Source organism: Streptomyces viridochromogenes DSM 40736, from assembly GCF_000158955.1.
Classification (GTDB): domain Bacteria; phylum Actinomycetota; class Actinomycetes; order Streptomycetales; family Streptomycetaceae; genus Streptomyces; species Streptomyces venetus.
This window is the reverse complement of the sequence record NZ_GG657757.1, coordinates 3940454-4040714: the sequence shown is the minus strand read 5'-3', so window position 1 is coordinate 4040714 and position 100261 is coordinate 3940454. Positions and strand designations below refer to the sequence as shown.

Below are 100261 nucleotides of genomic sequence, written 5' to 3'. Positions count from 1 at the left end.
TACGGCTGTTCCGACGGGTCAGTGCCCGGCGTCCGCCTCGTTCGAGGCGCTCGCGGACGCCGCGTCGGTCGGCGTGGCCGGCGACTCGTGGCCGCCCGGGGTCTCGCCACCGGCGGGGCTCTCCGTCCCGGCCGGCGAGCCCGAGGCGCTCTCGGCCGGAGAGCCGGACGGGGTGCCCGACGCGCCCGGCGCGGCCGGGATCTCGCTCGGGCCCCACTCCTTGAAGTAGCTCTCGGCGGGGACGACGAACGCGCGCAGGCTCACGTCACCGGTCTTGCTGAAGGTGAAGGTGACCTTCTGGGCGTTGCCGTCCTGGACGGCCTCGCGGCTGCTCGGCAGCATGGCCGTGGCGTTGCCCTTGCCGCCCAGGATCAGCCGGCCGCCGGCCGGGATGCTCAGGCTGCCGCCCTTGGCGGGCTTGAGCTCGGCCTTCTTGCCGGTGCCGGGGATGGTGATGGACTCCAGCGTCTGCGCGGTGCTGCCGGAGTTGAAGAAGGTGGCGGAGATCGCGGCCGGGCCGGTCGACTCGAGGTCGGGCTGCGTGATCACGATCGCGTTCTGGACCTTGATGTCGCCGACGCTCGTCGCCGCGTTGTCCGGCTTGATCTCCAGCGTCTGGGCGTCGTTGCCGGCACCGCACGCGGCGAGCGAGGCGATCGAAAACGCGATGGCGGCCGCGGCGAGGGCGCCGCGTCGAAGGCTGCTGCTCACGGCGGCGGCAACTCCTTGACTCGAGCGGAGCGGCCGGAAAAGCCGCCCTAAGTGTCTGTCAGCGGGCCTTAGGTTACCGAGCCGTTCCCGCGCCGCCGCACCCGACCCCCCGGGCCCCTCCGATCCCACCTGCGTCACTGGTGGATCCCACCTGCGTCACTGGCGGCTCATGGGTCACAGGTGACTGCCGAGTCACATTGACCGTGCACTCGTCCGGCATTCATATAAGACCCCCCGGCGGCAGCGAAAATTTTCCGTGAAGGAATGTGCGGGCCACCGGAAATTGATCACCGAGGACTCCACCGGACGTCGTGTGATCAATTCCGGATTCGGCCGGAAGCCGGGTGGGGCCGCCGAACGGAGTAGCGGAAGTCGCTCACACGCAACCGGACATATGGGGATGTTTGGCCCTCTGAAGGCGGCCCCGGATGCGTGTAACGTACGCGTTTCGCTCGCCCCGGAGAGCCGCTCCGACCTGCGAATACCTTCTTCCACTCCCTGTCCGAAGCACGTTCCTGTCGGACTTGTCAAGCCCCGAGATATGCCCTGACCTGCGAAAACGCCATTCAGAACCCGCAGTTTCCGTGTTACCCTGGATAGCCACGGAAGGGGTACCTGTCACATGACGTTCAAGGTTGGCGACACCGTGGTCTATCCCCATCACGGGGCCGCGCTGATCGAGGCTATCGAAACTCGCCAGATCAAAGGCGTGGACAAGACCTACTTGGTGCTGAAGGTCGCCCAGGGTGACCTGACAGTGCGTGTGCCAGCGGACAATGCGGAGTTCGTCGGCGTGCGTGATGTGGTCGGTCAGGATGGGCTGGACCGGGTCTTCGAGGTGCTGCGCGCACCGTACGCCGAGGAGCCCACGAACTGGTCCCGTCGATACAAGGCAAACCTGGAGAAGCTCGCCTCCGGTGATGTCATCAAGGTCGCGGAAGTGGTGCGTGACCTGTGGCGTCGTGAGCGTGAGCGCGGACTCTCCGCCGGTGAGAAGCGCATGCTCGCCAAAGCGCGCCAGATTCTGGTGAGCGAGCTCGCCCTCGCGGAGAACACCAACGAGGACAAGGCCGAGGCCCTGCTCGACGAGGTTCTCGCCTCCTGAGGCGGAGCCTGTCGCTCAGCACTCTGCAGATCAACGCAGCAGTTCAACGCAGATCAACGCTGCACATCGAAATGCCGCGGTGCCCGATGACGATTTTTCTGTCGCCGGGCGCTGCGGCATGTTCGTACTCGGTCGCCGAATGCGCCGTCACCGCCGGATGTGTTACCACTCACGATCCGGTGTTTGGCGTGCCGGGCCCGGGCAGCCGCCTCGACCAGCGTCACGGAAGGGGCCGGTCGAGCGCGTCGCGCCCGGCACTCCTCCAGGCCATACCCACGCCAGGCCAGCACACAAACCTGACAGGAACCGATGTCTGACGATTCGCGTCCCTCGCCGCACGACGGCCCCGCCGCGGCCCGTACCGCGGCCGTGATCCCGGCCGCCGGCCGTGGCGTACGGCTCGGCCCGGGCGCCCCCAAGGCGCTCCGCGCGCTGGGTGGCACCCCCATGCTCATCCACGCGGTCCGCGCGATGGCCGCCTCCCGCGCCGTCTCCCTGGTCGTGGTCGTGGCCCCGCCCGACGGCGCCGCCGAGGTCAAGTCGCTGCTCGACGTGCACGCGCTGCCCGAGCGGACCGACTTCCTCGTCGTCCCGGGCGGTCGGAGCCGCCAGGAGTCGGTGAAGCTCGGCCTCGACGCGCTGCCGCCCGGCCACGACATCGTGCTGGTGCACGACGCGGCCCGGCCGCTGGTGCCGGTGGACACCGTCGACGCCGTGATCGAGGCCGTCCGTGAGGGCGCCCCCGCCGTGGTCCCGGCCCTGCCGCTCGCCGACACCGTCAAGCAGGTCGAGCCCGCCGGGACGCCCGGCGAGCCGGAGCCGGTCGTCGCGACGCCGGAGCGTGCGCTGCTGCGGGCCGTGCAGACGCCGCAGGGCTTCGACCGGGCGACGCTGGTCCGGGCGCACGAGACGGTCACCGGGGACGTCACCGACGACGCCGGCATGGTCGAACAGCTCGGCCTCACGGTCGTGGCGGTGCCCGGCCACGAGGAGGCCTTCAAGATCACCCGCCCCCTGGACCTGGTCCTCGCCGAGGCGGTCCTGGCCCGCAGGAGGCTCAACGATGGCTTCTGACGCGTCCACGCCCGAGCCCCTGCTGCCCCAGGTCGGCATCGGCACCGACATCCACGCCTTCGAGGAGGGCCGCGAGCTCTGGTGCGCCGGCCTGAAGTGGGAGGGCGAGGGCCCGGGCCTCGCGGGCCACTCCGACGCGGACGTCGTCGCGCACGCGGCCTGCAACGCCCTGTTCTCGGCGGCGGGCCTCGGCGACCTCGGACAGCACTTCGGCACGGGCCGGCCCGAGTGGTCGGGCGCGTCAGGCGTCACACTCCTCACCGAGGCCGCCCGCATCGTCCGCGAGGCGGGCTTCCGCATCGGCAACATCGCCGTACAGGTGGTAGGCCCGAGACCGAAGATCGGGAAACGCCGGGACGAGGCCCAGAAGCTGCTGTCGGAGGCGGCGGGCGCACCGGTGTCCGTATCGGGTGCGACGACGGACGGCCTGGGCTTCCCGGGACGCGACGAGGGCCTGATGGCGGTGGCGACGGCCTTGGTCGCGAAGGTGCGATGACCGGTCCTGTCCTCCTGGGGGCGCAGGGCTGTGTGTGACATGCGGCTCCGCCGCGTGGGCGCGATCAGCCCCCACGACCCGCACACGACAACGAAGGGACTGCCCCACGCACCCCCCACGGCCTACTACCCTGGTCCCGTGACTATTCGCCTGTACGACACCAGCGCCCGGCAGATCCGTGACTTCACCCCGCTCCAGCCGGGTTGTGTCTCGATCTACCTGTGTGGTGCCACCGTGCAGGCCGCCCCGCACATCGGGCACATCCGCTCCGGGCTGAACTTCGACATCCTGCGCCGCTGGTTCGCGTACCGCGGCTACGACGTCACCTTCGTGCGGAACGTCACCGACATCGACGACAAGATCATCGCCAAGTCGGCCGACCAGAACCGCCCTTGGTGGGCCATCGGCTACGAGAACGAGCGCGCCTTCAACGACGGCTACGACGCCCTCGGCTGCCTGCCGCCGACCTACGAGCCCCGTGCCACCGGCCACATCACCGAGATGATCGAGATGATGCGCGGCCTCATCGAGCGCGGGCACGCCTACGTGGCGGACGGCAGCGTCTACTTCGACGTCCGCTCCTTCCCCGAGTACCTGGCGCTGTCCAACCAGGACATCGACGACCTGCGCCAGCCCGACGAGGGGGTCTCGGGCAAGCGCGACCCGCGCGACTTCGCGATGTGGAAGGCCACCAAGCCGGGCGAGCCCGACTGGGAGACGCCCTGGGGCCGCGGCCGCCCGGGCTGGCACCTCGAGTGCTCGGCGATGGCGCACAAGTACCTGGGCACCGCCTTCGACATCCACGGCGGCGGCCTCGACCTGGTCTTCCCGCACCACGAGAACGAGATCGCCCAGGCCAAGGCCTACGGCGACGACTTCGCCCAGTACTGGGTGCACAACGCCTGGGTCACCATGAGCGGCGAGAAGATGTCCAAGTCGCTCGGCAACTCGGTCCTGGTCAGCGAGATGGTCAAGCGCTGGCGGCCCATCGTGTTGCGCTACTACCTGGGCACCCCGCACTACCGCTCGATGATCGAGTACAGCGAGGAGGCGCTGCGCGAGGCCGAGTCGGCGTTCGCGCGGATCGAGGGCTTCGTGCAGCGCGTGGTCGAGAAGGCCGGCGTCGTCGAGCCCGCCCCCGAGGTGCCGCTCGCCTTCGCCGAGGCCATGGACGACGACCTGGGCGTGCCGCAGGCGCTCGCCGTCGTGCACACCACCGTCCGGCAGGGCAACAGCGCGCTGGCCGCCGACGACAAGGAAGCCGCGGTGGCCCGGCTCGCCGAGGTCCGCGCCATGCTCGGCGTCCTCGGGCTCGACCCGCTCGACGAGCACTGGGCCGGGGAGAGCGACCGCGGCGACGATCTGCACGGCGTGGTCGACACGCTGGTCCGCATGGTCCTCGACCAGCGCGAGGCCGCCCGGGCCCGCAAGGACTGGCCCACCGCGGACGCCATCCGCGACCAGCTGAGCCAGTCCGGCCTCGTCATCGAGGACAGCCCGCAGGGCCCGCGGTGGAGCCTCGGCCCGCGCTGAGGCAAGCGCTGGGGCGAGAGCCACAGCTGATCGATTGTGCCGCCCGGGCCTCCGGGCGGCACACTGCATAGACGTACGTACGAACGCTCACACAGACAGGTAGGTCATGGCCGCAAACAACCGCCGCATGTCCGGCAAGAAGGGCGCGCAGGTCGGCAGTGGCGGCAAGCGGCGCCGGGGCCTGGAAGGCAAGGGGCCGACGCCGCCCGCCGAGGCGCGCAAGGGGCACGTCAAGCAGCGCGCCGCACAGGCCAAGTCGCGCCGTGCCCAGAGCCGCACCAAGGGCCCGCGCGCCAAGGGCACCTCCGAACTCGTCGTCGGGCGCAACTCCGTCGTCGAGGCGCTGCGCGAGGGCGTGCCGGCCTCCACGCTGTACGTGCAGCAGTTCATCGACAGCGACGAGCGGGTGCGCGAGGCGCTGCAACTCGCCGCCGAGCGCGGGGGCATCAACCTCATGGAGGCGCCGCGCCCCGAGCTCGACCGGATGACGAACGGGCTGAACCACCAGGGTTTGGTGCTCCAGGTCCCGCCGTACGAGTACGCCCACCCCGAGGACCTCGCCGCTGCCGCCGCCGACGAGGGCGACGACCCGCTGATCGTCGCGCTCGACGGGGTGACCGACCCGCGCAACCTCGGCGCGGTCGTCCGGTCCGTCTCGGCCTTCGGCGGCCACGGCGTCGTCGTACCCGAGCGGCGGGCCGCCGGCATGACGGCCGGTGCCTGGAAGACGTCCGCCGGCGCCGCAGCCCGTACGCCCGTCGCCCGCGCCACCAACCTGACGCGCGCGCTGGAGGCGTACAAGAAGGCCGGCATCGTGGTCGTCGGCCTCGCCGCCGACGGTGAGGCCGAGCTCGGCGATCTTGAGGCCCTGGGCGGGCCCGTCGCCATCGTCGTCGGGAGCGAGGGCAAGGGCCTGTCCCGGCTGGTCGGCGAGACGTGCGACTACCGCGTGCGGATCCCCATGCCGGGTGGCACCGAGTCGCTCAACGCCGGTGTGGCGGCGGGGATCGTGCTGTACGAGGCGGCCCGCCGACGCAGCTGAACAGGCGTCCGCCACTTCACCCGTACGGGGTAATTCCGGGGGCATCGGGGCGACAAGGACAAGCTTGACGGGGTCCGGACAGATCCGGCCGGTCAAAGCAGTGTCCTATCCCGACGTCACTCGGTTAGATGAGTGTGGACACCAGAACACCCCGCACACCCACGGGGGACCGCTCGTCGGGACTCGACGACGCTCCCGCGCTGAGCATGGTGAAGGTGCCGAGCGACCCGGCGCAGGTCATCGTCAACCACGCGAGTTTCCGCGTGCAGTTGGGCGTCTCGACGCGTCGCGTGCAGTCCCCACGGGTCGCACGGCACATGACCGCCACCGAGGACACCGCCCGCATCCCCGTCGCCACCGCCGGGGGCGCGGCGGACGGTGGCCCCGCCCGCCGCCGTCCCGTCGTCTGGAGCGGCAGATCCGCTCCGGACGACACCGGCGCCCACCGGCTCCTCCAGGCCGTGCGGCACGAGAGCGTCCGCCACCCCGACGAGCCCGCCGCCGACGCCGGAGCCACCCAGGTGATCTCCCGTGTGGGCACCGAACCGGGCACGGACCACGGCGCCGGATACGACCACGGCGGCTACGGCGGCACCGGATACCAAGGCACCGCATACCAAGGCGACGGCTACCAGGGCGACGGCTACGAGGACGAGCTCACCCGGACCGTCGAGACCCCGATCGTCGGCCACCAGCGCACCCGCGAACAGGCCGACGGCACCCGGCTGTTGCCGCCCATGCGCACCGTCGGCAGCGTCTACGACGAACCCGCCTACGGAGACGGCGAGTTCGAGGACCTCGCCGACGAACTGGACGAGACCCGGCGGCCCGTCAAACGCCACGGCGACGACCCGGCCCGGCACGCCTACTACCCGGGCCGCCGGATGAACCTCGGCGTCGTCCTGCTCCCGCTGCGCGTCTTCCTCGGCTTCATCTCCGTCTACGCCGGCATGGGCAAGCTGTGCGACCCCGTCTACTTCGACGGCGGCGAGCGCGGCTCCATGGTGAAGTGGCTCAACACCCTGCATCCCTGGGAAGTCGCCGAGCCCCTGCGCCAGTTCGCCTTCGCGCACCCGATCGGCTCGGGGCTGGTGATCGCCTTCGCGCAGGTCGTCGTCGGCGTCCTGACGGTCCTCGGCTGCTGGCAGCGCGTCGCCGCCTGTCTGGGCGCCCTGCTCTCGGCGGCGCTGCTGGTCACCGTCAGCTGGAAGAGCGTTCCCGTCTACGAGACCCCCGACATCATCTACCTCGCCGCCTGGTCCCCGCTGATCATCGCCGGCGCCCCCGTCTACTCCGTCGACGGCCGCCTCGCCGGCAGCGCCTGGCGCCACCTCGGCCCCCGCGCCGACATCTGGGACCTGCGCCGCTACGTGCTGCGCCGGGGCGTCCTCGTCACCGCCGTCGCCACCGGCCTCACGCTGCTCGTCGGTTCGCTGCTCGGCGGCGCCGTCCGCGACGCCGACCGGGTCGTCGTCCCCGGGCCCGGCGAGGCCCCGCGCAACGAGCTGCCCGGCTCCCCGCTCCCGGAGGAACCGGGCAAGCGGCAGCACAAGCGGACCCCGTCGGCCTCCTCCACGCCCACCCAGGGCGCCACGTCCGGCTCGGCCGGCCCCAGCGCGGGCACCACGTCGAGGCCGGGCGCCACCCAGGAGTCCGGCACCGTCACCGGGGGCCGGCCCAGCCAGACCCAGGGCAGCGCGGGCCAGGCCCCGCCCCGCCAGTCCTCCCCGGCCGGCCAGGCCCCGAGCACCTCGTCCGGCCCCACCTCCGGCGGCGCCACGACGGGCGGCTCCGGCTCGACCCGCGGCACGGGCGACGACTCCTCGTCCTCCGGCCAACCGGGCCTGGTAGGCGGCCTCCTGGGCTGACCCCCACCGGCCGGCACGACAGAGGGCCCCGCACCGTTCGAGGTGCGGGGCCCTTCTGACGCACGGGGGTGCAGCGGACTCAGGGGCGCGGGGAACTGCGCGACAAGCCACAATGAGCCCGCAGCCGCGAGAAGACGTCAGCCCCCGAGCTCTCAGCGCCCCGAAGCCGCCAGCTCCTTGGCAGCCTCCGTCAGATCCTTCGCCGTATCGATCGCACGCCAATACGACCCCTGCGGAATCGTGAACCCGGCAAGCCGCTGCTCCCGCGCCAGCCGGGGAAACGTCGTGCGCTCATGATCCCCCCGATCCGGCAACAGCCCGGCGAACTCGGGGGAGAACACATACACACCCGCGTTGATCTCGAACGTCGACGGCGGCGCCTCGATGAAGTCGGTGATGTGCCCGAACCCGTCGGTCTTCACCGCCCCCCACGGCAGCCGCGGCCGCGCCAGCGCCACCGTCGCGATCGCGTCGCGCTCAGTGTGGAAGTCCGCCATGTCCCGCAGCGAGAACCGCGTCCAGATGTCACCGTTGGTGGCGTACCAGGGCTGGTCCGGGTGGGGCAGATGCGTGGCGGCGTACTTGAGGCCGCCGCCGCGGCCGAGGGGCTCGGACTCCACGACGGTGGTGACGGAGACGGGCACATCGGCCGTCTCCAGCCACTTCTGGAGCACCTCGGCGAGGTGGCCGCAGGAGACCACCACGTCCGTCACGCCCTCCTCGGCGAGCCAGGAAAGCTGATGGCCGATGATCGGAGTCCCCGTCCCGGGGATCTCGACCATCGGCTTGGGCCGGTCGTCGGTGTACGGGCGCAGCCGGGAGCCCTGGCCTCCGGCCAGTACCACGGCTTGCACGGGGCGGGACGCGGCGCTCGGATCGCTCATGGAACCGAACTGTACGTGGCGTCCCGCCCGGGCATTCGGCTGTGGGCGCGCGCTCAGCTCCGGGCGCGCGCTCAGCTGTGCGCCGCCGCGACCCCCGTGGCGAAGGCGGTGTCGCAGACCGGGCGGGCGTAGGACTGGGCGCGGGTCGGGCCGTAGACCCGGACGGCGGCCTGGCCGAGGGCGCGGGCGATGGACGCGCAGTGCTTCGCCAATGACGGGCGGTCGTTGACGGCCTGCTGGAGGTGGGTGAGGGCGGCGCCCGGGTCCTCTTGCTGGAGCTCGGTCAGCAGCCTGTCGCGCAGAACCTCCTGTGGGGCGCGCTTGACGGCCCGCGGGGTGCCGGCGGACGTGGCGGTGTCCGCGGCGGTGAGCACCGGGTCGGAGGGGCTTCCCGACCAGTTGACTCGGGTGACCGCGAGGGTCCCGGAGAGCACCAGGACGACGGGCAGGACGAAAGCGAGGGTGCGGCCGATCCGGCGGGCGGGGCCCCGGCCGCGTCGCGTCTGTTGGGTGTTGGAGTGCTTCACGCGAGTGAGGGTAGCGCCCAGTGATGGTTTGTAGACATTTAGTCACCGGTTCGGGGGATGAGGGAGCCTCCTTTTTTGGGTAGGGCGTTGACGCACAACGCTCGAAATGTCCGGTCTGCCGGGGTATCTCGCGACAGCGAGAAGGGCCCCGCAGCGCTCTGCGGGGCCCTCTTCGTCAACCGGGTGGATCACCCGGGGTGGTGCGTCTCGCGGTTGCCGTCGGACGTCGTCGGCTGTCGGACATCGTCGGCTGTCGGACGTCGTCGGCTGTCGGACGTCATCAGTCGGAGAGGCGCGCGCCGGTGGAGGTCGAGAACACGTGGGTCTCGCCGGAGCGGGGCACGATGTGCAGCTGGCTGCCCTTCTCCGGGACGTCACGGCCGTTGACCCGGACCACGAGGTCCTTGGAGTCGTCGCCGACCTTGGCGGTGCCGTAGACGTAGGCGTCGGCGCCGAGCTCCTCGACGACGTTCACGGTGACCGCGAGGCCCTGCTCGGCGTCGGAGATGTCGAAGTGCTCGGGGCGGACACCGACGGTGACCGTCTTGTCGCTGGTGGCGTTGAGCGCGTCACGCTGCACCGGCACGACCGACTTGCCGAACTTCACGCCGCCGTCGGTCACCGGGACCTCGACGAGGTTCATCGCCGGGGAGCCGATGAAGCCGGCCACGAAGAGGTTGGCGGGCTTGTCGTACATGTTGCGCGGGGTGTCGATCTGCTGGAGCAGACCGTCCTTGAGGACCGCCACGCGGTCGCCCATCGTCATGGCCTCGACCTGGTCGTGGGTGACGTAGACGGTGGTGATGCCCAGGCGGCGCTGGAGCGACGCGATCTGCGTACGCGTGGAGACACGGAGCTTGGCGTCCAGGTTGGACAGCGGCTCGTCCATGAGGAACACCTGCGGCTCACGCACGATGGCGCGGCCCATCGCGACACGCTGGCGCTGACCACCGGAGAGCGCCTTCGGCTTGCGGTCCAGGTACTCGGTGAGGTCGAGGATCTTCGCGGCCTCTTCGACCTTCTGCCGGATCTCCGCCTTGTTGACACCGGCGATCTTGAGCGCGAAGCCCATGTTGTCGGCGACGGTCATGTGCGGGTAGAGCGCGTAGTTCTGGAACACCATGGCGATGTCCCGGTCCTTCGGCGGCAGGTGCGTGACGTCGCGGTCGCCGATGCGGATGGCGCCGCCGTTCACGTCCTCGAGCCCGGCGAGCATCCGGAGCGAGGTGGACTTTCCACAGCCGGACGGGCCGACCAGGACGAGGAACTCCCCGTCCTCGATGTGGATGTCGAGCCCGTCCACGGCGGGCTTCTCGGTGCCCGGGTAGATCCGGGTCGCCTTGTCGAACGAGACAGTGGCCATGATCAGTGAACCCCTTCTACCGGCAGGAACGTGCCGGACGATCCGAGTAGGAAGGTGGTGCCACGACGGTTTTCCGTTGTGGTGTAGTCCACGCGGGTGAACTGGCTCAGGACGGTACCTGGCGTTCACCTCGTCTGTCAGTACCTCCGGGCCCGTGAACTTCGCGGAAATTTTCGGGTCCCTGGTCGCGGCACCGGTAGCGGTCCGCGAGGGCCGCCACCGCCGTCATGACGGATCGCCGCAGCTCAGGAGGGTCCAGTACCTCCGCCTCCGCCCCGAGCCGGAGCAGGTCACCGACCGCCACGGCCTCCGCCTCCACGGCCAGCTCCACCTCCACCCAGCCGTCCTCGTCCGGCGCGCCCGCGGCACGCAGCGCCTCGGTGCCCGCCGCCCCGAACTGCATCGGCAGCAGCCGCTGCGCGCGCGGGGAGATCCGCAGCCGTGCGACGCCTTGCCGGAGAGCGGCTTCCATCCGCCGGGAGGACTCCTCCCAGTGGGCGCCCAGATCGAACCCGGCCGGACGCTCGAAGACCTCCCCGGTCTCCTCCACGGCCAGCACCCGCGACACCCGGTAGGTGCGGACGGTCCCCTCCGCCAAGGCCACCAGGTACCAGATGCCGCCCTTCAGGACGAGTCCCATCGGCCACACCTCCCGGCGCACCTCGCCCCGCCACCGCCGGTAGTGCACCCGCAGCACCCGCTGTTCCCACACGGCCGCCGCGACTGCCTCCAGGTACGGCACCGGATCGGCCTCCCGGAACCAGGCGGGCGCGTCCAGATGGAACCGCTCCTGAACCCGCCGTGCCTGCCCGGCAGGCTCGGCGGACAGCGCCGCCTGCACCTTCAGCTGGGCGCTCGCCAGCACCGCCCCCAGCCCCAGATCCCGCGCCGGCCCCGGCATCCCGGCGAGGAACAGCGAACCCGCCTCGGCGTCGGTCAGCCCCGTCAGCCGCGTCCGGTACCCGTCCATCAGCCGGTAGCCGCCCTCCGGCCCCCGGTCCGCGCACACCGGCACACCCGCCGCGCCCAGCGCCTCGACGTCCCGGTAGACGGTGCGCACCGACACCTCCAGCTCGGCGGCGAGTTCGGACGCGGTCATCCGCCCGCGGTTCTGGAGCAGCAGGAGCAGGGAGAGGAGCCGGTCGGCGCGCATGAGGGCCATTGTCGGGCGTACGTCGCCGTACCTGACAGGAGATGTCAGGTACGGCCGCGAAACTCGTCTCACCAGGCCGAACGGGGCCACACACCGTGCCCCCGAACCGAGAGGACCCCACCCATGCCCGCCTCCCAGACCACCACCACGACCGGTCAGTTCACCTTCGCCGACTGGCAGGAAAAGGTGATCGGCCCCGGCGAGGACACGAACCCCCGCCTCGCGCACGCCTCCGTCCGGAACACCTTCAGCGGGGGCGTCGAGGCGGCCGGGACGATCTGCGAGTACTCCATCGTCTACGTCACCGCCAAGACCGGCTCCTTCAGCGGCATGGAACTGATCACCGGCCGCGTCGACGGACGCGAGGGGAGCTTCGCCGTCGAGGAGCGGGGCTGGTTCGACGAGGACGGCACCGTGCACTGCGCGTTCGAGGTGGTGCCGGGGTCGGGCAGCGGGGAGCTGGCCGGACTGAAGGGGAAGGGCGGCTTCACCGCACGGCACGGTGAGAAGGCGGTGGCGTACCGCTTCGAGTACGAGGTGGACTGAGCCCGGCCCGAAGGGAACTTCGTGGCTCGGGGCAACGGGCTCTGTGTACAGTGGTGGCGCCCTCGCGTACGGCGTTGCAGTACGCGGCGCCTCCTTAGCTCAGCTGGCCAGAGCAACGCACTTGTAATGCGTAGGTCGTCGGTTCGAATCCGACAGGGGGCTCTGCTGAAACCCCAGGTCACACTCCTCTGACCTGGGGTTTCGTGGTAAGCGGAGGCGGCAGCGGCGCACGTTGCGGGCCGCGGTCTCAGATGTGGTCTCCGATGCGGTTCCGGGGCGGGGGCCCGGGCCGGCTTGAGGGTGTCGAGCTCCGTCACCGGCTGCGGACCGGGGCCGAGGACCGGATCGGCAAGCCCGGAACACCGGGCTGCGCACCCTGGCGCCTTCCGGAGAAAAGACACCCCTTGAAGAGTTAGAGCGCCCAAATATCTTCTATTCATCTGTCGACGCGTCAACTAAAGGGGGGTGCTCCGATGGCGTGAAGGCCGCAGAAGTGTTGGAATGGAGTTGTGGCTTGAACTCCGAAAGAACCCGGCTGCGGGAGATGTATAGCGATGACTTCCGCTGAACATTGCATAGTTGTGTCTGGGGACGCGGTCATAGGGTGGGCGCTGACCAGTGCATCGAAGAAAGAATCACTGGGAGACCCGGTGGGGAAGTGGTACAACCAGGACAGAGTAGGCGTCAGGCCTCTGGAAGGCGGGGCATGGCTTTTGGACAACATTATTCGAGAAATCAAGCCCACAGAATTCGAGGTGGCGTCGCCAGAGTGGGGGGAGCATTTCGAAGACAAGAGCTTCAATAAGTATCATCACTACTTCGTGACCATCAAGAAATTGGAAGCGCAGGAGGGCGCGAAGGGCTGGCGGCAAACACAGATTCAGGGTTACAGTCCCCGGCCAACAAAATGCGGTGGCCTGAGTCCCTCCTCACCGGAGGAGGAGCATCTCGATTACGAGATCAAGAATGATATAGACAACCCGGACGTAGTCGTAATCGAAGATGCGGGGGTGGGCTACAGGTCCAGCCATAAGGCTCAATGTTGGCCGCTTTCGATAGAGAATGAAGGGGGGACCGTCCCGTGGGTGATTGTTGAAATGGGACACGGCGAGGGAGACAGGGGTGATGCCGGCATAGCCAGGGGAGAACTGTGGGATAGGCTCAGCAGCAGCGAGGCACGCCTTGACAGGTTGATTGTTGTTACCACCGCTGAAGATCTCCGGTATGACCCGACGATCGAGATCAGCAAGAATCTTTCATGGGAAAGGACAGCTGAGGATTGTGCGACAGCGATCCTCAGCAATACCGGACTCCCTGCATGTCGATATGTTATTGCCTCATTTGGGCCGGTCGGTGCGCTGCTCTACGATCGTGACCGGAATGACTTCGCGCTGTACTTTGACCGCAAAGGGATGGAAGACACGTCAGAGTTCAAACAGGGAGGTATGTGGGGCTTTACGACCACACTCACGGCGGCACTCGCCAAGAGAGTCATGGACCACTGCTTGGAGGGTGATTCGAACCTTCGTGTCGATATCGCAGTTCAAGCAGCTCTTGAAGCCATGAGAGCGGCCTACCGGAAGGGGTACATCACCAGCCAGACCATGAGTGGGATGCCGGCAATCAGCTTCCCGATATCAACTGTGAAGGACAATATAAACAAGGTCTTGGATGATGGGTGGCACAGCGGGAATTTCGGTATGGCTCGCGTACCGAATCCGACTCGGCGTCCGCCCGAGTTCATCCCGACCAAGTGGTCAATACTGGGAAGTCTTCCCGAAGACGTTCAAACAGTGGCCGAAAACATCGTCAGATACGGTGTCGACATAGCGTTGCCCAACGTTCCGGTTGGCGAGTACGGCGACCTGCTGACAGTTGACCGGAAAGAGATCGAGAGCTTTGAGTCCATACGCAATCTCGTTCGAGGATACTGGGGGCGGGCGACAGCGGCAAAGCCTCGACCGATATCCATAGCCGTCTTTGGGGCGCCAGGGAGCGGGAAATCGTACGCTGTGAAGCAGGTAGTGAAATCGCTAGATTTCCGTCACGAGTTTCGAGAGTTCAATCTTTCGCAATTTGGGTCTGTTGATGATCTGTGGGATGCCTTGCATGTCGTCAGGGATGACGGACTTCGCGGTCTGTTCCCCATCGTTTTCTGGGATGAGTTCGATTCGGAGTATGGCGGGGACTTGGGCTGGCTTCGTTACTTCCTGTACCCCATGCAAGATGGGAAGTTCAGGGAAGGTGAGGTCGAGCATCCAGTCGGTCAGGCATTGTTCGTGTTTGCTGGAGGAACCTCGGACAGCTTGCTCTCTTTTGAGAGGAAACCACGGTTTAGGGATGCGAAAGGGCCGGATTTCCTCAGCAGGATACGGGGTCACATAAATCTGCTCGGTACTGATCCGCAGGGTGAGGATGATCGCTACTATATTATCCGGCGTGCAATTCTCCTCCGCTCGTGGCTTGCGGACGAGAAGCTCAAGCTTGAGCGCGATGGTGTCATCAACATTGACGACGGCGTACTCAACGCCTTCTTGCGAGCTCCTCGGTACAAGCACGGAGTTCGCTCGATGCAAGCGATCGTGGAAATTAGCGAGTTGTCGCGCGCGAGTCAATTCGGGCGATCCAACCTTCCCTCTCCTGGCCAGCTGGACCTTCATGTCAACGAAAGGGAATTCATGTCACTTGTTCGGGCATATGGTCAAAGTTCAATTTCCCTCAGAGTGTGACTGGCTCTACACCGGGCCACGGCTATTTCAGTCTGCGGGCGATTTCCAGTTGGTCGTCGTCGATGGGGCGGCCGTCCTCGATGTCCCACAGGGCGTTCTGGAGGAGGCGGCCGAGGGTCCAGGCCCGGGCGCGGGGGCGGTCCAGGGCGAGGGTGTCGGTCATGGCGTCGAAGCGCCAGAGGATGTCGTCGGGGTCGTAGCGGTTGTCGATGGCCGGCCAGAGTTCGAAGCCGGGGTCGCCCACCAGGGGTTTGGGGTCGATCGCGAGCCAGGGGGCGCGGTCGGAGGCCAGGACGTTCTCGTCGTGCAGGTCCCAGTGGAGGAGACGGTCGCCCGGTTCGTCGACGACCTCGCGTACGGCGGCGGCGCAGTCGGCGACCAGGCGGCGGGCCTCGGGGTCGGGGATGCGGGCCAGTGCCCGCGGGGTCTGGTCGAGCATGGCCCGGGCGATGTCGCCGAGGTGGCGCAGACCGGGCGGGGCGGGGAAGGAGGTGAGGTGGGCGAGGAGTTCCGCGATGGTGACGACCGCCCGGTGGGGGTCCGGTTCCTGGGACAGCATGCGCCTCTCGTCCAGGCGTTCCAGCAGCATGGTGCCGGTGGGCTCGTCGTGGTCGAGCAGACGGACCGCTCCGTCGCCGTTCCAGGCGCGCAGGGCGACCGGTTCGCCCTCGCTCTCCTCGTCGAGGATCTGGAGCTTGAGGACCGCGGGGGTGCCGTCGGGGCGGAGGACCGGGAGGACGAGGGCGCAGACGCCGTGCATGGGTGGCCCGTCGGGGGTCAGTTCCCAGCGGTCGAGGAAGCCGGCCGTCAGGTCCGGCAGTCCCGCGATGAAGGCGCGTCCCGCCTCGCCGTTGTACTTCTCCTGTGATGCCGCCAGTTCCCGGGGAATGTCGATCACTCTCGGCACGGTAGTCGGGGTGTGCCAGGTGGGTCATGCGGGTTTTTCACGGCTCCAGGACGACCTTTCCCGTCGTGCCCCGGCTCTCCAGGGCCCGGTGCGCGGTCGCGGCCTCGCGGAGTGGGAAGCGGTGTACGGCGGGGGTGAGGCGGCCGGCCGCGGCCTCGGTCAGGGCGCGCAGTTCGAGGGTGCGTACAGGGTTGGGGCCGCCGGCCTTCTGGAGCATGACCGGGCCGAGGACCTGCTCGGAGAGGCCCTCGACGAGGTAGGGCTCGCCGTCGTGGATGCCCTCGCCGGACCAGCCGAAGACGATGTGCGCGCCGCCGGGCCCGAGGAGGGCGACGGCTTCGCGGGCCACGTCGCCGCCGACGCCGTCGAAGACCACGGTGGCGCTCTTGCCACCGAGGTGGGCACGGACCTTGGCGGGCCAGGCCGGGTCCGTGTAGTCGACGGCGAGATCGGCGCCGTTCGCCCGCACACGGGCGACCTTCTCCGGCCCGCCCGCGAGACCGACGACGGTGGCGCCGGCGTTCTTGGCGTACTGCACGAGCAGGGTGCCGATGCCGCCCGCGGCCGCCGGGACGACGGCCACCGAGTCGGGGCCGAGGTCGGCGAACTGGAGGATCCCCAGCGTCGTACGGCCCGTGCCGATCATGGCGACGGCCTCGGCGAAGTCCAGGTTCTCCGGGATCTCGTGCAGCCGCTCGGCCTCGGTGACGGCCAGTTCGGCGTAGCCGCCGGGGACGAAACCGAGGTGCGCGACGACCCGCTTGCCGAGCCAGTCGCCGGTGACTCCCTCGCCCAGGGACTCGACGACTCCGGCGACCTCGCGGCCGGGGACGGTGGGCAGGGGAGTCGGCTCGGGCGCCGGTCCCTGTGCGCCCTCGCGCAGGGCGGTGTCCAGGAGGTGGACGCCCGCCGCCCGTACGGCGATACGGACCTGGCCGGGGCCCGGACGGGGGTCCTCGACCTGCTCGTAGGTGAGGTTCTCGGCCGGGCCGAAGGCGTGCAGGCGTATGGCGTGCATACGAGGCTCCTCGTGTCGTCGTGGTCTGCGCCCCAGCCTTCAACCTCAAGCATGCTTGAGGTCAAGTTCCCGTCGGCCGAGGGCCAGGGACACCGCCGTCAGGGCGCTGTTGAAGGAGACCTCCGACAGCACGCCGGGGGCCGCGACCTGGTCACCGGCGAGGTAGACACCGTCGCCCCGGTTCACGGCGGGCCGGTCGCGCCAGCTGGTGCCGGGCGGGTCGACCGCGCCCGTACGGCCGCCCGCGACGGACTCGCGCCGCCAGGTGACCCGCTCGCGCCAGCCCGGGAAGCCCAGGTCGAGCAGCTGCTCGGCGCGGGCGGTGCCGTCGGCCTTCGACTCCCCTGGGGCGAGGGGGATCTGACCCTGGATGAGCTGCTCGCCGGCCGGGGCGAGGCCGTGGTCCTGGGCGGTGAACCGTTCGAGCCAGCCGGGCGTGTCGAGGTCGGACACCGCGAACGCGTCCCCGCGCCGGGTGCGTACGGCGAGGTCGACGAGGGCGGTACGGCCGCTCGGCCAGGTGAGCGAGGAGTCCTGGAGGAGGCGCCGGGCGGCGTCGAGGGAGGTGGCGACGACGACCGGTGTGTCGGTGGGGAGCGTGTCGACCCGGGACAGGGTCTCTATCCGGACGCCCAGGTTCCAGGCGCGGGCGGCCATCCGGTCGATGAGCGTCGCCCAGCCGCCGCGCGGGTAGTGCGCCTCGGGCGGCAGCTTGGTGGCACGGCGCAGTCTCTCCTGCACGAACGCGGCCGACAGGGAGCCGGGGTCGTGGTGGAAGAGGGCGACGGCCGAGTAGTTGGCGGCGGCCCGGGCGCCCTCCTCGCCCGCGACGCCGGTCGCCCAGGTCAGGAAGTCGGCGTCCACGGGCGCCTGCCGGGCCGTCCGGCGCAGCAGCTTCAGCATCGGGAAGGGCGGGGTGCGGCGCAGCACGCCGTGGTGCCGCAGCCGGAGCCGGGCGGCCTCCAGGGGCGGGAGCGGCGCGAGCGGTCCGATGAGGTCGCGCTGCTTGAGCCAGGTCCAGTGCGGGCCGCCGTTGTAGAGGGCGTGCGGGCCCTCGTTCGTGCGGTACGGGCCCTCGGCGGTGCGGGCCCGGCCGCCGAGCGTGTGGTGGGCTTCGTGGACGGTGACCTCGGCGCCCACCTCGGCGGCGGTGATGGCCGCGGTCAGGCCGGCGAAGCCGCCGCCGATGACGGTGATGCGGTGCATGGCTGGGGGTCTCCCTGGTTGGTCGGGTTCGCCTTCTGGGAGTACGACCGCGCGGGGGCACCGGAATGTGACATGGCTTGGGTTTGTGCAGGTCGAGGGCTGTTGTCAGGGGCGGGGTGCAGCATGGGGGGCATGGCGAGGAGAGCGGCGGGCGGTACGGGTGTGAAGGGCGCGCGGCGACCGGAGGTGCGGCTGCCGGTGCTGGAGCCGTACGGGGGCGGTGCGCTGGAGCCGGACGGGGACTACGACGGGCTGGAGTTCCGGGACGCGGATCTCGGCGGGCAGGACGGCTCGGGCGCCCGCTTCATGGACTGCGCGCTGACCGGCTGCGCCCTGGACGAGACCCGGTTGCGGCACGCCCGGGTCCTGGACTCGGCCCTCACCGGCGTCCGGGGCGTCGGCACCGACCTCGCCGAGGCGACCCTGCGGGACGTGGAGCTGACCGACGCCCGTCTCGGCGGACCGCAGCTGCACGGGGCGGTGCTGGAGAGGGTGCTGATCCGCGGCGGCAAGATCGACTATCTGAATCTGCGCACGGCGCGGCTCAGGGACGTCGTCTTCGAGGGCTGCGTCCTCGTCGAGCCGGACTTCGGCGGCGCCCGCCTGGAGCGCGTGGAGTTCGTGGACTGCGCGCTGAAGGGCGCCGACCTCCACGCGGCGACCCTCACGGAGGTGGACCTGCGCGGGGCCGCGTCCCTGGAGATCAGCCGGGGCCTGGACCGGCTGGCGGGGGCGGTGATCAGCACGACGCAGTTGCTGGATCTGGCGCCGGTGCTGGCGGTGCAGTGGGGGATCCGGGTGGAGGACTGACCCTGACCGACCGCGTTGTGTCCGCGTTCTACGGGAGGCGGGGAAAGCGCGCCTGAAGGGTCCAGATCGCCGGGTTCTCCGCGAGGTCGTCGTGCAGGTCGGTGAGGTCGGCGATCAGGTCGTGGAGGAAGTCCCGGGCCTCGCGGCGCAGTTCGGAGTGGGAGACGGTGAGCGGGGGCTCCTCCGCGCGCATCCAGTCCGCCTCGATGTCCACCCACCCGAAGCGGCGCTCGAAGAGGAGCCGGTCGGTCGACTCGGTGAAGTCCAGCTCAGCCCGCTGCGGCCGGGACGCCCGGGAGCCCGCCGGGTCCCGGTCGATCCGCTCCACGATGTCGCACAGCGCCCACGCGAAGTCGAGCACCGGCACCCATCCCCAGGCTGTGGACACCTCGTGGTCCGTCTTGGTGTCCGCGAGGTAGACGTCACCGCAGAACAGGTCGTGCCGCAGGGCGTGGACGTCCGCGCGGCGGTAGTCGGTCTGCGGCGGGTCGGGGAAGCGGTTGGAGAGGGCGTAGCCGATGTCGAGCACGGGGGTGATGCTGTCACGCCCCCCATAAGATCGAGAGCGTGGCCCGGTCCGTACGTCTTGTCCCCGCCCTGCTCGTCTCCGCTCTCGCCCTCACGGCCTGCGCCGGGGTCCACGGCACCCCGGGCGGCTCCGGCGTACAGGACCCGTTGTTCCCGAAGGCCGGCAACGGCGGCTACGACGTCTCCCACTACGGCCTGCGCCTCGCCTACACCCCGGGCACGCGCCTCCTCACCGGCACGGCCACCCTCACCGCCCGGGCCACCGAGGACCTCTCCGCCTTCGACCTCGACCTGCGCGGCCTGGAGGTCGAAAAGGTCACCGTCGGCGGCGAGACGGCCCGCTGGAACCGGGCGGGGCAGGAGCTCACCGTCCGGCCGCACGACGACATCCGACGGGACGAGACGTTCCGCGTGACGGTCCGCTACTCCGGTGTTCCGGAGACCGTCACCGACCCGGACGGCTCCGAGGAGGGCTGGCTGCGCACCACCGACGGGGTGCTCGCGCTCGGCGAGCCGGTCGGGTCGATGGCGTGGTTCCCCGGCAACCACCACCCCTCCGACAAGGCGGCCTACGACCTCACGGTGACCGTGCCCCGGGGCCTGCGGGCCGTGTCCAACGGGGAGTTGCGGAGCGAGACGAGCGCGGGAGGCCGTACGACCTTCCGCTGGCACAGCGGCGAGCCGATGGCGAGCTACCTCGCCGTGCTCGCGATCGGCCGCTTCGACATCGGCCGCTCCAGGACGGGGGACGGCCTGCCCGTGTACACGGCCGTCGACCCGGCGGAGGCGGAGGCGAGCCGGCCGGTGCTCGCGCGGATCCCGGAGGTGCTGCGCTGGGCGGAGCGGAGGTTCGGCCCGTACCCCTTCTCCGCCACCGGCGCGATCGTCGACCACGCGCCCGACGTCGGCTACGCCCTGGAGACCCAGAGCCGCCCCGTCTTCCCCGGCGCCCCCGACCTCACGCTCCTCGTCCACGAACTCGTCCATCAGTGGTACGGCGACTCCGTGACGCCCGAGAGCTGGCGGGACATGTGGCTCAACGAGGGCTTCGCGACCTACGCGGAGTGGCTGTGGCAGGAGGACCACGGCGGCGAGAGCGCGCAGGAGACCTTCGACGCGCTGTACTCCGGCGACTACTTCGACAGCGAGGGGGCCGCCGAGGCGATCTGGGAGTTTCCGCCCACGGATCCGCCGGACGCCGCGCGGATCTCCGACCCGCCGGTGTACCTGCGGGGGGCGATGGTGCTGCAGAAGGTGCGGCAGGCCGTGGGGGACGAAAGCTTCTGGCGGATCCTCCGGGGATGGGCCAAGCGGTATCGGTACGGGAACGCCGATACGGCCGACTTCACGGCGTACGTCGAGAAGCAGGCGCCCGGGGAGGACTTCGAGGGAATCTGGGAGGACTGGCTGTACGGGGCGGGGAAGCCGCAGCGGGGGTGAGGGGGAGCGCCGCGGCGGTGACCAGCGTTGTCGGGTGCGGGTGGTTCGTGGCTGGTCGCGCCCACGCGGCGGAGCCGCAGATCGATTCAGCCCCGCGCCCCCAAGGGCATGCCCTTGCGGGCATGCCCCTGAGTGCAGGAGGTTCGTCAGACGTTGACGCCGAAGTCCTGGGCGATGCCGACCAGGCCCGAGGCGTAGCCCTGGCCGACCGCGCGGAACTTCCACTCGGCGCCGTTGCGGTAGAGCTCGCCGAAGACCATGGCCGTCTCCGTGGCGGCGTCCTCCGACAGGTCGTAGCGGGCGATCTCCGCGCCGCCGGCCTGGTTGACGATGCGGATGTAGGCGTTGCGGACCTGGCCGAAGTTCTGCGAGCGGTTCTCCGCGTCGTAGATCGAGACCGGGAAGACGATCTTCTCGATGTCGGCCGGGAGCGCGGCCAGGTTGACGTTGATCGCCTCGTCGTCGCCGGCGCCCTCGCCCGTGCGGTTGTCACCGGTGTGGACGATCGAGTTGTCCGGGGTCTGCTTGTTGTTGAAGAAGACGAAGTGGGCGTCCGAGTAGACCTTGCCCTGGTTGTTCACCGCGATCGCGGACGCGTCGAGGTCGAAGTCCGTGCCGGTGGTGGTGCGGACGTCCCAGCCGAGGCCCACGGTGACGGCGGTCAGGCCCGGAGCCTCCTTGGTGAGCGAGACGTTGCCACCCTTGGACAGGCTTACAGCCATTGTTGGGAGTCCCTTCCCTCGTATACGTACGGCAAGAAGCTACAGCTATCCCTATGAACGTCGAGGGACGTACGAGAGGTTCCAGGTCCCTTTACTTTCTTTACCTCGGATATTCGGGTGACGTGGACCGGACAGGAGCGGGAACATGGATGACATGTCTGGTCCCCACGTCATCCGCGGCTCCGTCTCCCTGCCAGAGGCCGAGCTCATGTGGCGTTTCTCGCGGTCCTCGGGGCCCGGCGGACAGCACGTCAACGCCAGTGACTCGAAGGTCGAGCTGAGTTTCGACCTGGCGAGGACCGAGGCGCTGCCGGAGGTGTGGAAGCAGCGGGCGCTGGAGCGACTGGCCGGGCGGCTGGTCGACGGGGTCGTCACCGTACGGTCCTCCGAGCACCGCTCCCAGTGGCGCAACCGCGAGGCCGCCGCCGTACGCCTCGCCGCGCTCCTGGCCGAGGCCACCGCACCCCCGCCCAAGCCCCGCAGGGCGACTCGGATCCCACGCGGCATCAACGAGCGGCGGCTGCGCGAGAAGAAGCAGCGCTCGCAGACCAAGCGGGGGCGCTCCGCGCGGGACTGGAGCTAGGTCAGGTCCAGTACCCCTACCGTCTGGCCCCCGCTGGTCTCCCCGTTCGTCCGGAAGCCGAGCCCCAGATAGAAGCCCTCCGGGCCGTCCGGGCCCGGGTGCCAGGTGACGTAGAGCTCCTTGGTGCCGCGCCGGCGCAGTTCCCCGGCGACCGACTCGACGGCGAAACGGCCGTACCCCCGCCCCTGCTCCCCGGCCGCGATGTTCAGCCGCCACAGGCCCGAGCGGAGCACGCTGCCGTCCTCGTGCCAGTCGATGTCGAGGAAGGCCATGAGGAAGCCGACCGGGCGGTCGCCGTCGACGATCAGCCGGGGCCAGGCGACGCCGGGATGGACATAGGCCTCGGCGAGCGACTTCACGACCGGGGCGACCGCGTGCTCCTGGCCGGGGCGGACGCGGATGCCGAGGGCGGCGTCGAGGTTCCCGGGGGTGACCTCTTCGAGGCGCGGGCCGGTCGTCGTCATGCGCGCACCCTAGGCAGGCGGTCCACCCCCCGGCGAACGGTTTCTTCAGGCCACTTCCTCAGGCCAGGTGGCGGTACCGGCCCCGGAAGTACGTCAGCGGCCCGCCGTCCGCGCTCGGGACGCGGGCCGTCAGGACGCGGCCGATCACCAGCGTGTGATCGCCGGCCGCCACCCGCTGCTCGGTGCGGCACTCCAGGACGGCCAGGGCGCCGCCCACGAGGGGCGCGTCGGTGTACTCGCCGCGCACGTACGGGATGTCCGCGAACAGCAGGCGGTCGCTGACCCGGCCCTTCATGGCGAAGCGGCCGGCGATGTGCCGCTGGCTCTCGGAGAGGACGGAGACCCCCCACAGGGGCTGCTCGTCGAGCAGGTCGTCCATGCGGGAACCCTCGCGCAGGCTCACCAGCACCAGGGGCGGATCCAGGGACACCGACATGAAGGCCGTGGCCGTCATGCCCACGTCCTCGCCGCTCGGCGCGCCGGGGTCGTCCGGGTCGAGCGGCGCCTCCCGCGCGGTCACCAGGACCACGCCCGAGGCCAGCCGGGACATGGCGGCGCGGAACTCGTCGTTGCTCACCCCCTCAGCATGCCCGGAGGCGGACGACGGAATGATCGGGGACGTGGCAGGGGGAGTGTTCAGCACACCGGAAACGCTAATCTCCGTCCCGCGCGTCCCGCATCGGGCTCCCGGCCGATCACGGTCTTAGGACCCGCGACCGATCTCTCGACCGATCTCTCGTGACGTTGTGCGCAACGCCATAAAAAGTGGGCTCACTGCGCGCACCGGGAAAACGCAGAAACTCCACTCAATTGTTCAGGTTTGCATGTGACTTGAGTCACAAGGGGTAGGAATTGTTGACCCTGTGTACCGAGTGAGCAGCGCGCTGTGATTCAGTGGCGGGGAAGCTGCCAGGACGTACGCCGATGAGAACCCTTGATTCTTGATTCGCTGCGAGGTACTCGGGGGGAGGGCGAGCATGGAGACCGAGTCGGAGCCTTACGTCCGTCTTGCGTCCCTGCGACAACTGCACCAGGTCATGGCCGACATGAACACGGCCCGCAGCCTGGCGGACACACTGCAGACCGTCGCGGAGGGCGTGGTCACCGCCCTCGGATACGAGCTGGCGTGCGTGAACCTCGTACGGCCCGACGGCGACCTCGTCGTCGCCGCCTTCGCCGGGAACTCCGCCGCCGAGGCCCTCATCACCGGCCGCGTCGGCTCGCGCGAGTCCTGGGACCGCCGTCTGAACATGGGTGAGCGCTGGGGTGACCTGGTGTTCATACCGCACACCGAGGGCTGGGTCCTCGACGACGACGACGTCCCGCAGTGGTACACCGACGGCCCCGCCCCCCGCTTCGAGGACGAGTGGCATCCGGCCGACCGGCTCTTCGCGCCCATGTACGCGCCCGGCCCGCAGGGCAGCGGGACGTGCGGCGAGCTGGTCGGCGTGCTGTCCGTGGACCGGCCGCGCAACGGCCGCCGCCCCGGCGCGTGGGGCCGCGAGGCGCTCCAGATGTACGCCTTCCAGGCCGCCATCGCGATCAGCAACGCCCGGCTGCGCGCCAACATGCAGCGCGCCCTCGTCCGGCTGGAGCGCGAGCAGCAGGCACTGCGGGCCAGCGAGGAAAGCTTCAGGCAGGCCTTCGAGTACGCGCCCTCCGGCATGGCCATCGCCGAGATGGGCGGCGACCAGCACGGCCGGATCCTGCGCACCAACGACGCCCTGTGCCGGCTGCTGGGCCGCCCGGCGTCCGCGATGCGCCGCTACTCGTTCTCCGACCTGGTCCACCCCGAGGACATAGGCACCCTGCTGCGGACCTCGGCGGAGGGCGGCCGCGCGGAGCTCCGACTCGGCCGCCGGGACGGCACCTACGTCTGGGTCAGCCTGCGCAACAGCGTCGTCGCCGACGCCGCCGACGGCCCCCGCTTCCTCCTCACCCACGTCGAGGACATCGAGGAGCGCAAGCGCCGCGAGCTCCAGCTCGCCCACCGCGCCTCGCACGACTCGCTCACCGGCCTGCCGAACTCCGCCGAACTGCGCTCCCGCCTGTCCGCGAGGCTGTGTCGGCGCGCCGCATCCCCTTACTCCGCCGTCGCCGAGTCCCACGACGCGGCCTACGGTCACCCCGCCTTCGACGCGGTCGGGCACAACTTCGACCTCGGGCCGGGCGCCGAGCCGTACGACGCCTACGACCACCACGTGCACACCGTCGCCCCGGACGGCGACCACGACGACGGCACCAAGGGCCTCGCCGTGCTCTTCTGCGACCTCGACGGCTTCAAGTCGATCAACGACCGGTTCGGGCACAACGCGGGTGACGCGGTTCTCATCGAGGTCGCCCAGCGGCTGAGCAACGGCGTCCGCGACGGCGACACCGTCGCCCGGCTCGGGGGTGACGAATTCGTCATCCTGGCCGACGGGCTCGGCCGGGCCGATGCCCAGGACCTGGCGGTCCGCCTCCGCAACGAGATCATCCAGCCCATCCGCGCCGAGGGGCGGGCCGTCCGGGTGGGCGCCAGCTTCGGCATCGGATGGGCACACTGTGGAATGACGGCGGACGAAGTGTTGAAATCCGCTGACGAGCGGATGTACGTCGAGAAACGATCTCGTCCCAAACAACACAGACGCGCCGGTTGAGTCCCAGGTCAGTGAGTGGATGCGGTCTGAGTCACCCGTTTGGGTCACTGGGAGCGGGTAGGCTCGCTTTCTCTGCTCGTACTTCTTTGCACCGCACCTGACTGAGGAGACCAAGGGATGACGCCCGGCAACAACGGCGCGAGCACGCCCGAGGACGACGACCCGTTCGGCTATCTCTACGCCGACGGGCAGGCCAACGGGGCCCAGCCGCCGTCCGGGGGCTACGGCTACCCGAACTCGGTCAACCGGGTGCGGGCGGTCGGCACGCGTCAGTACGGCCAGCAGCCGCAGGCCACCCAGACCGCGGCGTACGGCCAGGCTCCGCCGCAGGGCGGCTACGGCCAGCCGAACGCGCACTACGCGGCGCCGGAGACCCTGCCCGGCGGTGCCCCCACCGCCCAGCAGCAGATGCCGGCCGGCGGCGGTGGCGGCCGGGGTGGCCGTGGGCCGAACACCAAGGGTCTGCTGATCGGCGCCATCGCGGTGGTCGCCGCGGTCGTCATCGGCATCGGCGTGGCCATGCTGGGTGGGGACAAGGACGACGACAAGCCCGAGGACCAGGCGGGCACGACCCCGACCCAGTCCCAGGAGTCGAAGCCGAGCCCGTCTGCGAGCGGTAGTGGCGCGGCGAGCGAGGAAGATCTGCCGGCCGCCGACGCCAAGGCCCTCAGGCTCTCGCCCGGCATGACCACCGCCTCCGACATCAAGGGGGCCAAGGCCGACGGAGGTGTCTACGTCACCGGGTTCAACCAGGTCGGCGCCTCGGTCACCTGGAGTGTCGACGGCATCCCGAAGGCGGGCAAGTACACCGTGTACGTCGGTTACAGCGTGCCCGGCAAGGACCAGAACGCCACTCTCACGGTCAACGGCACGCCTTCCAAAACTCCGGTCGACCTGAAGAACTGGACGGGCGGCCCCGAAGGCGACTTCGAGAAGGGCTGGACGAAGACGTACAACTACGTCCAGCTGAACAAGGGCACCAACACGATTAAGGTTTCGTGCGAGCAGGGCAACCAGTGCGATGCCCTCCTTGACCAGATGTGGCTGGTCAAGGGCTGGGTAAAGAGCTGATCTCGCACAACGCAGCTTCGGGGCGGGGTTGCCGGCGCTCAAGGGGGCTCCGCCCGTGACGGGTGGAGCGCCGTCGGCACCTCAGATCTGCCAGGCGTAGTCGGCGAGGGTTGCAAAGCCTTCAGGCCGCCGACGCCTCGCCGGTCACCGTCACCTTTCCCTGCAACTCCTCGTAAAGTCCCGGGTCGAACTCCCCCGCCACCGGCGCCTGCACCGTCGCCGCCGACAGGGCCGTCGCTCGGGCCAGGCGGTCCGGCCAGGGGAGGTGTTCGACCAGGGCCGAGAGCAGGCCCGCTGCCGCCGAGTCGCCCGCGCCTGTCGGGTTGCCCCGCACCGGGGCCGGTGGGGTGGCGTGCCAGCGGCCGTCCCGGGTGGCGGCGAGGAGGCCTCGGGGGCCGAGGGAGGCCACGACCGCGGCGGCGCCCCGGCGGCGGGCGTCCTGGGTGGCGCGCAGGGGGTCGTGGGAGCCGGTGAGTTCGGCCAGTTCGTCGGCGTTCGGCTTGATGATGTCGGGGCGGGCCGCGACGCCCCGGCGCAGGGGTTCGCCGCTGGTGTCCAGGAGTACCGGGACCCCGTAGGAGCGGGCCGTGCGGACCAGGCCCGCGTAGGCGCCGACCGGTACGCCCGGTGGCAGGCTGCCGCACAGGGCCACCGCGGAGGCGGAGGCGAGCAGGTGCTCGTAGGCCTCCTGGAAGGCCGACCACTCCGACGGTGTGATGGTGGGGCCGGGTTCGTTCAGCTGTGTCGTGTCGCCGGTCTGTCCGTCGACCACCGCGACGGTGCGGCGGGTCGGGCCCGCGACCGGGACCAGCGCGTCGACCACGCCCGGTACCGATGCCAGCTTCTCCTGCACGACCCGGCCGGTCGCCCCGCCGGTGAACCCGGTCACCGTCACCTCGTGCCCGAGCGCCGCGAGCACCCGGGCCACGTTGACGCCCTTGCCGCCGGGGCGTTCCGTCACCTCGGAGACGCGGTGGGAGGCGTGCGGCCTGAGGGACCGTACGCGATAGGTGATGTCGAGAGCGGTGTTCAGCGTGACCGTGAGGATCACCGGGCCGACCTCCCCCAGACGCGCTTGTTGCCGTGAACGTTCCCTGATCATGCCAAAGAGACGGCGGTCGGCCCAGTCCTGAGTCGGCCACCGTCCCTCGACTGCGGGATGGATCAGCCCAGTTGGGGAGGGACCACCCATTCGCCCCGGCGCATCACGCCCTTCAGCTCGAACTCCGCGTCCAGGACCACCAGGTCCGCGTCCTTGCCCGGCTCCAGGGAGCCGATCCGGTCGTCCATGCCGAGGAGGCGGGCCGGGTTCGCGGAGAGGGCCGTCACGGCGTCCTCGACGGAGAGGCCGTCGACCGTGACCGCCCGTTTGAAGGCGCGGTCCAGGGTGAGGGTGGAGCCGGCGATCGTGCCGTCCGCCACCAGGCGGGCCACGCCGTCCGCGACCTCCACCTCCAGCGGCCCGAGCCAGTAGCGGCCGTCGCCGAATCCGGCCGCGTCCATCGCGTCCGTGATGAACGCGACCCGGCGTGCGCCCGCGTGATGGAACGCCAGCTGGAGTGCGGCCGGGTGCAGGTGCGTGCCGTCGTTGATCAGCTCGACCGTGATCCGGTCGTCCTCCAGGAGCGCGGTGATCGGGCCGGGGGAGCGGTGGCCGAGCGGCGGCATCGCGTTGAAGAGGTGGGTGGCGACCGTCGCGCCCGCGTCGATGGCCTCGACCGTCTGCTCGTACGTCGCGTCCGTGTGGCCGATCGCCGCGATCACGCCGTGGTCGGCCAGGAGGCGTACGGAGTCCAGGCCGCCGGGGAGTTCCGTGGCCAGCGTGAGCATCTTCGCCCGCCCCCGGGCCGCGTCGACCAGTTTGCGGACCTCCGCGGGGTCCGGGTCGCGCAGGAGCTCCTCGGAGTGGGCGCCCTTGCGGCAGGGGGAGATGAACGGGCCCTCGAAGTGGATGCCGGCGATCTCGCCCTGCTCGGCCAGTTCGCTCAGCAGGCCCGCGCGCCGGGCGAGGAAGTCCATGTCGCCGGTGACGGTGGAGGCGACCAGGGTGGTCGTGCCGTGCAGGCGGTGGGTGTGGATGCCCTTGAGGATGTCGTCGACCGACCCGGAGGTGAAGGAGGCTCCGCCGCCGCCGTGGTTGTGGAGGTCGACGAAGCCGGGGAGGACGTAGTGGCCGGTCGCGTCGATGAACCGGGCGTTCTCGGGGGCCGTGTCGGTGATGCGGGTGCCGTCGATGGCCAGCTGCCCGTTGCTGACCGTTTCTGTGGGGAGTACCACGGTCGCGCCGGTGAGCACCGTGGGGCGTCCGGCCGTCGCGGGGTGCTGGTGCGTCGTGGTCGGTCGCGCAGTTCCCCGCGCCCCTGGGTGGGCTGCCATCAGGGCGTTACCTCCGTACGGTCGGTCGATGCCAGAAGATCCCAGGCCAGCAGGCCCGCCCCCAGGCAACCGGCACCGTCCCCCAGGGCCGCGGGGACGAGCGGTGGCTGTTTCTGGAAGGTGATGCGGCTGCGGATCGCTTCCCGCAGGGGGGTGAACAGGGTCTCGCCGGACTCCGCCAGGCCTCCGCCGATGATCAGGACGCGGGGGTCCAGCAGGGTCAGGGCCGTGACCAGGCCGTCGGCGAGGGCGTTCACGGCGTCCTGCCAGACCGCCCGGGCCTCGGGGTCGCCGGAGACGACGGCTTTCGCGCAGTCCGCCGCGTCCGCGCCCGGGTCGCCGGAGGCCGCGGCCCATGCCTCGCTCACGGCCGCCGCCGACGCGAAGCGTTCCAGGCAGCCGCGCTGCCCGCACGGGCAGGCGGTGCCGCCGGGGCGTACGACGATGTGGCCGATCTCGCCCGCGAAGCCGTGCGCGCCCGCCTCGACCCGGCCGTCGACGCCGATGGCGCCCGCGATGCCGGTGCCCAGCGCCACGAACAGGAACCGGTCGGCGCCCCGGCCTGCCCCGACCCGGCCCTCGGCGAGACCGCCGGTGCGCACGTCGTGGCCGAGGGCGACCGGGGCGCCCAGCCGCTCCGCCAGCAGGTCGCGCAGCGGGACGTCGCGCCAGCCGAGGTTGGCCGCGTAGGCGGCGACGCCCCGGGCCTCGTCGACGATGCCGGGGACGGCCACGCCCGCGGCCTCGGCGGGTGTGCCGAAGTGCTCGGCGCCGTACGTGCGCAGCTCGGCGGCGAAGTCGAGGATGCTCGCGACGACGGCCTCCGGGCCCTGCTCGCGTCCGGTGGCCCGGCGGGCCCGGTGCAGTACCTCGCCCCCCGGCCCGGCCAGGGCGGCCTTCATCCCGGTGCCGCCCACGTCGAGGGCGATGACATGTCTCACGGAGAACAGTGTGACCCGGGGACCCGCAAGAGGTCTAGTCCACTCACGTGGTGTAGACCTTATTCCGAATATCGAAAACTTTTCGGTGGCGGCGACGCCACGGTTACGGCGGCGACGCCAGGGTGGGGAAGAACAGCGGTGCAGCGGCGGTGGATGGCAGGGACGATCGCGGTGGTGTCCGCGCTGGGCATGACGGCGGTCCTCGGCGGCTGCGGCATGACGGGCGGATCCGCCGGCCTGACGCTGAAGCTGGTCGCCGCCGACTACGGCGACAACGCGGCCAACAGCTCGCAGAAGTACTGGGACAAGCTCGTCAAGGAGTACGAGGCCGAGCACCCGGACGTGGAGATCGACGTCAGCGTCTACTCCTGGAACGACGTCGACCGCAAGGTCCGCGAGATGGTCGCCGCCGGTGACCCGCCGGACATGGCGCAGATCGGCGCGTACGCCGACTACGCGGCCCACAACCAGCTCTACAAGGCCGACGACCTGCTCTCCATACCCGTGCAGGCCGATTTCGTCGGGCAGCTGGCCACCGCGGGACAGGTCAAGGGCGTGCAGTACGGCTTGCCGTTCGCCTCCTCGACGCGTGTGCTCTTCTACAACAAGACCCTCTTCGACAAGGCCGGCATCACCCCGCCCGAGACCTGGGAGGACCTGGCCGACGACGCCGAGGCGCTCAAGGCCGAGGGAGTGGAGTACCCCTACGCGCTGCCCCTCGGCCCGGAGGAGGCGCAGGCCGAGACCATGCAGTGGATGCTCAGCGGCGGGGGCGGCTACACCGACAGCGTCGACAGCTACGGCATCGACTCCCCGGAGAACATCGACACCTTCGCCTGGCTGAAGGACGACCTGGTCGGCAAGGGACTGACCGGGCCGGTCGCGCCCGGCGAGCTCAACCGGGCCGCGGCGTTCGCCGCCTTCGCCAAGGGCGACGTCGGCATGCTCAACGGGCACCCGTCCCTGGCGAAGATCGCCGCCAAGGCGGGCGTGAAGTACGGCATGGTGCCGACGCCGGGCAAGGAGGGGACGACCAGCTCCACGCTCGGTGTCGCCGACTGGATGACGGCGTTCCGTAAGAACGGGCACCGCGACCAGGTCGGTGACTTCCTCGACTTCGTCTACAGCGAGAAGAACGTGCTGGCCTTCTCCCGTGAGTACGACCTGCTGCCGGTCACCAGCTCCGCGTCCTCGGCCATGGCCGCCTCGGGCCAGGACCGGCACCTCAGGACGTTCCTGGACGAGCTGCCGTCCTCCGAGCTCTACCCGGCCGGCAAGACCTCCTGGGCCGACGTCAGCGCGCAGGTGAAGCAGCAGATCGGCAAGGCGGTCGCCCCCGGTGGCAGCCCCTCGGGCGTCCTCAGCCGGCTCCAGGCGGAGGCGAGCCGGGCGGAGAGCGCGGAGTAGTGCCGCTGTCGGTGCGGGGCGTTACCGTGCCGGGCATGGACGAGGAGTACGACGACGGGGTGGGGCTCGGGCGCGGGGAGCGGGAGATTCTCGCGCTCGAACGCCGTGGGTTCGCCGGGCCCGGGGCGAAGGAGCGGGCTGTGCGGGAGGAGTTGGGGCTGGCGCCTGTGCGGTACTACCAGCTGCTGAACGCCCTGTTGGACGATCCGCGGGCGTTGGCCCATGACCCGGTGACGGTGAATCGGTTGCGGCGGGTGCGGGAGCGGCGCCGGGGGGAGCGCTGAGGACCGTGAGTGTCCGGCCGTTGACAGGTGCTGCCGATGCCCTGCGCCATGATCCAAACGACCAGCCCTAGCCGAGCCGCTCCGCCAGTGCCGCCAGCAGGCGTACGACGCCCTCCGGGCCGTCCACCACCAGGTCCGACCGGTCCCTGAGCTCGGTCACCTCGTCGCTGCCGCTGCATACCAGTAGGCCCGGGGTGCCGTTCGAGCGGAGTTTTTCGATGGCGGCGTAGGCGGGGAGGTCGCCGAGGTCGTCGCCGGCGTAGAGGACGGATCCGGCGGCGATTTCCCGGGCGAAGGCGGTGAGCGCGACGCCCTTGTCCATGCCGGGCGGGCGGAGTTCGAGGACCATGCGGCCGGGCTCGACGATCAGGCCGTGGCGGGCCGCGAGGCCGGCGAGCGGTTCGCGCAGGGAGTCCAGGGCGGCCTGCGGATCGGCGGCCCGGCGGGTGTGCACGGCCACCGCCCGGCCCTTCTCCTCGATCCAGGTCCCCTGCGAGGCGCCGAGCCGGTCGAGGAGCTCGGGCAGCTCGGCGCGGGTCGCGGCGACGCCGGGGTGCGGTTCGGGGGCGCTGGTCTCGCCGCTGCGGGCTTCCCACCGCTCGGCGCCGTAGTGCCCCAGGACGACGAGGTTCTCCAGCCCGGGAACGTCCGCGAACCCGCCGTTGCGCACCGCCACCTCGGCGGGCCGCCCCGTGATCACCGCCACGGCGGCGACCTTCGGCGCGAGCGCGGCCAGCGCGGACAGGGCCTCGGGGTGGGCCCGGGCCTTCTCGGGGTCGGCCACGATCGGGGCGAGCGTCCCGTCGAAGTCGAGCCCGATCAAGGCCTTGCCCGGATGCGCGAGGAGGGCGTCGAGACCTTCGCGTCCGGGCTGTGTGGTGGGTTCCGGCAGGGCGGAGCCGGTGGCACGGGAACCGGTCATCGGTGATCAGCCCCTCAACGCGTCGAGCTGGTCCAGGAACCACTGCCCGGGCGGGAGTGCGGTCGCCGCCGCCGCGAGGCGCTTGCTTCGCTCCGCGCGTTCCGCCGGGCGCATGGACAGGGCCTCGTGCAGGGCCGCCGCCGTACCGGTGATGTCGTAGGGGTTCACCGTGATCGCGTCCTCGCCGAGCTCCTCGTACGCACCGGCCTCCCGCGACAGCACCAGCGCGCAGCCCGAGTCGGAGACGACGGGGACCTCCTTGGCGACGAGGTTCATGCCGTCGCGGATGGGGTTGACGAGGGCCACGTCGGCCAGCCGGTACGCGGCCAGCGAGCGGGCGAAGTCGTCCTTGAGGTTCAGGACGACCGGGGTCCAGCCCGGCGTCCCGTACTCGGCGTTGATCTCGTCCGCCAGCCGCCGCACCTCGGCCGTGTAGTCCCGGTACACCGCGAGGTCCTGCCGCGACGGGTACGCGAAGGCCACGTGCACCACGCGCTCGCGCCACTCGGCGTGCGTCTCCAGGAGCCGCCGGTAGGCGAGCAGGCCGCGGACGATGTTCTTCGACAGCTCGGTGCGGTCGACCCGGACGATGGTGCGACGGTCCTCGCCGATCTCCTGGCGCAGGGCGACGATCCGCTCCTCGACGTCCTGCTCATGGGCCCGCTTGCGCAGGAAGTCCGCGTCGGCCCCCAGCCCGTGCACGCCGATCCGCGTGCCGCCGAGCCCGCCGGCGAACCGCTCGGCGCACGCCTCGAACGCGTCCGCCCAACGCCGCGTGAGGAAGCCCAGCCGGTCCGCGCCCAGCATGCCGCGCAGCACCTGCCCGGCCACGTCGTCCGGCAGCATCCGGAAGTACTCGGGCGGTGCCCACGGCGTGTGCGAGAAGTGGCCGATGCGCAGGTCCGGCCGCAGCTCGCGGAGCATGCCCGGGACCAGCGTCAGGTGGTAGTCCTGCACCACGACCGCCGCGCCCTGCGCGGCCTCCTCCGCCAGTGCCTCGGCGAACGCCCGGTTGTACGTCTCGTACGACGTCCACCGCCGCCGGAACTCCGCGTCGAAGACCGGCTCCAGAGGCGTCTGGTACAGCATGTGGTGCACGAACCACAGCACCGAGTTCGCGATGCCGTTGTACGCGTCCGCGTGCACGTCGGCCGGGATGTCCAGCATCCGTACGCCGTCCTCGCCGACGCCACGCCGGACCGCCTCCCGGTCGCCGTCGGACAGCGCCGAGCACACCCACAGCGCGTCCGCGTCCGAGCCGATCGCGGAGAGCCCGGAGACCAGCCCGCCGCCGCCGCGTTTGGCGTTCAGCGAACCGTCCTCGCCGAGCGCGTAGGAGACCGGGCCGCGGTTGGAGGCCACCAGAACCTGGGCAGCACCGTACGTCGAAGCCATAAACCTCAACCTAGCCCGGCCCGGAAACGCTCAAACGTACGGACCTGCCCCACTCGGCCGAAAACGGCCCCGGTCAGGCCGCCCGCCGCGCCTGGTACTCGGAGATCTCCACCATCGGCGGACGCTCCTCGGTGTCCACGGAGTAGGTACGCGGCTCGAAGCCGTCCTCGCCCCGCTCGAACTGGGTCAGGGACGGCCGGACCAGATGCCCGCGGGCCAGCCGCAGCTGGGCCGTGCGGTAGATCGCGGCGGCCATCCGGCCCAGCGCCTGCCCGTCCTGGTGCCGGTGCTTGCGCACCCCGACGTCCACCTGGGCGAGCGCGTCGAGCCCCACCAGGTGCAGGGCGTCGACCAGCATGCCCAGCTCGACGCCGTACCCGACGGGGAACGGAAGCTGCTCCAGCAGTGAGCGACGGGCCGCGTACTCGCCGCCGAGCGGCTGCACGAACCCGGCCAGCTGCGGCCAGTGCATGTTGAGCAGCGGCCTGGCCATCAGCTCGGTGACCCGGCCGCCCTGCCCGCCGGCGCCCGCCAGGGGGCGGTCGTACATGGCCTTCACCAGGTCGACGCCCGGATCGGTGAGCAGCGGGCCCACGATCCCGGAGACGAACTCGGACGAGAAGTCCCTCAGGTCGGCGTCGACGAAGCAGACGACGTCCCCACGGGTGGCGAGCAGCGCACGCCACAGCACCTCGCCCTTGCCGGGCACGGCCGGCAGGCGCGGGAGTATCGCGTCCCGGTGCACCACCGTCGCACCCGCGGCGGCGGCCACCTCCGACGTACGGTCGGTCGATCCCGAGTCGACGACGACGAGCTCGTCGACGAGCGGGACCTGCCGCATCAGGTCGTGGCGGATGACGGCGGCGATGTCGCCGACGGTCTCCTCCTCGTTGAGCGCGGGCAGCACGACGCTGACCGTCTGGCCCGTGCGCTGCTTGGCGGCCAGTATCTGGTGGAGCGGGCGATCAGCCGCGGACCAGGAACGGGTGCTCAGCCAGCGCTCGACTTCTTCCAGCACCGTGGCGCTCCTCTGCGTTCTTCGGCGGGACGGACCTGTGATCCATCTCGCGGTTCGGACGACTATCTCAACTGTCCTGGTCGTCGGTTACAGTCTTGAACAACGCGGGTGACCAACGCATGTCCGGGGTCAACCGCTGTTTACAACCACATACAGCTCATCCAGAGGGGCAGAGGGAAACGGCCCGATGAAGCCCCGGCAACCCTCCAGTCGGTACTCGTAGGTCACTGGCGACCACTTCGCGAGGCTCCCGACTAGGGAAGGTGCCAAATCCGTCTCACGGCGAGATGCGTCGTGAGGAAGATGAGGAGAAAGGGCCTCGCCTCATATGGCTGCGCAGACTGTTGCAAGCACCGAGAACTCCACCGTCGACCTCGGCCCCGCCGCCGCCCTGAGCTGCCGCGAGTGCGGCCACCGCGTGCCCCTCGGCCCGGTCTTCGCGTGCGAGGAGTGTTTCGGTCCGCTGGAGATCGCCTACGACTTCTCGGCCTACGAAACCGAAGAGCTCCGCAAGCGCATCGAGGCGGGACCGTCGAACATCTGGCGCTACGCCCCGCTGCTGCCGGTCCCGGCCGACGTGGCGACCAAGCCGAACATCAACCCGGGCTGGACCCAGCTCGTCCAGGCCGACAACCTGGCGCGCGAGCTCGGCGTCGACGCGGGCAAGCTCTTCATCAAGGACGACTCCGGCAACCCGACGCACTCCTTCAAGGACCGCGTCGTCGCCCAGGCCCTGGAGGCCGCCCGCGCCTTCGGCTTCACCACGCTGTCCTGCTCCTCCACCGGCAACCTCGCCGGAGCGGTGGGCGCGGCGGCGGCCCGCGCCGGCTTCCGCTCCTGCGTGTTCATCCCGCACGACCTGGAGCAGGGCAAGGTCGTCATGGCCGCGGTCTACGGCGGCGAGCTCGTCGGCATCGAGGGCAACTACGACGACGTGAACCGCTTCTGCTCCGAGCTGATCGGCGACCCGGCCGGCGAGGGCTGGGGCTTCGTCAACGTCAACCTGCGTCCGTACTACGCGGAGGGGTCGAAGACCCTCGCGTACGAGATCTGCGAGCAGCTCGGCTGGCAGCTCCCGGACCAGCTGGTCGTGCCGATCGCCTCCGGCTCGCAGCTCACGAAGATCGACAAGGGTCTTCAGGAGCTGATCAAGCTCGGTCTCGTCGAGGACAAGCCGTACAAGATCTTCGGTGCGCAGGCCGAGGGCTGCTCGCCGGTGTCGACGGCGTTCAAGGCGGGGCACGACGTGGTCCGCCCGCAGAAGCCGGACACCATCGCCAAGTCCCTCGCCATCGGCAACCCGGCGGACGGGCCGTACGTGCTCGACATCGCGCGCCGTACGGGTGGGGCGGTGGAGGACGTGAACGACGAGCAGGTCGTGGATGCGATCAAGGTGCTCGCGCGGACCGAGGGGATCTTCGCGGAGACCGCCGGGGGTGTGACGGTGGGTGTCACGCGCAAGTTGATCGAGAGCGGGGTGCTCGACCCCGGCAAGACCACCGTCGTGCTCAACACCGGGGATGGTCTGAAGACGCTGGACGCGGTGGCGGGCACGGGGCTGACTGCGACCATTCGGCCCAATCTGGACTCGTTCCGTGAGGCCGGGCTTGTCTGATCGTTGTCGGCTGCGGGCCCGTGGGGGCTGGTCGCGCCCACGCGGCGGAGCCGCAAATCGACACAGCCCCGCGCCCCTGAGGGTGCGCCCCAGCCGTAGCTTCAACAAAACCGGAGGTCATGTTCCGATGAGCGTCACCGTTCGCATCCCCACCATCCTGCGTACCTACACCGGCGGGCAGGCCGAGGTCGCCGCCGAGGGCGCGAACCTCGGCGAGGTCATCGCCGATCTGGAGAAGAACCACACCGGGATCGCCGCCCGCGTCCTGGACGACCAGGGCAAGCTGCGGCGGTTCGTCAACGTGTACGTGAACGACGACGACGTGCGGTTCGAGCAGGGGCTCGAGACGGCGACGCCGGACGGTGCCGGCGTGTCGATCATCCCGGCGGTCGCCGGTGGCTGAACCGGCCGACCGGTTTAATTGTTACCCGGAGTAACGCCGGTCACCGAGAGTTCATCGAATTGCCCCCTCCGTGAGAGAAGCGGAGGGGGCAATTCTGTGTGATTGAGCGCGGTACAGTTGGGGAACGCGATCCCGATCCCGTGATCGGGCGCCCTGAATTCCTGCCGCGCGCCCGACAAGATGTAGCCAAAGTGTGCGTGTCTTTCGCGGCTTTTGTTCCCTTTGTGTGGCCCGACTTGCCCTGAAGTCGCACGAATTCTCCCCACATTCCGGATGCCGCGCGTCCGGAATTCTCGTCCGATTGACCTGTTGCAGACGGCAGTTGGACAGATACATTCAGCCGCGGTCGACGCGTTCCGGCGCACGCCCCCAATCCGTGGGGGGTGAGGTCTGACCCGGATCCGCGAAGTGCGGGTCTGTGCAAGGGCCAGTAATAGGGGAGTTAGGCATGGCTCAGGGCACCGTCAAGTGGTTCAACGCGGAGAAGGGGTACGGCTTCATCGCGGTCGACGGTGGTGCGGATGTTTTCGTCCACTACAGCGCGATCCAGATGGACGGGTACCGCACCCTTGAAGAGGGCCAGCGGGTCGAGTTCGAGATCTCGCAGGGCCAGAAGGGCCCACAGGCCGACATGGTTCGCGTGGCTGCCTGAACGCGCGACCACGACAAACCGCAAGCGGCAGGTCTTCTCTGAAGGGCCCGTACCCCCCGGGGTACGGGCCCTTCGGCCTGTTCGAAAGCCCTGCCGGGCGGTGTTCGCGGGCGGCTGACGGCACCGCCCGATCCCGGGGAGGCGCTTGCGCCCGCCCGTCACCCGACCGCCACCCCTCAACGAGCTCCCGCTTCGCGAGAGCGCCTTGCACTCAGCATGCCCGAGTGCTAATCATTGCGTTAGCACTCTGAAGGTGAGAGTGACAACGTAAGGACCGGGTCGGTGAGGCCCGCAGGCCGGGTGGGAAGGAACCACGAGGCTGGCGAGCCGTCCGTCGCGGGCGCGGGCGCGGTCCGAAGTAATCACCCCCAGTCCTGGAGGGACCACTTCACATGGCCAAGATCATCGCGTTCGACGAGGAGGCGCGGCGCGGCCTCGAGCGCGGCATGAACCAGCTCGCGGACGCCGTCAAGGTGACGCTCGGCCCCAAGGGCCGCAACGTCGTCCTCGAGAAGAAGTGGGGCGCCCCCACGATCACCAACGATGGTGTGTCCATCGCCAAGGAGATCGAGCTCGAGGACCCGTACGAGAAGATCGGCGCCGAGCTGGTCAAGGAAGTCGCCAAGAAGACGGACGACGTCGCCGGTGACGGTACGACCACCGCGACCGTTCTCGCCCAGGCCCTGGTCAAGGAGGGTCTGCGCAACGTAGCCGCCGGCGCCAACCCGATGGCCCTGAAGCGTGGCATCGAGCGCGCCGTCGAGGCCGTCTCCGCCGCCCTGCTGGAGCAGGCGAAGGACGTCGAGACCAAGGAGCAGATCGCCTCCACGGCCTCCATCTCCGCCGCCGACACCCAGATCGGCGAGCTCATCGCCGAGGCCATGGACAAGGTCGGCAAGGAAGGCGTCATCACCGTCGAGGAGTCCCAGACCTTCGGTCTGGAGCTGGAGCTCACCGAGGGTATGCGCTTCGACAAGGGCTACATCTCGGCGTACTTCGCGACCGACATGGAGCGTATGGAGGCCGTCCTCGACGACCCGTACATCCTGATCGCGAACTCCAAGATCTCGAACGTCAAGGACCTGCTCCCGCTCCTGGAGAAGGTCATGCAGTCGGGCAAGCCGCTGCTGATCATCGCCGAGGACGTCGAGGGCGAGGCCCTGTCGACCCTGGTCGTCAACAAGATCCGCGGCACCTTCAAGTCCGTCGCCGTCAAGGCCCCGGGCTTCGGCGACCGCCGCAAGGCGATGCTGCAGGACATCGGCATCCTCACCGGCGGCGAGGTGATCTCCGAGGAGGTCGGCCTCAAGCTGGAGAACGCCACGCTCGACCTGCTGGGCAAGGCCCGCAAGGTGGTCATCACCAAGGACGAGACGACCATCGTCGACGGTGCCGGCTCCGCCGACCAGGTCCAGGGCCGCGTCAACCAGATCCGCGCCGAGATCGAGAACAGCGACTCGGACTACGACCGCGAGAAGCTGCAGGAGCGCCTGGCGAAGCTCGCCGGCGGTGTCGCGGTCATCAAGGCCGGTGCCGCCACCGAGGTGGAGCTCAAGGAGCGCAAGCACCGCATCGAGGACGCCGTGCGCAACGCCAAGGCGGCCGTCGAGGAGGGCATCGTCGCCGGTGGTGGCGTGGCCCTGCTGCAGGCCTCCCAGGTCTTCGAGAAGCTGGAGCTCGACGGTGACGAGGCGACCGGCGCCAACGCCGTGAAGCTCGCGCTGGAGGCCCCGCTGAAGCAGATCGCCGTCAACGGTGGTCTCGAGGGCGGCGTCGTCGCGGAGAAGGTCCGCAACCTCCAGGTCGGCCACGGCCTGAACGCCGCGACCGGTGAGTACGTCGACATGATCGCCGAGGGCATCATCGACCCGGCGAAGGTGACCCGTTCCGCTCTGCAGAACGCCGCCTCCATCGCCGCGCTGTTCCTCACCACCGAGGCCGTCATCGCCGACAAGCCGGAGAAGGCCGCCGCGCCCGCCGGCGGCGGCATGCCGGGCGGTGACATGGACTTCTGATCCGCCTGACGGCTGATCAACGTCCTTGCCGAGGGCGGCACTCCCTGTTCCGACAGGGGGTGCCGCCCTCGGGCGTGTGCGGGATCACAGCACGGGCGGGATGCCGTGGGCGGGACCGGGCTGTTGGAATGTGCATCCAATGCGTATGCACATACTGACCGGTACCTCCCGAGGAGTCCCCACGTGACCGCCGCCTCCGCCGCATCCCGCGCCGCCGAGATCCTGTCCCGACCCGTTTCGCTGGGCGGCCTGACCGTCCCGAACCGGATCGTGATGGCACCGATGACCCGCATGTTCTCCCCGGGCGGCGTCCCCGGTGAGGACGTGCTGTCGTACTACGCGCGCCGCGCCGCCGCCGGAGTCGGCCTGATCGTCACCGAGGGCACCTACGTCGGCCACGACTCGGCCGGCCAGAGCGACCGCGTCCCCCGGTTCCAGGGCGAGGAGCAGCTCGCGGGCTGGGCGAAGGTCGCCGAGGCCGTGCACGCGGCGGGCGGCACGATCGTGCCGCAGCTGTGGCACATCGGCATGGTCCGCAACCAGGGCGAGCCGCCCATCGCCGACGCCCCCGCCGTCGGCCCCTCCGGGCTGCGCATCGGCGCCACGGAGCCCACCGGCAAGGCCATGACGCAGGCCGACATCGACGCCGTCATCGGCGCGTTCGCCGAGGCCGCGGCCGCTGCCGAGCGCATCGGCTTCGACGGCGTGGAGCTCCACGGCGCCCACGGCTACCTGCTCGACCAGTTCCTCTGGGAGGGCACCAACCGCCGCACCGACGCCTACGGCGGCGACCGGGTCGCCCGCGCCAAGCTCTCGGAGGAGATCGTCGTGGCCGTCCGCGAGGCCGTCTCCGCCGACTTCCCCGTCATCTTCCGCTACTCCCAGTGGAAGCAGGAGGCCTACGACGCCCGTCTCGCCGAGACCCCCGAGGAGCTGGAGGCCATCCTGACCCCGCTCGCGGCGGCCGGCGTCGACGCCTTCCACGCCTCCACCCGGCGCTACTGGGTCCCGGAGTTCGACGACTCCGACCTCAACCTCGCGGGCTGGACCAAGAAGCTCACCGGCAAGCCCGCCATCACCGTCGGCTCGGTCGGCCTGAACGGCGGCGACTTCCTCAAGTCCTTCCAGGGCCATGGCGCCGAGGTCGGTGACCTCGACAACCTCCTCGACCGCTTCGAGCGCGACGAGTTCGACATGGTCGCCGTCGGCCGCGCCCTGCTCCAGGACCCGCTGTGGGCCCAGAAGGTGCTCGACGGCCGCTTCGAGGACCTGACGCCGTACGACGCGGCGGCGCTGAAGTCCCTCAGCTGACCCCGGAACCGGTCACTCTGGATCTGCTTGCGTCAGTCAAGGACACTGGCTGAGCGCCTGTTCACCGGCATCAGCGAGGAGATCCAGATGACGACGACCGAGTCCCGCCCGTCGACGGGCGGTTCCTCCGAAGAGCCCGCACCGGTGGTCCGGACGACCGCCGGTGCGGTGCGAGGCCGCAGGGAGGAGGGGCTCGCCGTCTTCCGAGGCATCCCGTTCGCCGCACCGCCGGTGGGCGAGGCCCGCTTCATGGCCCCGCGCCCCGCCCGCCCCTGGGACGGCATACGCGACGCCCACGCCTTCGGCCCGCCGCCCCCGCAGGACCTCGGCAACCTGGGCGGCCCGGGCCTGCTCGACGTCCCCGAGGGCGACGACTGGCTCACGGTCAACGTCTGGACCCCCGAACCCGACCCGGGCGCCCGCCGCCCGGTCATGGTGTGGATCTACGGCGGCGCCTACAAGCTCGGCCACTCCGGCAGCCCCGGCTACGACGCCCGGCACATCGCGACCGACGGCGATCTCGTGGTCGTGTCCCTCAACTACCGCGTGGGCATGGAGGGTTTCGCGTTCGTCGAGGGCGCGCCCGCCAACCGCGGCCTGCTCGACCAGGTCGCCGCGCTGGAGTGGGTGCGGGACAACATCGAGGCGTTCGGCGGTGACCCGGAACAGGTCACGGTCTTCGGTGAGTCGGCGGGGGCGGGTTCGGTCGCCTCGCTGCTGGCCATGCCGCGCGCGACCGGTCTGTTCCGGCGGGCGATCGCGCAGAGCGTGCCCGGGACGTTCTTCTCGGACGCGCTGGCCCGTGACATCGGTCTTTCCCTGGCCGCCGAGATGGGGCTGCGCCCGACGGTCGCCGACCTCGCGACGATCGCTCCGCACCGGCTGACGTCGGCCGGCGAGACACTGAGCGCGAAGATGCTCCAGTACGTCGACCGCTGGGGCCGGGCGGCGCCGACGGTGACGCCTTTCTCGCCGGTGGTCGACGGTGAGGTGCTGCCGACGACGCCGTGGCAGGCGCTGGCGGCCGGTTCGGCGAAGGACGTCGACCTGCTCGTCGGCCACAACCGGGACGAGTACCGCCTGTTCGCCGCCATGGCGGGCCGGCTGGGCCAGATCACGGACGAGCAGGCGAGCTCGGCCCTCCGCCTCTTCGCCCCCTCCCGCGACGGTGAACAGGCGTACCGCGCCGCCTTCCCCGACGCCTCCCCGAGCGAGCTCTACGAACGCGTCCAGACGGACTGGCTGTTCGCCATGCCCTCCCTGCACCTGGCCGAGGCGCACCGCGCGGGCGGCGGCAGCGCCCACGTCTACGAACTGACGTGGCCGGCCCCCGGGAACGGCGGCGCGCTCGGCGCCTGTCACGGCCTGGACATCCCCCTGCTCTTCGGCACGTACGGGGCAGACCTGGGGGCGCTGCTGTTCGCGGGCGTCGAGCCGTCCGCGGAGGCCAGGGCCCTGTCGTCCCGCTTCCGCTCGTCCTGGACGTCCTTCGCACGATCGGGCGACCCGGGCTGGCCGGCGTACGACGACGAGCGGCGGCTGGTGCAGGTGCTGGACACGGAGCCCGAGGTGAGGGCGTACCCGGAGGAGGCGTCGCGGCGACTGTGGGAGGGGTACGACTTCTCCGCCCTCCCTCTCCGCTGAGCTAAAGGTTGCCCATCGGCTCGATGTCGACCCGTACCGGTGTCCCCCACACCCGCAGCACCTCGTAGTCGGTGAACTCGTGCACCAGCCGGTACGCCATGGCGGCCCGGGGGGCGCGGCGCTGGGCGGCGATGAACAGCTCGGCCTCCCGGCGGTCCCGGCGCGGGGTGCCGCACAACTGCCAGGCCTGGCCGTTCCACAGCTCCGCCAGCCAGCGCTGCTGGGGCTGGGGGCGGTCGCCTCGTACGCCGTAGCGGGACTGGACGGGGCCGGTCTGCGGCTGCTGCGGGGCGGGCCCGTTGAACTCGTCCCGGCGGGCGGCCCTGCGCCGGGTCTCGCACAGCAGGCACAGGTCGGGGGCGTTCTCGTCGACCGGGCCGTTCGGATGCTCGGGGCAGCGTGTCGTGGGCTTGGCGGTCGTGACGCTCTCGTCCAGCAGCTCCAGGGCCCGCTTCAGATCCGCTTTGACCTCGTGCAGCTTGGCCTCCGGAGTGTCGGAGGTGAGGGACTCCCCGTGCTCACCGAGAAGACGGAGGGCACGGCCTAGGGCGGTGAGCTGGGCGTGGTTCATGCGTCCATTGTCGTCAGTCGGCGTAGTCCTTGAGCTTCTCGGTGTCCAGGGTGATGTTCACGGGGGCGGGGAGCTCGACGGTCGCGCCCCAGGGGTGCGGCGAGACCTGCTGGTAGCGACCGTCTTTCGGCTCGCTGTAGACGGTGATGGTGTTGTTGTCGCGGTCGATGAGGAGGTACACGGGGATCTCGGCCTCCGCGTAGCCGATGGGCTTGTCGATGCGGTCGCGTTGATCGGTGTCACGGTCGTGGGACGCCATGGGGTGCGCGGACGGGGAGGCAGCACTAAAGTTGGTGTCATCCATGGGATCGACGTTCCTCGATCTCGTTGGTAAGCCCCCGCAGGTGTTGGCGCACCGGGCGGGGGCTGTTGCTTGTGCACGAACGTTAGAGGTCTGTAACTGTCCGTGGCAAGCCGGACGCGTCAAGTCAACACGCGGGGTGGGAGGGCGGGTTGAGGCCCTCCACCCGTTCCTTGAAGAGAGGGCTCGAAGCCCGGATCCCGAAGCTCAGGCCGTCTCGTCTCCGGCCGGAGAGGCGCTGTGGGTTCGCGTCAGGCAGCTCGATCGGGAGATGAAGTCACGGTGAAGTAATTGCCAACGGTGGATGTACAACCATTCACCTCCCCTCGTCGTCGAACTGGCGTATCGCGCATACAGCGGCGTACGCCCCACCGCACGCCACCCCACAAGACACGTCCTTTCCTCAGAGGAAGCCTGTTCATGACGTTCCGTTGGTGGTGCGGTGTCCTGCGCGTGCGCGGGAAGACCGACCTGTTTCTCGTGTTCCTGTTCGCCGCCGGTTTCGCCGCACTGCCCGTCTTCGCGCTGCTGCCGTCGCTGTGGGGTTTCGCCGTGGCGTCGGCCGTGAGTTACGCGGCCGACGAGGTGCTGCACACGCGTGCTCCCGCCTTCGTACGGCGCCTGGCCGCCCTGCAGTTGACCCGCACGCTGCGGTTCGCCGTGCGGACGGTGATGCTGCTCGCCCTGGCCGACCGCATGGACGCGCCGGGTGCGGTGCTGGTGGCCGCGCTGGCCGTGTTCAGTGCCCACTTCACGCTGGTGGTCCTGTACACGGCGGTGCATCACGCCATCCGGCGGCGCCGCACCCTCCCGGTGGTGGTGCGCAACCTCGACATGAGCGGCGCGGGCATCCCGCAGACCCCGCCCGCCTTCCTGTACCGGCGTTTCCTGCGCAAGTCGCTGCATCTGGACGTGCCGGCCCACGCGGGGCTGCTGGCCGCGCTCGCGGCCGGGGTGTGGCAGCCCGTGGGGATCGGCTTCGCACTCACGGCAGGGCTGTCCGTCGCGGCCGTCGTGGCCCTGCTGGGGCAGCTGCGCCGGGCCCGCCGGATGCCCTCGCGGGACGAGGTGATCGGCGAGGTCAACCGGCAACTGGCCGGGTACCGGCCGGAGGTGGCGCTGTACTTCAGCTTCGCTTCCGTGTCCCGGGACTTCATGTACCAGGTCAACATGTGGATCGAGACGCTGGAGCAGCTCGACCGACGGCCGCTGATCATCCTTCGGGAGCGGGCCTCCTTCCGCTATCTGGGCCGTACGCGGATCCCGGTCGTGTGCGTGCCGAAGGCCGACGACGTGGCGCAGCTGGAGCTGCCCGAGCTCCGGGTCGTGCTCTACCCGGGCAACGCGGGCAAGAACGTGCACATGCTGCGCGTCGCCGAGGCCAAGCACGTCTTCATCGGGCACGGCGACAGCGACAAGCTCGCCAGCAGCAACCGGGTGAGCAAGGTGTACGACGAGATATGGGTCGCCGGGCGGGCCGGGCGCGACCGGTACCAGCGGGTGCGGCACGCCATCAACGACGAGGCGATCGTCGAGGTGGGACGTCCGCAGCTGTCGTCGATCCGGCTGCACAGCGACCACGTGCCGGGGCCGTTGCCGACCGTGCTGTACGCGCCGACCTGGGAGGGCTGGAGCGACGACGACTGCCACACGTCCCTGATCCCGATGGGCGTGCCGCTCGTGGAGAAGCTCCTCGCGGAGGGCGTACGCGTCATCTACAAGCCGCATCCGCTCACCGGGAAGCGCTCCCGCGCGGCGGCCGAGGCCGACCGGACCGTGCGCGCGTTGCTGCGTGCCGACAACGAGCGGCGGGACGCGGAGCGTGCGGAGGCCGCGGTCGCGGCGGCCCGGCCCCGGCTCGCGGAGATCAAGGCCCGGCTCGGCGAGCTGTCGGGACGGCTCGGTGGTGACGACGCGCAGCAGACCCGTGAGGCGCGGGTCCCCGACCGGGACGGCGAGGGCGAGTGGCGGGCGCTGCGTGCCGAGTGGCACCGCATCTTCTGGGAGAGCCGGGGTCAGGTCCGGCACCACGTGGTCCTCGCCCAGCTGCCGACGCTCTACGAGTGCTTCGACCAGGCCGACATGCTCATCAGCGACGTGTCGTCCGTGGTCGCGGACTTCGTGGCGAGTCTCAAGCCGTACGTCCTGACCAACGCGAACGGCCTGACGGACGAGGACTTCCGGGCCGCCTACACCACCGCCGGTGGCGCCTATCTGCTCGACCGGGACTGCGCCCGGCTGCCGGAGATCCTGGACGCGGTCCGCGCGCCGCGCCGCGACCCGATGGCACCCGAGCGCCGGATTCTCAAGGAGTACGTCCTCGGCCCGGACCACCCCACTTCCCTGCGGCGCTTCAACACGGCCGTGAACGCCCTGGCCGAGCGGGCCGCCGCGGAGCGGTTCGCGGAGGAGCAGGAGGTGGTCGTCGAGCTCTCCGGGCGATCGGCGTAGATCCAGTATCCCGTCTCCGGCGGTCGTGCGTCACCGTCCTCCGGAATGATCTTTTCGGGTCGAATGCGGCTTTAGGGTTCTGTCAACCAGCCTCATCAGCAGGGGAGTTGACCATGAACCGCGACCTGACGGCCCTCTCGGAGGAACTGACCGCCATGGCCGCCGCCGACCACGAGAAGGCCGTCACCGGGGCCGCGAACAGCGACGACCCGGCCGAGCGGCTGGCGTGGCGGCGGCTCACCGCCGGGCACGGGGACCGGCTGAACGAGATCATGGACGAGGTCGGCTGGCCCACCGCCGGCCTCGTCGGCGAGGACGCCGCCCGCGCGGCCTGGCTCGTCGCCCAGCACGCCGACCGGCAACTGGACGTGCAGCGACGGGCGCTGCGGCTGCTGGAGGAGGCCGTGGCGGCGGGGACGGCCGGCGCTCGTGAGCTGGCGTTCCTGCGGGACCGCACGCTCGTGAACGAGGGGCGCGAGCAGGTCTACGGCACCCAGATCGCCGGTGTCCGCGGCGACGGTTCGCCGATCCCCTGGCCCTGCCGGGAGACGCCCGAGCGCGTCGACGAGCTGCGCGCGGGCGTCGGTATCGAGCCGTTCGCGCGGTATGTGGCGCGATACTCCTAGGAGCGTGCGTCGAGGGCCGCGCGCAGGTGCCCGTCGGATTCCTCCAGCAGTCGCGCCGCCGTCGGGCCGTCCACGTCGGCCAGGATCGTCAGGATCGCGTTCTTCACCTCGCCGTCGGTGGCGGTGAGGGCCTCTTCGATCTCCTTGTCGTCGGCGCCGGTCGCGAGGGCGACGATGCGGTGGGAGCGGGCGCGGAGTTTGTCGTTGGAGGCGCGGACGTCGACCATCAGGTTCCCGTACGTCTTGCCCAGGCGGATCATCGTGATCGTCGAGATCATGTTGAGGACGAGCTTCTGGGCCGTGCCGGCCTTCAGGCGGGTGGAGCCGGTGAGCAGTTCCGGGCCGACGACGATCTCGATGCCGTGGTCGGCGGCGGCCGCGAGGGGGCTGGCGGCGTTGCAGGCGAGGCCGATGGTGAGGGCGCCGCGGCCGCGGGCGTGGTCGACGGCGCCGATCGCGTACGGGGTGCGGCCGGAGGCGGAGACGCCGACCACGGTGTCGGCCGGGGTCAGTCCGAGGCCGTCCAGGTCGGCCCGGGCCAGTTCCCGGGAGTCCTCCGCGCCCTCGACGGAGGTGACCATGGCGGGCGGACCGCCCGCGATCAGGCCGACGACCCGGGACGGGTCGGTGTTGAAGGTGGGCGGGCACTCGGAGGCGTCCAGGACGCCCAGCCGGCCCGCCGTGCCGGCGCCCGCGTAGACCAGGCGGCCGCCGCGGGCCATCCGCTCCGCCACGGCGTCGATCGCGGCGGCGATCTCCGGCAGCCGCGCCGCGACCGCCCCGGCGACGGTGGCGTCCTCGCCGTTCATCAGCCGCGCGATGTCGAGCGTGGGCAGCCGGTCGATGTCCGCGAGCTCGGGCCGGAAGGCCTCGGTGGTCAGGGACTCCAACTCGGTTCTGAGGTCGCGGGGGGCGCGGGGGTCGGAGGTGGAGGTCATGGACGGCTCTTTCCGTGTCTTTCCGGTGCTGGGCGTGGCGGCGGCCTCAGGAACGGTGCCGGTGGGCCAGCGCCTCGTACGACGCCGAGAGCGCCGGCGCCGCCGTCTCGTACGTCCGCTGCGCCACCCCCACGAAGAGGCAGTCCACCACAAGGAGCTGACCGGTCCGGGACGACATCGCCGCGGGGCGCAGCTCGCTCTCCCGCGCGGTGGAGGTGGTGAGGACGTGGTCGGCGTACTGGGTGACCGGGCCGTCGGGGCGGCCGGTGATCGCCACCGTCGTCGCCCCGCGCTCGAAGGCGACCCGCAGCGGCTCGATGACGTCCCCGGTCGAACCGGAGTGCGTGATGGCGATCGCGACGTCGCCCGCGCGCAGTTGCACGGCGTTGGTGACCGCGAGGTGCGGGTCGCTGTGGGCGTGTGCCATCAGTCCTATGCGCAGCAGCTTCTGCGTGAGGTCCTGGGCGACCAGGCCGGACGCTCCGACCCCGTACACGTCGGTGCGGCGGGCGCCGGTCAGCGCGGTGACGGCCGCGCCCAGTTGGACGGTGTCGAGGCCGGCGGCGGTGTCGGCGAGGGTCTGCTGCTCGTCGTAGGCGAGCTTCGCGACCACGTCGGCGATCGGGTCGTCCACCGCGATGTCCGTCGTGATGGCCGGGGCGCGGCCGGACTGCTGCTGCGCGGCGAGGCCGGCGAGGGCCAGGCGCAGGTCCCGGTAGCCCGGATAGCCCAGCAGCCGGGCGGTGCGTACGACGGTCGCCTCGCTGGTGCCGGTGAGCTCGGCGAGGCCGGTGACCGTGAGGGCCGCGCAGCCGGCCGGGTCGCCCGCCACGGCCTCGGCGACGCGCTGCATGGAACGCGTCATCGACGGGCCCAGGGTGCGGACCTTGGCCGCGAGGGCGGCGGGCGCGGGCGGGGTGCCGAGCGTGCCGACCATGGGCCGGGGACCACCTGAGAAAGTTTCCTTCACGTCACGGGTCACCCCTGAAAGATATTTTCGGCTCGGTGTCCCGGTCAAGAGTGCGCACAATGGGGGCATGGACCCCACTAGCCCTCTGGAACAGGCGCTGCACGCCGCGCGCGCCCTCGTGCTGGCCGACCTCGTGGCGGGACGCGTCGCCGACGCGGATGTCGTGTCCCTGGTGGAGGAGTCCGTCGTGCAGCGGCGCTGGTGGGTCGAGCAGTGGCCGGAGGGCGCCCCGTACGTGGCCGGTCTGGTCGCCCAGGACGTGCAGGACGCCCTGCTGGAGCGCTACGGCCGCTGGCCGCTGTGCCCGGTGTGCGGCACCGGCGACCCGCACGCGCTGGACGTACAGCCGGAGTTGGGGCCCGACCCGCACTGGGTGTGCGGCGAGGCGGGCGTGAAGGTGGCCGCGGTGGGATCGCTGGGCGAGGCCATCGGCGGGGCCGCGTCCTCGTGAGGTCCTGGTGACGATCTACATCGACCCGCCGACCTGGCCGGGCCACGGCCGCATGTGGTCGCACCTGGTCAGCGACGTCTCCTACGACGAACTGCACACCTTCGCCGAACGCCTCGGCGTGCCCCGGCGGGCCTTCGAACGCGACCACTACGACATCCCCGCCGGGCGGTACGCGGACGCGGTGGACGCCGGGGCCGTGGAGGTCAGCAGCCGCGAGGTGGTGCGGCTGCTGCACGGGGCGGGGCTGCGTCGGCCGAAGGGGCGGGCTCAGACGCCGGGTTCGCGCAGTTCGTAGGTGACCTGCTCGTCGTCCTCCGCGACGGCCTTGAACCCGGCGCGGGCGAGGACGTTGTGCGAGGGCGTGTTGTCCCGCTCGACGTTCGCGACCACGATCCGCACCTCCTCCCGGCCGAGCGCCCACGCCGACAGCGCGATCAGCGCCTCGGTGGCGTAGCCGTGGCCCCGGGCCGCTTCGACCAGGTCGTAGCCGACCTCCACCCGGCCCGACTCGTCCGGGACGCTGTGGAACCCCATGGCGCCGAGCGCGCGGCCGTCCTCACGGCGGACCAGCGCGTAGGTGCCCCACTCCGGCCGGTGGACGCCGTCCTCGTACTGCTTGAACACCAGGCCGCAACCCACCCGGGTGCCCTCCATCGGGCCGCCCTCGATCCACTCGAAGCCGCCGTCGCCGACGGTGGCCAGGTCCTTCGCCGCCGCCGGGGTGACGCCCTCGAGCGTGAGCCGGTCGGTGGGGATCACGTGGTTGTTGCTCCACTGCCACGCGGTGATCGGGTCGCGGCCGGGCAGGTCACCGCGACCGGTGGCCCACAGCAGGGTCGCCCACGGGCTGGGGCCGGGCTGCGCGTGCGGGAAGATCCGGGTCAGGACGAAGTCGCACAGCTCCGGGTCCGGTTCGAACGCCACACCCAGCCCCCCGGCGATGTCGTGGGTGTGCAGCAGCAGCTCGGCCACGGCCATCGCCGCGTACCCCTCACGGTTCGCGCTGCGGAAGGGGAACGGGTGGAAGCCCCGGACCTCGCGGGGGGTGGTGCGGATGGCGGCGGTGAGCAGGGCACCGGTCGTCTCGATCACCTGCAGGACACTGTCGTTGCCGGTGCCCTCCTCCAGACCGAACGCGAGAGGGATACGACCCTCCGCGCGTGCGGCCAGGTGGCCGGCGTACCTGAGCAGAGCGACGCAGACGTGCACCGCCGTCTCCCGGCAGTTCCACTCCAGCCGCCCGGCCCGCACGTTCTCCCAGTCCCGGTCGGTGACCGTCCCCAGCAGCCCGACGCACTCGTCGACGGCCCGCTCCACCTGTTCCGCACCCGTTGTCCACATGGCGGGCAGGTTACGAGGGGTCGTGGGGTCCGGGCGACAGCATTTCCAGCTCGGCGGCCAGGTTGTAGCGGGCCGTCGCCTCCCACTCCGCCGCTCCGTACGGGGTCCTGAACAGCCTGGGCAGGTCGAGCAGTTGGCGCAGGATCGCGGCGCGGCCCGTGCGGAAGGCATCGCTCGGGACGAAGTGGTACTCCTCGCGGACGGCGGTGGTGTAGGCGGCGTACGCCGACGGGGGCGAGGCGAGGATCGCCAGGTCGGCGTCGCACAGGACCTGGCCGTCGGGGTCGTCGTCGGCGGGGTCGTGGCTGACGGTGAGCCGGACCAGGCGGGCGACCTCGGCGGTCTTCGGGTCGGGAACTCCGGCTTCCGCGAGGGCGCGTTCCGCGAGCCGGGCCGAGCGTTCCTCGTTCTCCGAGCGGTCGGGGAGGTAGACCGCGTCGTGGAACCAGGCGGCCAGCCGGACCACGTCCGGGTCCGTCGCGTACTTCTCCAGTAGGTCGACGCGGTCGAGGACCGCCGTGAGGTGCTCGACCGTGTGGTACCGGCGCTGTGGCTCCTGCCAGCGGGCCAGCAGGTTGTCGGCGTAGGGCGCCGGGTCCGGACCGGCGGCCGGGCCCCTGGCCGCTTCCAGGGTGCGGGTGAAGCGGGCGCGGAGGGCGTCGATATCGGCCATGGGGGCATTCTCCCGCCGGCCCCGGTGTGGGACCTAGCGTGGAGTGCATGACGACTCCTGCTGATGTGCCTGACGTACGGGACCCCGAGCAGCCCGGGCGGCTGCTCACGATCGAGCGTGACGCGCTGATTCCGTTGCTGCGGAGCAGGGCCGACGAGGACTTCGCGCTGCCCGTGGCGGCGTGTCCGGGCTGGTCGGTGCGGGCGCTGCTGGCGCACTGTTCGGCCGCGCTCACCCGGGTGGTGGAGAACCGGTTCGAGGAGGGGGTGTTCTCGCCCGCCGCGAACGACCGGGACATCGCCGAACGCGACGGCTGGACCAACGCGCGGGTCGTGGACGAGCTGGAGCGCGGTCTGTCCGAGGCGGGGCCCGTGATCGCCCGTGCGGACGGGAAGCTGGACGGTCTCGCGCTGGGGGAGTGGGTGCACGCCGGGGACGTCCGCGAGACCTTCGGGGAGCCCGGGGCGTACGGCGGGGCCGGACTGCCGGACGCGCTCGCGCTGCTCGCCCGGCTCACCCGGGAGCGGGGACACGTGCCGCTGCACGCCGACCTCGACGACCAGGACGAACCGCTGCGGCTGGGGGAGAGCGGCGGCGAGCGGCCCCCGGGGCGCTTCATCGGGGACGGGCCGACCCTGGTGCGGCTGTGCACCGGGCGGCCGGTCGACGGGGCGCCGGGCTTCGAGCTGGCCGGGGTGGAGGCGAAGGAGCTGAACATCTTCGCCTGAGGCACCCCACCGGGGCGTGGGAGGCGGCGCGACGGGGCAACGTAGTCTTTGATTGGACTAGACCTGTCGCCGAACGCCGACTCCATGCCGACGAAGGGGCCCCATGAGCAAGCGTGCAGTCCTGGAGGTGATCGCCCTCGACGTCGAGGACGCGGTCGCCGCCCAGGCCGGAGGCGCGGACCGGCTGGAGCTGGTCACCGACATGGCGGCCGACGGGCTCACCCCGCCGGCCGCCACCGTCGCCGCGATCCGCCGGGCCGTCGACATCTCGCTGCGGGTGATGCTGCGGCTCGCCGACGGCTTCGCGGCCGGGGACGTCGACCGGCTGGTCCGGGTGGCCGCCGAGCTGCGGGAGGCCGGGGCCGGGGAGTTCGTGCTCGGATTCCTGAACCCGGACGGCGGGGTGGACCTGGGGGCCGTGGAGCGCCTCGCCGGGGCGCTGGACGGCTGCCCCTGGACGTTCCACCGGGCGATCGACCGGGCCGCCGACCGCGACGCCCTGCGCAAGCAGCTGGACGGGATGCCCGGACTGGACACGTATCTCACCGCCGGGTCGGCCGACGGGGTCGACGAGGGGCTCTCCGTACTGATCGCGGAGGCGGCCCGCCGAGGAGAGCCGGGGTACGAGCAGCACCTGCTGGTGGGCGGCGGGCTCCGGCTCGACCACGTGCCGACGCTGCTGGCGGCCGGGGTCGACGGCTTCCACATCGGCGGGGCGGCCCGGCCGGGGGGCTGGGAGGCGCCGGTGTCGGCGGAAGCCGTCGCCCGATGGCGGACCGCCCTGGACGCCGCCCCCGCGTGACCCGGAACCGTCGGTCGAACTCACCGGCGTCGTACGGGGAAGCAGGGGATGTGCCGGTGCGTTGTGCTGCTGCATGAGCCTGCGCTTCTCACTGATGGGTCCGGTACGAGCCTGGCGCGACGAAGAGGAGATCGGACTGGGGCCGCGCCAGCAGCGGGCGGTGCTGGCGGCGCTGCTGCTGAACAACGGCATCCGGCTGAGCAACGACCAATTGATCGACATGGTCTGGGACGACCCGACGCCGAGCGCGGTGATGGCACTGCGGACGTACGTGTACAAGATCCGTAAGGCGCTGCCGGAGCTGAACCTGACGTCCAGGGACGGCGGGTACACGGTCCGCGCGGAGATCGTCGACGACTGCCGCGGCGAGCCCTTGGAGGGCCTCAGGAGTGCCTACTTCGACGCGCAACGGGTGCGGCTCGGCGACCACCGGCTCAAGGCACGGGAGGACTGCCTCGAACGCGAGCTCGACGTGCTGGAGCTGCAGAAGCACGTCGCCGCCTTCCCGCTCAGGGAACGACCGCGCGCCCTCCTGATGCGCGCCCTCTACCTGGAGGGCAGGCAGGGCGAAGCACTCGACCACTTCCACCAGGTGCGCGCACTCCTCATCGAGGAACTCGGCCTCGAACCGGGGCCGGAGCTGCGCAAGGTCCACGCGCAGATCCTCGACGGCGACCTCACCCTGCCGCGCAGGCCGGAGCAGCTGCTGCCGGATCTGCCCGACTTCACCGGCCGCGCCGAGGAGATCGCGCAGGCCCTCCGGACGCTGCCGGGCACCGTGGGCATCACCGGTATGCGGGGCAGCGGCAAGACCGCGCTGGCCACCCGGATCGGCCACCTCGTCAAGGGCCGCTACCCGGACGGGCAGATCTTCGTCAGGGGCAGGGACGTCGCCGGCGAGCTGTTGCGCGCGGTCGGCGTGGAGAACCCCGTCGGCGACAAGGCCGTGCTGTGGCGGGAGAAGGCGCGCGGCAAACGGTTCCTGGTCGTGGTCGACGACGTGCAGGACGCGGCGGCCGTGCGGGATCTCGCCATGCCCGGCTCGGCGATGATCCTCACGAGCGTCCGCCGGTTGAACGAGCTGCCCGGGGTGACCTGGCTGAAGATCGCCGGACTGGCCGAGCGGGACGCGCGGGAGTTCTTCCGCAAGATCCTCGGCGCCGTACGTGCGGACGCGGAACCCGAGCACGCAGGGGTGCTGCTGGAACGCCTTTCGCGACTGCCGCACCCGATCAGGGTGATCGGCGGCAGGCTCGCCTCGCGTCCGCACTGGACGATCGAGATGATTCTGCTGCAGATGGAGCGGGACAGCGGGCACGCCGACGTGATCCCGCCCGACTGCGCCGCGATGCTGGCCCCGTTGATCGAGGCCGAGAAGCAACTGAGCGATCCGGAACGACACATGCTCGCGTGCTTCGCGCACCAGGACGCCGAGGTGATCGACAGTCACAAGGCGGCGGAGGTGTCCGGGGCCGACCCCGGTGACATCGAGCTGGTGCTGGAGTCACTGACGGGCGTGCACCTGATCGAGCCGCTCGTACTCGGCCGCTACCGGCTGCCGCAGTTCGTGCGCTTCTTCTTCGGGCTGCGCACGGCGGCTTCCTCGCGACCTGACCAGGCCGTACCTGACCAGGCCGTATATGCGGAAATTATGCGCTGACGATCTGGCGCGGCGAAGTTGGCAGACATGACAACCAAGGAACTCCAGGACAAGAAGGCACTCGTCACCGGCGCCACGTCGGGCATCGGCCGCGCCATCGCGGTCAAGCTCGCGGAGGCGGGTGCCATCGTCTACGTGACCGGGCGCAGGGCCGAACTCGGCAAGGAGACCGTCGAGCTGATCGAGCAGGCGGGCGGGACGGGCCACTTCGTCGTCGCGGACGTCGCGAACATCGACGACGTGCGCAGGCTCGCCGAGGAGGTCGGCGAGGTGGACGTGCTCGTGAACAACGCGGGCGTCTTCCCGTTCTCGACGACCCCCGAGCAGCCGCTCGACAGCTACGAGCGGGTGTTCGACATCAATGTCCGTGCGGCCTACTTCCTGACGGCCGCCCTCGTGCCGGCCATGGTGGCCAGGAAGAAGGGCGCGATCGTCAACGTCTCGTCGGTCGCCGGGCAGATCGGCACCCCGGTCGGCTCCGTCTACAACGCCACCAAGGCCGCGATGGACGCGCTGACCCGGTCGTGGGCCGTCGAGTTCGGCGCGGCGGGCGTGCGCGTCAACTCCGTGGCGCCCGGCCCGATCCGCACCGACATGGCCGTCGAGACGGTGGGCGAGATGTTCGACGAGTTCAGCCGGAACACTCCGCTCACCCGCGCCGGCGAGCCCGAGGAGGTCGCCGAGGCCGTGGTGTTCCTGGCCTCCGACAAGGCCAGTTACATCACCGGCGCGGTGCTCGCCGCCGACGGGGGCTACGTCGCGACCTGAGCGGTCACGCCAGTTGTGGCGGCAGCGGCGCCGTATACGTGACGACCAGACCCGACACCGCTCGCGTCAGCGCCACGTACAGCCGCCGCAGCCCCGTCCGTTCGTCCGGCTCGCCGTCCACCACGGCCTGCGGCTCGTCCAGGACCACGTAGTCGTACTCCAGACCCTTGGCGAGTGACGCCGGGACCAGGGTCAGGCGGGTCTCCTGCGTGGTCTCCTCGCCCGGGCCGAGGTAGGCAATCCCGGCCTCCGCCAGGGCGCGGGCCAGCTCCGGGACCCGGGCGTCCGCCGCGATCAGGCCCGTCGAACCCTCGCGGCGCAGCGACTCACGGCAGGCGTCGACCACATCGGCGGTGCCGGTGACGTTCCGGACCTCGAAGTGGCCCGGGTTCTCGCGGATCGACACGACCGGTGTGAGCCCCGGGGCGATGTGCGGCAGCAGCCGGGAGGCGTAGGTGATGACGTCCGTCGGGACGCGGAAACCGGCCGTCAGCTCCTCGATCACCGCGTCCCGCTTGCCCAGGTGGGCCAGGGCCTCCTGCCAGTCGCGGGTCGCCCACGGCGTGGTGCCCTGCGCCAGGTCGCCGAGGACGGTCGCGCTGCCGGTGGTGCACCGGCGGCCGACCGCCCGGTACTGCATGGGGGAGAGGTCCTGCGCCTCGTCGAGGACGACGTGCCCGAGGGAGTGCGTGCGCTGGATCAGGTCGGTGGCCTCGTCGACGAGGACGGCGTCGGCGGCGGACCACTGGGCGGACTTGACGCTGCGCGCGGGTTTCGCCCACAGGACCGCCTTCTGCTCCTCCTCGTCGAGGATGCCCTCCGCGTGTTCGGCGAGGAACTCCGCGTCCGACAGCAGCCGCAGCACCAGCTTCGCCGGGTCGACCGGCGGCCAGACCGCCTTGACCGCCGCCTTGACCGCGCCGCCCCGGGCCACCGCGTCCTGCACCCGGTCGTCCGGGGCCTCCCCCGAGCGTTCCATCTGCACCAGCACGGCGTGCGCGACACGCTGCGGCAGGGCCTCGCGGGCGGCCCCGTAGCGGATGTCGCGGTCGAGCAACTGGCGGACGATGTCCTCCAGTTCGTACGCCGCGACGCGCCAGCGGCGGGAGCCGCGCACCACCACGACCGGTTCGGACGGCATCGTGACGTGCGAGTAGAGGGCCTTGCGCAGCACCCGCGCCATCCGGGCGTCGCCCTTGACGACGGCGGCCGTCGCGTCGTCCGTGCCCTTGATCTCGACATGGGCCACGAGGTCCTCGACGGTGGCCTGCTGAACGGTCAGCTCGCCGAGGGCGGGCAGCACCTGCTCGATGTAGTGCAGGAAGGACCGGTTCGGTCCGATGACGAGGGTGCCGGTGCGGGCCAGCCGCTCGCGGTGGGCGTAGAGGAGGAAGGCGACCCGGTGCAGGCCGACGGCGGTCTTCCCGGTGCCCGGACCGCCCTGCACACACACCGTGCCGGACAGGCCGGAGCGCACGATCTCGTCCTGCTCGGGCTGGATCGTCGCGACGATGTCCCGCATCGGGCCGACGCGCGGACGCTCGATCTCCCGCTGGAGGAGTCTGCTGGTCTTGGCCGCCTCGGCCGGGTCCGACAGGTGCTCGTCCTCGTACGCCGTGAGGTCGCCGCCCGTGTAGCCGAAGCGGCGGCGCAGCGCGACGCCCATGGGGTCCTTCTTGGACGCTCGGTAGAACGGCTGCGAGACGGGTGCGCGCCAGTCGATCACCATGGGGTCGCCGTCGGCGTCGTGCACATGCCGCCGCCCGATGTGCAGTGTCTGATAGGCGGCCTCCGGCTGCGGGCGCTCGCCCTCCGCGCCCTCGGCCTGCTCGGCACCCGGCGCGTGCAGGTAGTCGAGGCGGCCGAAGAACAGCGGGGTGTCGCTGAGGTCGGCCAGGGCCTTGATGCGTTTCTCGATCTGCTGAGCCAGCACCTCGGCGTTGACCCAGTTCGCGCTGACGTCGCTGATGTCGAGGGCCTCGACGTCCTCACGCATGGCACGCAGGGCGGAACGGGAGGCGGCGAGGTGGGAGCGCTCGCGGGAGAGGGGGTCGTCGACGTGCGTGGACACGGGGGTGCCTCCGGAGGACCTGCTGAAGAGATGGCGGTGAGATGCCGGCCGGTTTCCGTCCGGTCGGCGGCACTCCCTCGGGGAGGCGGGCAAGAGCGGAGATCCTAGACGGGCGGGGGAGGCGGCCGCCAACGGTTTTTCCCGCCCCCTGTTCCTCATCCCCGTTCCTCATCCCCTAGGGGGCGAGGGCCTCCTCCGGGAGGGGCAGGGGTCGGCCCGCAGGCGTACGGGAGGAGGGGGCAGGTTCGGTCCAGAGACCGACGCGGGTTTTACGGGAGGAAACGCACCATGGAGACATGAGCGCAGCAACCGTCTCCCCCGCCCCGGGCCCGGGCCGCCCGCCCGGCGCCACCGCAGTGACGGGCAGCCACCACCACCGCCTCGGCGACGCCCTGCGCGCCGTCAAGGTCTTCGCGGGCGCCGCCTTCGACGTGATCATCCTCGGCCAGTACGGAGAGGAAGTGGGCGTGGTCCGCCGCAAGTGAGCCGGCGGACCCGCCGTCCTCAGCTCTCGGCCAGCAGTTCGTCCGCGTCCACGATCCGGTACGCGTACCCCTGCTCCGCCAGGAAGCGCTGCCGGTGCGCGGCGAAGTCCTGGTCGATGGTGTCCCGGGCGACCACGGAGTAGAAGTGGGCCTGGTGGCCGTCCGACTTCGGGCGGAGCACGCGGCCCAGACGCTGGGCCTCCTCCTGGCGGGAGCCGAACGTCCCGGACACCTGGATCGCGACCGTCGCCTCCGGCAGGTCGATCGAGAAGTTCGCGACCTTGGACACCACGAGCACGCTGATCTCGCCCTCCCGGAAGGCGTCGAACAGCTTCTCCCGCTGCGCGTTCGACGTCTCGCCCTTGATCACGGGCGCGCCCAGGTGCTCACCCAGCTCGTCGAGCTGGTCGATGTACTGGCCGATGACGAGGATCTGCTGCCCGGCGAAGCGGCGCACGATCGCCTCGGTGACCTTCCGCTTGGTGTCGGTCGTCGCACAGAAGCGGTACTTCTCCTCCGTCTCGGCCGTGGCGTAGGCGAGCCGCTCGGCGTCCGTCAGGCTGACCCGGACCTCCACACAGTCGGCGGGCGCGATGTAGCCCTGTGCCTCGATCTCCTTCCAGGGCGCGTCGAACCGCTTGGGGCCGATCAGGGAGAACACGTCCGACTCGCGGCCGTCCTCGCGGACCAGGGTGGCCGTGAGGCCGAGGCGCCGACGGGCCTGGAGGTCGGCGGTGAACTTGAAGACCGGCGCCGGCAGCAGGTGCACCTCGTCGTAGACGATCAGCCCCCAGTCCCGCGAGTCGAACAGCTCCAGGTGCGGGTAGACGCCCTTCCGCTTCGTCGTCAGCACCTGGTACGTGGCGATCGTGACGGGCCGGATCTCCTTCCGCGTCCCGCTGTACTCGCCGATCTCGTCCTCGGTGAGCGACGTCCGCCTCACCAGCTCGTGCTTCCACTGCCGGGCGGAGACGGTGTTGGTGACGAGGATCAGCGTCGTGGACTTGGCCTGCGCCATCGCTCCGGCGCCGACCAGCGTCTTGCCCGCACCACACGGCAGGACGACCACGCCCGACCCGCCGTGCCAGAAGTTCTCCACGGCCTGCTTCTGGTACGGCCTGAGCGCCCAGCCGTCCTCGGCCAGCTCGATCGCGTGCGCCTCGCCGTCGACGTACCCGGCGAGGTCCTCGGCCGGCCAGCCCAGCTTCAGCAGGGTCTGCTTGATCTGCCCGCGCTCGGAGGGGTGCACGGCGACCGTGTCCGGGTCGATCCGGGTGCCGACCAGCGGGGCGATCCGCTTCGAGCGCAGGACCTCCTCCAGCACCGGACGGTCCGTGGTGGTCAGGACCAGGCCGTGCGCCGGGTGCTTGGACAGGGTGAGCCGCCCGTAGCGGTCCATCGTCTCGGCGATGTCGACGAGCAGCGCGTGCGGCACCGGGTAGCGGCTGAACTGCACCAGCGCGTCCACGACCTGCTCGGCGTCATGGCCCGCCGCACGGGCGTTCCACAGGCCCAGCGGGGTCACCCGGTAGGTGTGGATGTGCTCCGGCGCCCGCTCCAGTTCCGCGAACGGGGCGATGGCCCGGCGGCAGTCGTCGGCCTGCTCGTGGTCGACTTCCAGCAGCAGGGTCTTGTCGGACTGGACGATCAGCGGACCATTCACGCGCGGCACCCTTTCCCGTGGCCGGACGGCTCGGACGGTTCGAACGACTCGGCCAAACGTCCAGTGTGCCTGATCGTCCGCCTCGGATGGTGTGATGTGCACGGCCGAGGGACCCGGCTCCAGTCGGCAGGCTCGACGAGGAACCGGCCGCTCTCGACGCGCACCCCCTGCTGATCGTCGACGAGGTCGGCTACACGCCCTTCGACGCGGCGACCGCGGGCCTGTTCTTCCAGCTGGTCGCGCACCGCTACGAGCGGGCCTCACTGATCGTCACCAGCGACCGGCCGCTCGGCCGCTGGGACGAGGTCTTCGGTGCCTCCGCCCCGGCGCTCACGGACCGCCTCGCCCACCACGCCGAGCTCGTCCGGCTCGACGGCGACAGCTACCGGACACGCCGTACTACTTCGGCATGGGCAGAGTGACGTTGTTGATCAGCGGGCCCTCGACGGAGACCCCCTCCGTGACCAGGGACTCGGGGCCCGCGCCCGGCAGGGGCAACGGGAGCGCGGGCGGGGCCGCGGCGGCGGAGGGCGCGAGCACGGCCACGAGGGCGACGGCGAGCAGAGCGACGACGGGGAGCTTTTCACGCATGGGGACGACAGGCCCTTTCACGTAAGACCCTTTCACGTACGGATGCACCTACGGAGCGGCGGGGGACGCCGCACCGCGGGCCGGCCCGGAAGGCGGGGACCGGCCCCGGCGGGTGCGCGCGGGCGGATCAGATCTGCGGCGTCTCGATGACGAGGCCGGCGACATCGATGCCGACCGCCGCGGCCGGAGTGGCGAGTCCGCCGAACATCATCAGGGCGGCGGTGGCCAGGACGGCGGCGACTCGACGGGCAGCACGCATGCGGGGACTTCCTTTCGGCAGCACTCACAGGACACCCGGTGGCTGCCCCCGAGCACCCGGCGCGATGCGACCCGCCCGGCAAGCTCGCCCAAGGGTGGGAACTCCCCGGCGTGGCGTGCATGAACATCGGCGTGCACCCGAACGGGTGAGACACGCCCGGCCGGTGGAGCGGCCGTCAGCCCGCGTCGTCGGCGAGCTCCGCGACCCCCGTGACCCGGTGCAGCGGATACGTACGGACCTCGTCCGCCGTGTGGTCGTACGCCGTGACGAAGCCGCCCTCGACGCGGATCGGGGCGATGACCCGCTGGCTGGCGGTGCCCTCGGCGTTGACGTAGCCGATCCACACGGCCTCGCCGGTCAGGACGGCGGCCTGCATGGTGGCGAGGGTCTCGGCGGAACCGGTGCGGGGCAGCTCACCGCCCGCCGTGGGCGCCGTGCCGGGCTTGCGCGGGGTGGTGGAGGCCAGGTCACCCGCCCGGATCGCGCGCAGCGCCGCCGCGAGGAGGGTGTCGTCGGGGACCGGCGGGCCGTCCGGGACCGGCTCGGGCGCGCTGCGGGGCGGGGTGCGGTGGGCGAGGGCACGGGTGATCAGCACATCGCCCTCGGCGGACTCGGCGGCCGGCGCGAACCCCATCGCGCGCAGCCCCTCCAGCAGCCCCGCGGGGTCGGCCTGCGCGGCCAGCACGGTCGGGGCGAGCCGGCGCAGCCCCAGCGCCGCGGCCCGCTTGTCGGCGAGGATCTCGCTGAGCACGGCGTCGTCGTCGCAGCGCACGTACGCCGAGGCCGCGCCCACCCGCAGCTGCCCGTGCCTGCGGGCCACGTCGTCGATCAGGTAGGCGAGCGGCTGCGGCACCGGTGTACGGGAGTGCGCGGTGAGGAAGGCGTGCAGGTCGGAGGCGGCCTGCCCGGCGTCGAGGGCGCGCCGCACCGAGCCGGGCGTGAACCGGTAGACGGTCGCCCCGCCCTTGGACTCGACGTCCGCGAGCACCCCGAGCATGTCGGCGAGGTGCTTCTCCAGCGGGCCGGGCGCGACCGCCGTCAGGTCGGCCTGGAGCAGCACGTGATCCAGCGGTTCGGGCAGCAGGGGCGTGAGGAGCCGGACCGCGGCGGCGGAGGCGACGGCCTGTTCGGCCGGGGAGAGCCGGGCGCGCGGCGGGGCCGGCCGGTGGTGGACGGGGAGCTTGTCGCCGGGACCGGAAGGTGCCTCGCCCGGGCCGGACGGCGCCGCCGGGGCGCCCAGCAGGGCCCGGCCGTGCGCCGACAGCGCGCCCCGGCCGGTGACACCCAGCAGCTCCGCCTCGGACAGCGCCCACTCGGCGAGACGGCCGCGCAGGTCGTCCTCGCGCCGGTCGCCGCGCAGGGGCCGCTCCCAGCGCAGCCGGGCCAGGACCGACCCGGCGTCCGGCGCGGCGCCCTCGGGCAGCCCGGCCAGCAGCCCCAGCACCCGGTGCCGTACCTCGGGCGCCGCCGAACGGTCCAGGCCCGGCCCGAGCGCCGACAACGTACGGTCCTTCGCGTCCCGCCCGCCCACCAGACCCGCCGTCCGGGTCGCCGCGAGCCACGCCGTGGCCAGCCGCGACCACCGTTCGGCGGCGGGCAGCTCCCGCCACTCGTCGTACTCCGGGGTCGCCGCGTACCGCTCGTCGGCCTCACCGTCCGAGGCGATCAGGCCCGCCGCGTACGCCAGTTCCACCCAGAACGCGGCGACCGGCTCCGACGCGTCCAGGGCGACGGAGGTCCGCTTCAGGTCCCGCACGCTCAGCCCACCGGCCCGCAGCACCGCCGGGCCGCCCTCGTCCCAGTCCTTCAGCAGCTCCTCGACGGTCGCGAGCGCGGTGTACGCCTGCCCGGCCGCGGTGCTGTCCACAACCTGTGGACGATGAACGGCTGCGGCCTCGACCACCGGCGGCACCGGCTCCGGCGTCCGGTGCGCGAGCCCCCGCCGCAGATGCAGGGCCACCTCACGCGGCAGGACGACCGTCCCGGGCGCCGTCGGCAGCAGCAGGCCCCGGTCCAGCAGCCAGCGCAGCCGGGGCGCCGGGTCGGGAGTGACCTGCCCGTACGGCGGCCCCCACACCAGACGCTCCAGCACCTCCAGGGAGTCGGCCGGAGCCCCGGCGAGCAGCGCGGCCATCCGCTTCCGGTGGGTGAACAGGCCGGAGAGGGCGGTCACCGCGGAGACCGAGTCGTGGGTCGAGGGCAGCCCGGCGGCCACGACGATCTCCTGGATCCGCCCCGGCGACATCCCGGCGGTGGCCTCCTGGACCGTCGGACCCAGACCCGTCGGCGAGGGGTGCTGCGGAGCGGGAGCCAGCAGCTCACGGGCGGTACGGACCAGCCGCAGCCGGTCGTCGCCGCCCCAGACCAGGGCCTGCTCGCGCAGGGTGTCCAGGGCGTGCGGCAGGGCTGCGACGACGGCCGGGTCGGCCTCGTCCCCGGCCATGAGCCCGAGCAGCTCGTCGTAGGTCGCCGGGTCGGCCGCCACGGCCAGCGCCTCCGCCGTCTGGAGCGCGAACCGGTCCAGCCGCTCCAGGGCCCGCACGACCGAGGCCCGGGTGCCTGCCCGGGTCGCGAGCTGTGTGAGGTCGGTCGGCACGGGCGTGATGAGATCCGGTCGGCTGCGCAGGAGCCCGCCCAGCGACACGTCGTCCCGCCCGCGGAGCGCTTCCGCGAGGGAACGGGGGGCCGGGGGCCTGTCCTCGGTGCTCATCCGGTCCACGTTAGCGGGTCGCCTCCGGCGGGTGAGCCGACCGACCGCTGCCGGGCGCCGGGGCGATGCCGGGGCGGTAGCCGGGACGGTGTCGGGGCTTTTGTGCCACCCGCGCGCACTCGCGGTACCGTCGTCCGACGGCGTCAGCCAACGCACACGCCCCGGAGGGGACTTCGTGGGGATTGAGAGCGACCAGGTCGTTTACGAGTATCTGAGCCGTGTCGGCGACGTGGCCCAGCAGCGGCAGTTGTCGTCGGCCACCCGCATGCGCCTGGTCGCGGACCTGCGCGACGAGATCGACAAGCGCCGCGCGAAAGCCACCGTCGACTCGCCCGCCGCCGTCCGCCGCATCCTGTCCCGCATCGGCAGCCCCGACGATGTCGTGACGGCGGCCGCCGACCGTACCGGCACTGCTTATGGCACTTCTTCCGGCGGTGCGCCGGAGAGCGCGCCCGCCGCCGTCCCCGTGCAGCGCGACCGGGAGCCGCGCGCTGCGGAGGACGAGCGCGGTGAGCGTCCGAGGGGGGTGCTCCGGCGCGTCGTGCCGCGTCCCCGCCCGGAGCGGTCCGCCGAGGAACCGCGTCCGGCCGCCTCCGAGGGCGCGGCCCCGCCGCACCTGGCCGCCGGGCACGAACTCGGGGACGGCGTGGTCCAGCCGGACTGGTGGCGGGTGGACAGCAGCCCGTTCGGCGTGGGCGACGAGGTGCCGGGCTTCGTGGGCGGTGTGGAGCTGCCGGACCTGCTGAAGCCGCCGCAGCAGCGAAAGGTGGAGAAGGAGGCGGGGAAGGGCGCTGAGAAGGACACCGTCCCTGTGGTCGAGGCGGTCGAGGCGGCCGAGGTGGCGGAGAAAGCCGGGGGCCGGCGGCGGCTTCCGCGTCTCCCGGCCGGCGGGTGGAGCAACCCGCTCCTGCTGATCGCCGCGGGCCTCCTCGTCGCGGGTGCCGTTGTCGGCAACTGGTTCGTCCTGCTTCTCGGCTGGCTCATCGCGTACGCCTCCCGTCGTCTGACCCAGGCGGAGACGAAGTGGGCGGTGGTGATTCTGCCGAGCCTCGCCGTGGTCGGGGGGCTGGTCTGGCTCTGGGGGAGGATGAACGACCGCTGGGGTGCGCCTGTCGCCGAAGGGCATGTGAATGCGGCGGTGGCGGAGACGTGGCCATGGGTGGTGCGGGGGGCGGCGGTGGCCTCGGCGTTGTTCCTGGTGTGGAGGTCTCAGCGGCAGCGGTGACGGCCGCCCCGGGGCGTGGGTGCTGGGGTGTTGCGCAGCCCGGCGGTGCGGGGTGCCTCCCACCCTCCCCCGAGCTCTCGGTTTCGCTCGAGCAGGGGGACCCCCATCGCCCCGGCGGCACGACTGCCCGTAGCTCGGGGCGGGCAGAATGGCGGAGTGGCTATTACCGTCGGCTTCGACCTCGACATGACCCTCATCGACTCCCGCCCCGGCATCCGCGCCTGCTACCAGGCACTGTCCGAGCGGACGGGGACCTACATCGACGCCGACCTGGCGGTCACGCGGCTCGGGCCGCCGCTGGCCGAGGAGCTGATCAACTGGTTCCCGGAGGAAGAGGTCGCGACCGTGGCCGACGTGTACCGGGAGATGTACCCGGCCATCGCCGTCGCCAAGACCCCGGCACTGCCCGGCGCCCGGGAGGCCATAGCGGCCGTACGGGAGGCCGGCGGACGCGCGATAGTCGTCACCGCCAAGTACGAGCCCAACGCCAAACTGCACCTGGCCCACCTCGGCATCGAACCCGACGCCGTCATCGGTGACCTGTGGGCCGAGCAGAAGGCGGAGGCGCTGCGCGAGCACGGCGCGGGGGTCTACGTCGGCGACCACGTCGGAGACGTACGCGGCGCCCGGGCGGCCGGCGCGCTGTCGGTCGCCGTGGCGACCGGCCCCTGCTCGCCGGAGGAACTGCGCGCGGCGGGCGCGGACGTCGTTCTCACGGACCTGACCGAATTTCCCGGCTGGTTTTCGGACTACCGTCCCGCACGCGCCTGACGCCGTCCGGCTGCCACGGAACGCAGTACTCCCGCGCCGGCCATCAGGAATCCGACTGCCATGAGCATGCTCAATCCGAACATGTACGTCGGAAAGGGCGTCGTCCCGAGGAACAGCGGGGCGACCGTGACCAGTGTGGCCACGGCACCGATGAAGAACACGACGGCGCCGGCACGGACCAGACGGTCACCGGGAGCGGCGGAATTCGTTTGGGTTTTGTCACGCACCCGACCAGGGTAGTTCCCAGCGCGAAGGAACAACCGGGTGACGTCTTGTCACCGGCCTGAAGAGCATTAGCCTTGGTACCGGCGGGTCCGTACGACCCGCCCGAGTGCTATCAAGAGCCGTTTCAGAAGCAGTTTTCCGACGAGTACGAGGACGAGGACAGACGTGCCTACCGGCAAGGTCAAGTGGTTCAACAGCGAGAAGGGCTTCGGCTTTCTCTCCCGCGACGACGGCGGTGACGTCTTCGTCCATTCCTCGGTCCTCCCCGCCGGAGTCGAGACGCTCAAGCCGGGCCAGCGGGTGGAGTTCGGTGTCGTCGCCGGACAGCGCGGCGACCAGGCGCTGTCCCTGGCGATCCTGGACCCGACCCCGTCCGTCGCCGCCGCGACCCGCAAGAAGCCGGACGAGCTGGCCTCCATCGTCCAGGATCTGACGACGCTCCTGGAGAACATCACGCCGATGCTGGAGCGGGGCCGCTACCCCGAGAAGACCGCAGGCAAGAAGATCGCCGGCCTGCTGCGCGCGGTCGCCGACCAGTTGGACGTCTGAGGCCCTGAGAGCCTCCTACGGGAAACGCAGCCCGTTCGGGCCGAGGGGCGGTACCAGTCCCTCGGCCGCCGCGCGGGTCAGCAGCCCGCGTACGGCGGCGTAGCCGTCCTCGCCGAGGTCGGCGGTGAACTCGTTGACGTACAGCCCGATGTGCTGGTCGGCGACGGCCGGGTCCATCTCCTGGGCGTGTTCCATGACGTAGGGGCGCGACGCCTCGGGGTCGTCCCAGGCGGCCCGCACGGACGTCCGGATCGAGTCGGCCAGCAGCCGCAGCTTCTGCTCGCCCAGCGACCGCTTGGCGATGATCGCGCCCAGCGGGATGGGCAGCCCGGTGGTGTTCTCCCAGTGCTCGCCCATGTCGGCGAGCTTGTGCAGCCCGTAGTTCCGGTACGTGAAGCGCGCCTCGTGGATGACGAGCCCCGCGTCGACCTTCCCGTCCCGCACCGCGGGCATGATCTCGTGGAACGGCATGACGACGATCTCGCCGACCCCGCCGTCCAGGGTGTCCGCGGCCCACAGCCGGAACAGCAGGTAGGCGGTGGACCTCTCGCTGGGCACGGCGACGGTACGGCCGGCCAAGTCGACGTCCGCCTCCCGGGTCAGCACCAGCGGCCCGCAGCCCCGCCCCAGCGCGCCCCCGCAGGGCAGCAGCGCGTAGTCGTCCAGAACGTACGGCAGCACGGCGTACGACACCTTCAGCACGTCGAACTCGCCGCGCTCGGCCATGCCGTTGGTGATGTCGATGTCGGCGAAGGTCACGTCCAGCGCGGGGGCGCCGGGGACGCGGCCGTGCGCCAGGGCGTCGAAGACGAAGGTGTCGTTCGGGCAGGGGGAGTACGCGATCTGCAGCTGCTCAACTGTCATGCCTGTTCCAACTCTCCAGTACGGGCACGAGCTTCCCGAAACCCCCGGTCAAAGCGGCCAGGGCGTCCCCGATGCGCCAGGCGGCACGATCCCGGGGCCCGACGGGGTTGGAGATCGCCCGGACCTCCAGCACGGGCACTCCGTGCGCGACGGCGGCCTCGGCGACCCCGAACCCCTCCATGGCCTCGGCGAGCGCGGTGGGGTGCCGCTCGCGGAGCGCGGCGGCCCGGCTCGCGGTCCCGGTCGCGGTCGACACGGTGAGCACGGCCCCGGGGCGGGCCCCGGCCGCGTCGGCGACCAGCCGAACGAGGTCCCCGGGCGGCTGATGCCTGACCGTCCCGAACCCGAGCTCGGTGACCGACAGGAACCCGTCCTCGGTCTCGGCCCCCAGATCGGCCGCGACGATCTCATCAGCGACGACGAGGGACCCGACGGGCGCGTCGGGCAGAAACCCCCCGCCGATCCCGGCGGAGACGACGAGGTCGTACGGGTGGCCCTGGAGGGAGGCGGCGGTGAGCGCAGAGCCGGTCGAAGCACCGGCAAGCCCGGGCCCGACCCCGACGACGATCACGTCGACCCCGCCGCTGCCGTGAGCAGCCGAATCGCTGCTCCCGACGTGGGCACGGCCCACAGCGCCGAGTACCTCGGCATCGGACCCCGGCGACAACCCGCCGAAGGCCGACACCACCGCATCCCTCTCCACAGGAACCGCGGTGGCGACAAGCACCCGGCTAACCCCAGCGGCAGCGATCAGGCGTCCTTCTCGAGCTTGAAGTTCCAGAGCCCGGAGGTGTCCTTCGCGCCCTCCTTGATGGACACCAGCGTCGAGTTGCCCTGCGCCCCGTACTGCGCGTTGAAGAACACGCTGCCCGGAATGGTGCGGTACGTCTTCGTGCTGGAGTCGGTCAGTGGCTGACCGTTCATCAGGATCGTCCAGCCCTCGTCGGCGATCTCCGGGTCGACGCCGAAGCGCACGGTCTCGTCCGGGTCGACCGAGATGGTCTTGATGCCCTTGTCCTTCAGGCACTGCGTGAGGTCGGACGGCTTCAGGGCGTCGCCCTCGCCGCCACAGGTGGCCTCTGAGTTCACCGAGTCCTGACCCACGGTGACCGTGGCGATCGGAGTCGGCTTGTCACAGGCCGACAGGACGAGCAGTCCGGCGGATACGACGCCGGCGGCGGCGACGACGCGGCGGCGTCGCACAGCACGGAATCCATCAGCGGCTTCGCCGCGGGGCAACCTGGTCATGGGCGAAGGCTATCGGGCACGCGCGTCGGACCGCCCACGCGGGGTGCGGCTCGACGGAGATCCACCAGGAGATCCACCAGGAGACCCACCAGGAGACCCAACAGGAGATCCGCCAGAAGGGCGCTACGCCACCCGCGTCCGCGTCGTGCCGCCGCGCCGGGCCGAGTCGATCAGCCCCCGCACGGTCGTCACCCAGCCCGCGCCGACGATGGCCGCGCCCACCGCCAGCCCGGCCGTGCCGTTGAGCGGCATCACGATGCCGATCGCCCCGCCCAGCACCCAGGACATCTGCAGCAGGGTCTCGGAGCGGGCGAAGGCCGACGTACGGACCAGCTCGGGCACGTCCCGCTGGATCAGCGCGTCGAGGGACAGCTTGGCCAGGGCCTGCGCGAACCCGGCCACCGCGGCCAGAGCGGCCACCAGGACGGCACTGAAGAACAACGCCGCCAGGATCGCCACACCGAACACGCACGCCACGACCGTCACGATGATGATCTCCGGCGCCCGGGAGCGCAGCCAGGCCCCGACGGCCGTGCCGAGCGCGTTGCCCGCGCCCGCCGAGACGCCGACTATCCCGAGGGACACGGCCGCGCTCTGGCCGGAGATCGGGTGCTCGCGGAGCAGGAAGGCGAGGAAGAAGATCAGGAAGCCGGTGAGACAGCGGATGGAGGCGTTGACGGCCAGGGCATGGGTGACGGCCGGTCCGACCGTGCGCAGCCCGGGGCGCTTGACGGGCCGGCGGTGCGGTCCGTGCAGGTGCTGTTCGTCGGCGGCCAGCAGGGCGCGGTCCTCGCCCTTGGCGGAGTCGACCTTCGGCGGCAGCCTGAACGACAGGAACGTTCCCGCTACGAAGATCACGAAGGCGCCGATGAGGGGCCAGCGCGGTCCGATCTGCTGGAGCCCGGCGCCGACCGGCGCGGCGATGCCGGTGGCGAGGAGCCCGCCGAGGGTGACGCGCGAGTTGGCCTTCACCAGGGAGAAGCCGGGCGGCAGCAGCCGGGGCACGACGGCGCTTCTGACCACCCCGTACGCCTTCGAGGCGACGAGGACGCCGAGTGCCGCCGGGTACAGCTCGATGCTGCCGCTGACGACCGCGCCGGACAGGACGATCGCGAGCAGCGCCCGGGCGAGCATCGCGCAGGCCATCGCCGCGCGGCGGCCGTGCGGGACGCGGTCGAGGAGGGGGCCGACCACCGGCGCGAGGAGGGTGAAGGGCGCCATGGTGATGGCGAGGTACAGCGCGACCCGGCCCCGGGCCTCGTCGGTCGGCACGGAGAAGAACACGGTCGACGCGAGGGCGACGGTGATCATCATGTCTCCGGCGCCGTTCACAGCGTGCAGCTCGATCAGCTTGCCGAGGCCGGACTCGCCGGCGCCGTGCGCGTGGGTGGCCTTGCGGATGCCGCGGGCGGTGCGGGTCACCGGGAAGTGCAGGGCACGGCCGAGCCGGCGGAAGGAGCCGCCCAGACGGCCCGTTCCGCTCAGTCGGCTGTTTCCCTTGACCCCTTTCGACCCACCGGTCCCGGTGGCGCCCGGGGGCGTCTTCGCGGCTGCCACGTCGTCATAGTGCCCCGTGAAGGCCGTGGGTAGTGCCGTTACCGCTTGTATTAGGGCCTGTGGGGTGACTGTCCGATTGGTCGGGTCATGGCACCGTCGGTGTACGCGAAGGAGGGCGGAAGGGTAGCGTTCGTATCTCGGCCATCCCGCAGAATGGATGAAGGACGTCGACGCGGTCCCCTGGTCCGCTCCGTCCGCCCTGGCGCTGGGAGTGGCGCACTCGTGAGACGGCGTATGGAGAGAAGCGATACCTGTGAGCGCAGCGACAACGCGAAGCCGCACCCCTGACCGTCTGTGCGCCGAGGCCGTCGACCTCGCGCGCAGCGCCGCCGAGGAGGCCGCCGCGCCCGGTGTGGTCGGCGAGCACGTGGGTGTGGTCTCCGAGGGGGACCGCGTTGTCACGCACTTCTTCGAGTGCCGGGAGCTCGGGTACCGGGGCTGGCGCTGGGCCGCGACGGTGGCCCGGGCGTCCCGCGCGAAGATCGTCACAGTGGACGAGGTGGCGCTGCTGCCCGGCCCGGACGCGGTGCTCGCGCCCGAGTGGGTGCCGTGGAGCGAGCGGCTGCGCCCGGGCGACATGGGCCCGGGGGATCTGCTGCCCACCGACGCGGAGGACCTCCGGCTGGAGCCGGGCTACTCCGGTGAGGACGAGCCGGCGCCGAACTCGGCCGTGTCGCACGAGATGGCCGACCTGGTGGAGGCGGAGGACGCGGACGTCACCTCCGGCCCGCCGGCGCGCCTCCCCACCCCGTCCCGCGGCTCCGTCGCGGCGGTGGCGGAGGAACTGGGCATGCGCCGCGCCCGGGTGCTCTCCCGCTACGGCCTGCACACCGCGGCCGACCGCTGGGAGGAGGCGTTCGGCGCCAAGACCCCCATGGCCCAGTCGGCCCCCGCGACCTGCGCCACCTGTGGCTTCCTCGTCCCCATCGGAGGCTCCCTGGGCCAGGCCTTCGGCGTCTGCGCCAACGAGTTCTCCCCGGCCGACGGCCGTCTCGTCTCCCTGTCCTACGGCTGCGGCGCCCACTCCGAGGCCGCGGTCATGCCCCGGCCCCCGCGGCCGGCCCCGCCGGTGATCGACGAGACCCGGGTGGACCCGTTCCCCCTGCGCCCGGCACCCGACTCGGGTTCGGTGCCGGCGACGTCGGACGAGGACACCGAGGAACTGGGCCACTCCTGAGGGACGTGGCGGACACCCCCCGCTCCCCAGGCGGTACCTTCGTCCTCACGTCGACGAGGAGAAGGAACGGAACGTGAGCAGCAAGTTCGTGCGGCCCGCCGCCGAGGGGGCCGACCCGTTCGGTACGGCCCGCCTGCGGCGCGGTGTCCTCGACGCCTGGGCCACCAGCCCCGCCCGGTTCCGTGAGGACGCCAACGCCGAGGAGGACCTCGTCCTCGGCGGCTACCGGGACCGGCTCGTCGTCGAGCTCGCCCAGAACGCCGCCGACGCCGCCGCCCGGGCCGGGGCGCCGGGGCGGTTGCGGCTCACCCTGCGGGAGGGCGTCCTCGTCGCCGCCAACACCGGGGCGCCGCTGGACGCGGCCGGTGTCGAGTCGCTGTCGACCCTGCGGGCGTCGGCGAAGCGCGAGACCAACGAGCACGCCGTCGGGCGTTTCGGCGTCGGCTTCGCCGCCGTCCTGTCCGTCACCGACGAGCCCGCCCTCGTCGGCCGGCACGGAGGGGTCCGCTGGTCCCTCGCCGAGGCCCGGGAACTGGCCGCCGACACCGCCCGGCACAGCCCCGGCCTCGGAGACGAGATCCGGCGACGCGACGGGCACGTACCGCTGCTACGGCTGCCGTTCGCCGCCGAGGGCTCCGCGCCCGGCCCGTACGACACCGCCGTCATCCTCCCCCTGCGCGACACCCCCGCCGCCGACCTCGCCGAACGCCTGCTGCGGGCCGTGGACGACGCCCTGCTGCTCGCCCTCCCCGGCCTCGAAGAGGTCGTCGTGGAGATCCATGACGAGAGCCCCCGGACGATCTCCCGCCGCACCGACGGCCCCTTCACCGTCGTCGACGACTCCCTGGACGGCGTCACCCACTGGCGCACCTCCGCCGCGCACGGCCCCCTCACCCCCGAGCTGCTCGCCGGCCGGCCCGTCGAGGAGCGGCTGCGCCCCCACTGGTCGGTCACCTGGGCCGTGCCCGTCGACGCCGACGGCAGCCCCGCCCGGCCCCGCACCAGCCCGGTCGTACACGCCCCCACGCCCAGCGACGAGCCGCTCGGCGTCCCGGCCCTGCTCATCGCCTCGTTCCCGCTGGACTCCACCCGCCGGCACGCCGCCCCGGGTCCGCTGACCGACTTCCTGGTCCAGCGCGCGGCCGACGCGTACGCCGAACTCCTCGGCGGCTGGCGGCCGGTGACCGCGGGACTCATCGACCTCGTGCCCGGCCCGCTCGGCCAGGGCGAGCTGGACGGCGTCCTGCGCCAGGCGATCCTGGAGCGACTGCCCCGGACCGCCTTCCTGCCCCCCGCCGTCCCGCCCGCCGCCCACGACGGTGACGACGAACTGCCGGAGTCCCTCCGTCCCCGGGACGCCGAGATCGTCGAGGGCGCGGGCGCGGACACCGTGCGGGTGCTCGCCGAGGTGCTGCCCACCCTGCTGCCCGCCGGGCTGGAACGGCGCGCCGAGCTGCGCACGCTGGGCGTGGCACGCGTCCCGCTGACCGACGCGATCGACCGGCTCGCCGGGCTGGAGAAGGAGCCCGGCTGGTGGCGGCGGCTCTACGACAGCCTGGCCGGGGTGGACCCGGACCGGCTGTCGGGACTGCCCGTGCCGCTGGCGGACGGCCGTACGACCATCGGGCCCCGGCAGGTGCTGCTGCCCAGTCCGGAGGCCGCCCGGATCGACCCGGAGGTGCTGGCCCGCCTCGGCCTGAAGGTCGCGCACCCGGACGCCGCGCACCCGATCCTGGAGAAGCTGGGCGCCCTGCCCGCGACCCCACGGGCCGTCCTCACCACCCCGCAGGTGCGGGCCGCCGTCGCCGCGTCGCTCGACGACGAGGGCGGCGTGAACTGGGAGGAGGACGCGCTCGACGCCGAGGAGCTGGCCGACACCGTGCTCGCGCTGGTGCGGGACGCGGGGCTGGAGCCCGGTGACGAACCCCTGGCTCGGCGCGCTCGCCCTGCCCGACGAGGACGGCGAACCGGCCCCGGCCTGTGAACTCGTCTACCCCGGCGGCCCCTTCGCCCAGGTCATGCGCGAGGGCGAACTGGCCGCGGTGGACGCCGAACTGGCCGGCAAGTGGGGCGAGCAGCCGCTGGCGGCCTGCGGGGTGCTGGTGACGTTCGCGCTCGTCCGGGCGACCGATGTCGTCCTCGACCCCGACGAACTGGAGCCCCGCGAGGGCGACTTCGCGGAGCCCGACGACCCGGGCCTGCTCGACGCGGTCGACGTGTGGTCGGAGGACGTCCTCGACCGTTTCCCGGACAGTCCGGTACCGCCGGTGGCCACCGAGATCATCGCCGTCCGCGATCTGGACCTGGTCGACGAGGACAAGTGGCCCGAGGCCCTGTCCCTGCTGTCGCGGCCGCCCCTGCGGGACGCGATCGTCCAGCCGGTGCGGATCCTGCTGCACGACGGCACGCACGAGGCCGTCCGCCCGTACACCGCCTGGTGGCTGCGCGGGAACCCGGTCCTCGACGGCCGCCGCCCCGCGGGCCTCCGCTCGGCAGGCGGCGACCCCCTCCTGCGCGGTCTCTACGACGAGGCCGACGCCACCGGGTTCGAGGACGAACAGGTGCTGCGGGCCCTGGGCGTCCGGACGTCCGTCGCCGCGCTGCTCGACGAGCCCGGCGGAGCCGCCGAACTCCTCGACCGCCTCGCCGATCCCGAGCGCGAGGTGACGGACGCGCAGCTGCACGCGCTGTACGGGGCCTTGGCCGAGCTGGACCCGGAGCAGGTGACCCTGCCGGACGACCTGCGCGCCGTCATCGACGGGCGGGTCGAGGTCGTGGACGCGGCGGAGGCCGTCGTGTGCGACTCCCCGGACCTGCTGCCCTTCACCTCCGGGGTGCCCCTCCTCCCGGTCCGCCCCTCCCGCGCCGCCGAACTGGCCGAGCTGTTCCAGGTGCGGCGGCTGAGCGAGTCGGTGACGGGGGAGGTCACGTCCGAGGGCGTGGAGCACGGCGTACCGGACGCCGTCCGTGCGCTGCTCGGCTCACGCACCCCCTCCTCCTACGTCGAACACGAGGAACTCGTCGTCGACGGCGTGGAGATCGACTGGCGCCTGACGGAGGACGGCGTCCTGCACGCCGCCACCCTGGAGGGTGTCGCGGCCGGGCTCGCCTGGGCGGCCGGGCAGTGGCCGCGGCGGTTCGAGGTGGCGGCCCTGCTGGAGGACCCGTCGCGCACGGAGGAACTGGCGCGGGACCGGTGGTTCGACTGACGGCGAGGTCGTGCGAGATCTTCACACGAATTATTCACCTCCCGTACAACCTTTCCACCGCCTTGCGGATCTGATCGCGTGAGTCACCAGACTCCACGATCACCTGGGCCCCGAGAGCCGACGAAGAGCACCGGGGCCCCTCTCCACCTGGGGAACGCATGCGCATTCGAGCCACCGTGGCCGCCGTCACCGGCGCCCTGGCCCTCTCCGCCCTCGCCGTGCCGGCCGCGCAGGCCGACGGCGGATTCGGCGACACCCGGATCACCAAGGTCGTCGTCGACGGCGACAACAAGGTGTCCGTGGGCATATCGAGCCCGAAGACGATCACGGTCAGCGTGACCGCCACCGACGACTCGGGCATCCTGGGCGCTGAGGAGTTCTCGCTGGAGGGCCCCGACTACGGGTACTTCTCGACCGGCAAGCCCACCTGCAAGGCGTCGAGCTCCACCACCTCGACCTGCACCGCCTCGGTGCTGGTGGACCCGAAGGTGGACATGCTCAGCAACGCCAACGCCGGTACCTGGTACGTCAGCGCCTGGATCGATGCCAAGGACGACGACTACATCTGGAAGGACAAGGCCGGTTCCTTCCAGTTCCAGCGCGCCTCCCAGCTCACGGTCAACGCCTCGCCCGAGCCGGTGAAGAAGGGCAGGACCATCACGGTCACCGGCAAGCTGTCCCGGGCCAACTGGGAGACCCTCAAGTACGCCGGTTACACCAACCAGTCGGTGAACCTCCAGTTCCGCAAGAAGGACAGCAACACCTACAGCACGCTGAAGACGATCAAGTCCAACTCGACGGGCAACCTGAGCACCACGGTCACGGCCTCCACGGACGGCTACTTCCGCTACTCCTTCGCGGGCACCACGACCACCCCGGCGATCAACGCCGCGGGCGACTTCGTCGACGTGCAGTAGAGGAACGTAAGGGGCGCGGGGCTGTTGTCGATATGCGGCTCCGCCGCGCGGGCGCGACAAGCCACGACGGCGCAGCGCTCAACCGGAAAAGCGGCGGTCCACCCACCTCCACACGACCTCCAGGGCGACCGCCGCCACCGCCGCCACCCCCACCCCCGCCCACGGCAGGGTCACCCCCACCAGCTTCAGCGCGAAGAAGTGCTGCAGCGACGGCACCATCAGCACCACCAGGAACGCCCCGCCCATCGAGGCGACCAGGCCGAGCCGCCACCAGGTGTACGGGCGGGCGATGATCGCCAGGACCCACATGGAGATGAGGAACAGCGTGAGCGTCGCGACGCTGGTCTCCGCGTCCAGGGCGCCGGGGCCCGTGTAGTGCTCCCGGGCGATCAGGTACGTCACGAAGGTCGCCGCCGCGGCCACGACTCCGCCCGGGATCGAGTACCGCATCACCTGCCGCACGAACTGCGGCTTCGCGCGCTCCGTGTTGGGCGCGAGCGCGAGGAAGAAGGCCGGGATACCGATCGTCAGCGTGGACAGCAGGGTCAGGTGGCGCGGCAGGAACGGGTACTCGACCTGTGAGCAGACCACCAGGACCGCCAGCAGCACCGAGTAGACCGTCTTCACCAGGAACAGCGTCGCGACCCGCGTGATGTTGCCGATGACGCGGCGCCCCTCGGCCACCACCGACGGCAGCGTCGCGAAGCTGTTGTCCATCAGCACGATCTGCGCCACCGCCCGGGTCGCCTCCGAGCCGGAGCCCATCGCGACGCCGATGTCGGCGTCCTTCAGGGCGAGGACGTCGTTCACGCCGTCGCCCGTCATCGCGACCGTGTGCCCGCGCGACTGCAACGCGCCCACCATGTTCCGCTTCTGCTGCGGCGTGACCCGGCCGAACACCGTGGCCTCGTCGAGTGACCGCGCCATGCCGTCCTGCTCGGCGGGGAGCCGGCGGGCGTCCACGGTGGTTCCGGCCAGGCCCAGCTTGGCGGCGACCGCGCCGACCGACACCGCGTTGTCGCCGGAGATGACCTTGGCGGCCACGTCCTGGTCGGCGAAGTAGCGCAGCGTCTCGGCTGCGTCCGGTCGCAGCCGCTGTTCCAGCACGACCAGGGCGGTGGGGCGTGCCCCCTTGGCCACCTCGGGGTCGTCGAGGTCCCGGTCGACCCGGGCGAGCAGCAGCACCCGCAGACCCTGCTCGTTCAGCCGCTCGGTCTCGGTGAGGGCCGGGTCGTCGCCGGGCAGCAGGACGTCCGGCGCGCCCAGCAGCCACGTGGTGCTCTGCCCGTCGCCCTCGCTGAACGCGGCGCCGCTGTACTTGCGGGCCGAGGAGAAGGGCAGCGCCTGGGTGCAGCGCCAGCCCTCGACGGCCGGGAAGCTGTCGATGATCGCCTTCAGGGAGGCGTTGGGCCGCGGGTCCGACTCGCCGAGGGCGCCGAGCACCTTGCGTACGTACGTCTCGTCGGCGCCCTGGAGGGGCCGCAGCTCGGTGACGTCCATGCCGCCCTCGGTGAGGGTGCCGGTCTTGTCGAGGCAGACCGTGTCGACCCGGGCCAGCCCCTCGATCGCGGGCAGCTCCTGGACGAGGCACTGCTTGCGGCCCAGCCGGATGACGCCGATCGCGAAGGCGACGGAGGTGAGCAGGACCAGTCCCTCGGGAACCATCGGGACGATCCCGCCGACCGTCCTCGCCACGGAGTCCTTGAAGTCGTTGTTCTTCACGAACAGCTGGCTGATGATCAGGCCGATCGCGGTCGGGACCATCATCCACGTCACGTACTTGAGGATCGTGGAGATACCGGAGCGCAGCTCGGAGTGGACCAGGGTGAACCGGGACGCCTCCTCGGCGAGCTGCGCGGCGTACGCCTCCCGCCCGACCTTGGTGGCCTGGAAGGCCCCGCCGCCCGCCACCACGAAGCTGCCGGACATCACCTGGTCACCGGGGCGTTTGACGACCGGGTCGGCCTCGCCGGTGAGCAGCGACTCGTCGATCTCCAGACCGTCGGCCTCGACGCAGACGCCGTCGACGACGACCTTGTCGCCGGGCCCGATCTCGATCAGGTCGTCGAGGACGATCTCGGAGGTGCTGACCTGTCCGGAGGTCCCGTCCCGGCGGACGGTGGGCCGCGCCTCGCCGATCAGCGCGAGCGAGTCGAGCGTCTTCTTCGCCCGCCACTCCTGGACGATCCCGATGCCCGTGTTGGCGAGGATCACGAAGCCGAACAGGCTGTCCTGGATCGGCGCGACGACGAGCATGATCAGCCACAGCACGCCGATGATCGCGTTGAACCGGGTGAAGACGTTCGCACGGACGATGTCGACGGTGGAGCGGCTGCTGCGCACCGGCACGTCGTTGACCTGTCCGCGTTCCACCCGTTCGGCGACCTGAGCACCGGTCAGGCCGGTCACGCGCGAGGTGACCGCCCCCGGCCGCGTGGAGTCGAGCCGGGCACCCGCGTCGAGATGCGTCATGCATTCGACGGTACGTGCGGATTTGCCGCGTCACCTGCCGAATGCGGAGAAGATCCGACCTGGGGAGGACGGCCGTCGTGCCCTGGTCGTACGGCGGTTGTGGGCCCGCGGATCACCGTCGGACCCTGGTGCCACGGCGGGGAGGTCCTACTGGGCCGAGGGTGTCGAGGGGGCCGGAGGAGTCGCCTGCGCGTCCTGGGCGGCGGCGCGCTTGATCGCGGCATCGCGCCTGCGGACGTACCAGATGCCGATGAAGCCGAGCCCGCCCCCGGCCAGGCAGGTCCACAGCCACCAGGTGTGGCCGTGGTCGTCGAACCAGCCGTAGAAGGGGAGCTGGACCAGGAAGAGGACGAACCAGAGGATCGTGCCGCCGGTGATCGTGGCGACCACGGGGCCCTCCAGGGGCTCCGGCGCCTCGTGTCTGGGGGTCCATTTCGCCATGGGGACAGCTTACGAGGCGATCAGGTCTACGCGCGGAGATGGCCGATTGGGAGTTTATATGTTCATACTGAAACGGTTTGTGTCTGACCACTTCTCTTCGTAGGAAACACCAAACACATGTCGTCCTCGGCTCCCGCCAAGGCCCCCGCCCCTGAACAAGGGGGAGCCGGGCCCACGTACGGCGCACTCGACCGCTTCTTCCGGATCTCCGAGCGGGGCAGCACCCTGTCCCGTGAAGTCCGGGGCGGCCTCGCCACCTTCTTCGCGATGGCCTACATCATCGTGCTGAACCCGATCATCCTCGGCAGCGCGAAGGACATGTACGGTCACCAGCTCGACAACGGGCAGCTGGTCACCGCGACGGCCCTCACCGCCGCGCTCACCACCCTGCTCATGGGCGTCATCGGCAACGTGCCGATCGCGCTGGCCGCCGGTCTCGGCGTGAACTCCGTCGTCGCCCTCCAGCTCGCCCCACGCATGTCCTGGCCGGACGCGATGGGCATGGTCGTCCTCGCCGGGTTCGTCGTCATGCTGCTGGTCGCCACCGGGCTGCGCGAGCGCGTCATGAACGCCGTCCCCTACGGGCTGCGCAAGGCCATCTCCATCGGCATCGGCCTGTTCATCATGCTGATCGGCCTCGTCGACTCCGGCTTCGTCTCCCGGATCCCGGACGCCGCCCACACCACCGTCCCGCTCCAGCTCGGCGCCGACGGTCACCTGGACGGCTGGCCGGTCCTGGTCTTCGTCCTGGGCGTGCTGCTCACCCTCGCCCTGATCGTGCGCAAGGTGTCCGGCGCGATCCTGATCTCGATCGTCGCCATGACCGTCGTCGCCGTGGTCATCGAGGCGGTGGCGAAGGTGCCGAGCTGGGGTCTCACCACCCCGAAGTGGCCCGGCAACCCGGTGGCCAGCCCCGACTTCGGCCTGGTCGGCCAGGTCAGTCTCTTCGGCGGCTTCGGCAAGGTCGGCATGCTGACCGGTGTGCTCTTCGTCTTCACCGTGCTGCTGTCGTGCTTCTTCGACGCGATGGGCACGATCATGGGCGTCTCCGACGAGGCGAAGCTGACGGACGCGCAGGGCCAGATGCCCGGTATCAACAAGGTGCTGTTCGTCGACGGCCTCGCGGTCGCCGCCGGTGGTGCCAGCTCCTCCTCCGCCACCACCGCCTTCGTCGAGTCCACGGCCGGCGTCGGCGAGGGGGCCCGCACCGGCCTCGCGAACGTCGTCACCGGCGGACTCTTCGCCGTCGCCCTCTTCCTGACCCCGGTCGCCACGATGGTGCCGTCCCAGGCGGCCACCCCGGCCCTGCTCGCGGTCGGCTTCCTGATCATGGCCGGCTCGGTCAAGGAGATCGACTGGGCGGACTACACGATCGCGATCCCGGCGTTCGTGACGATGGTGATGATGCCGTTCACGTACTCGATCACCAACGGCATCGGCATGGGCTTCGTCACCTTCGTGGTGCTGCGCCTGGCGGCCGGGCGGGGCCGGGAGGTGCCGGTGGCGATGTACGCGGTGGCGGCGGTGTTCGCCTTCTACTACCTGATGCCGGCGCTGGGTCTCACGTGATCCTGATCCACCGGGCCGTCAGGTGACGCCGTAGAACTTCTCCGACTCCTCGACGGCGGCCTGGAACCGCTGGTCGAAGTCATCTCGAACGAGCGTCCGGACGACATAGTCCTGGACGCTCGTTCCTCTTTTGGCGGCGTGATGCCGGAGCCGTTCGAGCAGTTCGCGGTCTATGCGCAGGCTGAGCACACTGGTCCCCATGACCATGAGGGTCGCGGCATCCTTCGGTGCGGTGTATCCCGTTCCGCCACCGGATCACCCATACGAGTGGTGTCACGGTTCCGTGGCCGACGTCACGGGTGTTCTGTGTGTCCCCGGTTGGTATTTAGGTAGGGTAATGAGTTACTCTAAAGAACATGCCGGACCTCAGCCATGGCGACGACGTAGCCGCCGTGAACTCCCTCCGATCCGCCGTGATGCGGCTGTCCCGTCGGCTCAAGCACCAGCGGGTCGACGAGTCGCTCAGCCCCACCGAGATGTCGGTGCTCGGCACCCTGTCCCTGTGCGGCAGCGCCACACCGGGCGAGCTCGCCCGTAAGGAGCATGTCCAGCCGCCGTCGATGACCCGCATCGTGGCGCTGCTGGAGTCCAAGGGACTGGTCCGTCTGGAGCCGCACCCCGAGGACCGGCGCCAGAAGGTCGTGACGCGCACCGAGCAGGCCGAGGTCATGCTCGAGGAGAGCCGCCGCAAGCGGAACGCGTTCCTGGCCTCGCTGGTGGAGAACCTCGACGAGGACGAGTGGGCGAAACTCCGCGCCGCCGCCCCCGTGCTGGAGAAGCTCGCGCATCTGTAAGCCGTAGTCGTCGCAAGGAGGCGAACCCTTTTGAGTACGGGACCCGGAGCAGCTTCCGCCCCCGCACCTGACCCCCACGACTCCCCGCCCACCTCCGACGCACCCGCCGCCCGCCCCGCGCGCAAGTCCTCGATGTTCTCCTCCCTGAAGGTCAGGAACTACCGCCTGTTCTTCATGGGACAGGTCGTCTCCAACATCGGCACCTGGATGCAGCGCATCGCCCAGGACTGGCTGGTCCTCAGCCTCACCGGCTCCTCCGCCGCCGTCGGCATCACGACCGCGCTGCAGTTCCTGCCGATGCTGCTCTTCGGCCTCTACGGCGGGGTCCTCGTCGACCGGCTGCGCAAGCGGCCCACGCTGCTCGTGACGCAGTCGTCGATGGGCGTCACCGCGATCGCCCTCGCCGTCCTGACTCTCACCGGCCAGGTCCAGGTGTGGCACGTGTACGTCGCCGCCTTCGCCGTCGGTCTCGCCACGGTCGTCGACAACCCGGCCCGGCAGTCCTTCGTCTCCGAGCTGGTCGGCCCCGGGCAGCTGCAGAACGCGGTCGGCCTGAACTCCGCCAACTTCCAGTCCGCCCGCCTGGTCGGCCCCGCCGTCGCGGGCCTGCTGATCACCGGCGTCGGCACCGGCTGGGCGTTCCTCTTCAACGGCCTGTCCTTCGTCGCGCCGCTCGCCGGCCTGCTGCTGATGCGGGCCCGCGAACTGCACGTCGTCGAGCGGGCCCCGCGCGGCAAGGGGCAGCTGCGGGAGGGCGTGCGCTACGTCACCGGCCGGCCCGAGCTGATCTGGCCGATCGTCCTGGTCGGCTTCGTCGGCACGTTCGCCTTCAACTTCCCGGTCTACCTCTCGGCCTTCGCGGACGACGTGTTCCACGCGGGCGCGGGCGCGTACAGCATGTTCAACACGCTGATGGCGGTCGGCTCGGTCGTGGGGGCCCTGCTCGCCGCCCGGCGCGGCACGTCCCGGCTGCGGCTGCTGATCGCGGCGGCGCTGGTCTTCGGCGCCCTGGAGATCGTGGCGGCCACGACACCCACCCTGTGGATGTTCGCACTGCTCATGGTCCCGCTGGGCCTGTTCGGCATGACGGTCAACGTCACGACGAACACCAGCATCCAGATGTCCACGGACCCGGCGATGCGTGGCCGCGTCATGGCCCTCTACATGATGGTCTTCCTCGGCGGCTCCCCGGTCGGCGCCCCGATCGTCGGCTGGATCACCGACACGTACGGCGCCCGGGTGGGTCTCGCGACCGGCGGTGCGGTGGCGGCGGTGGCGGCGGCCGTCATCGGCCTGATCCTGGCCCGCGTGGGCAACCTCCGCCTCTCGGTCGGCTGGCACCGCGGCCACCCTCGGGTGCGGTTCGTGCCCCGGGAGCATGAGGCACTGGCCCCGGCGGCGTAGCCGGGCTCAGTCGCGGGGGAACTCGCCGGTCTCGAGGACGAGGCCGACCACGGTGCCGGTCAGGTCGACCTCGTCCCCGAAGTCGAGACTCAGCTCACCCCGGTACTCGCCGTCCTTGGGCTTGGTGTGCAGGTGCCAGCGGCCGGTGTACGGATCCACGATCAGGTACACCGGGACGCCGGCCGCGGCGTAGGCGTCCTTCTTGGGGCCGTAGTCGTTCGCCGCGGTCTTCCTGGAGATCACCTCGGCGACGAACTCGACGTCCTGGTAGCGCCACAGCCCCTTGGAGTCCTTCACCGCGCCCTCCGCCATCACCGTCACGTCGGAGGCGAAGCCGTTGAGGTGGCCCGGGTAGTCGACGCGGACGTCGGACTTCACGCGCTTGCGCGAATACTTGGCGCGCAGCTGGTCGTAGATGTCCGCGATGATGTCCCAGTGGGTGTCCCGCTGAGGAGCCGTGAAGATGTGCCCCCCGACGATCTCGACCTTGTACCCCTCGGGGACGGGCATCGTCTCCACCCACTCGAACATAATGTCGAGGGTGAGTTCGCCGCTGCTGTCGGCCATCTCGATCCTGTCGTCAAGGACGGTCATCGTGGCGCTCCTCCCCGGCCGCACCCTTGGATGGAAACGACCGCGCAGTACAACGACACGTACGGCGACCGGGACACGCCCGGACCTGGCGGCCGCCTACACCCGCCGCGCCAGCAACTGCCCCGGCCAGTCGTTCTCGCCGAGCGTGAAGGCCTCGGTGCGGGTGAAGCCGTTGGATTCGTAGTAGCGGACGAGTTTGCCGTCGTCCCCGGCGTAGCAGTCGACGCGCAGGAGGGAGATCCCGGCGCGGCGGGTCTCCTCGGCGGCGTGGGCCAGCAGGGCGCTGCCCACACCGTGCCCCTTGAAGCGGCGGTCGGAGGCGAGCCAGTGGATGTAGCGCTCGGGCTCGCCGGGGTGGGGGAGGTGGGACAGGTAGGCGCCCGGCGAACCGGTGAGGGTGAGGGTGCCGGCGGGGACGCCGTCGACGTCGGCCATGAAGACGCTGCCCTCCGCCAGGTACCGGCCGACCGACTCCACCGTCTTCGGGCTCTGCGACAGGGGCTGCGTCCCCCACTGCCCCGTGCGCCCCTGGGATACCAGCCACTCCACACAGCTGTCGAGCATTCCGAGTATCGCGGGAATGTCGTCGGGCCCGCCGTCCCGGATGGTGATCCGCATGGGCTCATGGTGCCAGGCTGGACTCATGAGACTCTTCGCAGCCGTACTGCCCCCGGACGAGGTGTGTCGTGAACTCGGCGCCGTGGTCGACGAGTTGCGCGGGCTGCCCGGCGCCGACGGCATGCGCTGGACCGGTCGTCCTGGCTGGCACTTCACGCTCGCGTTCTACGGTGAGGTCGACGACGGTCTCGTCCCCGAGCTGTCGGAGCGGCTGGAGCGCGCCGCGCGCCGCACCGAGCCGTTTCCGCTGGCCGTACGGGGTGGGGGGCAGTTCGGGCGCGGCAAGGCGCTGTGGGCCGGGGCCGAGGGCGATCTGGCGACCCTGCGGCTGCTCGCCGGGCGGGCGGAGGCGGCGGCGCGGAAGGCGGGGGTGCCGATGGGGGAGCACCGGCGGTACAAGGCCCATCTGACCGTGGCCCGTCGGCGGGAGTCGGGGAATGTGCGGGCCTACCTGGACGCTCTCGACGCGTTCACCGGCCGGACCTGGACGGTGGACGAGCTGGCGCTGGTGCGGAGCAACCTGCCGACCTCGGGGGTTCCGGGTGAGCAGCCCCGGTACGAGGCGGTCGGGCGCTGGGCGCTCGGGGGTGCCGGTTAGGCTCGATGTCGTGGACCCGAAAACCCGCAACCGGATCATGGCCGGTGTGCTTGTGCTGATGTTCGTCGTCGTTGCCCTGGCGGCCGCGCTCGGGAAGTAGAGCGCCGGGGAACTGCGGCCGCCTTCCGGCTGCGGGCCGGTGGGGGCTGGTCGCGCAGTTCCCCGCGCCCCTTCAGGGCGTCACCAGGCGAAGGCCTCCGGAGACGGGCCCGGGCCCGGGAAGATCTCGTCCAGGCCGGTAAGGAGCTCCTCGGAGAGTTCCAGCTCGCAGGCGCGGACGGCGGAGGCGAGCTGCTCGGCGGTGCGGGGGCCGACGATCGGGCCGGTCACGCCGGGCCGGGTCAGCAGCCAGGCCAGCGCGGCCTCGCCGGGCTCGACGCCGTGCTTGTCGAGCAGATCCTCGTACGCCTGGACCTGCGCTCGGATGGCGGGGTCGTTCAGGGCGTCGGCGGCACGGCCGGAGGCGCGGCGTCCGCCCTCGACCTCCTTCCTGAGCACACCGCCCAGCAGACCGCCGTGCAGCGGCGACCAGGGGATGACCCCGAGCCCGTACTCCTGCGCGGCCGGGATGACCTCCATCTCCGCGCGCCGCTCGGCGAGGTTGTACAGGCACTGCTCGCTGACCAGCCCGATGGTCCCGCCGCGCCGGGCGGCGATCTCGTTGGCCTGGGCGATCTTGTAGCCGGGGAAGTTCGACGACCCGACGTAGAGGATCTTGCCCTGTTGGACCAGGACGTCGATCGCCTGCCAGATCTCGTCGAAGGGGGTGTCCCGGTCGATGTGGTGGAACTGGTAGACGTCGATGTGGTCGGTCTGGAGCCGCTTGAGGCTGGCGTCCACGGCCCGCCGGATGTTGAGGGCGGAGAGCTTGTCGTGGTTGGGCCAGGCCGGGCCGTCGGCGCCCATGTTCCCGTACACCTTCGTGGCGAGGACGACCTTGTCGCGCCGGCCCTCGCCCTTGGCGAACCAGTTTCCGATGATGCTTTCGGTACGGCCCTTGTTCTCGCCCCAGCCGTACACGTTGGCGGTGTCGAAGAAGTTGATGCCCGCGTCCAGCGCCGCGTCCATGATGGCGTGGCTGTCGGCCTCGTCGGTCTGCGGTCCGAAGTTCATGGTGCCGAGGACGAGCCGGCTGACCTTGAGTCCCGTGCGTCCGAGCTGCGTGTACTTCATACCGCCAAGCCAACGTCTTGAAGTGCGCTCCAGGCAAGCGGTCACGTCGATGCGCCGTGCATCAGTACGTCGGTACGGGAGTCACCCCTCGTAGGGCCCCGCCAGGTCCCAGGCCTGGTACATCGCCTCCGCGAAGGCCGCCGCGATCTTGTGTTCGCCGCTCGCGCTCGGGTGGGTGCCGTCGTAGGTGTCGGTGTGGACGGCGTACGACGAGGGGAGCGAGGCGAGAAGGATGGGGGAGCCGGGCTCGTCGAGGTCGGCGGCCGTCTTCGCCAGCAGTTCGTTGAAGCGGGCGACCTCGGTGGCGAAGGGCGGGTCCGTCTCGGCCCGCACGTTCGGTATCACCGGCAGCCACACCATCCGCACCCGCCGGTTCGCCGCCCGCGCCTCGGCCACGAAGGCCCGGACGTTGTCGGCGGTCTGCTCGGCGTTCGTGTAGAAGCCCAGGTCGATGAGGCCGAGCGAGACCAGCAGGATGTCCGCGCGGCACGAGCGCACCGCCTCGCCGATCAGCGGCGCCATGTGCAGCCAGCCCTCGCCCCAGCCGGCCAGGTGGGCGCGCGGGAAGTCGGGTTCGGCGTACGCGTACGACTCCGGGGCCTCGGCGCGCTTGTCGTAGAGCGTCTCGCGCGGGCCGACGAGGGTGCAGGGGCCGCCGTGGGACCGGGACAGGTGCTGCCACAGCCGGTAGCGCCATGTGTGTTCGCCCGCGCTTCCGATCGTCATGGAGTCACCGACGGGCATGAACCTGAGCATCCGCTCATGATGCTGGATCAGGGCGCCGGATGGGGTGTGAGCCGGGCCACGCGCGGGGGCCCGCCATCCGCGCCACGCCCGCTGAACCGCCGAGCGGGATGGCAGGCTTGGGGCATGCGCAGACCCTTCGCCCTCCTCGCCGGGGCCCTCCTCGTGGGCGCCCTCGCCGTGCCCGCCTCCGCCGCAGACGCCGACGAGGACTTCACCATCAAGGACCCGCGCATCACGGAGTCCAGCGGACTGGCCGCCTCCCGCCTGCACCCCGGCATCTACTGGACGCACAACGACAGTGACGACGGCCCCTACCTCTACGCCGTCGACAGCAGGACCGGCGAGACCGTCGCCCGCCTCACCCTCACCGGCGTCGGCACACCGAGGGACGTCGAGGCCATCTCCATCGGCCCTGGCAACCGGATCTACGTCGGCGACATCGGCGACAACCTCGGCGGCGGCTGGCCCCACGTGTGGATCTACGAACTGCCCGAGCCGAAGACGCTGAAGGACCAGACGATCCGGGCCACGCAGTACGTCGTGAAGTACTCCGACGGGCCCCGCGACGCCGAGTCCCTCGTCGTGCACCCGAAGACCGGTCGCGCCTACATCGTCGACAAGAACGAGAAGGGCGGACACCTGTACGAGGGGCCGGCCGAGCTCTCCGCCTCCGGGACCAACGTCTTCAAGCCCGTCGCGGCCGTCCCCGACCTGGAGGCCACCGACGCCACGCTCTCCCCGGACGGCGAACACCTCGTCGTACGCAGCTACTTCGGCGCGATCGCCTACGACTGGAACGGCGGGAAGATCAAGCGCGAGAAGCGGCTCGGCGTGCCGTTCCTCGGGCAGGGCGAGTCCGTCACCTACACCGCCGACGGCAACCGGCTCATGTACGGCGCCGAGGGGGCCGACAGCTCCGTGGAGGGGCAGGACGCGCCCGGGGGCGGGAACGCCTCGTCCGGCAGCGGGAGTTCGGCCGCACGGGACGGCGGCGACAGCGGCGGCGGACTGAGCGGCAACCTCAAGACCGGCGCCATCGCCGTCGCCGTCGCCTGCGTCGCCCTGCTCGGCCTGCGCGGGCTGCGGCGCCGGAGGTAGGCCACCAGGGCGGGCCGGCCTACCGGTCCGACGTGGTGCCGCGGCGGCCCGCGACCTGTTCGGGACGCCGGTCGGCGGTGGCGACTCGTGGGTCGAGCAGCACGCGCTGCTGATGGCCTGGGTGTGGCCGGTGATCCTGACCGCGATCTTCCTGCCGCTCGCGGTAGGGCGGTTTCAGAAGCTGAGCCGTCAGCGAGCGGAACGCGCACCTCCCAGAGGCTTGACGTGCTCATGGCGCGTCAGTTTCCTGGGAGGTGCGCGGCGTTATGGGAGCGCTCCCATAGTGGTTCCGGTGCCGCGCCTCCCCCCTCCCCGGAGGAACCCGAGAGGAAGCAGCCACATGTTCCGCACTCTGCGCAGAGCGCTGTGTGTTGCCGCGGCGCTCCTGTTACCGCTGGCCGGCGTGCAGTCGGCACAGGCCGACGTGGGCGCGAAGGCCGCCGGCGCCGGCTACTGGCACACCAGCGGCCGGCAGATCCTGGACGCGGCCGGGCAGCCGGTCCGTATCGCCGGCATCAACTGGTTCGGCTTCGAGACCGACAGCCACGTCGTCCACGGCCTGTGGGCCCGCGACTACAAGAGCATGATCGACCAGATGAAGTCGCTGGGCTACAACACGGTCCGGATGCCCTACAGCGACGACATCCTCAAGTCCGGCACCGTCCCCGAGAGCGTCAACTACGACGGCAGGAACACCGACCTGCGCGGGTTGACCTCGCTCCAGGTCCTGGACCGGATCGTGGCGTACGCCGGGCAGGCCGGACTCAAGATCGTCCTCGACCGGCACCGCCCGGACTCGGCGGGCCAGTCCGCGCTCTGGTACACGGCGTCCGTCCCCGAGTCGACGTGGATCACCAACCTCAAGTCCCTGGCGGCGCGTTACAAGGGCAACCCCACGGTCGTCGGCATCGACCTGCACAACGAGCCCCACGACCCGGCCTGCTGGGGCTGCGGCGACACCACCCGGGACTGGCGCCTGGCCGCTCAGCGCGCGGGCAACGCGGTGCTCTCCGTCAACCCCGATCTGCTGATCATGGTCGAGGGCGTGCAGTCGTACAACGGCACGAACGGCTGGTGGGGCGGCAACCTGATGGGTGTCGCCCAGTACCCGGTCCAGCTCGACGTCCCGAACCGGCTGGTGTACTCGGCCCACGACTACGCCACGTCGGTGGCCCAGCAGCCGTGGTTCAGCGATCCGGCCTTCCCCTCCAACCTGCCGGGGATCTGGGACAAGTACTGGGGGTACGTCTTCAAACAGAACATCGCCCCGGTGTGGCTCGGCGAGTTCGGTACGACGCTCCAGCCGGCGGTGGACCAGAAGTGGCTGGCGGAGCTGGTGAAGTACCTGCGCTCGACCTCGGCGTACGGCGCCGACAGCTTCCAGTGGACGTTCTGGTCCTGGAACCCCAACTCCGGTGACACGGGCGGCATCCTGAAGGACGACTGGCAGACCGTGGACACCGTGAAGGACGGGTACCTGGCGAGCATCAAGGCCCCGGGCTTCGGGGGCGGCGGCTCCGGTCCGGGCCCGGGCGACCCCGGGGACCCCGGCGGCGGCACGGCCACCTGCGCCGCGGCGTACACCGTCAGCAGCGACTGGGGCGGCGGCTTCAACGCCGAGGTGAAGGTGACCAACACGGGCACTGTTCCGCTGAAGTCCTGGAAGGTGAGCTGGACGTGGAGCGGGTCCCAGAAGGTCACGAGCATGTGGAACGCGTCGCACACCCAGAGCGGGGCGACCGTCACGGCGGTGAACGCCGCGCACAACGGGAGCGTGGCGGTGGGAGGTTCGGCGAGCTTCGGCCTGGGCGGTGCGCCCGGTGGCGGGGGCGCGCCGAGTGTGAGTTGCACGGCGACCTGATCACGGGGTGACGTGGGGGCGCCCGGTGCTCGCCGGGCGCCCCCACGGCGGCGCTCTCGTCCGCATTGTTGTGAAATGCCAGAACTCCCCATGTCTGAGGGGAGTCTGAGAACAGGCTATGACTCGATTCGGTCAAGTCTTGGTCGAAAACGTACGTGCGTGGCGCGCTCTTCCGAAACGATGCGGCACGGCCCGTGTCACTCGCGGGCCTGACCCCCCTCACCGTTCTGAGAGAACTCCATGAGAAGAAGCGCAGCCGTACTGTGCGGCGCGACCGTCGTACTGGCCGGGACGCTCACCGCCGTCCCCGCCAGTGCCGGCGCGTCGCACTCCGCGAACACCGCCCGGACCGCCGCCGCGAAGGTCACCTGGAAGAAGTGCGGTACGGACGACGTCCCGACGCTCCAGTGCGCGTCGGTGAAGGTGCCGCTCGACCACGCCAAGCCGCGGGGGAAGCAGATCACGCTCGCGCTGTCCCGCGTGCCGCACACCGCGTCGAAGTCCCAGGGCCCGCTGCTCGTCAACCCCGGCGGCCCCGGCGGCAGCGGCCTGTCCCTGGCCGGGTTCGTCGCGTCCTCCCTGCCCAAGGAGGTGGCCGCCCAGTACGACGTCATCGGCTTCGACCCGCGCGGCGTGGGCAAGAGCCAGCCCGCCCTGGACTGCAAGCCGGGCCACTTCGACCCGGTGCGCCCCGACTCCGTGCCCAGCACCCCGGCGCTGGAGAGTGCCAACCTCGCGCGCGCCAAGTCCTTCGCACAGGCCTGCGGCAGGAAGTACAAGGACGTCCTGCCGTACATCGACACGGTCAGCGCCGTGAAGGACATGGACTCGATCCGCAAGGCCCTCGGCGCGTCGAAGATCAACTACTTCGGCTACTCGTACGGCACCTACCTCGGCGCGGTCTACGCCAAGCTCTACCCCGAGCGCGTGCGGCGCCTGGTGCTGGACTCGATCGTCGACCCGACCGGCGTCTGGTACGACGACAACCTCCAGCAGGACTACGCCTTCGACAAGCGCCACAAGGCGCTCATGACCTGGATCGCCAAGTACGACTCCACGTACAAGCTCGGCACGAAGCCGGCCGCGGTCGAGGCCAAGTGGTACGCCATGCGGGCGGCCCTCGCCAAGAAGCCGGCGGGCGGCAAGGTGGGCGCCTCCGAACTGGAGGACATCTTCATACCCGGCGGCTACAACAACGCCTACTGGCCCACCCTCGCGCAGACGTTCGCGGCCTACGTCAACGACCACGACACCGCCGCGCTGGTCAAGGCGTACGACGACATCGCCGCGATCGACGCCTCCGGGGACAACGGCTACAGCGTCTACACCTCGGTGCAGTGCCGTGACGCGTCCTGGCCGCGTGACTGGAACCAGTGGCGCAAGGACAACTGGGCGGTGTACGAGAAGGCGCCGTTCATGGCCTGGAACAACGCCTGGTACAACGCGCCGTGCGCGTTCTGGCCGACGAAGTCGCTGAAGCCGGTGAACGTCTCCAACACCAAGCTCCCGCCGGTGCTGCTGTTCCAGGCGACGGACGACGCGGCCACCCCCTACGAGGGCGGTGTCACCATGCACCGGCTGCTGAAGGGCTCCAGCCTCGTGGTCGAGCAGGGCGGCGGCAACCACGGCATCACCCTGAGCGGCAACGCCTGCCTCGACAAGCACCTCGCCACGTACCTGACCAACGGCAAGGTGCCGCACGGCAGCGGTGTGGCCGACGCGGTGTGCAAGAAGACCGCCGACCCGAAGCCGCGGGCGGCGGCGCGGAAGACGGCGAGCACGCAGCAGCCGGCCGTCGCGACGGTCGGTGACAGTCTGCGCGGGATCCTGGGGTCCGGCCGGTGAGGGTGCCTCTCCTGGCCCTTGCCCGAGCATGAGAGAGGGCGCCCCGCACACGCGGGGCGCCCTCCGTCACGTGTCGGTCACGTGCGGGAGAAGATCACAGCTTCTCGATCACGTAGTCGACGCACTTCGTGAGCGCCTCGACGTCCGCCGGGTCGATCGACGGGAACATCGCGACGCGGAGCTGGTTGCGGCCGAGCTTGCGGTAGGGCTCGGTGTCGACGATGCCGTTGGCGCGCAGGACCTTGGCGACGGCGGCGGCGTCGACCTCGTCCGTGAAGTCGATCGTGCCGATGACCGCCGAGCGCTTGGCGGGGTCGGTGACGAAGGGGTTCGCGAACTTGACGTCCTCGGCCCAGCCGTACAGCGTCCGCGCGGAGGTGGCGGTGCGGCGGACCGACCAGTCCAGGCCGCCCTGGCCGTTCATCCACTCCAGCTGCTCGTTGAGGAGGAACAGCGTGGCGAGGGCCGGGGTGTTGTACGTCTGGTTCTTGCGGGAGTTGTCGATCGCCGTCGGCAGCGAGAAGAACTCCGGGACGTGCCGGCCGGACGCGTGGACGCGCTCGGCGCGCTCGATCGCGGCCGGGGAGAAGACGCCGATCCAGAGGCCGCCGTCGGAGGCGAAGGACTTCTGGGGGGCGAAGTAGTAGACGTCCGTCTCGGCGATGTCGACGGGCAGGCCGCCGGCGCCCGAGGTGGCGTCCACGAGGACCAGGGCGCCCTCGTCGGCACCGGCCACGCGCTTGATCGGCATGGCGACACCGGTCGAGGTCTCGTTGTGCGTGAGGGCGTAGACGTCGACGCCCGCCTCGGCGACCGGCTCGGGGTGGGTGCCCGGGTCGCTGGAGACGACGTCCGGCTCGGCCAGCCACGGCGCGAGCTTCGCGGCCTTGGCGAACTTGGAGGAGAACTCGCCGAAGCTGAGGTGCTGCGACTTGTTCTCGATCAGGCCGTGCGTCGCGACGTCCCAGAACGCGGTGGAGCCGCCGTTGCCGAGGACCACCTCGTAGCCGTCGGGGAGCTGGAACAGCTCACGGATGCCCTCGCGCACCTTGCCGACCAGGTTCTTGACGGGTGCCTGGCGGTGGGAGGTGCCCATGAGAGAGGTGCCGGTGGCGGCCAGCGCGTCCAGCGCTTCCGTCCGAACCTTGGAGGGGCCCGCGCCGAAACGTCCGTCGGCGGGCTTGATGTCAGCGGGAATCTGGATCTCAGCCACGGAGGGGAGCGTAGCCGTTTCCAGAAACCTGGGCGAAACCTCGTCCGTCCGGTGAGACGGAGAGTGGACGGCGGTGCGACCGGTGCGCGGGCGCGGGGTCGTCACTGTCAGTGTTCGCGTGCATGCTTGAGGCATGACGGATCTTCGGCACGGCACGGATCTGACGGCTCTCGAAGGCGAGTTGCGCGAGGCCGTCCGCGGTGACGTCGGCTTCGGGGTCACCGCGCGGGCGCTGGTCACCATGGATGCCTCCAACTACCGGCGGGTGCCGCACGGGGTCGTGGCGCCGAGAGACGCCGATGACGTGGCGGCGGTACTGGAGGTCTGCCGGGAGCGGGGCGTGCCGGTGGTGGCGCGGGGCGGGGGGACGTCCATCGCGGGGCAGGCGACCGGTACGGGGGTGGTGCTGGACTTCACCCGGTACATGAACCGGCTCGTGTCCCTGGATCCCGGTGCGCGTACGGCCGTCGTGCAGCCGGGGCTGGTGCTCGACCGGCTCCAGGAGGCCGCCGCCCCGCACGGGCTGCGGTTCGGTCCGGATCCGTCCACGCACAGCCGGTGCACGCTCGGCGGCATGATCGGCAACAACTCGTGCGGCTCGCACTCGGTGGCGTGGGGCACCACCGCGGACAGTGTGCGCGAGCTGGACGTGATCACCGCGCGAGGGCGGCGGCTGCGCCTCGGGCAGGACTGGGCCGGAGCGCCGGACGGGCTGCGGGAACTGGTGGACGGTGACCTGGCCCGGCTGCGTACGGGCTTCCCGGAGCTGCCCCGCTGTATCTCCGGGTACGCGCTGGACGCCCTGCTGCCCGAGCGGGGCGCCGACGTGGCCCGGTCCTTCTGCGGCTCCGAGGGCACGCTGGGCGTGCTGACGGAAGCGGTCGTACGACTGGTCGAGGCGCCACGCGCGCGTGCGCTGGCCGTGCTGGCGTACACCGACGAGAGCGCGGCGGCGGAGGCAGCCGCCGGGCTGCTGCCGTTCGGGCCGCTGACGGTGGAGGGCATGGCGGCGGACCTGGTGCCGTCCGCGGTCGCGCTGCCGCGGGGCGGGGCCTGGCTGTTCGTGGAGACCGGCGGGGAGTCGGCCGAGGAGGCACGCGCGCGTGCGGAGGCGATCGTGCGGGCGGCCGACGTGGTGGACGCGCTCGTGGTCACCGACCCGGCGGGGCAGCGCGCGCTGTGGCGGATCCGGGAGGACGCGAGCGGCACGGCGACGCGGATGCCCGACGGAAGTGAAGCCTGGCCGGGGTGGGAGGACTGCGCGGTGCCGCCCGCCCGGCTCGGGGCGTATCTGCGGGACTTCCGGGGGTTGCTCACCGCGCACGGGCTGCGCGGCACGCCGTACGGGCACTTCGGGGACGGCTGCATCCACGTCCGGATCGACTTCGACCTGCTGACGGAGCCGGGTGTCGCCCGTTTCCGCCGCTTCTCGGAGGAGCTCGCGGAACTGGTGGTGGCGCACGGCGGTTCGCTGTCCGGGGAGCACGGGGACGGGCAGGCGCGGGCGGAGCTGCTGCCCCGGATGTACGGGCCGGAGATGGTCGGCCTCTTCGAGCGGGTGAAGGGGGTGTGGGACCCGGACGACCTGCTCAACCCCGGGATGCTCGTACGCCCCGCGCCGCTCGACGCCGGCCTCCGCTTCTCCGTCCTGCCGCGCGAACCGGTCGATGTCGCCTTCGGCTACCCCGCCGACGGCGGTGACTTCTCGGCGGCGGTGCGGCGCTGCGTGGGCGTCGCCAAGTGCCGTACGACCTCGGTGTCCGGCTCCGCCGTCATGTGCCCGTCCTTCCGGGCCACCGGCGAGGAGGAGCACTCCACGCGCGGGCGGGCCCGGCTGCTGCACGAGATGCTCGCCGGTGAGGTCGTGACCGACGGCTGGCGCTCGACCGAGGTACGGGACGCCCTCGACCTGTGCCTGTCCTGCAAGGGCTGCCGGTCGGACTGCCCGGTGGAGGTCGACATGGCCACGTACAAGGCGGAGTTCCTCCACCACCACTACGCGGGCCGCCGCCGTCCGGCCGCGCACTACGCGATGGGCCGGCTGCCGCAGTGGCTCCGTGCCGTGTCCCGCACGCGCACGGCGGCGCTGGTCAACCTGCTCGCCCGGATACCCCCCTTCGCGTGGACGGCGAAACGGCTGGGCGGCATCGCGCCCGAGCGGAAGATCCCGCGGGTGGCGACGCGCACGTTCAGCAGCTGGTGGGAGCGGCGGCGGGGTGCGGGGGAGGTGCCTCGCGGTGACCTGGTCGTCCTGTGGCCGGACACCTTCACCGAGCATCTCTCGCCTTCCGTGGGGCAGGCCGCCGTGCGGGTGCTGGAGGCGGCCGGGCTGCGGGTGGCGCTGCCGCCGACCCTGCGTCTGGTGAAACCGCCGGTGGGTGACGGCAGGACGGTCGCTCTCGACCCGCTGTCCCTGCTGCGGGGCCGGGGCCGGGTCTGCTGCGGGCTGACGTACGTGTCGACGGGCCAGCTGGACCAGGCCCGGGCCGTCATGCGCCGCACGCTGGACCTGATGGAGCCGGTGCTGGAGACCGGCGCCCCGGTGGTGGTGCTGGAGCCGAGCTGCGCCGCGGCCCTGCGCACCGACGTCCCCGAGCTGCTGCACGACGACCCGCGCGCGGCCCGCCTCGCCGCGAAGGTCCTCACCTTCGCCCAGACGCTGGAACGCCACGCGCCGCACTGGACACCGCCGCGTGTGGACCGCCCGGTGGCCGGCCAGACCCACTGCCACCAGCACGCGGTGCTGGGCGACGCCGCCGACCGCCGGCTGCGCGGGTCCGCTCACCTCACCGGCGACCTCAGCGGCGGCTGCTGCGGTCTCGCGGGGAACTTCGGCTTCGAGAAGGGCCACTACGAGGTGTCCGCCGCGTGCGCGGAGGACCAGCTCCTCCCGTCGGTGCGGGACGCCCCGGACGGCACGGTGATCCTGGCGGACGGCTACTCCTGCCGTACGCAGCTGGAACAGCTGGCGGGGGTGCGTGGGAGGCATCTGGCGGAGGTGCTCGCGGACGCGCTGGACGCGGAGCGCCCAGGCGCTTGAGGCGTTCGGGCCACCGGACGGGCGGACGCGAGTGTCTCGGCCCGGGGACGGCCGGAACCGCTCCTAGGCTCTCGGCACCAACCGAGCGAAGGAGCCCCGCCCATGCCGCCCACGAACGTCCGCGTCCAGCCGATCACCCGCGACGAGCACCTCGCGTTCGTCAGGGCCCGCTCCTCCGCCAGCCACACCCAGGTGCCGTCCTGGGGCGAGGTGAAGCCCGACTGGAGGGCGGAGAGCCTGGGCTGGTTGGACGGGAGCGGGCAGCTCGTCGGCGCGGGCCTTGCCCTGCTGCGCCCGCTGCCCGGCCCGAGCCTGCCCGGCCTGCGGCGCTACCTCGCCTACCTGCCCGAGGGCCCGCTGATCGACTGGCACTCGCCCGGCCTGGATCTTCTGCTGCGGCCGATGCTCGAGCACCTGCGGCGGCGCGGCGCCTTCGCGGTCCGGATGGGCCCGCCGGTCGTGGTGCGCCGCTGGGACGCCGAGGCGGTCAAGGCCGGGATCGCGGATCCGGCGGCCCAGCGGCTGCGTGACGTCCGGGCGACGTCGTTCGAGCCCGGCGCGGACCAGATCGCCGACGCCCTGCGCCGGATGGGCTGGCGGCAGGCCGAACCCGGCGGCGAGGACGGCTTCGCCGCGGGACAGCCCCGGTACGTCTTCCAGGTGCCGTTCGCCGGACGCTCGCTGGACGACATCCGCGGCGGCCTGAACCAGCAGTGGCGGCGCAACATCGGCAAGGCGGAGAAGGCCGGAGTGAAGGTCGTACGCGGCGACTACGAGGACCTGCCGGCCTTCCACGAGCTGTACACCGAGACCGCCGAGCGGGACCGCTTCCTCCCGCGCCCGCTTCCCTACTTCCAGCGCATGTGGCACGCGCTCACCGCCGAGCACCCGGACCGCATGCGGCTCTATCTCGCGTCCCACGACGGCGAGGTGCTCGCCGCCGCGACCATGCTGACCGTCGGCGACCACGTCTGGTACTCCTACGGCGCCTCCACCGGCCGCCGGCGCGAGGTCCAGGCGAGCAGCGCCGTGCAGTGGCGCATGATGACCGACGCGCACGAACTCGGCGCCGCCGTCTACGACCTGCGCGGCATCACCGACACCCTGGAGGAGTCCAGCCACCTGCTGGGCCTGCTCCGGTTCAAGGTGGGCACCGGCGGCGAGGCCGTCGAGTACCTCGGCGAATGGGACTTCCCGCTCAACCGGCTGCTCTACAAGGCGCTGAACCTGTATCTGGCGCGGCGCTGAGAAGCCCGCATTCCGAGACAGTGGCATAAACGGTTTACGCCCCTGACCGAGTCCATTACTCTGGACTTGACAGTACATCTGGATGTACGCCACCGTGCACCATGGTGTACATACGCATCTGAACCGAGCACACATCCGAACCGAGCACAGGACCGCCCCGTGACCACCCCCGGCAGCGCCACCACGTCCCAGCCCGCGACCTCCGTCGCCCCGGCACCGGCCGGTGCGCCGCGCCGCCTCGGCCCCCTCGGGTCGCCGGGCTCCCTCGGGCCCGTGGGCCTGGTGCTCGCGGGCGGGATCTCGGTGCAGTTCGGCGGCGCGCTGGCGGTGACGCTGATGCCGCGGGCCGGTGCCCTCGGGGTGGTGGCGCTGCGCCTGTTCGTGGCGGCGGTCGTCCTGCTGCTGGTCTGCCGTCCGCGGCTGCGCGGCCACTCGCGCACCGACTGGGGCACGGTCGTCGTCTTCGGCATCACCATGGCCGGGATGAACGGCCTCTTCTACCAGGCCGTCGACCGCATCCCGCTGGGTCCCGCGGTCACCCTGGAGGTCCTCGGCCCGCTCGCCCTCTCGGTCCTGGCGTCCCGCCGGGCGATCAACGTCGTCTGGGCGGCGCTCGCCCTCGCCGGTGTCTTCCTCCTCGGCGGCGGAGGCTTCAGCAGCCTCGACCCCACAGGGGCGGCCTTCGCCCTGGGCGCCGGCGCCATGTGGGCGGCATACATCGTCTTCAGTGCCCGTACGGGGCGTCGCTTCCCGCAGGCGGACGGCCTGGCCCTGGCGATGGCGGTGGGCGCGGTGCTCTTCCTGCCCCTGGGGATCGCCGAGTCGGGTACGAAGCTGGTCGACCCGGTGACGCTGGGCCTGGGCGCGGCGGTGGCCCTGCTCTCCTCGGTGCTGCCCTACACCCTCGAACTCCTCGCCCTGCGCCGCCTGCCCGCCTCCACCTTCGCGGTCCTGATGAGCCTCGAACCGGCCGTCGCCGCGACGGCCGGCTTCCTCGTCCTCGACCAGGCCCTCACCGCCATGCAGTCCGCCGCCATCGCCCTCGTCATCGCGGCGAGCATGGGCGCGGTACGGACCCAGGTGGGCGGCGGCCGCAAGAAGACGGCGGCACTGGAGAGCACGGGGCTGGAGGGCTAGACCCCCGGTTCAGGGGCCCTGCGGCTCAGAAGCCCTGAGCCGCGCCGCGACGGAGCCGTCAGAGGGGGTTGAGGCGGGCCTTGAGCAGGCAGAACTCGTTGCCTTCGGGGTCCGCGAGCACGTGCCACGGCTCGTCGCCACTCTGGCCGATGTCGGCCGGGCGCGCCCCGAGCTTCAGGAGGCGTTCGAGTTCGGCGTCCTGGTCGCGGTCGGTGGCGTTGACGTCGATGTGCAGCCGGGTCTTCCCCGGCTCCGGCTCGTCCCTGCGGCTGAGGATGATCGTCGGCTGCGGGCCGCCGAACCCTTCGCGCGGCCCGATCTCGAAGAATTCGTTCCCTTCGCTGTCGAGCACCACGAAGTCCAGGACCTCGCACCAGAACCGCGCCAGCACCTGGGGGTCGCGGCAGCCGAGCACGAGTTCACTGATCCGACATGCCATGGACGAAACCTACTCTCCGTGGGAACTGCCCGGCGGTGGGCACACGTTCGAGACCGTACCGGGCGGGGCGGAAGGATGCGACGGGTTTGGCCGGGCGGCATCCTGGCGGCAGGAGCGCGCGCCGCGAAAGCTCACATCGTCGAAATATCCGAACCAGCACCCGAGTTGACCTGGTCATGACTCAAACACCGGGCCCTCGCCCCCTGTCCGACGAAGCCCTCTCCCAGCTGCTCGGCGCGCAGCAGTTCGGCACCCTGGCCACCGTCAAACGCAATGGCCGTCCCCATCTGACCACCATGCTCTACAGCTGGGACCCCGAGGCACGCGTCGTGCGGTTCTCGACGACAGCCGACCGTGTCAAGGTCAGGCAACTGCGGAACGACCCGAAGGCCGCGCTGCATGTGCAGGGCGGGAACGTCTGGTCGTTCGCCGTCGCGGAGGGCGAGGCCGAGGTCTCCGACGTCACGACGGTTCCCGGTGACGAGGTCGGACGGGAACTGCTCGGGATCGTCCCGGAGGGGGCGCGGCCGGAGGACGAGGACGCGTTCCTGGAGCAGTTGGTCGCCGAACGCCGTGTGGTCGTCCGGTTGAAGGTGGACCGGCTGTACGGGACGGCCCTCGACATCGACGGGTAGCACTCGACGGCCGGTGCCCGGCTGTCAGACGGTCTCGTCGAGCAGGCGGCGGTGTTCGGCGGGCAGCCGCAAGCGAGCTCCGGCGAGTGCCTCGTCGAGTTGCTCCGGTGTGCTGACACCGACGATCGGGGTGGCGGCCGGCTCACCCCCGGTCAGCCAGGACAGGACGACCTGGTTCCGGCTCACTCCGAGGTCCCCGGCCACCTTGTCCAGGGCCGCGAGCCGCCGGGAGGTGCCGGGGTGGTCGTAGGCGTCGGGGAGCGGTTGGTCCGGGCGGCTGTAGAAGCCGTTCAACAGGGCCGTGTACACCCACAGGGAGAGGTCCGGTTCGCTGTCGACGTAGTCGATGACCTCGTCGGTGACCCAGCCGAACCGGTGGGCCTGACCGGGCACGGGCACGCCGGGGCGGGGCTGGAGGTAGGAGTGGCGCAGTTGGAGCGCGGTGTATCCGGCCCAGCCGTTGTCCCTGGCGATCTGCCGGGCCCGTTCCACGCGCCACACCGGGTGGTTGGAGCAGCCCAGCCGGCCCACCGTCCCCTCGGAGACCAGTGCGCCGAACGCCTCGGCGGACTCGGCCAGAGGGACCGCGCGATCCTCCATGTGGGCCCAGTACAGGTCGATCCGATCGGTACCCAGCCGGCGCAGGCTGCCCTCGACAGCGGCCTTGACCGCCCGTGCCGACAGTCCCTGACGATTGGCCGGCCAGTCGCCGGGGGCGACGGGTTGGGCACCGACCTTGGTGCTGAGGTACATCTGGTCGCGCCGGCCGGGGCGGCGGGCCAGCCACCCGCCGATGACCTCCTCGCTCTGACCACCGCGGCTGTCCGGGTCGGACCAGAAGGCGTAGCAGTCGGCCGTGTCGAGGATCGTCCCGCCGGCGTCCGCGAACCGGTCGAGCAGATGTAAGGACGTGGCGGCGTCCACCGTGGTGCCGAATTTCATCGTTCCCAGCGCGAAGTTCACATCGGGCATGGCTCAGGTCCCTCCCTGGCGAAGGCGAAGACTCGCGGTGCGCGTCGGGCATCCTGGCAATTGAAGTGCGCTCCAACGCAAGGAGGTTGTTCGTCCCTCGCCTCCGGCCGGGGCGGTTCCTAGCGCACCAGCACACCCCGCACCGAGATCCCGTAGAGGGTCCGCAGCCGCCGCAGCTCCCACAGCGCCACCGCCGTCACCGAGACCGGCGCGCCGATCACGAACACCACGCGCACCGGCACGGGCACGCCCGCGTACGCCCCGGTGAGCAGGTCGATCAGGGCCATCTCCCACACCAGCGTCATGGCCAGCAGCGGCGGCATCGTCTGGTGGATGTCGGCCGTGCGGAACACGTGGATCAGGGCCAGGCCGATGCCCCAGATGATGAACGGAAGGACCCAGAAGAACGTGATCGCCATACCCAGGCCGGTGACCACGGCCATCACCGGGTTGGTCGCGAACTTCCCGTCCATGAAGCCCGTGAGCACGGACGCGGGGAAGACGAAGACCGCCGCGACGAGGGCCACCATCGCGCCGAACGACTTGCCGGCCCGGCGCAGGAGGTCCCGGCGGGCCGAAGGAGCCGTCAGGGCCAGCAGGACGCCCACGACGACCGGGAGCGTCACGCACAGCACCAGCACGCTGATCCACGACTGGTCGAGACGGTCGCTCGCGACGTCCTCCACGGAGTGGGCGATCTTGTAGGCCACCGACATCCACACCACCGCGGCGAGCCCCACGAGCGTGCGGATCTTCTGCATCCGCATGACGAAAGGGTCCTCGACGAGGTCCGGCCGCGACGGCTTGAAGACCCGGCGTGCGGTGTGGATGGGACCGATCCGCCGCCGCAGCCGGGTGAAGGGACCGGGGGGCGGGGCCTGCGGTGGCCAGGGGTGGGGCGGGTGGCCGCCGCCGGGCTGCGGCTGCGGTGGTACGTAGGGCCCGGGCGACGGTGGATACGGTCCCGGAGGGGGCGGTGGATACGGTCCCGGCGGGTACGGCCCGGGCGCGGGCGGTGGGTACGGCTGCCCGCCGTGCGGGTGATGCGGCGGCTGACCGCCCCCGTTCCAGTTGCTCATCCTTGTTCTTCCCCCGATACCTGGCCCATGGAACGCCCTTCATGACACGTTTCCGGCCGCCGGAACAGTTTCATGCAAGCACGCTTGATTGTTTCTGGCGCCGCTGCCATGCTCCTCAGCACGCCGCACCACCCCGCATCACCCCGCACACCGCCGTGCCCCGAGGGGAGCGCCCGTGTCCGATCCGACGACCGTGATCGACGATCTGCACGAGGAGAGCGAGGAACTCGACCGCCTCGTGGCCGGGTCGAGCGCGGAGCACTGGGCGCTCGCGACCCCCGCGCCCGGCTGGACCGTGGCCCACCAGATCTCCCACCTCGCCTGGACGGACCGCTCGGCCCTGCTCGCCGTCACGGACGCCGACGGCTTCCGCGCGCTGGTCGAGAAGGCCCTCACGGCACCGGGCTCCTTCGTCGACGAGGGCGCCGAGGAGGACGCCGGGCTCCCGCCGGCCGAGCTGCTCGCCCGGTGGCGCGACGGGCGTGCGGCGCTGGAGAGGGCGCTGCGGGCCGCCCCGCCCAAGGCGCGCTTCCCCTGGTACGGCCCGCCCATGTCGGCCGCCTCCATGGCGACGGCCCGGCTCATGGAGACCTGGGCCCACGGCCAGGACGTGGCCGACGCCCTGGGTGTGGTGCGCCCACCCACCGACCGACTGCGGCATGTGGCCTGGCTCGGGGTGCGGACCCGGGACTTCGCCTACGGCGCGCACGGGCTGATCCCGCCCACCGACCCCTTCCGCGTCGAACTCCGCGCACCCTCGGGTGACGTGTGGACCTACGGCCCCGAGGGCGCACCGCAGCGCGTCACCGGCCCCGCCCTCGACTTCTGCCTCCTCGTCACCCAGCGCGCCCACCGCTGCGACCTCGCTCTGCACGCCGACGGGCCCGACGCCGACCGCTGGCTGGACATCGCCCAGGCATTCGCGGGGCCGCCGGGGAGCGGTCGCAAGCCGGGGGGAGAGACGTCGTGACCCTCCGCATAGGCAACGCCTCCGGCTTCTACGGAGACCGCTTCGACGCCCTGCGCGAGATGCTCACCGGCGGAGAGCTGGACGTCGTCACCGGCGACTATCTCGCCGAGT

Annotated in this window: 94 protein-coding genes, 1 tRNA gene, 1 pseudogene and 1 riboswitch; of the genes and pseudogenes, 51 read left to right on the top strand and 45 right to left on the bottom strand. The window is 71.2% G+C overall.

Annotation, left to right across the window (positions count from 1 at the left end):
- Window positions 1-18: 18 nt before the first annotated feature.
- Complete coding sequence (locus SSQG_RS17650) at window positions 19-711, bottom strand: hypothetical protein (RefSeq protein ID WP_003991166.1); 693 nt, start codon at window positions 709-711, stop codon at window positions 19-21.
- Between the two features lie 622 nt (window positions 712-1333).
- Between SSQG_RS17650 and SSQG_RS17645 the strand changes: the two genes are divergently transcribed.
- From SSQG_RS17645 to SSQG_RS17620, 6 genes are all read left to right on the top strand, one after another.
- Complete coding sequence (locus SSQG_RS17645; protein WP_003953493.1) at window positions 1334-1816, top strand: CarD family transcriptional regulator; 483 nt, start codon at window positions 1334-1336, stop codon at window positions 1814-1816.
- 309 nt (window positions 1817-2125) lie between these two features.
- Entirely contained in the window at window positions 2126-2890 is a 765-nt protein-coding gene (gene ispD, locus SSQG_RS17640) for a 2-C-methyl-D-erythritol 4-phosphate cytidylyltransferase (RefSeq protein WP_003991165.1), read from the top strand.
- Window positions 2880-3386, top strand: a complete 507-nt coding sequence (gene ispF, locus SSQG_RS17635; RefSeq protein ID WP_003991164.1) for a 2-C-methyl-D-erythritol 2,4-cyclodiphosphate synthase — start codon at window positions 2880-2882, stop codon at window positions 3384-3386. The genes ispD and ispF overlap by 11 nt, the downstream gene beginning before the upstream one ends.
- Window positions 3387-3524: 138 nt before the next feature.
- On the top strand, window positions 3525-4919 hold the full coding sequence (gene cysS, locus SSQG_RS17630; protein ID WP_039935160.1) for a cysteine--tRNA ligase: 1395 nt from the start codon (window positions 3525-3527) through the stop codon (window positions 4917-4919).
- Between the two features lie 106 nt (window positions 4920-5025).
- Window positions 5026-5961, top strand: coding sequence for a 23S rRNA (guanosine(2251)-2'-O)-methyltransferase RlmB (gene rlmB / locus SSQG_RS17625; RefSeq protein WP_003991162.1), 936 nt, complete (start codon window positions 5026-5028; stop codon window positions 5959-5961).
- Between the two features lie 128 nt (window positions 5962-6089).
- Window positions 6090-7829 carry a DoxX family membrane protein gene (locus SSQG_RS17620; protein WP_003991161.1) on the top strand — a complete coding sequence of 580 codons (1740 nt, stop codon included), beginning with the start codon at window positions 6090-6092 and terminating at the stop codon, window positions 7827-7829.
- A 152-nt stretch (window positions 7830-7981) separates the two neighbouring features.
- Here the strand turns inward: SSQG_RS17620 and SSQG_RS17615 are convergent, their stop codons facing one another.
- The 4 genes from SSQG_RS17615 to SSQG_RS17600 form a co-directional block, all read right to left on the bottom strand.
- Complete coding sequence (locus SSQG_RS17615) at window positions 7982-8713, bottom strand: nucleotidyltransferase family protein (RefSeq protein WP_003991160.1); 732 nt, start codon at window positions 8711-8713, stop codon at window positions 7982-7984.
- A 71-nt stretch (window positions 8714-8784) separates the two neighbouring features.
- Window positions 8785-9240: a hypothetical protein gene (locus tag SSQG_RS17610; protein ID WP_003991159.1), complete on the bottom strand. Its 456-nt coding sequence runs from the start codon at window positions 9238-9240 to the stop codon at window positions 8785-8787.
- 280 nt (window positions 9241-9520) lie between these two features.
- On the bottom strand, window positions 9521-10603 hold the full coding sequence (locus tag SSQG_RS17605; RefSeq protein WP_003991158.1) for an ABC transporter ATP-binding protein: 1083 nt from the start codon (window positions 10601-10603) through the stop codon (window positions 9521-9523).
- A 106-nt stretch (window positions 10604-10709) separates the two neighbouring features.
- Window positions 10710-11756, bottom strand: a complete 1047-nt coding sequence (locus tag SSQG_RS17600; protein WP_003991157.1) for a helix-turn-helix transcriptional regulator — start codon at window positions 11754-11756, stop codon at window positions 10710-10712.
- A 123-nt stretch (window positions 11757-11879) separates the two neighbouring features.
- On the opposite strand from SSQG_RS17600, the gene SSQG_RS17595 reads away from it, so the two are divergent.
- The 3 genes from SSQG_RS17595 to SSQG_RS41395 all read left to right on the top strand — a co-directional run bounded on the left by SSQG_RS17595 (window position 11880) and on the right by SSQG_RS41395 (window position 15031).
- Window positions 11880-12302 carry a DUF3224 domain-containing protein gene (locus tag SSQG_RS17595; protein ID WP_003991156.1) on the top strand — a complete coding sequence of 141 codons (423 nt, stop codon included), beginning with the start codon at window positions 11880-11882 and terminating at the stop codon, window positions 12300-12302.
- 88 nt (window positions 12303-12390) lie between these two features.
- A tRNA-Thr gene (locus SSQG_RS17590) sits at window positions 12391-12464 on the top strand.
- A gap of 392 nt (window positions 12465-12856) precedes the next feature.
- Window positions 12857-15031 (top strand): ATP-binding protein, encoded by a 2175-nt coding sequence (locus SSQG_RS41395; protein WP_003991155.1) that lies wholly within the window; start codon window positions 12857-12859, stop codon window positions 15029-15031.
- A 22-nt stretch (window positions 15032-15053) separates the two neighbouring features.
- Here SSQG_RS41395 and SSQG_RS17585 read toward each other — a convergent pair whose 3' ends face one another.
- The 3 genes from SSQG_RS17585 to SSQG_RS17575 are packed head-to-tail and all read right to left on the bottom strand — an operon-like array spanning window position 15054 to window position 18162.
- On the bottom strand, window positions 15054-15938 hold the full coding sequence (locus SSQG_RS17585; RefSeq protein WP_003991154.1) for an aminoglycoside phosphotransferase family protein: 885 nt from the start codon (window positions 15936-15938) through the stop codon (window positions 15054-15056).
- Between the two features lie 37 nt (window positions 15939-15975).
- A complete protein-coding gene (locus tag SSQG_RS17580; protein WP_003991153.1) occupies window positions 15976-16956 on the bottom strand; it encodes a zinc-binding dehydrogenase in 981 nt (326 codons plus the stop codon).
- A gap of 45 nt (window positions 16957-17001) precedes the next feature.
- The gene (locus tag SSQG_RS17575; RefSeq protein WP_003991152.1) at window positions 17002-18162 is read right to left on the bottom strand and encodes an FAD-dependent oxidoreductase; all 1161 of its coding nucleotides are present in this window, start codon (window positions 18160-18162) and stop codon (window positions 17002-17004) included.
- Window positions 18163-18294: 132 nt separating this feature from the next.
- On the opposite strand from SSQG_RS17575, the gene SSQG_RS17570 reads away from it, so the two are divergent.
- Complete coding sequence (locus SSQG_RS17570; protein ID WP_106434278.1) at window positions 18295-18972, top strand: pentapeptide repeat-containing protein; 678 nt, start codon at window positions 18295-18297, stop codon at window positions 18970-18972.
- Window positions 18973-19000: 28 nt separating this feature from the next.
- Here the strand turns inward: SSQG_RS17570 and SSQG_RS17565 are convergent, their stop codons facing one another.
- The gene (locus SSQG_RS17565; protein WP_003991150.1) at window positions 19001-19501 is read right to left on the bottom strand and encodes a hypothetical protein; all 501 of its coding nucleotides are present in this window, start codon (window positions 19499-19501) and stop codon (window positions 19001-19003) included.
- Window positions 19502-19539: 38 nt separating this feature from the next.
- Between SSQG_RS17565 and SSQG_RS17560 the strand changes: the two genes are divergently transcribed.
- Window positions 19540-20940 (top strand): M1 family metallopeptidase, encoded by a 1401-nt coding sequence (locus tag SSQG_RS17560; RefSeq protein WP_003991149.1) that lies wholly within the window; start codon window positions 19540-19542, stop codon window positions 20938-20940.
- Between the two features lie 146 nt (window positions 20941-21086).
- On the opposite strand, the gene SSQG_RS17555 is transcribed toward SSQG_RS17560, so the two are convergent.
- Window positions 21087-21662, bottom strand: coding sequence for a TerD family protein (locus tag SSQG_RS17555; RefSeq protein WP_003991148.1), 576 nt, complete (start codon window positions 21660-21662; stop codon window positions 21087-21089).
- Window positions 21663-21807: 145 nt separating this feature from the next.
- Here SSQG_RS17555 and arfB point away from each other — a divergent pair, with 145 nt between their 5' ends.
- Complete coding sequence (arfB, locus tag SSQG_RS17550) at window positions 21808-22245, top strand: alternative ribosome rescue aminoacyl-tRNA hydrolase ArfB (RefSeq protein WP_003991147.1); 438 nt, start codon at window positions 21808-21810, stop codon at window positions 22243-22245.
- Here arfB and SSQG_RS17545 read toward each other — a convergent pair.
- The gene (locus tag SSQG_RS17545) at window positions 22242-22709 is read right to left on the bottom strand and encodes a GNAT family N-acetyltransferase (protein WP_003991146.1); all 468 of its coding nucleotides are present in this window, start codon (window positions 22707-22709) and stop codon (window positions 22242-22244) included. The two genes, arfB and SSQG_RS17545, sit on opposite strands and share 4 nt — an antisense overlap.
- A gap of 58 nt (window positions 22710-22767) precedes the next feature.
- Window positions 22768-23352: a flavin reductase family protein gene (locus SSQG_RS17540; RefSeq protein WP_003991145.1), complete on the bottom strand. Its 585-nt coding sequence runs from the start codon at window positions 23350-23352 to the stop codon at window positions 22768-22770.
- A gap of 334 nt (window positions 23353-23686) precedes the next feature.
- Here SSQG_RS17540 and cdgB point away from each other — a divergent pair, with 334 nt between their 5' ends.
- Together cdgB and SSQG_RS17530 are read left to right on the top strand one after the other, a co-directional pair.
- Complete coding sequence (gene cdgB, locus SSQG_RS17535) at window positions 23687-25348, top strand: diguanylate cyclase CdgB (RefSeq protein ID WP_039932971.1); 1662 nt, start codon at window positions 23687-23689, stop codon at window positions 25346-25348.
- Between the two features lie 117 nt (window positions 25349-25465).
- The gene (locus SSQG_RS17530) at window positions 25466-26419 is read left to right on the top strand and encodes a CBM35 domain-containing protein (protein WP_003991143.1); all 954 of its coding nucleotides are present in this window, start codon (window positions 25466-25468) and stop codon (window positions 26417-26419) included.
- A gap of 121 nt (window positions 26420-26540) precedes the next feature.
- On the opposite strand, the gene SSQG_RS17525 is transcribed toward SSQG_RS17530, so the two are convergent.
- From SSQG_RS17525 to SSQG_RS17515, 3 genes are all read right to left on the bottom strand, one after another.
- Window positions 26541-27470: a 1-phosphofructokinase family hexose kinase gene (locus SSQG_RS17525; protein ID WP_003991142.1), complete on the bottom strand. Its 930-nt coding sequence runs from the start codon at window positions 27468-27470 to the stop codon at window positions 26541-26543.
- A gap of 113 nt (window positions 27471-27583) precedes the next feature.
- Entirely contained in the window at window positions 27584-28795 is a 1212-nt protein-coding gene (gene nagA / locus SSQG_RS17520) for an N-acetylglucosamine-6-phosphate deacetylase (RefSeq protein WP_208865652.1), read from the bottom strand.
- Window positions 28795-29736 (bottom strand): ROK family protein, encoded by a 942-nt coding sequence (locus tag SSQG_RS17515; protein ID WP_003991140.1) that lies wholly within the window; start codon window positions 29734-29736, stop codon window positions 28795-28797. Before SSQG_RS17515 ends, nagA begins: the two co-directional genes overlap by 1 nt.
- A gap of 153 nt (window positions 29737-29889) precedes the next feature.
- Between SSQG_RS17515 and SSQG_RS17510 the strand changes: the two genes are divergently transcribed.
- Both SSQG_RS17510 and SSQG_RS17505 read left to right on the top strand, forming a co-directional pair.
- The gene (locus tag SSQG_RS17510) at window positions 29890-31143 is read left to right on the top strand and encodes an ABC transporter substrate-binding protein (protein ID WP_086025101.1); all 1254 of its coding nucleotides are present in this window, start codon (window positions 29890-29892) and stop codon (window positions 31141-31143) included.
- Window positions 31144-31178: 35 nt separating this feature from the next.
- Window positions 31179-31427 carry a DUF3263 domain-containing protein gene (locus SSQG_RS17505; protein ID WP_039935155.1) on the top strand — a complete coding sequence of 83 codons (249 nt, stop codon included), beginning with the start codon at window positions 31179-31181 and terminating at the stop codon, window positions 31425-31427.
- Between the two features lie 67 nt (window positions 31428-31494).
- Here SSQG_RS17505 and otsB read toward each other — a convergent pair whose 3' ends face one another.
- The 3 genes from otsB to SSQG_RS17490 form a co-directional block, all read right to left on the bottom strand.
- Complete coding sequence (gene otsB, locus SSQG_RS17500) at window positions 31495-32349, bottom strand: trehalose-phosphatase (protein ID WP_003991137.1); 855 nt, start codon at window positions 32347-32349, stop codon at window positions 31495-31497.
- A gap of 6 nt (window positions 32350-32355) precedes the next feature.
- Window positions 32356-33744 carry an alpha,alpha-trehalose-phosphate synthase (UDP-forming) gene (locus tag SSQG_RS17495; RefSeq protein ID WP_003991136.1) on the bottom strand — a complete coding sequence of 463 codons (1389 nt, stop codon included), beginning with the start codon at window positions 33742-33744 and terminating at the stop codon, window positions 32356-32358.
- A 73-nt stretch (window positions 33745-33817) separates the two neighbouring features.
- Entirely contained in the window at window positions 33818-34762 is a 945-nt protein-coding gene (locus tag SSQG_RS17490; RefSeq protein ID WP_003991135.1) for a glucosyl-3-phosphoglycerate synthase, read from the bottom strand.
- Window positions 34763-34916: 154 nt separating this feature from the next.
- Window positions 34917-35072, top strand: a riboswitch (SAM riboswitch).
- A gap of 18 nt (window positions 35073-35090) precedes the next feature.
- Between SSQG_RS17490 and thrC the strand changes: the two genes are divergently transcribed.
- From thrC to SSQG_RS17460, 6 genes are all read left to right on the top strand, one after another.
- Complete coding sequence (thrC, locus tag SSQG_RS17485) at window positions 35091-36377, top strand: threonine synthase (protein ID WP_003991134.1); 1287 nt, start codon at window positions 35091-35093, stop codon at window positions 36375-36377.
- A gap of 127 nt (window positions 36378-36504) precedes the next feature.
- The gene (locus SSQG_RS17480; RefSeq protein ID WP_003991133.1) at window positions 36505-36780 is read left to right on the top strand and encodes a MoaD/ThiS family protein; all 276 of its coding nucleotides are present in this window, start codon (window positions 36505-36507) and stop codon (window positions 36778-36780) included.
- Between the two features lie 448 nt (window positions 36781-37228).
- Entirely contained in the window at window positions 37229-37432 is a 204-nt protein-coding gene (locus SSQG_RS17475; RefSeq protein WP_003949956.1) for a cold-shock protein, read from the top strand.
- 392 nt (window positions 37433-37824) lie between these two features.
- Entirely contained in the window at window positions 37825-39447 is a 1623-nt protein-coding gene (gene groL, locus SSQG_RS17470) for a chaperonin GroEL (RefSeq protein WP_003991132.1), read from the top strand.
- Window positions 39448-39630: 183 nt separating this feature from the next.
- Window positions 39631-40758, top strand: a complete 1128-nt coding sequence (locus SSQG_RS17465; RefSeq protein ID WP_003991131.1) for an NADH:flavin oxidoreductase — start codon at window positions 39631-39633, stop codon at window positions 40756-40758.
- 87 nt (window positions 40759-40845) lie between these two features.
- Window positions 40846-42402 (top strand): carboxylesterase/lipase family protein, encoded by a 1557-nt coding sequence (locus SSQG_RS17460; protein WP_039932958.1) that lies wholly within the window; start codon window positions 40846-40848, stop codon window positions 42400-42402.
- 1 nt (window position 42403) lies between these two features.
- On the opposite strand, the gene SSQG_RS17455 is transcribed toward SSQG_RS17460, so the two are convergent.
- Both SSQG_RS17455 and SSQG_RS17450 read right to left on the bottom strand, forming a co-directional pair.
- Complete coding sequence (locus SSQG_RS17455) at window positions 42404-42973, bottom strand: hypothetical protein (RefSeq protein ID WP_003991129.1); 570 nt, start codon at window positions 42971-42973, stop codon at window positions 42404-42406.
- A 13-nt stretch (window positions 42974-42986) separates the two neighbouring features.
- The gene (locus SSQG_RS17450) at window positions 42987-43232 is read right to left on the bottom strand and encodes a Uma2 family endonuclease (RefSeq protein ID WP_039932957.1); all 246 of its coding nucleotides are present in this window, start codon (window positions 43230-43232) and stop codon (window positions 42987-42989) included.
- Window positions 43233-43694: 462 nt separating this feature from the next.
- Between SSQG_RS17450 and SSQG_RS17445 the strand changes: the two genes are divergently transcribed.
- Together SSQG_RS17445 and SSQG_RS17440 are read left to right on the top strand one after the other, a co-directional pair.
- A complete protein-coding gene (locus tag SSQG_RS17445; RefSeq protein ID WP_052310296.1) occupies window positions 43695-45725 on the top strand; it encodes a hypothetical protein in 2031 nt (676 codons plus the stop codon).
- A 113-nt stretch (window positions 45726-45838) separates the two neighbouring features.
- A complete protein-coding gene (locus tag SSQG_RS17440; RefSeq protein WP_003991126.1) occupies window positions 45839-46351 on the top strand; it encodes a DUF6624 domain-containing protein in 513 nt (170 codons plus the stop codon).
- On the opposite strand, the gene murQ is transcribed toward SSQG_RS17440, so the two are convergent.
- Both murQ and SSQG_RS17430 read right to left on the bottom strand, forming a co-directional pair.
- Window positions 46348-47289, bottom strand: coding sequence for an N-acetylmuramic acid 6-phosphate etherase (murQ, locus tag SSQG_RS17435; RefSeq protein WP_003991125.1), 942 nt, complete (start codon window positions 47287-47289; stop codon window positions 46348-46350). The two genes, SSQG_RS17440 and murQ, sit on opposite strands and share 4 nt — an antisense overlap.
- A gap of 46 nt (window positions 47290-47335) precedes the next feature.
- The gene (locus tag SSQG_RS17430; RefSeq protein WP_003991124.1) at window positions 47336-48271 is read right to left on the bottom strand and encodes a MurR/RpiR family transcriptional regulator; all 936 of its coding nucleotides are present in this window, start codon (window positions 48269-48271) and stop codon (window positions 47336-47338) included.
- Between the two features lie 55 nt (window positions 48272-48326).
- Between SSQG_RS17430 and SSQG_RS17425 the strand changes: the two genes are divergently transcribed.
- Complete coding sequence (locus tag SSQG_RS17425) at window positions 48327-48710, top strand: hypothetical protein (protein ID WP_003991123.1); 384 nt, start codon at window positions 48327-48329, stop codon at window positions 48708-48710.
- Between the two features lie 7 nt (window positions 48711-48717).
- Window positions 48718-49005, top strand: coding sequence for a DUF4031 domain-containing protein (locus SSQG_RS17420; RefSeq protein ID WP_003991122.1), 288 nt, complete (start codon window positions 48718-48720; stop codon window positions 49003-49005).
- Here the strand turns inward: SSQG_RS17420 and SSQG_RS17415 are convergent.
- Together SSQG_RS17415 and SSQG_RS17410 are read right to left on the bottom strand one after the other, a co-directional pair.
- The gene (locus tag SSQG_RS17415) at window positions 48978-50051 is read right to left on the bottom strand and encodes a GNAT family N-acetyltransferase (protein WP_106434177.1); all 1074 of its coding nucleotides are present in this window, start codon (window positions 50049-50051) and stop codon (window positions 48978-48980) included. The genes SSQG_RS17420 and SSQG_RS17415 overlap by 28 nt on opposite strands.
- Before the next feature lie 10 nt (window positions 50052-50061).
- Window positions 50062-50724, bottom strand: coding sequence for an HD domain-containing protein (locus SSQG_RS17410; protein ID WP_003991120.1), 663 nt, complete (start codon window positions 50722-50724; stop codon window positions 50062-50064).
- Between the two features lie 47 nt (window positions 50725-50771).
- Here SSQG_RS17410 and SSQG_RS17405 point away from each other — a divergent pair, with 47 nt between their 5' ends.
- The 4 genes from SSQG_RS17405 to SSQG_RS17390 all read left to right on the top strand — a co-directional run bounded on the left by SSQG_RS17405 (window position 50772) and on the right by SSQG_RS17390 (window position 54682).
- Entirely contained in the window at window positions 50772-51452 is a 681-nt protein-coding gene (locus SSQG_RS17405) for a maleylpyruvate isomerase family mycothiol-dependent enzyme (RefSeq protein WP_039932955.1), read from the top strand.
- A 103-nt stretch (window positions 51453-51555) separates the two neighbouring features.
- Window positions 51556-52254, top strand: a complete 699-nt coding sequence (locus SSQG_RS17400) for a copper homeostasis protein CutC (protein WP_003991118.1) — start codon at window positions 51556-51558, stop codon at window positions 52252-52254.
- Window positions 52255-52327: 73 nt separating this feature from the next.
- A complete protein-coding gene (locus tag SSQG_RS17395; protein WP_003991117.1) occupies window positions 52328-53914 on the top strand; it encodes a BTAD domain-containing putative transcriptional regulator in 1587 nt (528 codons plus the stop codon).
- A gap of 27 nt (window positions 53915-53941) precedes the next feature.
- A complete protein-coding gene (locus tag SSQG_RS17390; protein WP_003991116.1) occupies window positions 53942-54682 on the top strand; it encodes an SDR family NAD(P)-dependent oxidoreductase in 741 nt (246 codons plus the stop codon).
- Window positions 54683-54686: 4 nt separating this feature from the next.
- Here the strand turns inward: SSQG_RS17390 and SSQG_RS17385 are convergent, their stop codons facing one another.
- Window positions 54687-56753, bottom strand: a complete 2067-nt coding sequence (locus SSQG_RS17385; RefSeq protein ID WP_003991115.1) for a HelD family protein — start codon at window positions 56751-56753, stop codon at window positions 54687-54689.
- Between the two features lie 296 nt (window positions 56754-57049).
- Between SSQG_RS17385 and SSQG_RS17380 the strand changes: the two genes are divergently transcribed.
- Window positions 57050-57238 (top strand): hypothetical protein, encoded by a 189-nt coding sequence (locus SSQG_RS17380; RefSeq protein ID WP_003991114.1) that lies wholly within the window; start codon window positions 57050-57052, stop codon window positions 57236-57238.
- Between the two features lie 19 nt (window positions 57239-57257).
- Here the strand turns inward: SSQG_RS17380 and SSQG_RS17375 are convergent, their stop codons facing one another.
- Complete coding sequence (locus tag SSQG_RS17375; protein ID WP_003991113.1) at window positions 57258-58901, bottom strand: DNA repair helicase XPB; 1644 nt, start codon at window positions 58899-58901, stop codon at window positions 57258-57260.
- 167 nt (window positions 58902-59068) lie between these two features.
- Here SSQG_RS17375 and SSQG_RS39240 point away from each other — a divergent pair, with 167 nt between their 5' ends.
- The gene (locus SSQG_RS39240) at window positions 59069-59323 is read left to right on the top strand and encodes an ATP-binding protein (protein WP_003991112.1); all 255 of its coding nucleotides are present in this window, start codon (window positions 59069-59071) and stop codon (window positions 59321-59323) included.
- Here SSQG_RS39240 and SSQG_RS17370 read toward each other — a convergent pair.
- The 3 genes from SSQG_RS17370 to SSQG_RS17365 form a co-directional block, all read right to left on the bottom strand.
- Window positions 59301-59492, bottom strand: a complete 192-nt coding sequence (locus tag SSQG_RS17370; protein ID WP_039932953.1) for a hypothetical protein — start codon at window positions 59490-59492, stop codon at window positions 59301-59303. The genes SSQG_RS39240 and SSQG_RS17370 overlap by 23 nt on opposite strands.
- Window positions 59493-59619: 127 nt before the next feature.
- Window positions 59620-59751, bottom strand: a complete 132-nt coding sequence (locus tag SSQG_RS43465; protein WP_276327078.1) for a hypothetical protein — start codon at window positions 59749-59751, stop codon at window positions 59620-59622.
- Window positions 59752-59926: 175 nt separating this feature from the next.
- Window positions 59927-62461, bottom strand: coding sequence for a helicase C-terminal domain-containing protein (locus SSQG_RS17365; protein WP_039932951.1), 2535 nt, complete (start codon window positions 62459-62461; stop codon window positions 59927-59929).
- A gap of 175 nt (window positions 62462-62636) precedes the next feature.
- On the opposite strand from SSQG_RS17365, the gene SSQG_RS17360 reads away from it, so the two are divergent.
- Both SSQG_RS17360 and SSQG_RS17355 read left to right on the top strand, forming a co-directional pair.
- Window positions 62637-63686, top strand: coding sequence for a hypothetical protein (locus SSQG_RS17360; RefSeq protein WP_003991109.1), 1050 nt, complete (start codon window positions 62637-62639; stop codon window positions 63684-63686).
- Between the two features lie 156 nt (window positions 63687-63842).
- Entirely contained in the window at window positions 63843-64457 is a 615-nt protein-coding gene (locus tag SSQG_RS17355) for an HAD family hydrolase (protein WP_039932948.1), read from the top strand.
- Here SSQG_RS17355 and SSQG_RS42755 read toward each other — a convergent pair.
- On the bottom strand, window positions 64436-64684 hold the full coding sequence (locus tag SSQG_RS42755; RefSeq protein WP_039932946.1) for a hypothetical protein: 249 nt from the start codon (window positions 64682-64684) through the stop codon (window positions 64436-64438). The genes SSQG_RS17355 and SSQG_RS42755 overlap by 22 nt on opposite strands.
- A gap of 163 nt (window positions 64685-64847) precedes the next feature.
- Here SSQG_RS42755 and SSQG_RS43460 point away from each other — a divergent pair, with 163 nt between their 5' ends.
- Complete coding sequence (locus tag SSQG_RS43460; protein WP_003991106.1) at window positions 64848-65231, top strand: cold-shock protein; 384 nt, start codon at window positions 64848-64850, stop codon at window positions 65229-65231.
- Window positions 65232-65246: 15 nt separating this feature from the next.
- Here SSQG_RS43460 and SSQG_RS17340 read toward each other — a convergent pair whose 3' ends face one another.
- The 4 genes from SSQG_RS17340 to SSQG_RS17325 form a co-directional block, all read right to left on the bottom strand.
- Complete coding sequence (locus SSQG_RS17340; RefSeq protein ID WP_003991105.1) at window positions 65247-66095, bottom strand: 1,4-dihydroxy-6-naphthoate synthase; 849 nt, start codon at window positions 66093-66095, stop codon at window positions 65247-65249.
- Window positions 66085-66876, bottom strand: a complete 792-nt coding sequence (locus SSQG_RS17335) for a futalosine hydrolase (RefSeq protein ID WP_244299499.1) — start codon at window positions 66874-66876, stop codon at window positions 66085-66087. Before SSQG_RS17335 ends, SSQG_RS17340 begins: the two co-directional genes overlap by 11 nt.
- Window positions 66846-67343 carry a DUF2771 domain-containing protein gene (locus tag SSQG_RS17330; RefSeq protein ID WP_244299159.1) on the bottom strand — a complete coding sequence of 166 codons (498 nt, stop codon included), beginning with the start codon at window positions 67341-67343 and terminating at the stop codon, window positions 66846-66848. The genes SSQG_RS17335 and SSQG_RS17330 overlap by 31 nt, the downstream gene beginning before the upstream one ends.
- Window positions 67344-67466: 123 nt before the next feature.
- A complete protein-coding gene (locus SSQG_RS17325) occupies window positions 67467-68900 on the bottom strand; it encodes an MFS transporter (RefSeq protein ID WP_039932943.1) in 1434 nt (477 codons plus the stop codon).
- Between the two features lie 253 nt (window positions 68901-69153).
- Here SSQG_RS17325 and SSQG_RS17320 point away from each other — a divergent pair, with 253 nt between their 5' ends.
- The 3 genes and pseudogenes from SSQG_RS17320 to SSQG_RS17310 all read left to right on the top strand — a co-directional run bounded on the left by SSQG_RS17320 (window position 69154) and on the right by SSQG_RS17310 (window position 74203).
- Window positions 69154-70077, top strand: a complete 924-nt coding sequence (locus SSQG_RS17320; protein WP_003991101.1) for a DUF3027 domain-containing protein — start codon at window positions 69154-69156, stop codon at window positions 70075-70077.
- Between the two features lie 73 nt (window positions 70078-70150).
- Window positions 70151-73286 (top strand): annotated as a pseudogene (locus SSQG_RS17315) (sacsin N-terminal ATP-binding-like domain-containing protein).
- 158 nt (window positions 73287-73444) lie between these two features.
- Complete coding sequence (locus tag SSQG_RS17310) at window positions 73445-74203, top strand: hypothetical protein (protein WP_003991099.1); 759 nt, start codon at window positions 73445-73447, stop codon at window positions 74201-74203.
- Window positions 74204-74281: 78 nt separating this feature from the next.
- On the opposite strand, the gene SSQG_RS17305 is transcribed toward SSQG_RS17310, so the two are convergent.
- Entirely contained in the window at window positions 74282-76675 is a 2394-nt protein-coding gene (locus SSQG_RS17305) for an HAD-IC family P-type ATPase (RefSeq protein WP_003991098.1), read from the bottom strand.
- 147 nt (window positions 76676-76822) lie between these two features.
- Window positions 76823-77116 carry a DUF2530 domain-containing protein gene (locus tag SSQG_RS17300; protein WP_003991097.1) on the bottom strand — a complete coding sequence of 98 codons (294 nt, stop codon included), beginning with the start codon at window positions 77114-77116 and terminating at the stop codon, window positions 76823-76825.
- 117 nt (window positions 77117-77233) lie between these two features.
- Here SSQG_RS17300 and SSQG_RS17295 point away from each other — a divergent pair, with 117 nt between their 5' ends.
- Window positions 77234-78685 carry an NCS2 family permease gene (locus SSQG_RS17295; RefSeq protein WP_003991096.1) on the top strand — a complete coding sequence of 484 codons (1452 nt, stop codon included), beginning with the start codon at window positions 77234-77236 and terminating at the stop codon, window positions 78683-78685.
- Window positions 78686-78703: 18 nt separating this feature from the next.
- On the opposite strand, the gene SSQG_RS17290 is transcribed toward SSQG_RS17295, so the two are convergent.
- Window positions 78704-78892 (bottom strand): ribbon-helix-helix protein, CopG family, encoded by a 189-nt coding sequence (locus SSQG_RS17290; RefSeq protein ID WP_003991095.1) that lies wholly within the window; start codon window positions 78890-78892, stop codon window positions 78704-78706.
- Window positions 78893-79041: 149 nt separating this feature from the next.
- On the opposite strand from SSQG_RS17290, the gene SSQG_RS17285 reads away from it, so the two are divergent.
- Window positions 79042-79479 carry a MarR family winged helix-turn-helix transcriptional regulator gene (locus SSQG_RS17285; RefSeq protein WP_003991094.1) on the top strand — a complete coding sequence of 146 codons (438 nt, stop codon included), beginning with the start codon at window positions 79042-79044 and terminating at the stop codon, window positions 79477-79479.
- 30 nt (window positions 79480-79509) lie between these two features.
- Window positions 79510-80883 (top strand): MFS transporter, encoded by a 1374-nt coding sequence (locus SSQG_RS17280; protein WP_003991093.1) that lies wholly within the window; start codon window positions 79510-79512, stop codon window positions 80881-80883.
- Window positions 80884-80889: 6 nt separating this feature from the next.
- Here SSQG_RS17280 and SSQG_RS17275 read toward each other — a convergent pair whose 3' ends face one another.
- Together SSQG_RS17275 and SSQG_RS17270 are read right to left on the bottom strand one after the other, a co-directional pair.
- Window positions 80890-81477 carry a Uma2 family endonuclease gene (locus SSQG_RS17275; protein WP_039932938.1) on the bottom strand — a complete coding sequence of 196 codons (588 nt, stop codon included), beginning with the start codon at window positions 81475-81477 and terminating at the stop codon, window positions 80890-80892.
- Between the two features lie 96 nt (window positions 81478-81573).
- Entirely contained in the window at window positions 81574-82095 is a 522-nt protein-coding gene (locus SSQG_RS17270) for a GNAT family N-acetyltransferase (protein ID WP_003991091.1), read from the bottom strand.
- A gap of 25 nt (window positions 82096-82120) precedes the next feature.
- On the opposite strand from SSQG_RS17270, the gene thpR reads away from it, so the two are divergent.
- Window positions 82121-82693: an RNA 2',3'-cyclic phosphodiesterase gene (gene thpR / locus SSQG_RS17265; RefSeq protein WP_003991090.1), complete on the top strand. Its 573-nt coding sequence runs from the start codon at window positions 82121-82123 to the stop codon at window positions 82691-82693.
- A gap of 180 nt (window positions 82694-82873) precedes the next feature.
- Here the strand turns inward: thpR and SSQG_RS17260 are convergent, their stop codons facing one another.
- Both SSQG_RS17260 and SSQG_RS17255 read right to left on the bottom strand, forming a co-directional pair.
- Window positions 82874-83866, bottom strand: a complete 993-nt coding sequence (locus SSQG_RS17260) for an aldo/keto reductase (protein WP_003991089.1) — start codon at window positions 83864-83866, stop codon at window positions 82874-82876.
- An 81-nt stretch (window positions 83867-83947) separates the two neighbouring features.
- Window positions 83948-84622 (bottom strand): SGNH/GDSL hydrolase family protein, encoded by a 675-nt coding sequence (locus SSQG_RS17255; RefSeq protein ID WP_003991088.1) that lies wholly within the window; start codon window positions 84620-84622, stop codon window positions 83948-83950.
- Window positions 84623-84736: 114 nt separating this feature from the next.
- On the opposite strand from SSQG_RS17255, the gene SSQG_RS17250 reads away from it, so the two are divergent.
- From SSQG_RS17250 to SSQG_RS17240, 3 genes are all read left to right on the top strand, one after another.
- On the top strand, window positions 84737-85711 hold the full coding sequence (locus SSQG_RS17250) for a hypothetical protein (RefSeq protein ID WP_003991087.1): 975 nt from the start codon (window positions 84737-84739) through the stop codon (window positions 85709-85711).
- Between the two features lie 340 nt (window positions 85712-86051).
- A complete protein-coding gene (locus SSQG_RS17245) occupies window positions 86052-87572 on the top strand; it encodes a cellulase family glycosylhydrolase (protein ID WP_039932934.1) in 1521 nt (506 codons plus the stop codon).
- A 240-nt stretch (window positions 87573-87812) separates the two neighbouring features.
- Complete coding sequence (locus SSQG_RS17240; RefSeq protein ID WP_039932932.1) at window positions 87813-89417, top strand: alpha/beta hydrolase; 1605 nt, start codon at window positions 87813-87815, stop codon at window positions 89415-89417.
- A 94-nt stretch (window positions 89418-89511) separates the two neighbouring features.
- Here SSQG_RS17240 and serC read toward each other — a convergent pair whose 3' ends face one another.
- Complete coding sequence (gene serC, locus SSQG_RS17235) at window positions 89512-90630, bottom strand: phosphoserine transaminase (protein WP_003991084.1); 1119 nt, start codon at window positions 90628-90630, stop codon at window positions 89512-89514.
- A gap of 160 nt (window positions 90631-90790) precedes the next feature.
- Between serC and SSQG_RS17230 the strand changes: the two genes are divergently transcribed.
- From SSQG_RS17230 to SSQG_RS17220, 3 genes are all read left to right on the top strand, one after another.
- On the top strand, window positions 90791-93670 hold the full coding sequence (locus SSQG_RS17230) for an FAD-binding and (Fe-S)-binding domain-containing protein (RefSeq protein ID WP_039935148.1): 2880 nt from the start codon (window positions 90791-90793) through the stop codon (window positions 93668-93670).
- A 102-nt stretch (window positions 93671-93772) separates the two neighbouring features.
- On the top strand, window positions 93773-94918 hold the full coding sequence (locus SSQG_RS17225) for a lipid II:glycine glycyltransferase FemX (RefSeq protein ID WP_003991082.1): 1146 nt from the start codon (window positions 93773-93775) through the stop codon (window positions 94916-94918).
- 159 nt (window positions 94919-95077) lie between these two features.
- Entirely contained in the window at window positions 95078-96055 is a 978-nt protein-coding gene (locus tag SSQG_RS17220; protein WP_003991081.1) for an EamA family transporter, read from the top strand.
- 58 nt (window positions 96056-96113) lie between these two features.
- Here the strand turns inward: SSQG_RS17220 and SSQG_RS17215 are convergent, their stop codons facing one another.
- The gene (locus tag SSQG_RS17215; RefSeq protein ID WP_003991080.1) at window positions 96114-96494 is read right to left on the bottom strand and encodes a VOC family protein; all 381 of its coding nucleotides are present in this window, start codon (window positions 96492-96494) and stop codon (window positions 96114-96116) included.
- Between the two features lie 176 nt (window positions 96495-96670).
- Here SSQG_RS17215 and SSQG_RS17210 point away from each other — a divergent pair, with 176 nt between their 5' ends.
- On the top strand, window positions 96671-97129 hold the full coding sequence (locus SSQG_RS17210; protein WP_003991079.1) for a pyridoxamine 5'-phosphate oxidase family protein: 459 nt from the start codon (window positions 96671-96673) through the stop codon (window positions 97127-97129).
- A 24-nt stretch (window positions 97130-97153) separates the two neighbouring features.
- Here the strand turns inward: SSQG_RS17210 and SSQG_RS17205 are convergent, their stop codons facing one another.
- The gene (locus SSQG_RS17205; RefSeq protein WP_003991078.1) at window positions 97154-98101 is read right to left on the bottom strand and encodes an aldo/keto reductase; all 948 of its coding nucleotides are present in this window, start codon (window positions 98099-98101) and stop codon (window positions 97154-97156) included.
- Between the two features lie 119 nt (window positions 98102-98220).
- Window positions 98221-98868, bottom strand: a complete 648-nt coding sequence (locus SSQG_RS17200; RefSeq protein ID WP_244299498.1) for a hypothetical protein — start codon at window positions 98866-98868, stop codon at window positions 98221-98223.
- A 487-nt stretch (window positions 98869-99355) separates the two neighbouring features.
- On the opposite strand from SSQG_RS17200, the gene SSQG_RS17195 reads away from it, so the two are divergent.
- Together SSQG_RS17195 and SSQG_RS41390 are read left to right on the top strand one after the other, a co-directional pair.
- Window positions 99356-100150: a TIGR03084 family metal-binding protein gene (locus SSQG_RS17195; protein ID WP_003991076.1), complete on the top strand. Its 795-nt coding sequence runs from the start codon at window positions 99356-99358 to the stop codon at window positions 100148-100150.
- Window positions 100147-100261, top strand: a 115-nt coding sequence (locus tag SSQG_RS41390; RefSeq protein WP_167545789.1) for an acyclic terpene utilization AtuA family protein, incomplete at its 3' end; no start/stop codon positions are given. The genes SSQG_RS17195 and SSQG_RS41390, both read left to right, overlap by 4 nt.

Coding starts and splice junctions, on each gene's coding strand:
- SSQG_RS17645 (WP_003953493.1), top strand. CDS start 1,334: ATGACGTTCAAGGTTGGCGACACCGTGGTCTATCCCCATCACGGGGCC.
- ispD (WP_003991165.1), top strand. CDS start 2,126: ATGTCTGACGATTCGCGTCCCTCGCCGCACGACGGCCCCGCCGCGGCC.
- ispF (WP_003991164.1), top strand. CDS start 2,880: ATGGCTTCTGACGCGTCCACGCCCGAGCCCCTGCTGCCCCAGGTCGGC.
- rlmB (WP_003991162.1), top strand. CDS start 5,026: ATGGCCGCAAACAACCGCCGCATGTCCGGCAAGAAGGGCGCGCAGGTC.
- SSQG_RS17620 (WP_003991161.1), top strand. CDS start 6,090: ATGAGTGTGGACACCAGAACACCCCGCACACCCACGGGGGACCGCTCG.
- SSQG_RS17615 (WP_003991160.1), bottom strand. CDS start 8,713: ATGAGCGATCCGAGCGCCGCGTCCCGCCCCGTGCAAGCCGTGGTACTG.
- SSQG_RS17605 (WP_003991158.1), bottom strand. CDS start 10,603: ATGGCCACTGTCTCGTTCGACAAGGCGACCCGGATCTACCCGGGCACC.
- SSQG_RS17600 (WP_003991157.1), bottom strand. CDS start 11,756: ATGCGCGCCGACCGGCTCCTCTCCCTGCTCCTGCTGCTCCAGAACCGC.
- SSQG_RS17595 (WP_003991156.1), top strand. CDS start 11,880: ATGCCCGCCTCCCAGACCACCACCACGACCGGTCAGTTCACCTTCGCC.
- SSQG_RS41395 (WP_003991155.1), top strand. CDS start 12,857: ATGACTTCCGCTGAACATTGCATAGTTGTGTCTGGGGACGCGGTCATA.
- SSQG_RS17580 (WP_003991153.1), bottom strand. CDS start 16,956: ATGCACGCCATACGCCTGCACGCCTTCGGCCCGGCCGAGAACCTCACC.
- SSQG_RS17575 (WP_003991152.1), bottom strand. CDS start 18,162: ATGCACCGCATCACCGTCATCGGCGGCGGCTTCGCCGGCCTGACCGCG.
- SSQG_RS17570 (WP_106434278.1), top strand. CDS start 18,295: ATGGCGAGGAGAGCGGCGGGCGGTACGGGTGTGAAGGGCGCGCGGCGA.
- SSQG_RS17555 (WP_003991148.1), bottom strand. CDS start 21,662: ATGGCTGTAAGCCTGTCCAAGGGTGGCAACGTCTCGCTCACCAAGGAG.
- arfB (WP_003991147.1), top strand. CDS start 21,808: ATGGATGACATGTCTGGTCCCCACGTCATCCGCGGCTCCGTCTCCCTG.
- SSQG_RS17545 (WP_003991146.1), bottom strand. CDS start 22,709: ATGACGACGACCGGCCCGCGCCTCGAAGAGGTCACCCCCGGGAACCTC.
- cdgB (WP_039932971.1), top strand. CDS start 23,687: ATGGAGACCGAGTCGGAGCCTTACGTCCGTCTTGCGTCCCTGCGACAA.
- SSQG_RS17530 (WP_003991143.1), top strand. CDS start 25,466: ATGACGCCCGGCAACAACGGCGCGAGCACGCCCGAGGACGACGACCCG.
- nagA (WP_208865652.1), bottom strand. CDS start 28,795: ATGGCAGCCCACCCAGGGGCGCGGGGAACTGCGCGACCGACCACGACG.
- SSQG_RS17510 (WP_086025101.1), top strand. CDS start 29,890: ATGGCAGGGACGATCGCGGTGGTGTCCGCGCTGGGCATGACGGCGGTC.
- SSQG_RS17505 (WP_039935155.1), top strand. CDS start 31,179: ATGGACGAGGAGTACGACGACGGGGTGGGGCTCGGGCGCGGGGAGCGG.
- otsB (WP_003991137.1), bottom strand. CDS start 32,349: ATGACCGGTTCCCGTGCCACCGGCTCCGCCCTGCCGGAACCCACCACA.
- SSQG_RS17495 (WP_003991136.1), bottom strand. CDS start 33,744: ATGGCTTCGACGTACGGTGCTGCCCAGGTTCTGGTGGCCTCCAACCGC.
- thrC (WP_003991134.1), top strand. CDS start 35,091: ATGGCTGCGCAGACTGTTGCAAGCACCGAGAACTCCACCGTCGACCTC.
- SSQG_RS17480 (WP_003991133.1), top strand. CDS start 36,505: ATGAGCGTCACCGTTCGCATCCCCACCATCCTGCGTACCTACACCGGC.
- SSQG_RS17475 (WP_003949956.1), top strand. CDS start 37,229: ATGGCTCAGGGCACCGTCAAGTGGTTCAACGCGGAGAAGGGGTACGGC.
- groL (WP_003991132.1), top strand. CDS start 37,825: ATGGCCAAGATCATCGCGTTCGACGAGGAGGCGCGGCGCGGCCTCGAG.
- SSQG_RS17460 (WP_039932958.1), top strand. CDS start 40,846: ATGACGACGACCGAGTCCCGCCCGTCGACGGGCGGTTCCTCCGAAGAG.
- SSQG_RS17455 (WP_003991129.1), bottom strand. CDS start 42,973: ATGAACCACGCCCAGCTCACCGCCCTAGGCCGTGCCCTCCGTCTTCTC.
- SSQG_RS17450 (WP_039932957.1), bottom strand. CDS start 43,232: ATGGCGTCCCACGACCGTGACACCGATCAACGCGACCGCATCGACAAG.
- SSQG_RS17445 (WP_052310296.1), top strand. CDS start 43,695: ATGACGTTCCGTTGGTGGTGCGGTGTCCTGCGCGTGCGCGGGAAGACC.
- SSQG_RS17440 (WP_003991126.1), top strand. CDS start 45,839: ATGAACCGCGACCTGACGGCCCTCTCGGAGGAACTGACCGCCATGGCC.
- murQ (WP_003991125.1), bottom strand. CDS start 47,289: ATGACCTCCACCTCCGACCCCCGCGCCCCCCGCGACCTCAGAACCGAG.
- SSQG_RS17425 (WP_003991123.1), top strand. CDS start 48,327: ATGGACCCCACTAGCCCTCTGGAACAGGCGCTGCACGCCGCGCGCGCC.
- SSQG_RS17415 (WP_106434177.1), bottom strand. CDS start 50,051: ATGTGGACAACGGGTGCGGAACAGGTGGAGCGGGCCGTCGACGAGTGC.
- SSQG_RS17410 (WP_003991120.1), bottom strand. CDS start 50,724: ATGGCCGATATCGACGCCCTCCGCGCCCGCTTCACCCGCACCCTGGAA.
- SSQG_RS17405 (WP_039932955.1), top strand. CDS start 50,772: ATGACGACTCCTGCTGATGTGCCTGACGTACGGGACCCCGAGCAGCCC.
- SSQG_RS17400 (WP_003991118.1), top strand. CDS start 51,556: ATGAGCAAGCGTGCAGTCCTGGAGGTGATCGCCCTCGACGTCGAGGAC.
- SSQG_RS17395 (WP_003991117.1), top strand. CDS start 52,328: ATGAGCCTGCGCTTCTCACTGATGGGTCCGGTACGAGCCTGGCGCGAC.
- SSQG_RS17390 (WP_003991116.1), top strand. CDS start 53,942: ATGACAACCAAGGAACTCCAGGACAAGAAGGCACTCGTCACCGGCGCC.
- SSQG_RS17380 (WP_003991114.1), top strand. CDS start 57,050: ATGAGCGCAGCAACCGTCTCCCCCGCCCCGGGCCCGGGCCGCCCGCCC.
- SSQG_RS17370 (WP_039932953.1), bottom strand. CDS start 59,492: ATGCGTGAAAAGCTCCCCGTCGTCGCTCTGCTCGCCGTCGCCCTCGTG.
- SSQG_RS43465 (WP_276327078.1), bottom strand. CDS start 59,751: ATGCGTGCTGCCCGTCGAGTCGCCGCCGTCCTGGCCACCGCCGCCCTG.
- SSQG_RS17365 (WP_039932951.1), bottom strand. CDS start 62,461: ATGAGCACCGAGGACAGGCCCCCGGCCCCCCGTTCCCTCGCGGAAGCG.
- SSQG_RS17340 (WP_003991105.1), bottom strand. CDS start 66,095: ATGACAGTTGAGCAGCTGCAGATCGCGTACTCCCCCTGCCCGAACGAC.
- SSQG_RS17330 (WP_244299159.1), bottom strand. CDS start 67,343: ATGACCAGGTTGCCCCGCGGCGAAGCCGCTGATGGATTCCGTGCTGTG.
- SSQG_RS17310 (WP_003991099.1), top strand. CDS start 73,445: ATGCGCATTCGAGCCACCGTGGCCGCCGTCACCGGCGCCCTGGCCCTC.
- SSQG_RS17305 (WP_003991098.1), bottom strand. CDS start 76,675: ATGACGCATCTCGACGCGGGTGCCCGGCTCGACTCCACGCGGCCGGGG.
- SSQG_RS17300 (WP_003991097.1), bottom strand. CDS start 77,116: ATGGCGAAATGGACCCCCAGACACGAGGCGCCGGAGCCCCTGGAGGGC.
- SSQG_RS17295 (WP_003991096.1), top strand. CDS start 77,234: ATGTCGTCCTCGGCTCCCGCCAAGGCCCCCGCCCCTGAACAAGGGGGA.
- SSQG_RS17290 (WP_003991095.1), bottom strand. CDS start 78,892: ATGGTCATGGGGACCAGTGTGCTCAGCCTGCGCATAGACCGCGAACTG.
- SSQG_RS17285 (WP_003991094.1), top strand. CDS start 79,042: ATGCCGGACCTCAGCCATGGCGACGACGTAGCCGCCGTGAACTCCCTC.
- SSQG_RS17275 (WP_039932938.1), bottom strand. CDS start 81,477: ATGACCGTCCTTGACGACAGGATCGAGATGGCCGACAGCAGCGGCGAA.
- SSQG_RS17270 (WP_003991091.1), bottom strand. CDS start 82,095: ATGCGGATCACCATCCGGGACGGCGGGCCCGACGACATTCCCGCGATA.
- thpR (WP_003991090.1), top strand. CDS start 82,121: ATGAGACTCTTCGCAGCCGTACTGCCCCCGGACGAGGTGTGTCGTGAA.
- SSQG_RS17260 (WP_003991089.1), bottom strand. CDS start 83,866: ATGAAGTACACGCAGCTCGGACGCACGGGACTCAAGGTCAGCCGGCTC.
- SSQG_RS17255 (WP_003991088.1), bottom strand. CDS start 84,622: ATGCTCAGGTTCATGCCCGTCGGTGACTCCATGACGATCGGAAGCGCG.
- SSQG_RS17250 (WP_003991087.1), top strand. CDS start 84,737: ATGCGCAGACCCTTCGCCCTCCTCGCCGGGGCCCTCCTCGTGGGCGCC.
- SSQG_RS17245 (WP_039932934.1), top strand. CDS start 86,052: ATGTTCCGCACTCTGCGCAGAGCGCTGTGTGTTGCCGCGGCGCTCCTG.
- SSQG_RS17240 (WP_039932932.1), top strand. CDS start 87,813: ATGAGAAGAAGCGCAGCCGTACTGTGCGGCGCGACCGTCGTACTGGCC.
- SSQG_RS17225 (WP_003991082.1), top strand. CDS start 93,773: ATGCCGCCCACGAACGTCCGCGTCCAGCCGATCACCCGCGACGAGCAC.
- SSQG_RS17215 (WP_003991080.1), bottom strand. CDS start 96,494: ATGGCATGTCGGATCAGTGAACTCGTGCTCGGCTGCCGCGACCCCCAG.
- SSQG_RS17210 (WP_003991079.1), top strand. CDS start 96,671: ATGACTCAAACACCGGGCCCTCGCCCCCTGTCCGACGAAGCCCTCTCC.
- SSQG_RS17205 (WP_003991078.1), bottom strand. CDS start 98,101: ATGCCCGATGTGAACTTCGCGCTGGGAACGATGAAATTCGGCACCACG.
- SSQG_RS17200 (WP_244299498.1), bottom strand. CDS start 98,868: ATGCGGATGCAGAAGATCCGCACGCTCGTGGGGCTCGCCGCGGTGGTG.